Origin of the sequence: Blautia sp. AF17-9LB (genome assembly GCF_003479185.1) — a bacterium.
GTDB lineage: Bacteria > Bacillota > Clostridia > Lachnospirales > Lachnospiraceae > Fusicatenibacter > Fusicatenibacter saccharivorans.
Genome location: NZ_QUGU01000003.1, coordinates 1 through 115343, shown reverse-complemented (window position 1 = coordinate 115343; position 115343 = coordinate 1). Strand labels below are relative to the sequence as shown.

The window sequence follows — 115343 nt, the reverse complement described above, 5'->3', positions numbered from 1 at the left end:
CATGTTGTTTATTCTCCTTTATCTTATTCTTTATTTTGTCACATCATTCCGGTAACGGTAATTCTGTGTTACGTTTCTTCTCTTGCAGTATACCGTTGTGTGAATTATATGTCAACCGTTTACATACCATATTTTTCAACAAATTTCCGGCTTCTTCTTTGTCTTTTTTGCTATTTTTCTGTCTATCGTTTACCGCAGGGCAGAAAAAAACTCCGCGGTTTCTTTTTTCCGCAGAGTTTTCTTTTCGTTTTTGTTTCACGCCGAATCGCGCACCACAAGGCTCACCGGCATGGTCGTCACATTCGGCACCATCTCTCCCTTTCTTCTCCGGTCGATATACGCAATGGAAAGCTCCGACATTTCCTCAATCGGCTGATGGATCGTCGTGATGGAAGGCGTGGTAATCCCGGCGATCACAGTGTCATCAAACCCGACAACTTTAATATCCTCCGGCACCCGTTTTCCCATGGCGTAAAGGCGCTGGAGTACCTGTGCGGCAATCAGGTCACTGCTTGCAAAAATGCCGTCCGTCTCCGGGTGCTCCAGAAGGCCCTTTTCAATATAGGATTCATAGTGCATGGAGCCGTAGCTTAAGCGGTCACTCAAAAGAACTTCCCCTTCAATCCCCCGCTCCCGGCAGACACGCAGGAATCCATCCGCACGCCGGTCCGCCGGCATATCTCTTCCGACGATTCCGCCGAAATGAAGCAGATGGCAGCAGCCGCAGTCCGCAAGATGCGATGCTGCAAGCGCTCCTCCCTGCTCGTTGTCACACTGGATTGTAATGGCCTCCGTATTTTCCTCTCGCTCGAAATTGACGATCGGAATTTTCAGATCATGAAACTTTTCAATCTGCACATCGCGGCTTGCCATCACAACGCCGGTTACACGGTTGGAGATGAACATATCGAGATATTCGGTTTCTTTCTCCGGCTGATCTTTCGAGTTGCAGAGCAGAATCTTGTAGCCCCGCTTTGCCGCCGCGCTCTCGAGTGCACTGATCATTTTACTGAAAAACGGGTGCGAGATGTGCGGAACGATAACCCCGATCGTATTGGAATGCGCTTTTGCCAGGGAACGCGCCAGCTCATTCGGCTGGTAATTCATCTCCTGCATCGCCTGCGTTACTTTTTTTCTTGTCTCTTCACTGATGTATCCGCGGTTGTTGATCACGCGGGAAACCGTCGTCGCCGTAACGCCGGCGCGTGCCGCTATGTCCTTGATTGTCGCCATGTTTCTCTCCTCGTCATTTTCTAACTGTTTTTCACTTTCGCCCATTATAGCACAAAAAATCTGTTTTCGGTGATTTTTTTAAAAAAGGGAACGGCAGTCGCCGATTTCGATGTTCTGGTAAAAATAGCGGAGAATCTCCTCATACGATTTTCCCTGCTCTGCCAGATGTTTCGCACCGTTCTGTGACATGCCGACGCCGTGGCCGTAGCCGCCGCCGTAAAATGTAAAGGAGACAGCCGTTTCCCCTTCTTTTTCCGGAACCACGATAAAGCAGGCACTCGGAAGCAGCTCCATCTCACAGCTTACAGTTCCGTCATTTTTCTGAATCGGCCAGCCTTTCGCCGAGAGGAACTTTCGGATCTGATACTCTCCCTCGATTTCCATGGATCCTTTTTCTCCCTCGATACGGACGGTTTCTGCCGCACCTCCCTCTGACCGCCGCCGCACCTCAATCCCCGTGATCTCCCCGATTTTTTGATCCGCTGCCCGTTCTGACAGCACATCCGCCGGAATCGTCACCTGCCAGCGGTACCAGCCGTCCTCCACTTCCAGACTTGTGCTGTCCCTTTTGGTGATAAACGATGCAAACGCCTCCTCCGTCTCCGGTTCCTGCTTCTCCCCGCCTACCGTCACGCTCTTCAGATATTCTGCCGTCTCCGCCGTATTCCACACTTCATCCGTACTCGTCTTCCCGCAGGAGGTTGAGAAAAAATACGCCTGAATTGGTTCCCCGCCGCAGGTAATGATTTTTCCTTCTGTCTCCGCCACCGCAGCGTCTGTCTCCGGCTGCGCTTCCATATTGTGGTAGACCTGACTTTCCACGCTGTCGTCTACATCCGCGTGGTAGTTCTCCCACGTTTTTTCACGAATCCTGGCACACGCATACGTTCTCGCACAGACCGCCTGTGCTTTTAATGCCTCCTTTTCATAGGAGGACGGCATCTCACTCGGCACGACATACCGAAGATACATTTCCAGATCAAGTTCATTTACAACGAGAAGTCCCTCTTCGCTTTTATAGATGACAAAACTTCCCGGATAAACCGTCTCGTCCTCCGGCTTTCCCGTAAGGGAAACCGCCGTTCCCGCCGTCTCATCGGCCGGCACCACATGCACAACTTCCCCGCATTCCTGTTCCGTCACACAGATCGTCTCCTGCGGGGAAGCTATGTATGCGCCGTCGTTCATGGAAAGGCTTGCGTTTCCACGCAGGGACACCTGTTTCTGTGCGTATCCCAGCTTTCCGCAGTCTGTCAGAAGGACACGGATCTGCACCGGTCCGGCTGCCGTTGTTTCTTTTTGTTCTTCCTTTTTACTGTTCAGAAAAGCCGCGTTTTCCTGTTCCATATTCTGTATCGTCTCCTCCTGCTTTTTGCCTTCCATCGTCTCCGTCCTGCTTTCTGCTGTCGCTGTCTCTTCCGGCGCATCCAGACGGCGCTTCACAACAAACAATAACAGCAGCAGGAGAATCCCCACTCCTAACAGTATCAGTTCCAATTTATCATTTTTTCTCTTCATATCTCATTCTATGCACACGGCTTTTTGTCTGATTCCTTTTCTTTTTGCGATTTTTCCTTGACAAATACCGCCCTATGGTATATAGTACGGTTGTGTATAAATTTCATATCAACATCCAGAGTGCATCAAAAGAAGATCCGTCTTTTGGTGAGAGAGGGAATTCAGGTGAGATTCCTGGGCGATCCGGTCACTGTAATCAGGGAGTGAAGCATAACAAATCCATTGTATGTCCGCAACATATGAGAAGGAATGTGGAACGATGATCTGTAAGTCAGGAAACCTGCTCTGTATGCATAGGGTTGATGCTTCCGATGAAAGCTTCCATTCAAAGACTATTATGGGATATGGAATGTCTGAAAATTTTCGATTAGATTTTTAGAAACCTTCGAGCGAGATTTATGCATTGCATTAAACGGCCGGGTAAACCGTTTCAGATTCTGGTTTCGCCTGTTCTTAGTCAGGCGCCATCCTCCGCTTAAAGGTGTCTGCTATTCCGCTTGCAGGTTGATTCAGATGGCGAAGCGGTTACCCACCTCTGAAAAGAATATGACATAACTGGTAAGATTCTGTTGGATTCGAAAACAGGGTCTTTTCTTTTTCTGTTTTTTCAGAATTCGTTTTCTGCATATTTTCCCATAAAAAGGCTCCCCGCCTGCGCTCCTGTTTTCACAGGACGCTGCAGGAAGGGAGCTTTTTTATGCTGTTTCTATAGCAAGACCCGAAAATAATGCAAAAAAGGCAGTGCTGCAGAGCGCGAATTGCAAGGAACAGATTTGAAGGCGTACCGAGGTACGACGAAAATCTGTGACGCAGTAATTCACGCTCTGCGGTGCTGAATTTTTTGCATTATTTTCGAGGATTGCTATAAAATAGGATCTTAGAAAATGAATTTGTATACGGTTGTGGTGTCGTAAGTATCGCCTGCCTCGAGGATCGGTTTCTCCTCACCCTCCTGGTTGATGGCATTCGGCACATACTGAGATTCCAGGCAGAAGCCGTTGCGTTTGTCATAGAATACCCCATTCTTTCCGGTAACCGGAGCAATGAAATTTCCGGCGTAGAACTGAACGCATGGCAGATCCGTGAAGGCTTCCATGGTGATGCCGCTCTCTTTGCAGGATGCGACTGCCATCAGCTCAATGCTTCCCTCGACAGCCTTGTCCAGGATAAAGTTGTGGTCGTAGCCGCCGGTCAGTTTGAGCTGTTCGAAATCTGCTTCGATCTCTGCTCCGATTGCTTTCTCGCTGGTGAAATCCATCGGGGTTCCCTGTACCGGTGCATGCTCGCCGGTCGGGATAGATGCAGAATCGATCACCGGGCTGAACTGCTCCGCTTTTAAGACAAGTGTCTGGTTCTCAATAGATCCGGCATCGTGGCCTGCCAGGTTGAAGTAGCTGTGGTTTGTCATGTTGACAACGGTATCCTGATCGCAGCTTCCCTCATAGTGGATTTCTACGGCGTTCTCATCGGTCAGGGTATACGTAACGGACACTTCAAAGTTTCCCGGGAATCCCTGGTCTCCGTCCGGGCTCATCAGAACGAAGGTAACGGCGCTGTCATCCGCCTCTTCTACGTCCCAGAGGCGGTAATCGTATCCGTCCGGGCCGCTGTGCAGGTTGTTGTTGTTCTCATTTTTTGCCAGCTGGTATGTTTTTCCGTGCAGTTCAAATGCTGCTCCCGCGATACGGTTTCCGTTTCTTCCGATGGTGGCTCCAAAATGGCTTCCGTCGGTCTCATAGCCGGTTACGGAGTCAAATCCAAGGACAACGTCTCTCTTCTTTCCATCCTTATCCGGAACGAGAACCGATACCAGATGTGCGCCGTAATCGGTTACGCTGATTTCCATTCCGTTTTTATTGGAGAGCGTGTAGAGCAATGCTTCTTTTCCGTCTTTTGTTGTTCCAAAACCCTGTTTTTTCATGTTCCTTCTCCTTTTGGTTGTATGTAACGTATAAAAGAGAACCATTTTCATGATTCTCTTTTTTCTCTTTTGTAACCCCGGAATGCCGTTTCCCATACTTTGACTCCTAGCAACGCAAGCTAGGTGGGTAGCCGCAGTCATCATTTCTGCCTTCCACTGACGTCTGTTTCCAGGGTGGCCTGACATCCACATGACAATAATAAGCCTCCCGTTTAAAGTAAATGTAGGTTCAAAATAATGAGATCATCGAACATTCCAGGAAGTTACATTTTTCTTCTTTTCTTTTCACAATTCGGATTATACGCTATTTTGGTTCGCTTTTCAAGTATTATTGCACAATTACTCAAAAATATTCGAACAGCTTTTGTATTAAATGATAATACACACCATTCCGCCCCGGCTGTCGTTGACAATTTTCTGCATGGAATCCTGGAGCTTTGCCTGGCCGTCCTCGGTGATCTGGGCGATTTTGCTGCGGATGCCGTCGTCAACGAGCTGCTCGACGGATTTGCCGAAAATGTTGGTATTCCAGATTCCCTCCGGGCTCTTTGCGCTCTCTTTGATATAGGCGATCAGATCCTCCGCCTGCTGCTCACTTCCGACGATCGGCGCAATCTCCGTCTCGATGTTGGCCTTGATCATATGAATCGACGGGCTCACCGATTTAATTTTCACGCCGTATTTGTTTCCCTGATGGATCACGGCTGGCTCCTCCAGCTGAATCTCCTCCCTCCCCGGAATCACGACGCCGTAGCCGCATCCGCGCACCGCATGAATCGCGTCCTCTACCTTGCGGTACTCTTCCCGCTGTGCCGACAGCTCGCGGATCGTCTGCACCAGATCATACTCGCCTTTGATCTCCACGCCGGCAAGTACACTCAGCATTTCATAATAATACTGCTCTTTCACCTCAATCCGCACCTTCACCGTACCGCTCGCAAGATCCATCGACTGCAGCAGTGTCTGGCTGACATACTGACTGGCAATCGCTGTTTTTCCGCCCACTGCATCCTTCAGACGCGTCTTTTCCCTGCACATCTCACGGATCTTCTGCAGCAGCTCTGCCTTCAGCGGATGGTCATCGGCAAGAAGCTCCACCCATTTGGGAATATAAAATTCCATCTGCTGAAGCGGAAACTCATACAGCACCTTTTCGAGCATATGCAGAATATCTTCTTTGCGGAGCTGGTCGCAGTTCACCGCCATCGCTGCCACGCCGAATTTTGTTTCAAGCTCCTTTACCTGCCGCTGTGTCTCCTCCCGGTACGGTTTTTTCGCATTCACAAGAATCAGGAAGGGCTTTCCCTGCTTTTTGAGCTCCGCAACGGTCCGTTCCTCCGCCTGCAGAAAATTCTCCCGCGGCAGCTCGCCGAACGATCCGTCGCACGTCACCATAAGACCGATCGTGGAATGTTCTGCGATCACCTTCTTCGTACCGATCTCCGCCGCCTCCCGGAACGGAATCGCCTGCTCGGACCACGGTGTTTTCACCATCCGCTCCTTCTCATTTTCCAGATTTCCCGCCGCGTCCGGCACCAGAAAGCCGACGCAGTCGATCAGTCGCAGCCGGATCGGATCGCCCTCCCCAAGCTGCAGCTCCACGGCATCTTTCGGCACAAATTTCGGCTCCACCGTTGTGATCGTCTTTCCCTCCCCGCTTAAAGGCAGGGCATCCCGTACCTCCGCCTGTTCCTTTTCCGAAAGATACGGCAGTGCCAGCACCTCCAGGAAACGGCGGATCAGGGTGGACTTTCCCGTCCGTACAGGCCCCACCACTCCGATCAGGAACTGGCCCTTCGTTCGTTTCTGAATATCGCGGTATACTGAATATGCATCCATGCGCTGTTGTCCCCCTTTTGATCTTTGTTGCTATGTACTGTTATATTCTATGAGCCGGCCCCCTCTCCTATCACCAAAACTGCACTGCCGCGCATGCAAAAAAGGCACCGCCGCCCTTTTTTCGGACGCACAGTGCCTTTTTTCTGTCACATTCTTATCTTCAGCCTATGATCAGCTGTTTTTTCTCATGGCAGCCTCTACCACATGGCCGACCAAAACAGATGTGGTAACGGATCCTACACCGCCTGGAACCGGTGTGATTGCCTCAACGATCGGCTCAGCTTTTGCGTATGCAACGTCTCCGCAGAGTTTTCCTTCTTCGTTTACGTTGATTCCGACATCAATAACGGTCTGGCCTGCACGCAGGTAAGTATCATCTACAACACCTGCACGGCCTGCTGCTACGATCACGATATCTGCCTCTTTAACTACAGACGGCATGTCTTTCGTTCTGGTATGGCAGATGGTTACGGTTGCGTTTTTCTTTAACAGCATCATGGCTGCCGGTTTTCCTACAACGAGGCTGCGGCCTACGACAACGGCTTTTTTACCGGTGCAGTCGATGCCGTAGTGGTCGAGGATCTCCATGCAGGCCTGCGGAGTACATGGCGGGAAGCCCTGTTTTGTTCCGGCGAATACGCCTACCATGGAACCGTCTGTGATACCGTCTACGTCCTTCTCCGGGGAGAGTGCTTTGATGACTGCTGCCTCATCGAGATGTTTCGGAAGCGGACGGAAAATCAGAACGCCGTGGATGGAATCGTCTTTGTTTACTTTATCGATGGTAGCCATCAGCTCTTCCTGGGTAACGTCTGCCGGGAGAAGGAATTTCTCGTATGCAACGCCTAAGGTCTCACAGCGTTTGGTTGCTCCTCTTTCGTAGGAAAGGTCATCCTCTCTCTCTCCGACACGGATGATTCCGAGAGTCGGTTTTACTCCTTTTGCTTCCAGCTCTGCTACATTTGCTTTGATCTTCTCATTTAATGCTGCTGTTACTTCTTTTCCTAATAACTGTTTTGCCATTTTTTTATCCTCCGCTTTTCTTTTCGGTCAAAGAGAACTCCTTTTGCAACCCGCTTGCTGCCGGGAAGCTTCTCTGGCCGTTTGTTTTCAGGCTTTCAGTCTTCCCAGTACGTTCTGGAAAATTTCGTCTGCTTTTACGGTATAAACCGCAAGCATCTCATCGCATTTTTTGTTCAGCTCTTCTGCGTATTCCCGGTTTTTCATGGATTTGGTGTTGATGTATACGTTCAGGGAAGCGCCCTCTAAGGCAGCCTTGCAGAACGCTGCGCCAACGCCCGCATCGCTGATTGCGAGTGCGGAACCTTTTGCTGCAAATTCCACGATCAGATCGATCGCTTCACAGCATTTTTCCATGATTTCCATCGGCACGGAGCAGGCGTCCTTCAGCACGATTTCCATAACTCTTGCTTTTTCTGCCTTCTCCTCTTCTGTCTCACGCGGCATGCCGTATGCTTTGGAGAGCGGCTCAAATACTTCCGCATCGCGCTCGATCAGGTGAAGCAGTTCGTCCTGAAGCGTGGTTGCTTTCGCCATCAGCTCTTTCATTTCCTCTTCGACATCCGCGTATTTCTTTTTACCTACTGTCAGCGCACCAACCATGTTGCCAAGCGCTGTGCCGACAGCGCCAACCAGTGCAGAAGCTCCGCCACCGCCCGGAACCGGTGCTTTGGAACCGAGCACTTCTACAAACTCATTGCAAGGTACTGTTGAAAATCCCATGTTATTTTCCTCCGCTTATTTTTTTCGATCCAGAAGCCATCCTGATGGCCTCAAACCATAACTATTTTGCAGCCAGAGCCTTCAGCATATCAATTGTGACATCTCCCACAACCGCCATATCCTCTCCCTGCGTAAATGCAGCCGGGAAATTGTCCGAAAAGAGGATCTGCGCGGACGGCGGAAACTCATCATCTCCTGCCCATAAAATCAGTCGTACAAAAAGCCCTTTCATAAACTCCAGCTCATATCCGACATCACCGGATGAAATCGCCTGAGCGCCGACACGTTCCATGATCTCACGGAATGCATCCAGCTTTCCGCCAAAGCCAAAGGCCAGACGGAACAGGCATCTTCCCTGGAACTGCTTAAAATAAACCTCTCCCCACGGAATCTCCCGGTATGTCAGGAATTTTCCGGTGGATGGGGCAGCTCCGCCCTCGGTCAGATAGCGCAGCACCAGAATTTTTGCATTCGGCTTCTCCTCGAGCGGATACCAGCCGATCACCGGACCGTCTGTGCCGTCATCTCCAAGATGCTGCACGCGGTACTCCGGCCAGGAAATCCGGTAGGAAACACCCATCAGGGATACCGTAAACTCGTGTTTTTCGGCGTCATACGGTACATTACACCGGCTGGAAATCTCCGCCGGATCCGCGTTCTGGTATACTTCCAGGTAATGTTCATAGGGAATCCGTTCTTTGCTGTCTTTTTCGTAATTCAAGTCTACTGCCATGTGAATCCAATTCCTCTCAAAAAAAGGTTCTCACTTCCGTTTTTATACTTCTACAGACGGGAACATCGCTGTGTCCGTGTGCGGCAGGAAGCAGGCCGCTACAAATTCATCCATATACGTCGGTACGGTCGAGAGCTCCAGATACGTCATGTTCCGGGCAACCTCGTACGTCTTCTTCTCTGCCGCTGTCGATAAGAGCATCGAATACGCGCCGGTCAGGGAAGAGTTGCCGATGTAATGGAATTTTTCCAGCGGGATGTCCGGGAACATACCGATGGTAACGGCATTTTTCATGTTGATGCCGCTTCCGATACCGCCCGCTACGTAAACCTCCTCGATCATGGAAACATCCATATCCAGATAGTTCAGCATCGTACGGATCGCTGAGAAAATCGCGCCTTTGGCGCGGATAAAGTTGTCGATATCGACCTCGGTAATCTCAACATCGCGGACACTTCCAGCCTCCTCCTCAAACGCAATGACATAGCTTCCCATGCCATATTTGTCGTGGCGGATCCGTTTTCCCTCACGGATAAATTTACCCTTCGGATTGACCATCTTCGCGCGGAACAGCGCCGCAATCACATCAATGATACCGGAACCGCAAAGGCCGATCGGTTTCGTTCCCTCATCTCCGATAACATGGTACGAAGGTTCCATCGTCTCCGGATCGATCGTACATTTTTCAATCGCACCGTCGGTCGCACGCATGCCACAGCTGATATCGCCGCCCTCAAAGGCCGGTCCGGCCGAGCAGGCACAGCTTACCATAAAGTCAGAGTTTCCAAATGCAAGCTCGCCATTGGTACCAAGGTCAATAAAAAGACTCATCTCCGGCCGGTTCCAGATCATGCTGACCAACGCGCCGGCAGTAATATCTCCGCCCACATAGCTTCCGATATTCGGTGCCAGAATGATATGGGCGTCCGGATGAATTGCAAGATTGACGTCCGATGCAAACAGTGAGTTTGTCTTAAAGAAGGCCGGAATATACGGCTCCATCCGAAGCGGATCTGCATTGATGCCCATCATCAGATGCTCCATGGTAGTGTTTCCGGCAATCGCCGCACGGTAAATCTGCTGACTGCTGATTTTCGCTGCGCGGCACATGTTGGAAATCATCGGGTTTAAGGTTTCTTTGATGATTGCATTCTGCAGTCTTTCATGGCCTCCCGGTTTCTGGGATTCAATGATACGGTTGATAACATCCGCACCATACCGGATCTGTCCGTTTCCGGAAGAGGCTTTTGCCAGGATTTCTCCGCTCAGCATATCCACGATCAGTGCAGAAACTGTCGTTGTTCCAATGTCGACAACGAGACCGCCGACAACTGCTTTTGCTTCCATTGGAAGCATATCGTATAAAAAGACGTCATTTGGCGTAACCCGGACGACACACTGTGCCTGAAAATGGGATTCCCGAAGGACATCCGGCATTTTTTTCAGTACAGAGTACGGAATCCGTACCCGGTCAAGCCCCGTCGCTGCCTGTACAGCCCAGGTTACTCTCTCGTTATCCGGCATCGTATCATCCAGAGTAGGCTCTTCCATTGAGATTTTGATCACCTGCATGCTGTTTTTCAGCTCCAGGCCGGCGTCTGTAATTTTCTTTTTCGTATCTTCAAAAATTGCAATTTCACTCGGTGAACTAAGGTCTGCCACTTTCATGCGGCTCCGGTAAGCGGATGCAATGTCCGGCACTTCCACTTCAACATCGCCTTTGACGGTGCTGACGCACGCCAGTCTCCAGCCATTCTGATATTCTTCCTCAGAAATATGGCGGGTTATTTTGGAATCCAGCTCACCGCTCACAAGACGAACGCGGCATTTACCGCACGATGCGTTTCCGGAACACGGTGCATCGATCGGCACATTGCTCTTCTGCGCTACTTCAAGAAGGCGCTCACCCTCGGTTGCGTAGGTGACTACCGGTTCTCCTTCTTCAAATCGAAAGGTTACTTTTGCCATAATCTGTAAATCCCCCAGTCGTATATATTCTCCGCTGTTTTTTTCCGCTTTTAGATAGAAAAACCCCTGATGGTGCCTCAGGTTTTCGCAAACGCTGCGGCACCATCAGGGGAAAACCTGCGAGATTTAAAGATTAAAGCTCCAGATAAGAATCTGCATACAGAGTGTTGCCTTTGAATACGTCACAGGATTTAATGGTCTCCATCAGTCTCAGGTCATTCGGGTTAACGATGGCGCTGGTCAGACCCTGCATCATAGCCATAGCTACAAGTGCGGAATCCATGATCGGACGGATGTTTTTCGGCATACCGTTGGAGTTGTTGGAAAGTCCGCCGGTAGAATTCAGTCCCATATCACTGAACATCTTGATGCACTCAAGAACTTCCATCTGTTTGTCCTGCATTCCTTTTACAACCAGGAACAGCGGGTCAAACCACAGATCTGTCGGCTCCATGCCATGCTCCATACCTCTTTCCAGAAGGGTCTGGCAGTACATCATACGCTCGTCGTTATCTTTTGCAATTCCTTCACCGTTGCAAAGTGCAATAACGATTGCATCGTTTGCAGCTGCAAGGTCAACGTACTCGATTCTTCCTGCAGCATCTGCAGAGTTTACGATCGGTTTTCCTTTGGAACGGTTGTATACAGAGATACCAGCCTCAATTGCTTTTTTGTTGGATGTATCCAGAGCCAGCGGAACATTGTCAAAATTGCTCTGCAGCAGCTCAACAGCCCATTTCATGATGTCCTCTCCATCATTCTCAGCCGGTCCGATGTTTACATCAAGGTAAACGGCACCAGCATCCAGCTGCTGTTTTGCTCTCTTTAAAATTGGCTCTTCATCTCTTGCTGCGAATGCTTTGTTTACAGTAGGAGCTGTAACAGAAAGTCTTTCGCCGATGGTTACAAATTTTGCCATATCTCTTCTCCTTTTCTTTTTGGGAATCCCCCATAATTATTTTTTTCACGGAAGGAACTCCGCTTGTCTGGAGTTCCTCCCGGAATTTTTATGTATTACAGTTCTCCGTTTGCCTGCAGATCTTTCATGAATTTCACAAGCTGAACTGCCTCAAGCGGAGCAACGATTACTTCCCATCCAGGAAGTTTGGACTCAATGTCGCCCTTTAATACGGCTACTTTACCAGGAATGATAACTTTTCTGGATTTTACTTTATCTTCTACATTCTCTTTGAAGAATTTGGAGATAGAGTTACCGGAGAATTTACCTGCCGCCCAGGATGTCAGTACAGAAAGTCCGCCGGCGTCGTTGATTACAAGGTTTACCGGAACTCCGGATCTCTCGAGCTCTCCGGATACCAGGAAATAGGTCAGAGCAAAGTCTACTGTGGTCAGGCAGATCGAATTTTCATCTGCGCCGTTCAGCGGGTAGATGCCCGGCTCTACTTTCATCGGTTTCTGCGGATCGGTAAATACGTTCTGGCGAAGTCCGAATACCGGAAGTGCCTCTGCGTATCCCATTTCCTCAAGAACAATAATGGAACCGTATTTCATGGTGAACAGGGAAAGCAGTGCCTGCTGCATATATCTGTCGCCCTGTGCAATTTTTGCCAGATTTACAATAGACGGATAACCAAAGGTACGGTCTGTATCCTTTAAGGATGCACGTCTTACCTGTACGGTAGTAGCAAAGGTCTCTTTGATGGTCGCTTCTGTGGTATCAAGAACAAGGTTCTTGTTGCCGAGTTTCTCGATTGCTTCTACGGTGTCGTGAAGCTCATCAATGTTTGCGCCACTTACGCCGAGAACAACGCCTGCCTCTGTGGCAAGTTTGCTCATCTCTTCATAATTGGATGCATTTGCACCATTCAGGATCGGTTTGCCTGCTTTGCATACTTCCAGAGCAGCTTTTGCAGCTTCTGCGTCCTCACAGCCAAGTACCAGAACTTTTCCGGTTGCTGCTGCTTTCGTTACAAGAGATACGTATTTGTCTACGCCATTTCCGGCATAGTTTACATACAGCATCTCTGCGCACATACGCTCACCGATACGGTCGTAATCAACTTTTTTGTCTTCTTCCAGTTTTGCGTCGATCTCTTCGTCAGACATGCAGCTGCAGAGAGATACCGCATAACGGGTTTTGCTTACAAATGTTTTCTCATGACGATAGAGGACCGTCTCTCCGCCAAGAGTGTACTCACTGTCGCCGGTTCCGACTTTGATCGTCTTCATTGGCGGTGCGGTAGCTTCGGAAAGCTGTGCCATAGCGTCGTCAGACATATATGGGCACGCTGAAATATCCATAGCGCCCTGTGCAACCTTCATGGAGAATGCCATACAGGTCGGACATCCGCACTCTTTACAGTTTTTCTTTGGGGTCATTTTAAAAATCTGAATACCTGATAATGCCATAATTCTTTATCCTCCTAATCTCTTCCTTACGTACTGATTACATCAGTTCCTGAATCATTTTGGAAATGGTTGCAACAGACTGTGGATGTTTGAGGATAACTGCATCAGAACCAGAAGCCAGAGATGCGGCTGCTGTCTGAATCTCCATAGAGATTCCTCGTACTTCCTGATTTCCCCATTCCGGAGATTCCTCTTCTGTTGCCATTGCCTCTTTTACATTCCATGTCTCAGAAGCGATTGGAGTAATAATTGGCATCTGCAGCATTTTATCGTCCTGGGATAATGCTGCTGCTTTGATACGGTCCAGTGTAGATACTACGTACTCATATCCGTATCCGACTGCTGCAGAACCTACGTTCATAACAATGCTGTCCGCGCTGACACCAAGCTGGGTCATAACAACATTCAGCTGTTTTGCAAGGTTGATATCTACAGCGGACTCAGCGCCGACTTTCTGGCTGTATGCCAGACCTGCGGCTGCACCAACTGCCTTGTAATCTTCTTCTCTTGCGGACATAACAAGAACGTTTCTTCCCTGAAGGACCTCTGCTACTTTTGTGAGCAGTTCGGAATCCTTCTCAACGTTTTTACATCCTTCTACAACAAGCGGCACGTCAACGGCATCAGCAACCTCTTTGACTGTCTCAATGAGTTCTTCTACCGATTTGTTCAGACCGTTCGGGTCTCCGCCTGCCAGACGAAGGCAGAGGAAATCTGCACCTTCCATAGCTGCTGCTTTTTTTGCAATCTCGCCCATGGTAGCTGCACCTTCATAGTATGCTTTTACGCTTTCCGGTTCTCCTTCCATACCAAGGTCTGTGATTTCAACGCCAACCTTCGGTCCGTTTTTGATTTCACCGTCGAAAGCATAGAATGGTAATACGTTTTCTCCGCCAAGAGTTACGGTTTTGTCTCCGCTGCCGATTACAACGGATTTAATTGCTGCATTAAACTTTTGTGGTTTGCGATTAAACGGCATAAAAAAAGCCTCCTTAAAAATAAATTCCATACAGGCATATCTCCATGATTCCGCTTCATGGACACACCTGTTATTATTTTAACGTTTTTTCCCGGAGAATGCAAGATTTACCAGGATATTTTCCAAGATTTTCTGACAAAAAGTATCCGTTTTCTCTTCGTCAGCCGTTTTTTTTTCCAGAAAATCACTTTACAGCTGCCGGCATGTGCCGGAAAGGGCTTCCTCCTCCGCTTTGGAATCCCCTCCCAAGCCATGCCGGTCTGCTTATTCTTTCACAGGATAAGCCTGTAAAATACGAATTACATCATTGGATCCATGCCAAGTGCCGGATGACCTTTCTCGGTCAGGAATGCAACCAGTGTCTCCGGATCTTCTGCGATGGTCTCGTCACCGATCATATCGGTAAAGTTGTCGATACCGTACAGCTCTTTTGCTGTCTCATTCAGTTTCTCTGCAACCTGCTCTTTCAGCTCTTTCGGCATCCATACGATACGGGCAACACCGCCTTCTGCTTTCATAAACTTCTTGGAAGCGATAAAGTGTTTGCCGTGTCCCATGAATCCAGGAGTCTGAACACCGCCGCCTGTCATGGAAGCCAGCTCGGAGAAGGTCATTCCCAGAGGAGTCATGCCTGCGTACTCACGGTTTGCGATGCAGACACCGTTGGAGAATGGTTCGATACCACAGATACACTCGAAGCATCCGCAGGATGTCATTGGTTTTTCCATGATGGAGTACAGGGATACGTCATCAAGAGCACCCTGGGAAAGCTTACGAACAGCCTCGTTAACATCCTCATACTCACCGATTCTCTCATCGATTACTTTTTCTTTTGTGATAACCTGGCAAGGTCCGTTCGGATCCAGCTCGTTGGTAGCTTTTGCATCCAGCCATGAAACAGCACCGCAAAGTCCGAGACGCTCTGGTGTAACAACACATACATGGCTCGGGGAGAATGCCTGGCACATGATACAGCTGTAGTATACCGGTACGGATTCATCTGTCATGGTAGACAGACGCTCATCACGTTTGTCGAATACTGGAATTGCAATTTCGTGACGGATCTTGGTACAGTCTTCCGGATTGGTGTAGATCTTAACCTGGCATTTGTCAACAACAGCCTCGAACTCGTTCTTCACCTGTGCGTACAGAACTTCTCCGAAGTGTTTTGCACGGAAGCCTGCGTTGAAAGCTTCTTTGCTGACACGGATACGGATCATATCACGCTGTCCGGTATGCATCACACCTTCGATGCAGTTCAGGTAGCTGTGGAATTTACGCTCAAATACAGGCTCGAAATCCGGCTGCATGCTCTTTCCGGCAACCTCAACAACGTATGCAATGCTGTGCTTGGAACCTACTTCGAACTCGTCGATGTCCGGTCCGATCAGCTCGATCTTGTGATCTTCTACTTCGGAAGCATCTTTTGTCTGAACCAGCTCGCAGCAGTCTACGCGGGAACCGTCAAACTCAACCTGCATATCACCACGGCGGATGATTTCACCCTCGAATGCAGATGCGAATGCAACCGGGATATCAATGTTGGTGATTTTGATCTTGATGTCGCGTGCTTCCAGAGAAGTTGCATTGAATTTGGAAACGTCCTTCTGGATAATAAGGCTCTTCGGAATAGCCGGAACGTCTTTGTCATCGTTTGTGATAACCGGAAAGCCAAGTGCAATTGCACCAGCGCCGCATGCAACGATCACATCATCCAGAGGAGCAAAAGCATTTACGAATGCCGGTACACGGTCTTTGGTGTAGGTCATCAGTGCGCCTGCATCGCCTGCAGTTACGTTACCGAAGATCAGGGCTGCACGGATTGCTACGGATACAGCATGGATAACAGATGTTACGTCTTTTCCAAGCGGGATGACACGTACGTTTGCGCCGGTCTTGTATCCCAGTTCCTGACACTGATCAATGATTCCGCCAACCAGTGTTACAAGAATACCCTGTGCCTGATAGCTCTTAACCAGATCCACGCCTTCCTGTGCAGTCGGAGCGCTTCCAAGGATAACAGCTACGCCCGGGATATCGCCTGTTACAAGCGGCACACCAAGCTCACGGATGATGGCATCGCTTAAATGGCCGTAGCACGGCTCATCATATGGTTTTGCACCGTCGATGTATTTAATTGCCTCGATGAACTCTGCGCAGAGTGCAGTTGCAACACCGGACATAAATACATCATTCAGCTGATTTTCTCTTGTCATCAGAGATTTTACCACGCCAAGAGCCTCTTTCATCTCTTTTAAGTTGGTAACCTTTACTCCTGTTACAGCATAGTAACACGGAAGTGCGTAAGCAGTGTCCGGGAAGCTGACTGCTTTTTCCTCTCCGTTTGCTGCGATTGCGGCATCAACGGCAGCTTCGGTAAGACCGTATACTGCATCATTTCCGCCAAATACTCTCTCGAATAATGTCATGTGTTTTTCCTCCTATCACACTTTTTCCATGCCAGGCATGTTTGACTTATCGATTTTTGTTTTTATTTTCCGTATCTCTTCTACTGCAGCCGCGCTGTAATCATATGGAGACGAACCTTCCCTGTCCGCTTCCATAATTTCCGGGTTGTAGTGGACCATGCCCAGAAGATCCTCCGGGGGGATACGGTCCTGTATGAATGCCTCATCTTTTTCGTCGCGTACTTTGTTTGCCACGACATGAACCTGATGAACGCCAAGCTCTTCGGCCAGACGTTTGACATTCTTATAGGTCTGAATACTTCTTGCACCCGGCTCGATGACTACGATGAACATATCCATGCCCTCTGTGGTTCCTCTTCCCAGATGCTCAAGGCCTGCTTCCATGTCGAGGATGACAACATCCCCTCTGTGAAGGACCAGGCTGTTGATGATTCTCCGCAGCATCACATGCTCCGGGCAGACACAGCCGCTTCCGGCCGTCTCCACGGTGCCGAGTGTCAGGAGTTTGACTCCGTTGTACTCTTTGCTGTATTTATCGGGGATATCACTTACTCTCGGATTTATCTTGTAAAACCGGTTGTCTGCACTTGCCTCGGTGCGCTCTTCGATCAGTTTTCTCATTTTGGTAATCGGAACGATCGAATCGAGGATTTCTTCCGGAAATCCAAGCGCAAGGCCCAGATTGGCATCCGGATCGACATCTGCAGCCAGAACCGGATGGCCTTCTTCTGCATAAAGTCTTGCAAGGGTCGCTGCGATGGTTGTTTTTCCTACGCCACCCTTTCCAGTTACTGCTATTTTCATTTTACACCTTTTCACTTCAAAAAGGGCGGTCTCTTTTTACGTCAGGGACCGCCCTGTCCTTTTTATACGCCGAGTGCGGCACGTTTCTCTTCGATTCGTGCGAGCATTGCATCGCCCAGCTTGTCGATGTCTTTTTCTACTGTGTAAGCTGCCTCAACCCAGTCGCGGACACCGTTGGTCAGAAGTCCTGTTACCTCAGTGGATCCGGATACGTACGGCTCTACGCCAAGGTAAGTATCGATACCGGTTGCTACAACATAGTTTCCGATGGAAACTGCTTTCTCAGACATCCACTCCGGAGCACATCCGACAACCGGAAGCTGGGAAATATTGACATTACCGATTTTAGCAAGTTCTGCTACAAGAACCATCATACGGGAGATATCAACGCAGGATCCCATGTGGAGTACCGGCGGGATATCAGCCAGCTCGCAGACACGTTTCAGACCTGCACCGCAGAGATCTTTAGCACGTTTGTCCATCAGACCTGCTCTTGCTGCTGCCTGTGCAGAGCATCCGGAAGCAACGATGATAACGTCGTGCGCGATCAGCTTCTTCATCAGCTCGATGTGAGCGGTGTCCGGACGGACTTTCGGGTTGTTGCATCCTACCATGGCAACTGCACCGCGGATAACGCCGGATGCCACACACTGCCACAGCGGCATCAGAGTTCCGGTCTGGTCAACCTGGGAATTGGTTACTTTATCCAGAGTCTTGATGATGGACTCAAAAGAGTATCCAACGGTTGCTTTCTGCTTCATATGCGGGATATGTACCAGCTCCGGTTTCCGGTTTTTAAAGTTTTCAATTGCCATTTTTACGATGGCTTTTGCATTCTCACCTGCTGTTTTTGCGTTGAAACGAATGTATTCTGCATCCGGCATCTGCGCAATCGGGCTGGTGGTAACGAATTTAGTATGGAAACATTTGCTTAAAGGTCCAAGGGCCGGGAAAATACACTGTACGTCAACAACGATGGCCTCGCAGGCACCGGTCAGTACCACGTTTTCCTGCTGCAGGAAGTTACCTGCCATCGGCACGCCGCGGCGCATTGCTACTTCATTGGAAGTACAGCAGACACCTGCCACGTTGATTCCCTTTGCTCCCATTTCTTTTGCATATGCGATCATCTCCGGATCGTCTGCGTATTCGCAGATCATCTCGGAAAGTGACGGATCATGGCCATGAACGATGATATTTACTTCATCTTCTTTCATAACACCAAGGTTTGCCTCGGTTTCGATCGGCTTTGGAGTTCCGAACAGTACGTCAGAGAACTCGGTACCCATCATGGAGCCGCCCCATCCATCGGAAAGTCCGGAACGAAGGGACTGGCGAACGAGTGCTTCCGGAAGGGAAGAACATCCCATATGAGTCATATGAAGAGAACATGCAACCTCACGGTCAATCGCACGCGGTGCGATTTCTTCTCTCTCCCAGATATCCTGTGTATGCTGCGGAGCACGTTTCAGGAATCTCTGTGTTCCGAACGGTTTACCATACTCTAAAAGAGCCAGCTCGGACATCTCATGTGCCAGATCGTAAATATCTTTTCCTTCTGTCTCTACGCCCCACTCTTTTGCGATACGGATCAGTTTCTCCGGATCTTTTACTTTGTAGTTTCCGTTTGGATCAGCCTCATGCAGTGTGTGGCAGATCTCACGGCCATGATCGGAATGTGTTGCGGAACCGCCTGCTGTAAAGCGCAGGAAGTTACGTCCTACAATACCGTGTACATCGCATCCGCAGATTCCTCTCGGTGCCTTTGGTGTAATACGGCAAGGTCCCATCGTACAGATACGGCAGCAGGTTCCCTGCTCACCGAATTTACAGTGCGGGGTCTGGTTTTTTACACGAAACTGCCATGCGTCAGCGCCAACCTTTGCACCATTTTCCAGGAGCTCATTCGTGGCCTGTTCGAATTCTTCTACGCTTGTTAATTTGAATTCGCTCATCTTGTCCTCCTCAAGATTGTATTTTAATATTTTTATGGTAAAAACATCCTCCCATGGGGGATATTTTACTTTTGAAATATCCCTCCGTCTGCAGCGTGTACAAAGCGGAGGGCAGATTCTCTGTTTTTATAAATCAAGGTTTTCTACGATTTTCTTTAATGCCGCGCGTACCGGAGAGTCTTCCGGCAGACGTACGGTTGGTTTTCCGTCACAGTCATATTCATAAACCTGATCATCGTGCGGAACAACGCCAAGGAGAGTTAATCCCTGTTTTTCAATTTCCTCACGGGTTCCCTCATTTAACACGCCATTCGGCGCACGGTTTACGATCAGTCCTACCTGCTTCGGCTTCATATCGCATTCTTTGATCAGCTCCGCGATTCTCGCAGCGGCCTGTACTCCTCTTCTTGAGCAGTCACTGACCAAAATAGCTGTATCCATTCCCGGAAGTATACCACGGCTGATATGCTCCATGCCTGCCTCGTTATCCACAACCATGAAGGGGTAATTCGGATACAGCTTTGCAAGCTGATTCTGCAGAAGTCCATTGACGAAGCAGTAGCAGCCTTTTCCCTGTGTTCTTCCCATCACAAGCAGGTCAAAATCATCTTCCTCAGTCAGAGCGCCTGCAAATTTAAATTCCGCATAATCTGCCTTGCTCATACCTGCCGGAATCGGGTTTTTGGATGCCATCTCTGCACGGGCAATCTCCTCCCGGATATCTCCAAGGGTAGCTTCTACTTCTACACCGAGTACCTCATTCAGGTTTGAGTTTGCGTCCGCATCAACTGCAAGAACAGGACCTTTTCCTGACTCGCAGAGATACTGGATCAGCAAGCCGCATAATGTTGTTTTTCCAACGCCGCCTTTTCCGGCGACAGCTATTACGTGTGCCATAAAAATCGGATGCCTCCCAAATTCAAGTAATTAATTCATTAAACCAGTGTGCAAAGGCCGGATCTGTCGATGATTTCAGATACGTCTTTCCATTTATTCAGTGCATACAGATGAATTCCATTGACACCGAGTGCACGGTATGCATCAATCTGTTTTACGGTATATTCGATACCCTCTTCTTTGAACTCTGCAACTTTCTTGTCGTAGAATACGTCGAACGGTTTGCCCTCTGCATCTTTTGCTGCAAATGGGTTCGGGAACAGCCAGTGTCTGGAGATCATTCTGGAAAGCTCTCTGTCCATAACACAGCCGTTTCTGGAAAGTGCCATGTTGATGGTAGCTGCCTGATCCAGGATCGGCATAACTCCAACGTCTACCGGCATGGTGATTCCTGCTTTACGGATTGCATCGAGCCAGTATTTGAACTGCTCCATATCCCAGCAGAGCTGTGTCATGATGTAGTCAGCTCCGTTGTCCTGTTTCTGTTTCAGAACTGCGATATCAGACTCCAGACTTCTGCAGGAGATGTGGCCTTCCGGTGAACCTGCAACAGCGATTTCAAATTTGTCGCCGTAGGTATCACGTACGAATTTTACAAGATCCGTAGCGTAGTCAAAGTCACCGCAGGTTGTGGTCTCGCCAAGCGGAATATCACCGCGCAGTGCCAGCATGTGGTCTACGCCGTCAGCCAGATACTGATCCAGCTGTTCTTTAATTCCTTCTTTTGTGTTTTTGATAACGGTGAAATGAGTAACCGGTGTGGTTCCGGCATTTTTGATCATCTGACATACTTCACGGTTTGCTCCGACGTTTCCGCCGCCTGCTCCGTATGTACAGGAAATGTAAGACGGGTTGTACTTCATCAGGTGGTCGATGGTACCCGGCAGATTCTGCAGTCCCTTCTCTGTCTTTGGCGGGAACAGCTCAAAAGACAGAAGGGTCTTGTTTTTCATCTCTTCTGAAAGTTTCATAATTCAATTTACCTCCGCTTTAATATAATATATTCCTATTCTAAGTCCCGGTTCGCCTGTTCTGTTTGTTCCGATTCGCAGACCCCGGGGTCTTAAAACCGCTTTTATAGAATAACTGGTTCCGTCAACCAATTATCATTCACAGTCCAGCTCTACGATGCTGTTTGCAAGATCTACCATTTTGATCTTACCCTGCAGTCTGATCTCTTCGCCCAGGATGTCGCGGATGAGAACGTATTCTCCATCGACATCGATGCGGCTTACATTTTTACAGACAACTGTGTTCTCCGGATTTTTGTATACCGTTGCAAGGCACATAGCTTACGCCTCCTCTACTTAACTTCTTTCAAATGCTCTTTTACAAGCGTCAGTGCAAGGGACAGGCGCATATTGCCTTTCTGGAAATCGGATACTCCCTCCCTGATCTGTTTTGCGGCGTCCGCCATTCCGGCTTTTTCCAGTTTGTCGGCCATCTCGTCGAGTTCTGCTGCGTGATGTTCATTGTGCTGCAGCATATAGGTTAAAAGGGCAAGATTCTCGTCCTTGCATTTTTCTTCGGAACCGCATGCATTGCAGGCATGTCCGCAGTCTTCTCCCTCGTGATGATGGTCATGGTGATGATGGTGCTCGTCGTGAGCTCCGTGCGGAATGGGATTTCCATTCTCGTCATATAATAAATGCATAATATGGCCTCCTCTGTCCCCGTTTTTCTGCTCTGCCGTCCGTTTCGTCCGCTTTTGTTTTCCTGAAACGTCCTGCAGATTGTACAGGGAATGATAAATAAATATCAATTCAAACTTATTATACTCTATTTCATGCACAAAATCAATACGGCCTCCACAAAATTTCTGTACAATTCGCCGTACAGGCCGTCCTGGCATCCTTCTTTTTTCTTGCGTGGCTTGTTATTTTTTTCATTTCCCGATTGTGTTAAACTTTTTTAATATATTTGGTCTGATTTCTTTAAATTTTCATGTTATACTAAACATAATTATGAGAGAAATACGGCAGAATCTTTTTTTGATTCAAGATACGGAGGGTTTTTATGGCACTTTCTATTCCAACCATCACATTGAACGACGGCAGAGCGATGCCGCTTCTGGGGCTTGGCACTTACAAATCGACAGAAAAAGAGGCAGAAAAAGCAATTGTCACCGCGGCAAAATACGGCTACCGTCTGATCGATACCGCCTCCTCCTATAAAAATGAGGACAGCATCGGCCGCGGGATCCGCGCAAGCGGGATTCCGCGGGAAAACTTTTTTATTACCACAAAGGTATGGAATACCGCGCAGCGGGTCGGTGATATCGAAGGTGCCTTCAACCGCAGCCTCGACCGTCTCCGTCTCGACTACGTTGATCTTTACCTGATTCACTGGCCGGTGCCGGGCTGCTACCCGGAGACGTGGCGCGCACTCGAAAAAATCCGCGAATCCGGGCGTGCAAAATCGATCGGCGTCAGCAACTTCGAGGAGCCGCACCTTACCGCCCTCTTTGAATTTTCCGGCATCATCCCGGCCGTCAACCAGATCGAATGCCATCCGCTCTGGAACCGGAAACCGCTCATCGCTTTCTGCCGTTCACATGGAATCGCCGTTCAAGCGTATGCGCCGCTCGCAAGAGGTCTTTATCTGAACCGTGAGATTATGCAGCAGCTGGCAGAAAAGTATGTACGCACTGAAGCGCAGATCGGCCTCCGCTACCTCGTCCAGCAGGGCATCAGTGTCATCCCGAAATCGACACAGCCGGACCACATTTTTGCCAACGCGGATGTCTTCGACTTCGAACTTTCTGAAGCCGACATGGCGCTCATCGACACGATGGACGAACAGCTCCGCTCTGCTTCCATACCGGATGACCTGCTGTAACTGCGGATTCACAACAAAAGCAGCACAGAAAATCTGTTTCTTTCCGTTTCAGATTTCTGTGCTGCTTTTGCTGTTTCTCTTTATTTCGAGGATACCATCCAGTCTGCTGCAGGTGCAGATCCAGTCCCCCATTGCTTCGGCTTCTTCTAAATCATGCGTAACCAGAAGCATCGTTTTTTCTTTTCCTTTTCTGCGGATATAGTTCATCGTTTTCTTTTTCGTCCCCGCATCCAGTCCCCGGAACGGCTCATCCAAAAGGAGGAAATCTGCGTCCATGCGCATGGCCCGCAGAACCGCCACCCGCTGGCGCATGCCGCCCGACAGTTCCGATACAGCCTGGTTTTCACAGCCCGAAAGGCCGAGTTCCTCCATCTCCTCCACAAGATGACGGGAGCTTCTTTTTTCTTTTCCAAACATGCGGCGCCTTACCGCGAGCTGGATATTGGCTGCAGCTGTCAGTTCTTCTGCCAGCCGCGGTTCCTGAAAAACCATACTTTTTCTTAAGGCTTCCAGTCCCCCGATTTTTCCGCCGTCCGCCTGCTCCAGGCCTGCCAGAATCCGCAGCAGGGTTGTCTTTCCCACCCCGGAAGGAGCCATCAGACAGGTCACTGCTCCTTTTTTCAGTTCCATCGTAAGATTCGAAAAAATAACGTGTTCTCCATACGCTTTTTTCAGATGGCAGATTTCAATCGTATCTTCTCTCATTTCATCACCAGCATCCTTTTTTCTGCAAGATCCATTCCTTTTAAAACAGCTTTTTCGAGACAGAAGCTGACGTACACGATCGCTGCCGTCCAGGCAAAGAGTCCCGGTGTGTCGAGATATATTTTTGCCTGATACAGATGCTCTCCGATGGATCGGTTCGGAATGCCGATTACTTCTGCTGCCGTTCCGGCCTTCCAGCAAAGGCCGAGGGAAAGTGAACATCCCGTCCGGATATATGGGTACAGCTGCGGCAGGATCACCCAGCGCAGCCGCACCGGCCGCGGAACCTGAAAAACGTCTGTCATCTCCAAAAGCGCTGTGTCCAGTTCCCACAGGCCGTTCCGCGTGTTTGTATACAGGATCGGAAATACCATCAGAAACGAAATCACAACCGAAAGATTCTTCGACGAAACCCAGATCAGGATCAGAATCACAAAAGAAGCGACCGGTACTGCTTTCACTGCTGCAACCAGCGGCGTCAGGAGTTCTTCTGCAATGGAAAACCGACCGGCAAGTGCAGCTCCTGCAATTCCCGCCGCCGCACCAAGAAGGAATCCGGCTCCGATGCGTACTCCGGAAAACAGCAGGGACTGCCAGAAGACCGGTTCTGTTGCAAGCGTAAAAAGGCGTTTCAAAACAGCGGCAGGAGATGCCAGAAGGATCTCCTGCCCGACAAAAACGCTTGCCGCCTGCCAGATCATAAGCCAGAACACGATCGGCCAGAGCTTCGTTTTTCTCTGTTTCTCTTTTTTGTTTTTATTCGGAATAATAGAAGTCATCTCCTGGAAGTTCTCCTCCGACTGTCTCCGGGTTCTGGTCTTTGAGTACACCGAGATAACCGGAAAGCTTCTCTTTCATCTCATCACCGGTGATGCAGACAATGTTGCATGCCGGAAGCGCTTTCTTTGCGACTGCCTCCGGAACAATGTCATAATCCCCGATCAGTTTTGCCGCCTCATCAGTGTTTTCGGTTACGTAGGATACGGATGCCTGGTAAGCTTCCATGAAGTCTGCAACTGCTTCCGGATGCTCCTTGGCAAAGGCAGTGCGCACAACGGTAACACCTGTCACCAGTGTGCTCGCCGTTCCTTCGGACTTCTGGATTTTGTTCCATTCTTCGGTCAGGTCAAGTGCGATGCGCAGCGTTTCTTTTTTCGTCTGTGCCGTCGTTACAAACGGCTGCGGCAGCATGGCGATTCCATCGGCATCTTCTGCAAGTGCTGCCACGCACTCGGCGTGTTCGCTCTTCCACTCGATCGTTACGTCCTCACCCGGTACGAGGCCGTTCTTTTCGAGGATATAATTCAAAGTATACTCCGGAGTTGCACCTTTGCCGCCCGCATAAATGGTTCTGCCTTTCAGATCCGCAATGGAATGTACGGTATCGCCGTCCTCGACGATATAAAGGACACCGAGCGTATTGACTGCGAGCACCTGCACGCCGCCGTTTGTCTTGTTGTAGAGTACGCTTGCAAGGTTCGCCGGAACCGCGGCGATATCCACCTCTCCCTGTACCAGTTTTGCGCTGACCTCATCCGGGGCAGCGGCAAGTTCAAACGTGTCCGCAGGTGACTCTTTGCTGTCGTTATCGCTCATCATTTTTACCATTCCCATGCTGGTCGGTCCTTTTAATGCAAGCACATGGACCGGTGTCTCATCTTCTGTTTCCGATGCCGCTGTGCTGCTCTCTGTCTGCGTATTTTCTGATACTGTACTTTCTGATCCTGTGCTTTTTGTCCCGCTGCTCTCCGTCTTTGTCTCTGTCTGGCCGCATCCTGCAAACAGAAGTACCATTGCAAGAATCGCTGCCGCAAAGCCCATCTTTCTTTTCTTTTTCACTTTTGTCTCCACCTTGCTGTTCTTTTTAGTCTACCAGCTTGTCCAGTTCTTTCACATATTCTGTCTGGCTGGAAATCTTGTGTTTTGCCTGCGCCGCATATTTGTTGACTGCCGCCTGCGACTTTTTGATTGACTGCATCGTGCCGGCTCCTGCCACGCATCCGCCCGGACAGGCCATGCCTTCGAGAAGATAACCGTTGTACTTTCCGGCCTTTGCCATTGTCAGCAGTTTCCGGCATTCCTTCAGACCTTCTGCATTTGCCATCTTGATTTCGCGGTCCGGGTATTTTTCACGGATTACATTTTCCACAGATTTTGCAACGCCGCCGGAGACAGCAAAGTTTCTTCCGTCCACCGATGCATCGCTGACGCCGTCCGGATCTTCCTCAAGTGCACTCACATCTACCTGGCGCGCATCGAAAATGCCCGACATCTCTTCAAACGTCAGAACGAAGTCCACCTCACTGCGGACAGACCGGCGCATGGCCTCCAGTTTTTTCGCCGCACACGGTCCGACAAAGACAACCTTCGCATTCGGATTGTGTTTCTTGATCAGACGCGCCGTCAGCGTCATCGGGGTCAGTGCCATCGAGATACAGCTTGCGTAATCCGGGAACAGTTTCTTCGCCATTACAGACCAGGCCGGACAGCAGGATGTCGCCATAAACGGCAGTTTCTCCGGAACTTCGTTCACAAAATCCTCTGCCTCCTGTGCCGCACAGAGATCCGCTCCGATCGCAACTTCAAAGACATCCGCAAAACCGAGCTTTTTCATCGCCGCACGCAGTTTTCCAGGCGTTACTTTCGGTCCGAACTGGCCGACAAACGCCGGTGCCAGCGCTGCATAGACGCGCTCTCCCGACTGGATCGCACGGATTACCTGGAAGATCTGGGATTTGTCCGAAATAGCGCCGAACGGGCAGTTGACGAGACACTGGCCGCAGGATACACATTTCTCGTAATCGATATCCGCTTTTCCGTTCTCATCCGAACCGATGGCATCCATTCCGCAGGCTCTCGCACACGGACGCTCCTGAATGATAATAGCCTGGTATCCGCATACCTTGGCACACTGACCACATTTGACGCATTTATCCTGATCAATATAGGATCGTCCATTGGTGCGGTCCAGCGTAATGGCCTTTTTCGGACAGACTTCCACGCACGGATGTGCAAGACACCCCTGACATCCCTCCGTGATCAGAACCCGTTTTTCATGACAGGCGTTGCATGCAAATTTGATGACATTAATGAGCGGCGGTGTATAATACGTCTCCGCCTGGTCCGCCAGTTTGATATTGTCCGAGATCGGGGCGTGCTCTGCCGCGCTTCTGCACGGAAGTCCCATTGCAAGGCGAAGCCGCTCTCCTACAATCGCCCGCTCCAGAAACACATCATTTCTAAAATTTCCGACCTCGCCGGGAATTACACGGTAAGGAATTTCCTCGATCGTCTTTTCCACCGGGGAGTCCACGTCATACGCCATTTTTGCAACTTCCGTAAAAATGGCATGGCGGATTTCCTGAATTCTTGTTTCTACTCCTCTCATTCTTTCTTCCTCCTGCTGTATTTTCCTCCGCATCTTTTCAGTTAAAATTATTCCGCTTTCTATTACTATACTTGATTTCGAAAGTATTGTCATCTTTTTCCCGTATTTTTGCTGAAAAATTTCGGTCTGCACAAAAAAAGAACCTGCCGTCTCTGTATCATTTCACAGAAGTGACAGGTTTCTTATTTTTACCGCTCCCAGAGATCCGGGGCGAGTTCGTCTTTTTTCATACGCTGCATCAGTTCATCCACAGCCTGTTTCGGGTTTTTGTTTTCAAACAGAACCTGATTGACTGCCTGAATGATCGGCGTTTCGATTCCGAATTTTTTCGACAGGGTAAGACCCGCTTTTGCGGAATAGACGCCCTCGACGATCATCTGAACTTCATCCATCGCCTGCTGCATCGTTCTGCCCTGGCCGATCAGGTATCCGGCTTTCCGGTTCCGGCTGTGAACGGAAGCACACGTTACAATCAGGTCGCCGATACCGGAAAGACCGTAGAAGGTTTCCGCATGGGCACCCATCGCCGTGCCGAGCCGTGCAATTTCCGCGATCCCGCGGGTAATCAGAGCCGCTTTCGTATTGTCGCCGTAGCCAAGACCATCTGCCGTTCCGGCTGCCAGTGCGATGACATTTTTCAGAGCTCCGCCAAGTTCAATTCCCGTGATGTCCGGGCTTGTGTAAACGCGGAAGACCGGACTCATGAACACATTCTGCACATACAGTGCGCTCTCGCGGTCATGCGCGCCGACAACGATCGTGGTCGGCAGGCCGCGGCCGACTTCCTCTGCGTGGCTCGGTCCGGAGAGAACAACGACATTCGCTCCCGGCACTTCCTCCTCGATGATCTGAGACATCGTCATCAGGGTATCGGCTTCCACGCCTTTTGCCACATTGACGATGAGCTGGCCGTCCGGAATATCCGCCGCATACTTTTTACATGTGGTTCGCACGTACGGGGATGCTTTTGCCATCACAAGGATGTCCTTTCCGGAAAGGGAGCCGCGCACATCGCAGGTGAACTTCATTTCATCCGGCAGTTTTACGCCCGGAAGCTTCGTCAGATGCTCTCTGTGTTCCTTTAAGCTCTCAATTTCCTTTTCATTTTCCGAGCAGATCGTCACGTCATGCCCGTTGCTGCAGAGCAGGAGGCCGAGGGCGGTTCCCCAGCTTCCTGCTCCGATGATGCTAATCTTTGCCATATTTTATTTCTCCGACTTTTTGGATAAATACGTTTTCCGCTCTGTTCCCGCGATGAGACGCTTGATGTTTGCACGGTGCTCCCAGAAGGCAAGCACGGCAAGAAGTGCGATCACCACGTACATCTCATAGAGATACGGCGGTTCCAGCGCAAAGCAGCCCGCCTGTCCCATGATGACTGCCATTACAAAAAAGACAACATAAACCATCATGGAACCGAGGGAAACATAGTGTGTTACTGCAAGATTCAGGAAAAACAGCGCTGCACAGACCAGCGTGATTCTCCAGTCAAACGAGATAATCAGACCCGCGGTCGCAGCGATTCCTTTTCCGCCGCGGAAGCCTAAGTAAAACGGGAAGTTGTGGCCGAGAATCGTTCCGGCCGCAGCATACACCGTCAGCAGTTTCAGTATTTCCGGGTGCGATGCACCGAAGATCAGCCGTACCGTCAGGACCGCCAGAATGCATTTGATGCAGTCGCCGGCAAGCGTGATGGCGCCTGCTTTTTTCCCTAAAGTCCGGAGCGCGTTGGTCGTTCCTGCGTTTCCGCTGCCGTGTTCCCGGATATCAATTCCCTTCGTCCTTCCATAAATATATGAGGTCTGAAAAAGGCCAAATGCGTATCCGATCAAAAGGCATATGATCCGTACCATAACTCTTTACTGCTCCTTCTCTTTTCGTTCTCTGATGATGAATTTCAGCGGTGTGCCGCGGAAGCCGAACGACTCTCTGATTTTATTCTCCAGATATCGAACGTAGGAGAAATGCATCAGTTCTTTGTCGTTGACGAAAATAACAAATGTCGGCGGTTTGACCGAAACCTGTGTCATGTAGTAGATTTTCAGTCGTTTTCCACGGTCTGACGGCGGCTGCTGCATTGCCATTGCCTCGGTCAGAATCTCGTTTAGGACACCGGTCTGTACGCGCAGGTTCTGGTACTGCAGAACCATGTCGATCGTCTCGAACAGCTTCGGAAGACGCTGTCCTGTCTTCGCAGAGATGAAAAGAAGCTCTGCGTACGGCATGTAAGCCAGTGTATTTCTTACTTTTTCGGTAAAACGGTAGATCGTCTTGTCATCTTTTTCCAAGGCATCCCATTTATTTACCGCAATGATCATACCTTTTCCACGCTCATGGGCGATACCGGCAATTTTGGCATCCTGCTCGGTGACACCCTCGGTTGCATCGATCAGAAGAACGACGACATCTGCGCGCTCTACGGCAGATACTGTACGGATGATGCTGTACCGCTCCAGCTCCTCTTTGATCTTGTTTTTCTTTCGAAGACCTGCGGTATCGATGAAAATATATTCATTTCCATTGTGCATGATCGTGGTATCGATCGCATCGCGCGTCGTTCCGGCGATATCGGATACGATGACACGGTTCGATCCCAGCAGTTTGTTGACCAGGGAGGATTTTCCGACGTTCGGTTTTCCGACAATGGCGATGCGCGGAATCTCGCTCTCCTCCTTGTTTTCCATCTCCGGATCAAAGTATCCTGTCACCTCATCGAGCATATCGCCGATGCCGAGCTTTCCGGATGCGGAAATGGCGTGCGGCTCTCCGATGCCGAGGTTATAGAATTCATAAACATCCATCATCTGACGGTCGAAGTTGTCGACTTTGTTGACCACCAGCACAACCGGCTTGCGGCTTCTTCTGAGCATATCAGCTACTTTTGCATCGGCATCTACAAGGCCCTGACGGACGTCAGTGATGAAGATGATGACATTTGCGGTATCAATGGCGATCTGCGCCTGGTCTCTCATCTGGGAGAGAATGATATCTTTGGATTCCGGCTCAATACCGCCGGTATCTACCAGCGTAAATTTGTGGTTCAGCCACTCCACGTCGGCATAAATACGGTCACGGGTTACACCCGGTGTGTCTTTTACAATCGAAATATTGTCTCCGGCTAATACATTAAACAGGGTGGATTTACCCACGTTCGGCCGGCCCACAATTGCTACAATCGGCTTGCTCATACATTGTTCTCCTTCTGTGTATCGTCTCCTGGTTTTCCTCCACAACTGCTTTCACCAGGTCGCTGCCCGGCTCATCGATAATCTGTACCGGTGTTTTCAGGCGCTCTTCCACCTCTTCCACCGTCACATCGTCGAGAAAGACGTTTTTTCCCGAACGGAGCATGTTGCACGGAAGCAGCAGGCAGTCGCCAAGATCTCTTCCCTCTAACTGCTCCATCAGATCCTTTCCGGTAATCAGACCGGATACGGTAATGGATTCTCCAAAGAAATAGTTGATAATCGTGACAACCTCCGCCTGTACATTCGGATATTTTTCACGAATTTTCTGCATGTGTTTTTTCAACGACGGCGCCGCAGCTTTTCCGGTCGCAATCGTTACATGGCGGTGACGGTCGTCCCCTTCTCGTTTCGAAAGTTCTTCCGCAACCTCGTCCTCCAGAAGCCGGAGCATTCCCACTCCGTTTTCCAGCTGGATATAGCCATCGTAATTTTCCTCCTCCGGGATCGGCTCTCCCGCCAGCAGATACCATTCATCACCAGCATGGATAAAGTGAAGTCCCCACTGTTCATACAGCTTTTTCTGCCATTTGTGAATCGTGGCAAGAACTTCTTTTGCATCCTCCCTGGTAAACGGTTCCAGAGGCGCCAGTCCGTCGCGGTACTTCGAAAGTCCGACCGGGACAACCGAAACACTTTTCAGATGCGGCAGATATTTTGACAGATCCGAAATACTGCGCTCCAGCTCTGCGCCGTCGTTGTATCCCTTGCAGAGCACAATCTGTCCATTCATCTCGATTCCCGCCTCGTAAAGGCGCTGGACCTTCGGAAAGATATTGCCCGCAAAACGGTTGTGCAGCATTTTGCAGCGGAGCTCCGGGTTCGTTGTCTGGAACGAAATATTGATCGGTGCCAGATGGTAGCGGATAATCCGGTCGATATCGTGGTCGCTCATGTTGGTCAGTGTAATATAGTTTCCCTGCAGAAAGGACAGACGCGAATCGTCATCCTTAAAATACAAGGTGGGACGCATTCCCGGCGGCATCTGATCGATGAAGCAGAAAATGCAGTTGTTGCTGCAGGAACGGTACTGATCCATGAACTCGTTCTCGAATGTGATGCCGATTTCCTCGTCATACTCTTTTTCGATTTCCAGGTCCCATTCCTCGCCGTCCTTTTTCCGGATCGTGAGTTCCAGATACGTGTCGTTGGTCTGGAAGTGGTAATCGAAGACGTCCTCGATGATTTCCCCGTTCACGCGGAGCAGTTCATCTCCCGGTTCGAGTTCCAGTTCTTCGGCAATACTGCCCGGTTCTATTGTCTTGATAATATGTTTCGTCTTGTTTTTCACAGATCTTACGTTTTGGCCTTTCCATTTACTTCTTTATAACTTCTCTTTGCCCAGTAAAAAGCGTGCTTTTTTTGCATACCTTCCGGACATTCATCCATTATAATAACAACAACCTGCACAAAAAGCAAGGATTCTTTCGTTTTTTGCTTGACGCGCCCTTTCCCAAGATGATATAAATAGGAAGTAAATGGTTTGTAAAAAATGTCGATTACTGGAGGTTTGTATGGCTAATTTAGATTTACTTGAAAATTCCATTCCGGTTGCTCCGTTAAAGCTCGCAGCTCTGCCGGGCAGTATGGAAATGGCAAAAAAAGTTGATTCGTATCTGGTTCAGTTCCGTAAAGAGCTCGCCGAGCGCCGCAACGGGGTTTCCTTTTCCGGATATTCCGAGGATTCTTTTCTGATTGACTGCGAGTGCCCGCGTTTCGGTTCCGGCGAAGCAAAAGGAAAGATCAACGAATCCGTCCGCGGTGCCGATCTTTACATCCTGGTTGATGTCTGCAACTACAGCATCACTTACAAGGTCTGCGGCTACGAGAACCACATGTCACCGGATGACCATTATCAGGATCTGAAACGTATCATCGCTGCTGCAACGGGAAAAGCACACCGGATCAACGTAATCATGCCTTTCATTTATGAAGGAAGACAGCATAAGCGCACCAAACGTGAGTCTCTCGACTGCGCACTTGCTCTGCAGGAGCTGATGAACATGGGTGTTTCCAACTTCATCACCTTCGACGCACACGATCCTCGTGTCATGAACGCAATTCCGCTCGGCGGCTTTGACAACTTCATGCCAACCTACCAGTTTTTAAAAGCCCTTCTTCGTTCCGTTCCGGATCTGACGATCGACAACGATCATCTGATGATCATCAGCCCGGACGAGGGAGCGATGGCGCGTGCCGTATACTTCTCCAACGTGCTCGGCGTCGATATGGGTATGTTCTATAAGAGAAGAGATTACTCCACCATCGTAAACGGAAAGAACCCGATCGTGGCACATGAGTTCCTCGGCGATTCCGTAGCAGGAAAAGATGTTGTCATCATCGACGATATGATCTCCTCCGGTGAGAGTATGCTCGACGTTGCAAAACAGGTCAAAGAGCGCGGCGCTGACCACGTCTTTGTCTGCACCACCTTCGGCCTCTTCACAGATGGTCTGGAGAAATTCGATGCTTACTATGAGAAAGGCTATATCAGCAAAGTCATCACCACCGACCTGACCTACCGTACACCGGAACTCGTTTCCCGTCCTTGGTATGAGCCGGCTGAGATGAGCAAATATATGGCAAGCATCATCGATACGCTTAACCACGACGTATCCGTTGCAAAAGTACAGTCTACGACAGAGAAAATCAATAAGCTGCTGGCAAAACACAGATAGTCGATTTTGTGTCCGCCGGATGCATACAGCAAAAAACGGATCTGTTTTTTCCAGGTCCGTTTTTTGATGCTTTCTATTCTGTTTTCGATCCTGTTTTCAGACCAGGGAAAGGAATGCCGCGAGGTTTCCTCTTTTTCCCTTCGACGCACGGTGGGAATACAGGAAATCCGGGTTGCAGCAGGTGCAGAGGTTCGGCAGATGAATCTGCTTCTCCGGCACTCCTGCCGTAAGAAGGATCTGATGATTCGCCTCCCAGAGATTTAACTGGTATTTTCCATCTGGTTTTCCGTAGAACAGTTTCTCATGCAGTGTTTCCGGGAATGCTGCCCGGAACTCTTCGATCACGTCACCGCTCACCTCGTAGCAGTCCTGGCAGATCGACGGGCCGACGGCTGCGATCACATCTTTTGCTTCTGTTCCAAACCGTTCGTGCATCGCATCGAGCGTTGCCTGTCCCATCTTGTGGACCGTTCCACGCCAGCCGGAATGTGAAAGTCCAATTGCACGGTGCACCGGGTCGACAAAGTAGAGCGGCACGCAGTCCGCATAGAATGTCGCAAGTACGACGCCCGGCTCGTCAGTGATCATACCGTCAATATCATGAAAATCGCGGTCTCTTGTCACGCCGCTGCCGCAGTCTGCTTTCGTCACATAACGGACCTTCGTTGTGTGTGCCTGATCGGAGGTAACAATGTTTTCCACTTCAAACCCCGCCGCCTCACAGAATCTTCTGTAATTCTCCCGCACATTCGCCGGATCGTCGCCGCGCGAAAAGCTGAGATTCATGCTGGAAAGATGTTCCTTACTCACCCCGCCGATCCGTGTGGAAAATGCATGGCGGATGCCCTCAATTTTCTCAATCGCCGGCCAGGTCAGATAGACCACGCCGTTTTCCGCCTCGTTGACATGCATCGTTTTTTTATCGTTTTGTTTCCATTGAATTGGTATCATAAAAACTCCCTTCCTACCAGCCGCTCCCCTGATAATAAAACGCGTTCGCATAGACGCGGATCTCCTCCGGTGTCTCTGCCACGACATCGAAACGGCAGGGCACATCCATCGGGATCTGGTAGAGCATGCGGTAGTAATCTGCTGTTTTTGAAATTTTCTTCTGTTTCTTTCCATCCACGGCGCTTGTCGGGTCTCCGGCTGTCCGGCCGGTGCGGTATTTTACTTCGATAAAAATGTATGTGTCGTCCTGTTTTGCGATCAGGTCGATCTCACCGAAGCGGCACCGGAAATTCCGCACCAGGATGTGATATCCCAGGCTTTCCAGATATTCTGCCGCACGGCTCTCCTGCCTCGCTCCTACTTCCCGCTGGTTCAAATGCGATACCCTCTCCTTTTTTGATGCGGTGCTTTTACACGAAATGGCCGATAAACGACTGCCGGTGGATCGGTGACGAGCCGATTTCTTTTAAAGCAGCGATATGCTCTGCCGAACCATAGCCCTTGTTCGATGCAAAACCGTAGCCCGGAAGCACCTTGTCGTACTCTTCCATCAGGCGGTCCCTTGTCACCTTCGCAACAATACTTGCCGCCGCAATCGAAACACTCTTGGCATCTCCCTTGATGATCGGCACCTGGCGGATGTCCACCTGCGGGATTTTCACCGCATCGTTTAAGAGCACATCCGGCTTCACGGAAAGCTTGCTGATCGCCTCCCGCATCGCCTCGTACGTTGCCTGTAAAATATTGATCTCGTCGATCCGCGCCGGGGAGGCATAGCCGATGCCGACGGCCACTGCCTCGCGCATGATCACATCGTACAGCTCGTCGCGTTTTTTGGCCGTCAGCTGCTTGGAATCGTTCAGATACAGGATTTTACTGTCGCGCGGCAGAATGACCGCACCTGCGACCACAGGACCCGCCAGAGGGCCTCTTCCGACCTCGTCGATGCCGCAGATCCAGCCAAGATCCTCATATTTGTGCTCGTAGATCTTCATCTGTTCCGTGCGCTCACGCTCTTTTTTTAAGGCCTCTTCCTGTTTCTGGTATTTTTGAATCAGATTTTGTACGCCGGCACGGGAATCCTCTTCATATTCCAGATAAAGGGCGGGCAGCTCCGTCTCCGAAGCTGCCGCAAAAATTTCCCGTATGGCGGATATCGATTGTTTTTTCTCTGTCATCGTTGTTCTCCGCATTTTTTATTTTGATAAATCCATTTATTCCGGTTTTTCCAGCGTGATTCTGCCGAGCTTTCCGCTCCGGAAATCATCCATCAGAAGCCGTGCTGCTTTTTCGTAATCGAGCTCATTTCCTTTTTTCAGGCAGCCGCGCACACGCGCAATCTCACCCAGGATTTCCACACGATCCGTCATACCTTCAAAGCCAAAGCGTTTCTCCAGCGTTCCCGGATACTCTGCCGTCAGATAATCGATGACGGACAGCGCCAGCTCCTCCACGTTCAGGATCTCATCGTTGATGGAACCGATCATCGCAAGATGCAGTCCCACCTGCTGGTCCTCAAACTTCGGCCACAGGATACCAGGTGTGTCCAGAAGCTCCAGCTGTTTGCTCAGACGGATCCATTGTTTTCCCTTCGTGACGCCCGGTTTGTTTCCGGTTTTCGCACAGGCTCTGCCCGCATACGCATTGATAAATGTCGATTTTCCGACGTTCGGAATACCGACAACCATCGCGCGGACCGGACGGTTCAGGATGCCGCGTTTGCGGTCGCGCTCGATTTTCTCTTTGCAGGCCTCCTGTACGGCGCTGTTGATCGCTTTCATGCCGGCTCCGGAACGGGAATTGACCTTCACAACAGAATATCCCTTTCCCTTGAAATATTCCATCCAGGCATCGTTTCCGCGCTCATCGGCAAGGTCCGATTTGTTCAGCAGGATCAGCCGTGCTTTGTTCTTTCCAAGTTCATCTATATCCGGGTTGCGGCTCGCTGCAGGAACTCTCGCATCGACCAGCTCAATCATCAGGTCGATGAGCTTTAAGTCTTCCTGCATCTGTCTGCGGGCCTTCGTCATATGACCCGGGTACCACTGATAATTCATGTTTCTTCTCCTTCTATGCTGCGTTTACACGAAACCGATTTTCTTCCACGGCGAAATCGTAAACCAGAGCTTTCCGACAATGCGGTCCGAATCCACGAGTCCCATGCCGTTGTGGCGGCTGTCCTCGCTGTTGTTCCGGTTGTCGCCGAGCACAAAGTACTGTCCCTTCCCGACCGTGATCGGCTCGGAGGCAAGTCCCGCGTTTGTGATGGCCGGAAATTCATCTTTTTCATTATAGACTTCCCCGTTGATGAGGATCTGTCCGTCTTTGATCTGTACCGTCTCGCCCGGCAGCGCAATCACACGCTTGATGTGGATGCTCGCCTTCTTGTCCTCACTCGTCCGGAACGCGATGATATCCCCGCGTTTCGGAGAACTTAAGCGGTACCAGGCGGAGTCCATCAGCACACGCTCCCCCGGCACGAGAGTCGGCTCCATCGAGCCCTCCTGCACCACGACACTTCTGCAGAAAAACCAGGAAAATGCCGCCGCAAGAAGAATCGCTGCGATGATTTCCAGATTCCATACAAACATGGAACGGATCTTTTTCTTGTAGAAATATTCTTTTACATATCTGGTATTCATACCCATAGTGTAATTCTCCGTAAGACAAAACCGGAGAAACACAATTACTCATGTTCCTCCGGCCATCCTTTTAACGACTTATTATTTTACCAGCTCTTTCACTTTCGCTGCTTTACCAACACGGTCTCTTAAGTAGTTCAGTTTCGCACGTCTTACTTTACCACGTCTGATAACTTCTACTTTCTCAACGTTCGGAGAGTGTACCGGCCATGTTTTCTCAACGCCTACGCCGTTAGAGCTCTTACGAACAGTGAAGGTCTCTTTGCTTCCGCCGCCCTGTCTTTTCAGGACAACGCCTTCGAATACCTGGATACGCTCGCGGTTACCCTCTTTGATTTTACCGTAAACTTTAACGGTATCACCAACGCGGAACTCCGGTGCTTCTGCTTTTAACTGTGCATCTTCGATTTTCTTAATAATGTCGTTCATTTCTTTATCTCCTTTTTTTACCCTGGATGTTCTTAATGCCTTTTTGCAACAGCGGACCATCTCTTTACTCACAACAAGATATATTATACTATAATGCATCCGCAGATGCAAGTATTTTTTTCACTTTCCATTCGCCGCTGTACAGCAGACTGCGAAGCGCGAAGGAAAACCGCTGCAGGCCGTCCGCGGACGGTATGCCGGTAAGCCGTGCGACCAGACGGAAACCGTTTTTTTCAAGCTGCTCTTCGAGTTTTTCTTCCTCTTCCGAGAATCCGGCCGGGCACAAAAACACCAGCGGTGTTTCTTTTCCGGCAAAACTGCGGATATACTCGCTCTTTGCTTTCATACCCTCCTCAAGCGTTCCCGGAAGCTGCAGAATCAGCAGATCATGGTCATCAAACAGATTTTTCTGTTTCCGGATCTTCTTTCGTCCGAGATCAAGGCTGACACCATAGCGTGTCATGCCTGCCAAAAGATCGTGCGCCCAGGCAGACGATTCCTCTTTTTCATTGCATGCGCAGGAAATCTGGAATGCATTTTCCAGAAGGTCCGGCCGCCGCTCGGCTGTCCGCACCAGAGAGGCCTCATGGCGCCATGCTTCGATCTTTTTGTGGTCACCGGAAAGAAGCACCTCCGGAACTTTTTTCTCGTGCCATGTCTCCGGTCTTGTGTAATGCGGATACTCAAGCAGATTGTCCTGCAGTGACTCAAACTGCGAAGATTCCTCGTTGCTTAAGACACCCGGCACAAACCGCGATACCGCATCCACCAGCACCATTGCGCCGAGTTCTCCGCCTGTTAAAACATAATCCCCGATCGAGATATAGTCCGTTACCACTTCCTGCAGTACGCGGTCATCGATGCCCTCATAGTGGCCGCAGAGCAGCACAAGATCGTCCTCAAGCGCCAGCTCTTCCACCATCGTCTGGTTCAGTACTTTTCCCTGCGGTGTCAGATAGACCGTGCGCGGCTTTTTCCCGATCTTTTCGGCTACCGACTGGTAGGCGCGGAACACCGGCTCCGCCTCCATGACCATGCCCGCACCGCCGCCGTACGGGTAATCGTCCACGCGGTTGAATTTATTTGCTGAAAAATCCCGGATATTCGTCGTCTCGAGGGAAATATAGCCGTTGTTGATGGCTCTTCCGAGGATGCTGGTGTGCAGCCCCTGCTCGATCATCTCCGGAAACAGCGTCAGAATATGATATTTCATCGTTCTTTACTCTCTTTATCAGTCAATCAGGCCCGGAAGAAGGTGAATCGTCATCTTCTGCTCATCCAGGTCCACATCCAGAATGCAGTCATGGATCGCCGGAATCAGAACCTCTCCGTGCTCTTTCGAATCTACAATATAGACGTCGTTCGCACCAGTCTCCATCACATCGCGGAGCGTGCCGAACAGTTCGCCGTCCTCGGTGTACATCTGCATTCCCTGCAGGTCTGCGATATAGTATTCGTCCTCTTCCAGCGGAATGGCATCCTCTCTCGTCACATAGAGGCTGCAGCCTTTATACCGTTCGATATCGTTGATGTTGTCAATTCCTTTGAATTTTACAATGGCAAGCTGTTTGAAAAAACGCACGCCAGTTACATGGAGTTCTTTTTTTTCTTTTCCTGTATCGAGAAAAACGCGGTCCAGAGAAAGAAAACGCTCCGGATCTGTCGTCGGATATACCTTTACCTCACCGCGTACGCCGTGGGTTGTGGTAATTACGCCAATCTGCAAATATTCTTCCATTCAAAAACCCTTTCCAACCAGTTCTACTGTGTATTGCGACTTGAGAAACACGCTTTGCGAGTTTCTCAAGTTATCGCGGCAGTCGCCAAGGTCCCGTGCAAGCACGGACTTTGTCTCGTTGCCCGCGTAAAGAAAGGAACCGGCAACAACTGTCGGTTCCTTTTCCTATTTTTTACTTACTGTAAAATTTCTACGACAACTTTTCTGTCGCTCTTTGAGGAAGCTGCTTTTACAACCGTACGGATTGCTTTCGCAATGCGTCCCTGACGTCCGATGACTTTTCCCATATCTGACGGATCTACTTTGAGTTCCAGCAGAAGGTCATCACCGCTGACGGTTTCTGTCACAACTACCTCAGATGGATGATCAACCAGAGATTTTGCAATTACTTCGATAAGTTCTTTCATTACAAGATACCCCCGTATGAATTATTTCTCGATACCAGCCTGTTTTAAGAGTTTGGCAACGATTTCGGTCGGCTGTGCGCCGTTAGCCAGCCATTTTTTAGCAGCCTCCTCGTTGAAGCTGATTGCGCTCGGCTCGCGGTTCGGATCGTAAGTTCCGATCTCCTCGATGAAACGTCCGTCTCTTGGGGATCTGGAATCTGCTACAACGATTCTATAAAAAGGAGCTTTCTTCTGTCCCATTCTTCTTAATCTCATTTTTACTGCCATTTTTCTTTACCTCCATTGTAAATTCATGTATTTATTTATATTTTTTCTTTTATGCTAAAAGGGAAGTTTGAATCCTCCTCTTTTACCACCCTTACCGACCATTCCGGTCATCTGTTTCATCATTTTTCTTGACTGTTCAAACTGTTTGATGAAACGGTTTACCTCCGCGATGTCAACACCGGCGCCTTTTGCAATTCTCTGCTTTCTCGACGGATTGATGAGATCCGGGTTTTCTCTTTCCTTTGGCGTCATAGAAAGTACGATAGCTTCCTTTCTCGCCATATCTTTTTCATCCACCATGCTCTCAAGATCCTGGCCCTTCATTTTCGCGCCGACGCCCGGAAGCATATTCAGGATGCTGGAGATGCCGCCCATATTGCGCATCTGCTCCATGGAATCCAGATAATCGTTGAAGTCGAACTGCGCTTTCTTCATCTTCTGTTCCATGGCTTTTGCTTTCTCTTCGTCGATGTTTGCCTGTGCTTTTTCGATCAGGCTCATCACATCGCCCATGCCGAGAATACGGGATGCCATACGGTCCGGATAAAACTGTTCCAGATCCGAAAGCTTTTCGCCCATGCCGACATAGAGAATCGGTTTTCCGGAAACTGCGCGGATCGAAAGTGCCGCACCGCCTCTGGTGTCACCATCTAATTTTGTAAGTACTACGCCGTCGATGCCGACTTTATTGTTGAACATCTCGGACACATTGACTGCGTCCTGTCCGGTCATAGCATCTACTACCAAAAGGGTCTGATCCACAGGAACAGCCGCTTTGATATCCTGTAACTCCTGCATCATCTCTTCGTCGATGTGCAGACGGCCTGCCGTATCCAGAATCAATACATTGAAGCCGTTTGTCTTTGCATGCACCAGCGCTGCCTTTGCGATATCCACCGGACGGTTTTTATCTCCCATAGCGAACACTTCCACACCCTGCTTTTCTCCGTTGACCTGCAGCTGTTTGATCGCTGCCGGGCGATAGACGTCACAGGCGGCAAGGAGAGGTTTTCTTCCCTTGGCTTTTAACTTTCCTGCAATTTTTGCGGTTGTGGTTGTTTTACCGGCTCCCTGAAGACCTGCCATCATAATAATGGTAACTTCACTCGCCGGGCGCAGTGCGATTTCCGTTGTCTCGGAACCCATCAGCTTGACCAGCTCGTCATTTACGATTTTAATGACCATCTGACCCGGATTCAGTCCGTTCATGACGTCCTGTCCGACTGCCTGCTCCTGTACGGATTTGATAAACTGTTTTACTACTTTGAAGCTGACATCCGCCTCTAGAAGTGCCATTTTTACTTCCTTCAGCGCAGTCTTTACATCCGCCTCGGTCAGGCGGCCCTTGCTTCTGAGATTTTTGAAAACATTCTGGAGTTTCTCGGTTAAACTTTCAAATGCCATGCTCAAAGCTCCTCTAATATATCCGATGCAATTGCTGCAATCCGCTGCATCACATCTTCTTTCGGGGTATCACCGGATGGGTCTGTCAGCTTTCGGATCTCGTTTACATTCTCCCGGATCTGCACAAAGCGTTGTACCAGATGAAGCTTTTCTTCATACTCTTCCAGTGTCTTGTTGCAGCGTCTGACCAGATCGTGAACTCCCTGGCGGGAAATGCCCCGCGCTGCCGCAACCTCGCTCAGGGAAAAATCGTTGAGCACCACGTCCTCATATACCTGACGCTGATGTTCAGTCAGAAGTTCGCCGTAAAAATCATACAGTAATGTCTGTTCCAATATTTTTTCCATTGCGATCACCTTGGTTATCATACACGAAAAGGCGCAGGGTGTCAAGTATTTTTTCTTGACAGTTTTAAAATTTTTCTGATCCGTTTCAAAAGCCGCAGAAAGGGCGCATTTTCCGCGTTTTTTCGCAGAAAACACGCCCCTTATAAAGACTTTTGTATACCTACTGCAGCTCCGCAATCCTCGTCACAGCCACATAAATCGACTGAATTTTGTACCATGTCGGATAATCCACAATGCCGGAAACCGGCAGGCCGAACAGCCGCTGGAACGCTTCGACGGCGTCCTGCGTCTCTTCATCGAAATAGCCATTTTCATAGACCGTCGGAATCGATGAATACACCTCCGCAATCACGTTCAGCTGCTCCTGCATCTGCAGTACCTTGTTCCCGGACGAGCCGATGGTGAGGTCATACCCCGGCCAGGAGGACGGGATGCCGGAAATCTCCTCCGCCGTGTTGATATACATATTGTCTCCATAATAATTGCGGAGAATCTGAATCGTTGAATACCCTTGGTCCGCCAGGTTTTTGGACCCCCACTGGCTCATCCAGTTCGGGCAGCTCACACGGTTTCCGTCACAGTACTGCGTCAGAATCGGCTGTTTCACATTCGGGCGCGACAGGTAATCAGCAAAAATCTCATCGACCACAAGGGAAATGCTGTCGAAAATATTCCTGCCGTAAATCCATTTGTGATCGTAGGCCGTCGACGAAGTGATCGTAAAATCGTATCCCTTGTTGCGGTACCATTCTGTATAGACACGGTTCAGCGTAAATGACATGATTGCGAGGATATTCGCCCGGATCGCCGCATCCGGCCATGTTGCATAGATTTCCGAGCACGCCACGTTTTTGATGTAGTCGCGGTACCGCACATAATAGTCGCGTGCCGTGCTGTCGGTCGGCGCTCCGTCGTGGACGATGATATACTCCGGGATCACGACACGGGACAGCACAATCTCACCGCTCTCCCTCGTCGGCTTGATCTCACTTTCCGGAATTTTCGCCGGATATTCGCCGAACAACGTATGGTCCGGGATCGTCACATCCGCAAACGCTGCGCCCTCTGCCAGTTTGAGGTCCACCTGCTGGACGGACTGTTCTCCTGAAAGAAGCTCGGAGCCCGTCACTTCAACCAGTTCATACCCTTCCGCCTCCACTTTCACCGTATATTCGGAATACGGCTGATTCACATTCGGTTCCAGACTGTACTCGAGCGGCGGCGTCGCCAGATCCAGCGTCTCCGTTCTGCCGTCCCCGTCGGTAATCAGCTCCTCGATCACATTCTGCGGATCTCCCGTATACGAAACCGTCACCCGCGCCCCGGAAACAGGCCGCGCCTGGATTCTTGTATTTACCCGGATTTCCAGCCGCCCGCGGTCAGTCATTTCCTGCTGCATACGCAAATTTTTCATAAAAAAGCCCCATATCCTGCACTCCTTTTATGGTATGCAGAATATGAGGCTTTGTTGCTTTTCATTTTTCGATTTACAGGATCCGCTGGACGTCGTGGATCATGACGTAGACCATCAACGCCATCAGAAGCACCAGGCCCGCGAAGTGAACCATACCCTCCAGGTCTCGCCGGATTGGTTTTCTGCGGATGGCTTCTATGATCAGAAAGACAAGCCGTCCGCCGTCGAGTGCCGGGAGCGGCAGCAGGTTCATGACGCCAAGGTTTGATGACAGCAGAATCACCATGTTCAGCATCGTCATCACCGTAACCAGAACGCCCTGCGATTTTACATCATCATAGGCGGTTCCGATCGCATCCACCACGCCGACCGGGCCGGAAAGATCGTTCACAGAATACTGTCCGGTGATCAGCATACTGACGCTGTCAATGACGGTGCGCACCCAGTATTTGATCTCCAGCACGCTGTATTTCAGCACGCCGATCGGGGACTGTTTCTCCCGGAGCTGATACGAAAACTGTACATTCGCATACGTATTTTCAACCGGTGTCACCGTAATCTCTTTCGTCTTTCCGCTGTGCTCATACTCCAGCGTCACAGCGCTTCCATCGAAAGGATGCTCTGTCTGGTAAGCAGTAAAATCTGCCACACAGGTGATCGGCGCTCCGTTGATCGATACGAGCAGGTCGCCCGCGACAACACCCGCAGCGGCAAGCGGCATATTCTGCTGCACATACGTGAATTCCATGCCGCGGTCACAGTCATCGTAGTTAAAGCCCATCATATACCGCGTTGTCACCGTCGGTTCATATGTGATCGTTTTCTTTTCCCCGTCGGCCTTTTTAACCTCCAGCGTAATCTCATCCGTCGGCACACCCCGTACCGTCATCACAGAGTTCAGCTCTTTTCCGATGGAAATATGTCTTCCTTCATAGGAAGTGATGATATCTCCCGCTTCCAGGCCTGCCTCTGCCTCCGGCGAACCGTCTGCCACTTCTGTGACGCGCGCCGGGGAACTTCCCGCGTAACTGATCACAAAGATTGCGCAGAAAAATGCCAGAATCATGTTGAACACCGGTCCCGCCGCAACGACGGAAATTCTTGCCCACACGGATTTGCTGTTAAAGGTTCCTTCCCCCTCCTCTTCACCGTCCTCGCCGAGCATCTGGCACGCACCGCCGAAAGGCAGAAGTTTTAAGGAATAGACCGTTCCTCCTTTTTCTGTCTTTACCACCGTCGGGCCAAAGCCGATCGAAAATTCCGTCACGGTAATACCATTCGCTTTCGCCAAAAGAAAATGCCCCAGCTCATGGATAATGACGGTGATTCCGAAAATGAGTACGGCTATCAGGATTTTTACAATCATGCTGTCTTATTCTCCCATCTTATATCTGTTCGCAATCCATTCATACGTCTCCTGCTCCGCCGCGAGAATCTGCTCCAGCGTCGGATCGGCAATCGTTTTGTGTGCTTCCATTGCACCGGCGATCACGTCGTAAATCTCGAGGAAACGGATCTTCTTCGCGAGGAACAGTGCAACGGCGCGTTCATTTGCCGCATTGAAGACCGTCGGCATGGAGCCGCCCGTCCGGGACGCCTGCATTGCCATCGGAAGGCCGAGGAAGGTATCCATATCCGGTTTTTCAAACGTGATCTGTGTCAGCGCCGCAAAGTCGAGGCGGTCGCCTGCAAGGAAGCGGCGCTCCGGGTAATACAGTGCGTACTGGATCGGCAGTTTCATATCCGGTGTGCCAAGCTGTGCCATGACAGCGCCGTCTTTAAATTCTACCATGGAATGGATAATGCTCTTTGGCTGTACCACAACCTGGATGTGGTCGAGATCAACACCGAACAGCCATTTTGCTTCCATGACTTCCAGTCCTTTGTTAACGAGTGTCGCGGAATCAATCGTGATCTTGTGCCCCATCGACCAGTTCGGATGACGGAGCGCCTGCTCTACCGTTACGTTTTCGAGCTCCGCTCTTGTTTTTCCGCGGAACGGACCGCCGGATGCAGTAATCAGAAGTTTTTCAATTTCTTTTCTGTTTTCCCCGTGCAGACACTGAAAAATCGCCGAGTGCTCACTGTCCACCGGAAGGATCTGCACACCGCATTCCTCTGCCAGCGGCATAATAATGTGTCCCGCCGTTACCAGTGTCTCTTTGTTTGCCAGTGCAATGTCTTTTCCTGCCTTCATCGCCGCAACCGTCGGGCGGATGCCGATCATGCCGACGATCGCTGTCACAAGGATTTCGCTCTCCGGCATCGTGGCAAGCTCGATCATGCCGTCCATGCCGCTGCCGATTTTTACAGGAAGATCCTTCACTCTGTCACGGAGTTCTGCCGCTTTCGCCTCATCGCCGACTGCCGCAAACTTCGGATGAAATTCCCGGATCTGCTGCTCGAGCAGTGTAATATTACTTCCGGCGCTGATGCCGACCACCTCAAGATCGCCGTTGGCACGCACGACATCGAGGGTCTGGGTTCCGATCGAACCGGTTGAACCAAGAATTGCTATTTTCTTCATATTCCAGTTTCTCCCATCTGCTTCCCGTTTATGCTGTAGGGGAAGCTTTTTTAATGAATCAGAAGCACCGACAGGAAATAGATGATCGGTGCGGTAAAGATCACGCTGTCGAAGCGGTCAAGAATACCGCCGTGGCCCGGAATCAGCTTTCCGTAATCCTTGATGCCCTGATTTCGTTTGATTGCGGATGCCGCAAGGTCTCCGACCATGGAGATCAGCGCGCCGACACCGCAGATGATGGCGTATTCCACCATGCCGCCCTTTGTCGCAGCCGCATAGATGATGCCGAGCAGAATCGCTCCGACGACACCGCCGACAGCTCCTTCTACGGATTTTTTCGGGCTTAAAACCGGCGCCATTTTATGTTTTCCAAAGAGTACGCCGACACAGTATGCACACGTATCGCAGCCCCAGGAGCACAGGAAAATCAGCCATACATGGAATTTTCCGCCGTCCAGCATACGGGTCTGATATACATAGGAAAGCATTACGCCGACATAGACAATCGCAAAGAACGCCGGCATCACCTGATTGGCGTTGTATTTCGGATAAGTAAATACGTATACTGCCATCAGAAGCACGAGATCCAGGATCAGCGCGAGCATCTGGTACATCGGGTCATGAAGCAGCAGGGACAGATAGAAAATCACAACGCCCGCATAGCCCGTAATTTCCAACAGATTCCATTTATCTTCTCTTACCTTCATCACGCGGAACAGCTCTCCTGCGCCGATCAACGACAGGCACAGAACCGTCATATAGAGCACAGTTCCGCCGCTGCAGATCGTAAGCAGCGCCACAAGGACGAGCACGATGCCGCTTAACAGTCTTGTCTTAAACATCTTTTTTATTCCTCCTTCACGCCGCCGTAACGCCGGTCTCTGTTATTATATTGTTCGATGGCTTTTCTCAATTCCTCTTCGTGGAAATCCGGCCACGGAACCTCGGTAAAGTAAAATTCCGTGTAGGCCAGCTGCCACATCAGGTAGTTGGAAAGGCGCTGCTCGCCGCTTGTACGGATCAGAAGATCTGGATCCGGGATTCCGGCGGTGTCGAGGTAGCTCTCAAAACACTGCTCCGTCAGTTTTCCGTTCTCATCAAACGCATTCTCTGCGAGAGTTCCGTTTTTCACATCCTCGATCATGCGGGTCATGCCGCGCAGAATCTCATCGCGGGAACCGTAGTTCATTGCGATCTGGAAGTACATGTGATCGTAATCTTTGGAGCACTCCTCCAGTTCATGAATGCTGTCCTGAATATCCTGCGGGAATGCGCTCGGATCTCCGATGATTTTGACGCGCATCTGATTTTTATGTGCTTTTTTGATGCATCGTTTCAGATACTGGCGGAACAGCTTTAAGAGGCCCTCCACCTCGGCGCGGGAGCGTTTCCAGTTCTCGGTTGAGAACGCATAGACGGTCAGATATTTGACACCCATGTCTTTAATCACGTCACACATTTTTTCCAGATTGTCGCATCCGACGATATGGCCGTAGCCGCGCGGCATATTGCGTTTTTTCGCCCATCTGCCGTTTCCGTCCAGGATGATGGCGATGTGATTCGGCACTTTTAATTCATTATCCATACTTTTTTCCTCCGTAAACGATAACAGGCTGCCTGCAAATGACAGGCAGCCCCTCGTTTTCTTTGTATTACACGGTCATAATTTCTTTGGATTTTACGTCCACCATCTGATCTACTTCTTTGATATATTTGTCTGTTAATTTCTGGGTCTGCTCCTCGAGCTCTTTGATTTCGTCCTCGGAAACGTCCTCTTTGGCAAGTTTCTTGAACGCATCATTGGCATCGCGGCGGATGTTGCGGATGGCTACCTTTGCGCCCTCTGCTTTTTTCTTTACCTCTTTTACCAGCTCTTTACGACGGTCCTCGGTAAGCTCCGGGAATACCAGACGGATGACTCTTCCGTCATCGGACGGGTTGATGCCAAGGTCAGACATCATGATCGCTTTCTCGATCTCTTTTACCAGGGATGCTTCCCACGGCTGGATCTGGATCATACGTGCTTCCGGAACAGAGATGTTTGCCACCTGCTGCAGCGGAGTCGGTGTTCCATAGTAATCTACAGTAATGCGGTCCAGTACGTGCGGGTTTGCACGGCCTGCGCGGATGGTTCCGAATTCGGAATCGAGGCTTGCAATGGATTTGCCCATTTTTACCTCAAACGGTTTTACTCTCTCGTCGATCTGATTTGCCATATTAAATTTGTCCTCCTGCTATCTCTTATACGGTCACAGTTCTGCGAACTGTGACATTCGCAGCTCTCATTTAAAGTTTTGCTTCGCAAAAGGAGAGCTGCTCACACCTGAATCATTTTCTTACGCAGTAAAACAGCAAGTGTTTTACTGCTGAATTTTTATTAATTATACCGTTACTCTTGTGCCGTTAATTTTTCCGTTTGCAGCATTTACAATGCTGTTCTCTTCATTTAAACCAAATACCAGCATCGGCATTTTGTTTTCCTTGCAAAGGATGGATGCGGTCATATCTACCACTTTCAGATCCTTTTCAATGACTTCCTGAATGGAAATCTCGTCAAATTTCTTTGCATCCGGGTTTGTTTTCGGATCGCTGTCGTAGACACCGTCTACTGCTTTTGCAAGCAGAATCTCGTCTGCCTCGATCTCAATCGCGCGAAGTACGGTTGCCGTATCGGTTGAGAAATATGGATGGCCTGTACCGCCGGCAAAGAATACAACCATGTTGTGCTGGAAATATTTGTTTGCACGGTCTTTGGAAAATCCTTTTGTGAACTCTCCGCATGGAAATGGAGTCAGAACTGCGGTCATCATTCCCTGGGAACGGAAGATTTCTGATACATAGATACAGTTCATAACGGTTGCCAGCATACCGATCTGGTCTGCTTTGGTACGGTCGATATTTTCGGAACTGCGTCCTCTCCAGAAGTTTCCTCCTCCGATTACGATGCCGACTTCAATCCCCTGGTCTACCAGAGTTTTTACCTGTTTTGCCACTTTTGTGACGGTCGGCTCGTCAAAACCGGTGTGTTTCTCTCCTGCAAGAGCTTCTCCGCTCAATTTCAGTAATACTCGTCGTTTCATCTTGCATCCTCGTTCCTTTATGATATTTTTTCACAAATGTCTTGCATTTATGAAATGATTATACCATCTGTTCCCAAAAACGACAAGGGCAAAATTCGTTTGTGTTCCGCAGATTGTCTGCCGCTGCGAGAATCCGTCTCCACTGCAGATATTCCGTCGGCGTCCGGTGCAGATACGCTTTGAAAATCCGCTGACATTCCCGTGGAGAGAGGTGAACGCTTGCGGCGATTTCTTTTAAAGTGAGCGGCTCCGTCAGATGGTTTTCCACCCAGGACATCATCTCTTTGATGTGCATTTATACTCTTCGCCCTGTTTCTCGTCCCGTCGATCGGATACCGCGCCGGCTGCTTCTGCGAACCGACGACCTGGATCATCTGTTGTGTGGTAATCTGTATTTTTACATTCACCATTCGAAAAGAATTCCGCGATACGGCGGCATAAAAACCATAAAAAAATCTCTGTCGGAAGTTCAGACTCCTGACAGAGATTTTTTATAGATTCATTTTAGATCTGCGCTACGACAAAGATATCATAAATTGCTTTGATTGCTGTTTCAAAGTCGCGGTTTTCAACGCCAATGATGATGTTGAGCTCGCTGGAACCCTGATCGATCATCTTAACGTTGACGTGTGCATGCGCCAGTGCAGAGAAAATCCTTCCGGCTGTGCCTCTCGTTCTTCTCATGCCGCGGCCTACAACAGCGATCAGCGCCAGATCGGATTCAAGATCAATAGAATCCGGCTGTACGGCACGATGCAGTCCTGCGATAACCTGCTGTTCTTTTGCTGCAAACTCACTCTGATGAACAAATACCGTCATGGTATCGATGCCGGACGGCATATGCTCAAAGGAAAGATTGTTGTCCTCAAAAACACCGAGCACTTTTCTGCCAAAGCCGATCTCGGTATTCATCATGCTCTTCTCAACCGTGATGGATGCAAAGCCTTTCTTTCCGGCGATACCGGTGATGGTGAATTTCGGTTTGCTGCAGGTATTCTCCACGATCATGGTTCCCGGATCCTGCGGTGCGTTGGTGTTCAGCACGTGGATCGGGATTCCCTCCTGACGGAGTGGGAAGATGGAGTCCTCATGAAGGACGGTAGCTCCCATGTAGGAAAGCTCACGCAGCTCACGGTAGGTAATGGTGGAAATGACTTCCGGATCCTTGACGATACGCGGATCGGTTACCAGGAAACCGGAAACATCGGTCCAGTTCTCGTAGATGTCAGCGTGTACGGCCTTTGCCACGATGGAACCAGTGATATCGGATCCGCCGCGGGAGAAGGTTTTTACGCTTCCGTCCGGTTTTGCGCCGTAGAATCCAGGAACGACTGCGTTATCCAGATCTTTTAAACGCTCGGAGAGCACTTCGTCAGTCTTGTCTGCAAGGAAGTTTCCGTTCTCATCGAAGCAGATCACTTCTGCAGAATCAATATACGTATATCCCAGATAATTTGCCATCACGATACCGTTCAGGTACTCTCCGCGGGATGCGGCGTAGTCCTCTCCGGCTGCTGCGGCAAAGTTTTCTGCGATTTTTTCAAATTCCGGGGAAAGATCCAGGCTGAGGTTCAGACCGTCGATGATCTCCTGATATCTCGCTTTGATGTTCTGCAGTTTCTTCTTGAAATCTCTTCCAGCAACTGCAGTGCGATAGCAGTCATACAGCATATCGGTTACTTTCGTATCAGCAGAATTTCGTTTTCCAGGAGCGGAAGGTACCACGTATCTTCTTCCCTCATCTGCGCGGATGATGTCTCCGACCTTCTTAAACTGCTCTGCGCTCGCGAGGGAACTGCCGCCGAATTTTACTACTTTCTTCATAATAATCTCTCCTTGCGTTCTTTTCGGATATCTTTCGAAATCTCGTTTTTCAGCCCGTCACTTTAACGTTAGAAAGCTGTTACGTACTAGATTAGAACAAAATCCCGTATGCGTCAAGAACTTTTTGGGCTGATTTATTCATTCCACAGATAAATTTCCGGTTTTTTCTCCATTTCATAGGAGAATGTCTCTCCAAGCCCGTAAACTGCCTGGCTTAATACGTACTCGCCGTTGTTTGCATAGATTTCGATCATATTCGGATCCACGAAAATCTCAAGAAGATCGCCCTCTTTTAACTGCGGCGTCTCGGCATGAAGCCATCCTTTTGCACCGGATGGATAGACATCCGTGCGGTCTGCGCAGACTTTTCCGCTCTGCCGCCAGATCTTATAGCCGCCGATTTCCAGGCTCTCACCCTCTTTTAATTCGGCGCGGATCATGGCACACTCTCCGCATGCCGAAACGAGGGAATCCGTCTTTTTGCAGAATCCGTCGCGGATGGCAGGCAGAACACGGAAGTAAATATGATCGTTCTGTACATCCACCACACGCGGCAGGCAGAACATGCCTTGCCATATACCATCTACCGGTTCCGGCATCCGAAGCCATGCGATGGAAATCCGGTTTCCGTCCGCATCCGTCATGGTCTGCGGTGCATAGAGGTCACCGCCGCAGTCCAGAAGCTGCCAGTTCTCCGGAAATTTCATTGTGCAGGTTTTTTCATCAAACTCAGGCAGCATACAGATCGCCCGATCCGCATAGCCGTCGGGGTCCTCGATCAGTTCCATCGGGGAGAATACAAAGACGCTGCGTCCGTTTACGTTAAAGAGATCCGGGCACTCCCACATCCAGCCGAGCTTCTGTTTCGTCGTCGCCTGTCCGGCCAGATGCCAGTGGGAAAGATCCTCACTCTTATAGAATAATGCCTCGCCCTTGTGATCCTTCGTCGTGCTTCCAAGCACCATATACCATGCGTCGCTTCCCTTCCAGACTTTCGGGTCACGCGTGTGCGTATTGTCGCCGATTTCCGGATCGGTGAGTGCCGGGATAACAACCTCCTTATCCCCGAAGACATCAAAATGCATACCGTCCTTCGAAGTAAGGTGAAGCTGCGCCGAGGTAAAATCCTGATCAAGGCACTGATGAATATCCTTCGGATTTACCTGATTATAGTGAACACCCGTGTAAAAGAGATGCATCACGCCGTTCTCTTCTACTGCGCTTCCGGAAAAGCAGCCGTTCTGGTCCTCGGAAAGACTCGGGAACAGGGCAACGCCGACATGCTCCCAGTGAATCAGATCCGGACTCACCGCATGGCCCCAGTGCATGGTGCCCCAGCGCGGCGCGTACGGAAAATGCTGATAAAAAAGATGATACTGTCCCTTATAATAAATCATGCCGTTCGGGTCATTCACCCAGTTGCCCGGCGCTTTTACGTGTAATCTGTTTTTCATGTGTTTGATTTCCTTTCTGTCTCTTTCTTGTTGTCTCTGATAAGAAAAGCCGGAAAAAGAAAGCATTTTTAATTCCGCCCTCCTTTGCCCGGCTTGTTCTTGATTTCTATGATTTACTTATTTGACTGCTCCGGCTACGACACCGTTGATGATCTGTTTCTGCAGTGCCACGTACAGAATCAGGATCGGGATGACGCAGAGCAGAAGACCTGCCATGATGGTTCCGTAATCTGCGGAGTAAGTTCCGTAGAAGCTGTAGGTGGAAAGCGGCAGAGTCAGCAGCTTTTTGTCGGTCAGCACCAGGGACGGCAGCAGGAAGTCATTCCAGAATGCCATCGCATTCATGATTACCATGGTGGAAATGATCGGCTTTAACAGCGGGAACACGATGCGGAAGAAGGTCTGGGTGTGGGTACAGCCGTCGATGTAAGCGGCCTCCTCCAGCGCCAGCGGGATACTTCCGCGGATGAATCCGTGGAACATGAACACGGACATCGCCATGGAAAATCCGGTGTGCATGAAGATCAGGGTCAGTCTGTGGTTCAGAATGTTTAAGGTTCCGCCGTATACACTGACAAGCGGGATCATGATTGCCTGGAATGGAATGATCATGGATGCAACCATCAGTGCAAAGATGATATTGGAAAATACGTTGACATTACGCACGATGTAGTAAGCCAGCATAGCTGCGAGTACCGTAACCAGTACGGTTGCTGTTACGGTTACAACCAGAGAGTTCTTGAAGGCATTCAGGAAGTTCATCTGATTGAATGCTTTTACAAAGTTGTCAAACGAAAGACCTTTGATCGTAAACAGCCAGGAGAACGGGCTCTTGATGATATCACGTTTCTGTTTTAAGGAGTTGATGATAACCATGACAAACGGGAACATGAACGCACAGAAAACGATGATCATAAGGAGCATAGCCAGCGCGTCAGTTACTTTTTTCTTTGTTCCGCCAATTTTCTTCTGATTCATTATGCTTCAACCTCCCTCTTCTTGGTGGTGTATACCTGAATACCGCTGATGCAGGCTACAATGATAAACAGGATAAAGGCTTCTGCCTGGCCGACACCGAACTGTCTCGATGTGAATGCTTTCTCATATACGTGCATGGCTGCCATCTCGGTGGTTCCGTACGGAGCACCGCCGGTTAAGGACAGGTTGACATCGTATACCATGAACGCACGGGACAGGGTCAGGAAGAGGCAGATAGTAACGGAGGACATCATCAGCGGAAGGATAATGTTTTTCATTTTTACCCAGCCGGATGCACCGTCGATGCTTGCCGCCTCGAGCACGTCCTCGGAAAGTCCCATAAAGCCGGCGACGTAGATCAGGATCATATAGCCTGCCAGCTGCCATACTGAAACGAGCACCAGCGCTGCAAATGCTTTGTTCGGGGTAGAAAGCCAGGAAATTTCAAACAGGCTCCATCCTGTGGTCTCACCGATGCTGACGAAAACACGGGAGAATACGAACTGCCAGATGTATCCAAGTACGATACCGCCGATCAGGTTCGGGGTGAAAAATCCGGCGCGGAAGAAGTTCTGACCTTTGATGCCGCGGGTCAGAATATAAGCCAGTAAAAAGGCGATCACATTGACGAGAACAACAACCGCAATGACATATTTAAAGGTTAACAGCAGGGATTTCCAGAACTGCGCGTCGCGCATAACGGCTGCGAAGTTGGAAAGTCCTACAAAGTTTTTCACGCTGGAAACACCGTTCCAGTCGGTTAAGGTCAGGTAAATACCGTAGATAAACGGTACCATGACGACTGCCAGGAAGCAGAACAGGCCCGGCAGCGCAAATACACAGAAATCTTTTCCCTTGTTGCTTGATTTCATTTTCGTTCCTCCTTCATATCCTCCGGCTTACTGCTCATCCCAGTATGCCTGGATGGAATCTATCAGTTCCTCGCGGTCACTTCTTCCGGCCAGATATTTCTGCATTGCCGCACCAAGGACAGACCAGTGATCGTTCGGCACGATCGCAGATGCGTTGAATGCTCCGCCGTTCTGTACTTTTTCGTAAATGTCGCGGCTTAACGGATCGCTTGGCTCGTTCGGGTTGTTTTTAAACGGAGGGATCAGGCTGCAGGTCTTTACAACCATCTGCTGTCCGATCTCACTGTAAACCAGCCAGTTCAGGAACTCTTTTGCTGCTGCTTTCTGCTCGTCGGTAGCCACGATATCATCCAGCATGATCTGTTTGGACGGGGATGCCTGGATTTTGCTGTTGACGAAGTCGTCCGGATCATTGTTCAGGAAGTATGGAAGGAAACCGTACTCGTCGGTCGTCTCGGCTCCTGCCTCCTCAAGGTTCGGCCATGCCCAGTTTCCGTTGAACCAGAAAGCGGTTTTTCCGTCTGCCAGGTCAATTGCCATCTCATCGTAATCTGCGCCGAGTGGATCGCCCTTTGCTACGTTGTACTCTTTTAACAGGTCAAAGGTATTCAGGAACTCGTTCATGCGGGTGTAGTCCGGCAGATATAAGGTTCCGTCCTTCAGCTCGTTGATGACTTCTGCTGCACCGTCGGAGGTTCCGTTGTATGTCTCGTAGATGTACTGCAGCTGGTGTGCTCCAAGGGACCAGTCTTCTTTTGCCATGGAGATCGGATTCTTCATTCCGTTGTCCCGCAGGCTCTGGAGAAGTGCTGCGAAATCGTCCTGGGTTTTGATATCGGATGGATCGAACTCGGTACCTAAGGTATCTTCAATCACGCTCTTGTTGTAGATAATACCGCGGCCCTCGATACAAAGCGGGAAGCTGTAAACCTTTCCGTTGATTTTGGTCAGGTACTCTTCTGCCTCGCCGGTCCATGCTTCATTGCTTAAGTCGGCTGCTTTTTCTTCTGCCAGTGCAATGACATCGGTCGTATCCAGAATGGAAAGTGTCGGCGGGTTTCCGGAGTTGTAGAGGCTGACTACTTTGGTATAAGGAGAATCGCCGTCCGTTACCGGCATGATCTCAATATGTACGCCTGCTTTCTCCTCGAACACTTTTGCAATCTCTTCCAGTGCTGTCTGGATTTCTGCTTTTGTGTTCATGATGACGATACTCGTTCCGGAAAGCGACGTATCGTACTGGAAGGTATCGGTGGTCATGTCGATCGGCACTTCTTCTTTTACTGCGTTCGGGTCATCCGGATCGCTTGCGAAGCCGAAGGTGCATCCGGTCAGTGCAGAAGTAAGAAGCACGCCAGACATTCCAAGAGCTGCCGCCCTGGCACTAAATTTCTTTCTCATCACAATTCCTCCTGTTATCTCTGGACAGCTGGTCCTGTCCTTCGTTTTGTGTAACCGGTCAAGTAACCGGTTACTTTCATTGTCTTTATCATAGCATTGACAGTGGGTTTCGTCAATATTTTCTTTACTTTTCGTGATTTTCCATAATTTTGTTTTTGGCTTTTGTGGAACTTTTACAAAACCGGTTACTTAACCGATTCCCGCTTGTTCCGGCGGGCGAGAAATGTTATACTATCTTCATATATTATTTGTTTTTTTCTGAAAGCTTACATGATTCACGCAACACTTTTGAAGGGAAGGACACTTGAACTTATGGCACGAAAAAAAAATGTAACCTTTAATGATATTGCACAGTACACGCATTTTTCCAAAACAACCATTTCCCGGTATTTCAACAACCCGGATTCCCTGACACCGGAAAATCAGCAGATCATTTCCGATGCACTGGATAAACTGAACTATAAAGAAAACAAAGTGGCAAAAATTCTCGCGAACGGACAGACCGAATTTGTCGGCGTCCTGATCCCGAGTCTCTCCATGAACTACTATTCCGAGATGCTGAATCAGATTCTTGCTTCTTATGAGAAATATGGCTATAAATTCCTCGTCTTCGCCGGAAACGGCCACGACGAGACGGAGCACCGCTACATTCAGGAGCTGATGTCGTACAAAATCGAGGGCCTCATCGTCCTCTCCCATACACTCTCCTCCCGCGAACTCTCCGATCTGCAGATCCCGGTCGTTGCAATTGAGCGCGAAGACCAGTTCGTCAGCAGTGTCAATACAGACAACTACCTCGGCGCGTACGAAGCGACTTCGCTTCTGATTCATAACCACTGTGATGTCCTGATTCATCTGAACTCACCGACCAAAGAAAATGTTCCTGCCTACCGCCGTCTCGCCGGTTTCCAGGATGCCTGTATAAAGGCCGGTGTACCGCACAAGGTTATCATTCGGGATTTTGGACTCTCCTATCAGGAAGCCGCAGCACCGCTGCAGGAAATCTTTGACAACATCGAACAAAAATATGCCGGTCAGAAAAAGGGCATCTTCCTCTCCAACGATGATCATGCCAATATTCTTTTAAATCTTCTGATCCGCAAGTACCATACCCTGCCGAACGATTACGAACTCATCGGCTTCGACGGTGCGCCGATTTCCGAGCAGGCTATCTATCCGATCAGCACTGTCGGCCAGCAGATTGACCAGATTGCAGACGAGGCTGTTTCCCTTCTGGTCTCCCAGATGCAGGAACGGAAAAAACGCCACCCGGTGCCGCTTGCCGAGCCGGTTCACAAGACCGTTCCGCCGCTTCTGATCCGGCGTCAGACGACCACTTGATTTTAAAAGCAGATTTCTATCATAAAAATGTTTTTATCAAAAAAGTGTCATCCACCTGCGGGCTGTGTGCCCTGCAGCTTGTGGATGACACTTTTCTTATCTTCTTACTCTTTTTTAGTTCTGTCCGTAATAAGCATTTGCACCATGCTTACGGTAATAGTGTTTATCCTGCAGCTCCTGCGGTGCCGGCTGGATTCTCGGGTTGATGGTCTCGGCACGGTATGCCATTTTGGCAACCTCTTCGAGGACAACAGCATTGTGAACAGCCTCATGCGCATCTTTGCCCCAGGTGAACGGTCCGTGGTTCTTGCAAAGAACGGCCGGAACGGCTTTTACATCTTTTCCCATCCGTTTGAACTCATTGACGATCAGATGGCCGGTGTTTTCCTCGTATGCCTCGTCAATCTCTTCTTTTGTCAGGCAGCGCAGGCACGGTACTTCACCGTAGATGTAGTCTGCATGGGTTGTTCCGTAGCACGGAATGCTTCTTCCCGCCTGTGCCCAGCTTGTCGCATAGGAGGAATGGGTGTGAACAATGCCGCCGATCTCCGGAAATGCTTTGTACAGCTCCAGATGGGTCGGGGTGTCAGAAGACGGACGGTAGCGTCCTTCTACTTTGTTTCCGTTCAGATCCATGACAACCATATCGTCCGGTGTCAGCAGGTCGTAATCCACGCCGCTTGGTTTGATGACGAACAGACCGCTTTCCCGGTCAATCTCGCTGACATTTCCCCAGGTAAAGGTAACCAGTCCGTATTTTGGAAGAAGCATGTTGGCTTCGTATACTCTTTTTTTCAGTTCTTCTAACATTGTGTTGTCCTTTCTGTCTTTCCCAAACGATGGTTCATTTTAAGCTCTCTACTGCTGCACGCTCAATCGGCAGGCCTTTTTTGTAGCGCTCGGTGAATACTTCAAATCCAGCGACGTCTGCCGGGTCCGGATCCATCTTGGTTCCGGCATTTCCTGCGAAGACTTTTGCATCGAGGTAATCCTCGAGTGTTTCATTCTCTTCTTTGTTGATCATATAAGAAGCCAGCAGTGCGATGCCCCAGGCTCCGCCCTCTCCTGCTGTCTCCATGACGGAAACCGGTGCGTCGATGGCACCTGCGAGGATCTTCTGGCCGACACCTTTTGTCTTGAAGAGACCGCCGTGGCCGAGAATCTGGTCGACCTGCACATGCTCCTCTTTCATCAGGATATCAAGGCCGACTTTCAAGGCGCCAAGGGAAGTAAACAGGTTGACTCTCATAAAGTTTGCCAGATTGAATTTCGCATCCGGAGTACGTGCGAAGACAGGACGGCCCTCGTTGAAGCCGGTTACGTGCTCGCCGGAGAAGTAGTTGTAGGCAAGGAGTCCGCCGCAGTCTGCGTCGCCCTCCAGGGCTTTGTTGTACAGCTTGCCGAACAGATCATTCGTGCTGATTTCCATGCCGAAGGTCTGCGCAAATTCACGGAAGAGATTGACCCATGCATTCAGATCAGAAGTACAGTTCTGGCAGTGCACCATGGCAACCGGATGACCGGACGGGGTTGTTACCATATCGATCTCCGGGTATACTTTGGAGAGGTTCTTCTCCAGAACGATCATAGCAAAAACGGAAGTTCCGGCAGACACGTTTCCGGTTCTGACGCGGACGCTGTTTGTTGCTGCCATACCTGTTCCGGCATCTCCCTCCGGCGGGCAGAGCGGAATGCCTGCTTCCAGATTTCCGGACATGTCGAGAAGTGCGGCACCTTCTTTTGTCAGAACACCGGCATTGTCACCTGCGGTCAGAACGTGCGGCAGAACATCGAGTGCTTTCCATGAATATGCTTTGTCTGCGACTGCCTCGTCAAATTTGGCGATCATGTCGGCAAAGTAAGTGTTGGTTTCAGAATCGATTGGAAAGATTCCAGATGCCTCGCCGATACCAACGACACGCTCGCCGGTCATTTTCCACTGAATGTATCCGGCAAGGGTTGTCACATAGTCGATATCTGCCACATGCGGCTCACCGTTTAAGATTGCCTGATACAGATGGGCGATAGTCCATCTCTGCGGGATGTGGAATCCGAAAAGATCGGTCAGCTTCTCGCTTGCTTCTTCTGTGATATTGTTTCTCCAGGTGCGGAACGGCACGAGGAGGTTTCCTGCTTTGTCAAATGCCATATAGCCGTGCATCATGGCACTGAAGCCGATGGCTCCGACGCGGGTCAGGGTGATGTCGTATTTTTCTTTGACATCAGCTGCCATTTTGGTATAGGCATCCTGCAGGCCCGTCCAGATGTCCTCAAGGGTGTAGGTCCACACGCCGTTGTCGTAGCGGTTTTCCCACTCGTGATCTCCGGATGCGATCGGGGCGTTGTCTACGCCGATCAGGACGGCTTTGATTCTGGTTGAGCCGAACTCAATGCCAAGTGCTGTTTTCTGTTCGAGGATTGCTGTTTTTGCATCCATTCCCATTGTTTTTTCCTCCCTTGGGTTCTTTTCTATTTTTTCGTCTCTGTTGACAGATTTTTTCCTGCAGTGGATTCTCTTACGATGAGTTCCGGGGAAATCAGGCGTTTAACGCTGCTTTCTTCTTCCGGGACTTTTCTGATTTTTTCGAGAATGAGCTCTGCTGCCATCTCACCGAGTTTTTCCTGCGGATGGGCAATGGTCGTGATCCCGATCGGACTGCTCTGGCCGATCAGCGAGTTGTCGTATCCGGTGACGGCGATGTCTTCCGGCACGGAGATTCCCTTTTCTTCCAGCATGGAGATGACGGCGAGCGCGATCTGGTCGTTGTAGCAAACGGCGGCATCGACGGACTTTTTGCTGTCGAGCAGCATGGAAAGCATCAGGGACGGTTTGGTTTTCCGGTCTTCGGTGTGAAACCAGATGACGTTTTCGGGATCATACAGGATTCCGCTTTCCTGCAGCGCCTGCACGTAGCCTTTATGGCGCTGGGCGCCCTGGCTGTCGTCGGCCTTGAAGATGCCGATGATGTTTCGTCGGCCGGTCTCTAAAAGGTGCCGGGTCAGCAGATAGCCGCCTTTGCAGTCATCCATCAGAATGCAGGGCTTGTCTGCCATCTGGGGGTAGCAGCCCTGGATGAAGACATACGGGATCTGGTACTTGTCCAGCATTTCGTACAAGTTGATGTGGCGGCAGAGGATCTGGCTTTTGCTCGGCTCGATGATGAGGCCGTCGATGGGCTTGTCGAGGAGTTCTTTTAAGACTTTTTCTTCTTTGGAGCGGCTGTTACAGGTGTTCTTTAAGATAATGCTGTAGCCGTTTTCGCTCAGCACTCGATCCATTCCCTGGATGAGGCGGGGGAAGATGTAGTCGGACAGGTAGGTGGTGGTGACGGCGATGTTTTTTGAATTATGACGCTGGATTACGCGCTCGGAGCAGAAGGTTCCTTTGCCGTGCCGGGCGGTGATGTAGCCTTCATTTTCGAGAAGAGCGAGGGCCTTTCGGACAGTGTGGCGTGAGAGGGCGTATTCCCGGGTCAGTTCGTTTTCGGAGGGAAGCTTCTGGCCGGGTTTTATGGTTCCGGAGAGAATCTGCTCTTTTAGGGCTTCCATCAGGGTGTAGTATTTGGCTTTGCCGGTGGTTGGTTCCATGTGATTGGTGATTCCCCTTTCTGGAATTTATAATACAACTTGTACGGTTGTTGTGACAAGTTGTATTTTTGTTGTGGGGAAGGAACGCTCAGGAGTATCGGGTGTCCGGGGTGTGGCTGTTTCGGAGGCTAGGAACTCTAAGGGTGTGAAAATTTGCTAAAAACATTCCCCCAAATCAAAAACTCGCATACGCTCAGACAGTTTGATTTGGGGGAATAACGCAAATTTCCACGCCCTAAGGGTTCCTACGCCTCCTGCAAATGCCACGCCCCGGACACCCGATGCTCCTGAGCTGACTTTGACCCCGTAAATGGAGGGAAGCGGTCCTGCGGTGGCTTCCCTTGGTTCACCAATAGAGTAAATGGGCGGGCGGGTGGGTCCAATACCTTAATGAGTGGACGGGGACACTTTCTTGCGGATGGCCTCTTCGTAGACGGTGTATTCTTGAGGACAGTGCATTCGCGGGACGGGGTCACCTTTTAGAAAGTGGTAGCGGATGTAATAGAGGGTATCGTCTTCGCCGCGTTCCGAGAGCATGCGCAGCAGAAATTCGAGCTGCGAGAGTGTCTCGGGATGGACGAACCAGAGGTGGCCGATTCCTTTTTTGAGATACTGGTACGGCGCCTGATCGGTATAAGCGTCTCCGAGGTAGACGCGGGACGCGCTGATGCGGTCCATAATCATCTCGGCGACGTAGCGGCGCGGCATTGGGACGCCTTTGATGATGGTGTCACAATTGATACCGTAATCAATCCAGTATTCAAAATGATGTTTGTTGCGCCCTTTATGGTGCATCCAGGATTTTGACATGCCGGTGTCTTCGCGCTCGGCGTTATTGGGACTCCGGTCGCCCTGATAGTATTTCATGCCGACCAGAAATTCCGTCGGCGAATATTTCGAGAGGTCGTGGGTCAGTCCCTGCCAGTACAGTCCTATTTTGAAGCAGTACCGCATGACCCACATTTTGTGTGTGGTAATGGTTTTAAAGTGCTGCCATGCTTTCATCATTCTGTCTCTTCTCCTGCTTTCCTGTTAAAATTATGATACTGCGCGGCGGCACGATGACCGTTTTTGCGCTGACTTTTTTCTGATTTTCTTCTGTCAGGAATACTTCCGGTGTGTTGGTGTCGGCCGTCAGATACCAGACCTTCTGTTCCGGGAGGGACGGCAGTGCCAGCTCATGCGGATTCCAGTGCATGTTGTAGGCAATATAGAGGTCGTCGTCCTTGTTTCCGTCTTTATCCTGGAAATAGCTTCCGCAGTACATGACGCCGATAAAACGGCATGTGTTTTCCATCTGGGAGAACCAGGCTCTCTGGCTGTGGAAGGACATATCCGGGCAGCCGTAGGATTTGTAGTCGATGAGGCGCGGCTCGCGTTCGCCGTGCAGCGCCGGATGCGCTTTCCGGAAGGCGATTGCTGCTTTTACAAAGGCGGCAAACTCCGGATTCCGGGCGGCTGCTTTCCAGTCGATCCAGCCGGTTTTGTTGTCCTGGCACCAGGCGTTGTTGTTGCCCTTCTGGCTGTTGCCGAATTCATCGCCGCCGTAAATCAGCGGTGTTCCCTGGCTTGTCATCAGCATGAGAACGGCATTTTTCAGCTGGCGGAGACGCAGCGCGCGCACAGCCGGTTTCCGGGTCACGCCTTCTGCGCCGCAATTCCAGGTCAGGTTTTCGTTGGAACCATCCATATTGTCTTCGCCGTTGTCCAGATTGTGTTTCTGTTCGTAGGAAACGCTGTCATACAGGGTAAAACCGTCGTGATCCGCAAGATAATTGATCACACCGTGTGTCTCCGGGCTTCTTCTCAGATAATAGGTGAAGTCGGAAAGGCTGCCCTCATCGCCTTTTAAGAAGCGGCGGATATGGTACTGGTAGCCCTGATTGTGTTCCCCTAAATTCCGGAACCACGGGCGTTTTCCCTGATAGATCCGTGCGCCGTCAAAACCGAGGAAAATCAGTTTCGTCTTCCGAAGGAGTGCATCTTTGGACGCTTCTTCTGCCAGCGATGCATCGCCGACCAGATGGAAACCGTCGATCTGATAGCGGAGCTGCCAGTGGTGCAGAACCTGCAGGACAAAACCAGAAGGCGTTCCCGGGGCAAAACAGAATTCCATCAAGCATTCGATACCATTCTCATGCAGGGCATCGACCATCTCTGCGAACTCTGCGACGGCATCTGCGGATGCAGCATACGAAGCTTTCGGAGCAAAATACAGGGCCTTTGTGCCGTATCCCCAATAATTCACGCGCTTCTCTTCCGCCGGCGCCGGATATACATAGGCCGGCTCCGTAAGGGAGGTCCACTCAAAAAACTCGTAGGACGGCATCAGCTCTACTGCATTGATACCGAGTTCTTTTAAGTATGGAATTTTTTCGATCACGCCGCGGAACGTTCCCTTGTTCTTTACACGGGAGCTTCCGTCTTTGGTGAAGCCGCGCACATGGAGCTTATACAAAATCGTCTCCTCATACGGCCGGTGCAGTGAGGTGGTGCGCATTACCGGGTACTCCGGGAGAAGGCAGCAGCAGGCGCCCTCTTCTTTTTCCATCGGTGCACCGAAGGTTTCTCTTCCTTCTACTGCTCCCGCATACGGATCCAAGCAGAAAGCTTCGTCCATCCGGTAGGCATACGAAAACTTTCCTACCGTCAGGCCTGTGATTTCCACGGAACTGATCACGCCAGTGCGCTCCTCTTCCGGAAGCGGCACGGTAAGAAACGGTTTCTGGTGACCTTTCCGGTACAGCAGAAGCTCTGCTTTTTTTCCATCCGATACTTCTACGGCAAAATTGTATCCGTCTTTCGTCGCCGATGCGCCCATTTTCTCCGGATTTCCCGGTAAAATTCGATATTTTCCTCTGTTTTTTGTCTGTATCATAATTCCCGCCCTTATTTTTTATAATTTGTTGCAATTGTCATACTATTAATGTAAATCATTTGAATAAAATTGTCAATTGACCAATGTTACCAATTGTTATACCTCTAAATCCAGTTCCACCGGGCAATGGTCGGAACCGAGGATTTCGGTATGGATTTTGGCATCTGCAACTGCATCTTTTAAGGACTCTGATACCATAAAGTAATCAAGCCGCCATCCTGCATTCCGCTGGCGTGCCTGGAAGCGGTATGACCACCAGGAATACGTCACGGTGTCCGGATACAGCATACGGAAGGAATCAACAAAGCCTTTTTCTTTGATCACGGCAAATTTTTCGCGCTCCTCTTTCGTAAAGCCGGCGTTTTTCTCATTTGCCTTTGCATTTTTGATATCCATCTCGGTCGCTGCGACGTTCAGATCTCCGCAGAAAATCACCGGTTTTTCCTGCTCCAGTCCTTTTAAGTAAGAAAGAAACGCATCCTCCCACTCCATCCGGTAGGCAAGGCGTTTTAATTCATCCTGCGAATTCGGTGTGTAGACGGTTACAACAAAGTATTCCGGAAACTCTGCCGTAATCACACGGCCTTCCGTATCATGTTCTTCGATTCCGATACCATAGCGAACAGAAATCGGCTCCTCTTTGGTAAACAGGGCCGTACCGGAATATCCTTTCTTTTCCGCATAATTCCAATACTGATGATAGCCGGGCAGCTCGAGGTCGATCTGTCCTTCCTGCAGCTTTGTCTCCTGCAGGCAGAAAATATCGGCATCTGCCGCCTCAAAGTATTCCTGAAAGCCTTTCTTCATGCAGGCTCTCAGTCCATTTACGTTCCAGGATATCATTTTTTTCATACGCAATTCATCTCCTTTTCCTGACAGTCTGTTCTCTGCGGTTTCTGTTGCAAAACGCCGGGAACCGACTTCCGTTTTCTTTTATTCCTCTTTCAGAACATACAGCACTTCCAGCGACGCATCCGACGGTCCGTGAAATTCGCAGCCGTCTGCTTTATACTGGCGCATCAGTTCCAACATTTCTCTGCTGTACCGCTCGCCCGGGCAGATGAGCGGGATTCCCGGCGGATATGGGGCTGCCATCTCGGCTGCAATTCGTCCTTCCGCTTCTGCAAACGGAACGGCTTCCTTCTCCGCAAAATATGCCTCGCGCGGTGTCTTTACCATCTCCGGCAGGCTGCGGAACAGCCACTGCTTTTCTGTAAACTTCGTCCGCCCCGCCGTTTTCCCGCTCTCTGCTGCCGAAATTCCTGCCAGCGCATCGATCAGCCGTGTGATATCTTCCTCGCTGTTTGCCCAGGTAATAACGCAGACCACGTTCTCCTCGTCGGCAAGCTCTGTACTAACGCGGTATTCCTCGTACAGACGCACCTGCAGATCGTAACCGGAAATACCAAGTTCTCTTGCCGAGAATACAAGACGCGTCGGATCGATCTTCCATACGCCGCACGTTCCTTCCATCTCGGTCCCAAGAACTTCGATTCCTTTGATCTTTGTAAGCTCCTGCCGCGCCCTCTGGCCGAGTTCCAGCGCGCGTTCCATTCGCTCTTTTCCGTGCAGCGCCATCCCGCGCCGCGCCGCATCGAGGGATGCCATCAGAAGGTAGGACGGCGATGTACTCTGTACCATCTGCAGATTGGCGGCCACTCTTGCCTCATCGAGACGGCCAGAACCGAGTGATAAGAAGGAGCTCTGTGTAAAGGAACCCGCCGTTTTGTGGATACTCTGCGCGCAGGCATCCGCACCACTTTCCAGTGCGCCGAGAGGAAGCTGTTCGGAAAAATAGAGGTGCGATCCATGTGCTTCATCGACAAGAAGCGCTGCGTTGTGGCAGTGACAGATTTCTGCGATCGCCTGCAGATCACTGCAAAGACCGTAGTACGTCGGGCTGACCAGCAGTACGGCTTTCGCATCCGGCGTTTCGGCAAACGCTTTTTCGATGGTTTCCGGCGTCACGCCGCCCCACATCTGCCATTTTGTGCTGTACTCCGGCATCACATAAACCGGTGTGGCTCCGCATAAAATCAGTCCCATCAGCACCGATTTGTGCACGTTCCGCGGGACAATGATTTTTTCGCCCTCTTTCACAGAGGAAAGCACCATCGCCTCGTTGCCGCATGTCGTACCGTTGACGAGAAAGAACGTTTTTTTTGCCTTCCACGTTTCTGCCGCCAGACGCTGCGCCTCCGCGATCACGCCCTCCGCATGGTGAAGATCGTCGAGGCCTTCTGCCTCCGAGAGGTCATACGCTGCAAGCGATGCTCCGTTTAGCGCCTCATCCAGCCCCCGCTCAAACCGGTGTCCCGGGATGCGGAAATACGCCGGCGCTTCCTCCCTGAACTGTTGTAACGCCTCCACAAGAGGCATTCGATTCTGATCCATTCTGTTTTGTTTCCTTTCCAATGGTTTCTCCATCTTTTTCTGAAACGAAAGAATCCTCCCCGCACCGCCGTGCGGGAAGGACCCCTTATTCGCATTTTTCTGTTTATTATGGTTTATTCTACCGGAGTAGTCCAGCCATATTTGTCTTCCAGCTTGCCCCACTGGATACCGGTCAGGGTATCGTACAGTTTCTGGGTCAGCTCACCGATCTTGAAATCGTTGACGATAACGGAATCGTCTTTGTATACGAACTCGCCGACTGGAGATACAACAGCTGCTGTACCGGTACCGAATGCCTCTTCCAGTGTGCCGTCATGGCCTGCTTTCATCAGGTCGTCGATGGACAGATGGGTCTCGTTTACTTTGTAGCCCCAGTCACGCAGGATGTGGATCAGGGAATCACGGGTTACGCCCGGAAGTACGGTTCCTTCCAGTGGTGCGGTGTAGATTTCGCCGGCGATCTTGAACATGATGTTCATAGTTCCAACTTCCTCTACATATTTACGATGTACGCCGTCCAGCCACAGAACCTGGGTGCATCCCATCTTCTCTGCTTTTACCTGGCCTGCGATGGAGCTTGCATAGTTACCGCCGCATTTTGTGAAGCCTGTGCCGCCTTTGACTGCACGGACATATTCATCCTCAACCAGGATCTTAACCGGGTTGATGCCCTCTGCATAGTATGCTCCAACCGGAGTGGTGATGATAACGAATTTGTAGGATTTTGCCATATGTACGCCAAGGCTTGCCTCAGTAGCGAACATGAACGGACGGATGTAAAGAGATGTACCTGGCTCAGACGGTACCCAGTCTTCCTGTGCTTTAACCAGTGCTTTGACAGCTTCTACAAACATCTCCTCCGGTACACCCGGCATGCAGAGTCTTTCGTTGGATTTGATCATACGGCGTGCGTTCATTTCCGGACGGAACAGCTGGATTTTTCCTTCTGCTGTTCTGTATGCTTTCATACCCTCGAAAGTTTCCTGTGCATAGTGAAGTACCATGGTTGCCGGATCCATCGGGATTCCGCCGTACGGTACGATTGCTGCGTCATGCCATCCCTGCTCTTTATCCCAGTCCATGACAAACATATAGTCTGTAAAGTGTTTTCCGAATCCAAGGTTTTTCTGATCCGGTTTTTCCTGTAAATGCTCTCTTTTTTCAAATCTGATATCCATTTTTTGCCTCCCCGGCAGTTGAGGATAAGTTTGTTCAGCTGCCTGTATATTTAGATTCAATAGTGATAGTATAAGGCTGTACCTGAAAACAGTCAAGAGAAAATACGACTAAATTTTCATTTTTTCTTTCTTATTTATTGTATCTTTTCCGTATTTTCCTGTATCAGCCGCATTTTTTCTTCTTTCCCGGCACAGCCATTGTGTTTTTTTTTATTATCTGTTAGAATGGCAGACAAGAACCTGATAAGACTTGAACACGAAAAAGGAAGGTAATACAAATGAGTGAAGAATTATTCAACAGCGCATCCTGCAGCGGAGACTGCACAAGCTGCGGCAGCGACTGCCAGGATCTGGATCAGCCGACTGTTACCCTGACACTGGACGACGATACCGAAGTAAAATGTGCCGTACTGACCATTTTCCCGGCTCCGAACCAGAAAGAGTACATCGCCCTTCTGCCGCTCGATGAAAACGGCGAGAACGAAGACGGCGAAGTTTATCTGTATCGTTACTACGAAGAGAACGGCCAGCCGAACCTCGACAACATCGATTCCGATGAAGAGTACGAAATTGCAGCAGACGCATTCGACGAGATGATGGATACCGAGCAGTTCAACGAGATGGAAGAAAATTCCACCGAAGAGTAAGAAGCACAGACTTTGAAACGGTTGCAGAACCCGGCGGGAGACCCTATTTTCCTGCCGGGTTTTTCTCTCTTTTTCTCTCAAATTCCCATTATTTCTTATTTGTAAAGCTTTTCTGCATCTCTCTTTAAGATCTGTTTCTATTCTTTTACAGACGTATAATATATGTGAGTAGCAATTTTCATGCCGCTACATTACATAGGAATACGAGGTATCTTTTTATGAGAGATAAAGATGTGATACAGCACATTCAGGATTTATGCAAAGAGCGTTCCTGGACTTATTACCGTCTTGCAAAAGAGGCGGACATTCCCTATTCTACCTTAAATAATATGGTAAACCGCACCAATATTCCAACCATCCCTACCCTGCAGAAGCTCTGCGACGCTTTCGGCATCACACTTGCCGATTTCTTTCTCGACGAGCCGGATGCTCTGCAGCTTACCGAAGGACAGCAGGAAATCATTACGCTTTACAATAATCTTTCGCTGGAGAAAAAGAAAATCTTAAAGGCTTATATGAAAGGTCTTCTGATGGAAGTCTGACTTTTCCGGCATCATAAGTATCACAGATAAAGAAAGTTCCGTTTTTTGTTTTTCTGAAACAGAGGCGGAACTTTTTTTCTGTCGATAAACTTTTCTTAAATTTTTCTAAAGCCCGGGACTTTTCCCGTATTTCGTTGTAGAATAAAGGACAACTGTTCACATATTAATCACAGAAGGAGTTACCCTTTCATGCTACAGATTCAGCATATCAAAAAAGAATACCGGACCGGGACGCTGGTACAGAAAGCGCTCGACGATGTGTCCTTAAATTTGCGCGACAACGAGTTTGTCGCTATTTTAGGGCCGAGCGGTTCTGGAAAGACGACGCTTCTGAATATCATCGGCGGCCTCGACCGCTACGACAGCGGCGATCTGATCATCAACGGCATTTCCACGAAAAAGTATAAGGACCGCGACTGGGATTCCTACCGGAACCACACGATCGGCTTTGTCTTCCAGAGCTACAACCTGATCCCGCACCAGACCGTCCTTGCAAACGTAGAGCTGGCGCTTACCATTTCCGGTGTTTCCAAAGAGGTGCGGCGCAAAAAAGCAATCGCGGCACTTGATAAGGTCGGTCTTGGAAAACAGCTCCACAAGCGGCCGAGCCAGATGTCCGGCGGTCAGATGCAGCGTGTCGCCATCGCCCGCGCTCTTGTCAATGACCCGGAAATTCTGCTTGCCGATGAGCCGACCGGCGCGCTCGATTCCGACACCAGTATTCAGGTCATGGACCTGCTGCAGGAAGTTGCCAAAGAACGCCTTGTCGTCATGGTCACACACAATCCGGAGCTCGCCGAGCTTTACGCCAACCGGATCGTCACCCTGCGCGACGGTGTGATCTGCTCCGACACGAACCCGTTTGAGCCGGATTCCGAAACCCTGCTTCCTCCCAAACACAAAAACATGGGCAAATCGTCGATGTCCTTTCTGACGGCGCTCTCCTTAAGTTTTAATAACCTGCGCACCAAGAAAGCGCGGACCTTACTCACCTCGTTTGCCGGCTCGATCGGCATCATCGGCATTGCACTGATTCTGGCACTCTCCTCTGGTGTCAACGAGTATATTCAGAATATGGAAGAGGAAACTCTCTCCGAATATCCGCTTCAGATCCAGAGCACCGGCTTTGACCTCACTTCGATGATGGTCGGCTCACAGAATGCCGGCAAAGACTCAAAAGATTCCGGCAAAAAGAATGAAATCAAAGTCCAGGAAGTCGTGACCAACATGTTCTCCACCATGAACTCCAACGATCTCGCTTCCCTGAAAAAGTACCTTGACGGCGGTGCGGACGGCATTTCCGACTACACAAATGCCATCGAATATTCCTACTCCGTCACGCCGCAGATCTACCGCGAAGACGGCGATTCCATCCGCCAGGTGCACCCGGACCATTCGTTCCGCTCGCTCGGCCTTGGCGCAAGCTCCAACAGCATCATGTCATCCATGATGAGCACCAACGTCTTTTACGAGATGCCGGACACCGCTTCCCTGTACGAGAACCAGTACGACTTAAAAGCCGGACACTGGCCGGAAAACTATAACGAATGTGTGCTTGTCCTCACTTCCGACGGCGGAATGAGTGATTTTCTGCTCTACACCCTGGGGCTCCGCGATGCACTCGAGCTGGATGAGATGGTCCGCCAGTTTTTAAATGAAGAAACCGTCGAGACCCCTTCCTCCATCGGCACGTATTCCTACGATGATATCCTCGGCACCACGTTCCGTCTTGTGAACAGCGCCGACTGCTACGAATACGACAGTCAGTATCAGGTCTGGAAAGATAAAAGCGACAACGAAGACTATATGAAAAAGCTCGTTGCCAACGGCGAAAAGCTCACAATCACCGGTATTGTCCAGCCGTCCCCTGACTCTGCAGCCTCTGCCCTGACCGCCGGCATCAATTACCCGGCATCGCTGACCCGCCACGTTGTGGAGGAATCAAAGAAATCCGAGATTGTGAAACAGCAGATGGCGGACTCCTCCATCGATGTCTTTACGAATCAGGAATTCGGCACCGTGGATCAGAACAGCGGTCTTGATATGGATTCCTTTATCACTGTCGATGAGGACAAGCTGCAGAACGCTTTCCAGTTCGACGATTCCGCACTCTCCGGTGCTTTTTCCGGTGATTCCATGAACCTTGATTTTTCCAGTGCCTTTGCGGACGCCGGAAGCAGCATGGATCTCGCGGGTGCGATTGACCTCAGTCAGATCTCTCTTAATTTCGACGGACTGCCGCAGCTTGATCTTGGCCAGATTTTATCCGGACTTACTCTCAATGTCAGTGAAGACGGCATGCAGGAACTGGCTTCCAGCCTCATGGAGGGCTATCAGGGCTACGCCTCGGAGCACCCGGAGGCGGATTATTCCCATTTACAGGAGGATTTCGTCTCCTACATCAATTCCACGGAAGCACAGGAAATCCTGCGGCGCCACATCCAGACCATCATTGCAGGCGGCGGTGTTTCCATTACACAGGAACAGATCCAGGAACTCATTCAGCGGATCTTCAAAGGGTATCAGGCATACCTGATCAAGATGGGCTACACCGATCCGGAACAGTTTGATGCTTATCTTGCGGAGTATCTGCAGACCGAAGAAGCTGTTCAGATCATCAACGACTGGATTTCCGAGGTGATGCAGAACAACGGCAATATCGAAATTACATCCGACCAGCTCACTGCGCTTGCGACGGAGCTTTCCAACGGTTATCTCGCTTATGTGAAGGAGAACGGCCTGCCGGATCCGACGGAGATGGGCCAGCACTTTATCGCCTATCTGAACACGGCGGACGGCCAGCAGCGGCTGAACAGCGGTATCACAAAAATCGTCGATCTCGACGGACTGCAGTCCCAGGTTTCTTCTGCGCTCACAAACTACATGGCAGGCGTTATGGGAAGCTACTCCGCTTCTGTCGCCTCGGTTCTGCAGACACAGATCACTTCCGCGATGGAACAGATAATGACGCAGATGGCCTCTGCAATTCAGTCCGAGATGGAGCGCGCCATGACGCAGGTCGGTAATTCTCTGCAGGATTCGATGGGCGATGCCATGAAGATTGACACCGATGCCTTTGCAAGTGCCTTCCAGATGAATATGACTGAGGATGATATGAAGGAGCTCTTCGCTTCTCTTAGTTCTTCCGGCTCTTCCACCTATGAGGGCAATCTGCAGAAACTGGGCTACGCTGATTTTGACGAACCTTCTTCGATCAGCATTTACCCGAAAAACTTTGAGAGTAAGGAACACGTTGTCTCCATCCTCGACGGTTACAATGACACGATGGAAAAAGAAGGCAAAAACGAGCAGGTAATCTCGTACACCGATATGGTCGGCACTCTGATGTCCTCCGTCACGGATATCGTCAACATCATCAGCTACGTGCTGATCGCTTTTGTCGGCATTTCCCTTGTGGTTTCCTCGATTATGATCGGCGTCATCACCTATATCAGTGTTCTGGAACGTAAGAAAGAGATCGGTATCCTGCGCGCGATCGGTGCTTCGAAACGCAATATTTCGCAGGTCTTCAATGCCGAAACCTTCATCATCGGACTCTGTGCAGGACTGATCGGCATCGGGCTCTCGCTGCTTCTGATGATTCCGGGCAACCTTCTGATCCACCATCTGGCGGATACGACGAAGGTCAGTGCTTCTCTTCCGCTCGTCCCGGCGCTTGTTCTGATTGCACTCAGCGTCGTTCTGACCCTGATCGGCGGTCTGATTCCGTCGAAGAAAGCGGCAAAAAGCGATCCGGTTACGGCACTCCGGACAGAATAATCTGATCCTTAAAACACACTTTGCAAGTACGCAAAAAGCGGCCGGCAGAGGCTTTTCAAAAGTCCCGCCGGCCGCTTTTTTCTATCTTAAACTTTTATTTTTCTTCCAGAGAAAATCCATGCTCTGTCCGCACCAGTGTCGTCTCATAGAAGGTCTTTGCGAACTGCACCAGATAAGCAGTATCTTTGGCGCCTGCCGTCTCATACGGGGAATGCATCGCAAGCTGAGCCATTCCGATATCCACGCTTGTCACCGAGACAAGAGAGTTCAGAATTGCGCCGAGCGTGCTTCCGCCCGGAATGTCGGCGTGGTTTGCGAATACCTGGCACGGTACGCCGGCCTTCTCGCAAATCATCTTTGTTACGGCTTCCGAAACAGCATCGGTCGTGTATTTCTGGTTTGCACTCTGTTTGATGACAACGCCGCCGTTCATGTAGACGCGGCTCTTCGGATCGTATTTCTCCGCATGCGCCGGATGGAACGCATGTGCATTATCGGCAGAAACCATAAAGCTTCCCGCAAGATCTCTGTGGTAAGCGATCGTGTCTTTTCCGCACGCTGCGTTGATGTGCTGCAGGGTCTCAGTCAGGAACGACGAATCTGCGCCCTGTTTGGTAAGGCTTCCGACTTCCTCGTTGTCAAAGATTGCGCAGACATTAACCTGACCTGTCGCTTTTGCGGCAAGGAATCCTTTTAAGGAACCGAATGCGCTCTGCAGATCGTCGAGGCGGCCGCTGGACAGAAATTCTTTGCTGGCGCCCCAGATAGAGCCCTCCACGCGGTTGTACAGATAAAGTTCCATCGAGAGGATGTCCTCTTTTGCCGTATCCGGCAGAAACAGCTCATAGAAATGGTCTTTTGCGGTCTCATCGCCGAGGATCGGAAGCATGTCAGTCTGTACGCTGTATTTGATTCCGTTGTTGATGTCGCGGTTCAGATGGATCGGCAGGTTCGGGATCGTCACCAGATCGCGTCCTGCATCGACCAGAACGGATTTTACGCCGTTTCCATCGCGGACCACCATACGGCCTGCTAGGGAAAGCGGACGGTCAAACCACGGAGCGCGGATCATGCCGCCGTAGCCCTCCACGTTCAGGCGGGTATAATGGCCGTCCTTCACAAACGGATCCTCTCCCTTTACTTTAAAGGTCGGGCAGTCGCTGTGGCTGGCGATGATCTGATAGCTGGAAAATACGCCCTCCGGGATCTGGAATGCAATCACCGAGGATTCATTTCTCGTCACATAATATTTTCCGCCCGGAACGAGACTCCACTCTTTCGTCTCCTCCAGTTTTGTATATCCATTTTCGTTCAGCAGATCGCCGGCTTCTTTTACCACATGAAACGGGCTTTTGCACCGCATGATAAAATCGAGCAGCTCCTGCGCTGTATTCAGGTATTCCATAGTTTTTCTCCTTTGCATATATTCAAACGCTTCTTCTATTTTATAAAATCCCGCTGTCTTTTTCAAGACCCAAAAACCTGTGGGAACTTACTGTATCACTCGCAATCATCGTTTCGAATCGGATATTCGCAATCCGCTTCGCTACTCGCACATAAAACCAGCCGCTGCTTCACAAAAAAATCCCGCACAGACAGATTTTTATTTTCTGTCGTGCGGGACTTACTTTTTCCGTTTTTTCTGCTATGCAGAAACCTGATTTCCGGTATACAACTGATAATATTTTCCTTTCTGTTCCATCAGCTGATCATGGGTACCGCGCTCAATAATTTGTCCCTGCTCAAGAACCATGATACAATCGGCGTTTCGTACGGTAGACAGACGATGTGCGATAACAAAGGTTGTTCTTCCGCTCATCAGCTTATCCATACCATCCTGAACAATGCGCTCGGTACGGGTATCAATGGAGCTTGTCGCCTCATCGAGAATCAGTACCGGCGGATCCGCAATGGCTGCACGCGCGATCGCAAGAAGCTGCCGCTGACCCTGGGACAGATTCGCACCGTCTCCGGTCAGCATTGTGTCATAGCCCTGCGGCAGACGCATAATGAATCCGTGCGCATTCGCCAGTTTTGCTGCTGCTACAACCTCATCCTCCGTCGCATCGAGCTTTCCGAAGGCAATATTTTCTCTTACCGTTCCCGTAAACAGATGTGTATCCTGCAAAACAATGCCAAGCGATCTTCTCAGATCGTCTTTTTTGATCTTTCCAATATTGATCTCATCGTAACGGATCTTACCTTTCTGAATATCATAAAAACGGTTGATCAGATTGGTAATGGTTGTTTTTCCGGCTCCGGTGGAACCGACAAACGCGATCTTCTGACCCGGCTCCGCAAACAGTGATACATCGTGCAGAACGATTTTATCCGGGTTATAGCCGAAATCAACATGTTCGAATACCACACGGCCCTGCAGCTCGCGGTAATCCACAGATCCATCTGCCTGGTGCGTATGCTTCCATGCCCATTTTCCGGTACGCTCTTTCGTCTCGGTGAGTTTTCCGTTTTCTTCCTTCGCATTGACAAGCGTTACATACCCCTCGTCCAGCTCCGGCTCTTCATCCATCAGGCGGAAAATACGTTCGGCTCCTGCAAGTGCCATAACGATTGCGTTCAACTGCTGGCTGACCTGGTTGATCGGCATGTTAAAACTCTTGTTGAAGGTCAGAAAGCTTGCCAGACCACCGAGCGTAAAGCCACCGACATTGCCAAGGGCAAGTGCACCGCCGACAATCGCACAGACAACATAGCTCATATTTCCAAGCTGTGCATTGATCGGTCCGATGACATTCGCAAACGCATTGGCATTGTAAGCACTCTCATACAGATTGTTATTAATTTCTTTGAATTTTTCGATATTCTCCTCTTCATGACAGAATACCTTGACAACCTTCTGGCCATCCATCATCTCTTCGATAAAGCCGTTGACTTTACCAAGATCCCTCTGCTGTTTTACAAAGAAATTTCCGGAAAATCCGGCCACCTTTTTTGTCACTCCCAGCATGATAGATACCATAACCAGCGTTGTAATCGTCAGCGGGATGTTCAGAATCAGCATACTGACAAAGACACTGACAATCGTGATTGCACTGTTGATGATCTGCGGGATACTCTGACTGATCATCTGGCGCAGAGTATCAATATCATTTGTATAAATCGACATAATATCGCCGTGCGCATGCGTATCAAAATATTTGATTGGCAGCTTTTCCATATTGCCGAACAGATCATTTCTCAGATTCCGCAGGGTTCCCTGGGACACATAAATCATGGTACGGTTCTGAATGAACGCAGCCACAATACCGATCCCGTAAAATCCGGCCACCCGCAAAATTGCGTGGAGCAGCGGGCCAAAATCCGGATCCGGCTGGGTCAGCATCGGCGTGATATAGCCGTCAATCAGCGTTTTCATAAACATCGTTCCCTGTACGTTTGCCAGGACGTTGACAAAAATCGCAATGACAACAGCGATGCAATGTACGGTATAATCCTTTAATGCATATTTCATAATTCTGGTAAAGATCTTCATCGGATTCTTGACCTGCGGTTTCACCCCTCTTGGAGGTCTTGCGCCCGGCCCCTTTACCTGCTGTACTCTCTCTGCCATTCCTTACTCACCTCTCTTTTCGTCAAAGTCTCCGCCGCCACCGGTCTGAGACTCATATACTTCCCGGTAAATTTCATTGGTTTTCAGTAATTCCTCATGGCTTCCAAAACCATTTACTTTTCCGTTCTCCATGACAATGATACGGTCTGCGTCCTGCACACTGGAAATACGCTGTGCAATGATCAGCTTTGTCGTTTCAGGAATCTCGGTCAGGAATGCCTTCCGGATTTTTGCATCGGTTGCGGTATCGACAGCACTTGTACTGTCATCCAGAATCAGCACCTTTGGTTTTTTCAGCAGCGCTCGTGCGATACAGAGGCGCTGTTTCTGGCCGCCGGATACGTTGGATCCGCCCTGCTCGATGTAGGTGTTGTAGCCCTCCGGCATCCGATCGATAAATTCATCAGCGCAGGCAAGACGGCAGACACGCTTGCACTCTTCTTCCGAAGCATTTTTATCACCCCAGCGAAGATTGTCGAGAATGGTACCGGAAAACAGCACATTTTTCTGTAAAACAACGGCTACTTCATTTCGCAGAGTTTCCATATCGTAGGAACGGACATCCTTTCCGCCGACTTTGATGGAGCCTTCCGTGACATCGTACAGACGGCTGATCAGGTTGACAAGACTCGTCTTCGCACTTCCGGTTCCGCCGATGATACCGATGGTCTCACCGGATTTGATCGAAAGGTTGATATCCGAAAGAACCGGCTCGCCTGCTCCCTTTTTGTAGTTGAAGTAGACGTGATCGAAGGTAATGCTTCCGTCCGGAATATCAAAGTCTGGATTCTCCGGATTGTCGAGATCGCTCTTCTCATTCAGAACCTCGGTAATACGGCGCGCACTCGCAAGGCTCATCGTGATCATAACGAATACCATCGAAAGCATCATGAGGCTCATCAAAATGTTCATGCAGTAGGTCAGAAGGCTCATCAGCTCTCCTGTTGTCAGGCTGCTTCCGACGATCATCTTCGCACCGAGCCAGCTGATCAGAAGAATACAGCTGTAAACGGTAAGCTGCATCAGCGGCGCGTTGAAGGAAAGGTTTTCCTCTGCTTTACAGAAAATTTTGTAGATGTTCTCTGCTGCTTTGTGGAACTTACTTGTTTCATGATCCTCACGCACATACGCTTTTACTACGCGGATGGCGGATACGTTTTCCTGTACGCTCGCATTCAGCTCATCGTACTTCGGAAATGCCTGATCGAAATATTTCATCGCGGAACGCATGATCAAAAACAGACACGTTCCGAGGATAAGAATGGCTACCAGATAAACGCTTGCAAGACGTGCATTGATATAAAACGACATAATCATCGCGATAATCATGCTCGACGGTGCACGCATGCACATACGAAGAATCATCTGATAGGCATTCTGCAGGTTGGTGACGTCTGTCGTCAGGCGGGTGACAAGACCTGCGGTGCTGAATTTGTCGATATTCGAAAATGAATATTCCTGAATGTTTTCAAACATGGCCTGACGCAGATTTCTTGCAAATCCGGCAGACGCTTTTGCTCCATATTTTCCGCCCATGATACCGGCAAACAGACCGATGGCTGCTGCTGCCACCATGAACGCTCCCACCACGTAGATGTGATGGAGATCGCCTTTTTCTACACCATCATCGATAATGGATGCCATCATAAGAGGAATGATCATCTCCATGATAACTTCCAGAATCATGAAAAGCGGAGTGGCAATGGAGGCTTTTTTAAACTCTTTTACCTGTGCTCCAAGTGTTTTTAACATGATGTCTCTCCTAACATATTTTTTACATTGCTTTTGAGCTGGTCGATGACACGGTAGAAGGTATCGAGATCTTCTTTTGCAATTCCTTCAATTGTCTGTTCTTCCAGAATATCGATCATATCTTTCGTCTTCTCGTGAAGCTCTCTTCCGGTATCGGTCAGCACCAGTTTCTTCAGACGTGCATCATAGGGAACGGACTCCCGTCGGATGTAGCCCTTTTTCTCCATGAGCTTTAAAATATTCGTCACGGTGGACCGACAGATCTTAAACTCCGCCTCGATATCCTTCTGGAAAATATCTTTGTCTTCGTTCCGGCACAGATACCCTAAAATCCATCCGTGCATGGCGGTCAGTTCATCGACCCCCCGCTCTCTGGCGGCTGCCATCAGGTTCCGTGACATCATATTGTCCAGCGTCCGCAGTTCGTGGCCGATTTTTCTTTTTTTACAACACACGCTGCTTTTTTCCTCCTTTCCCCTTTGCTGCCGTCCCCATCTGTTCTTTATAAAACTGTTTGAACAAGGACTGTTCTATAAGCAACTGTTCTATAGATAACTGTTTCATATTAAACAGTTCGCTATAGAACATTCTAGGAGGTTTTGTGGGAAATGTCAACCTGTTTGCGTAAAAAAATTTGAAAAAAATGCTCCGGATAAAAGTTTTCCACTTTCCGCCCGGAGCATTCCGCTCGTTTATTCTTCGATTTTTCTTCTTAAATAGCTTCCCACCATATGGGAAAAATTGCGGATGTCGCGCGCATATGCGAAATCCTTGCCGAAAATCTTCTGCTCCGCCATAAGCTCCGTCTCCTCGCCTACAAAGACCCCAAGCACCGAGACACCCTGCTGCCTGAGGCGCCGCACCTCGGTTGCCGTGTCATGCAGCGCATAGTCATCCCGGTACGGCTTTGGATTTCTCGCATTCGGCCGGTTCACCAGCACATCGTACGGCTTTCCGTCGCTTAAGAGGATCAGCAGCTTCCGGTCCTCCTGGCGTTTTAAAAGATCTATCCCCGCAGCCTTGACAGCAAGCCCGTCGCGGTTGTTTGATGATGTAATATACTCAAAAATATTGCTGTTCTTCTCCCGCGGATCGTCGTAATCGCGCATCCGGTGCAGGATCGTGTAATCCCAGAACGTACAGAAGCTCATCACGCGGAACGGGATGTGCAGGCGGCTTAAGGTCTCCGCCAGAATGTACGTCTGCAGTGTCACATTCTCCTGGCGCGGCCGCTGGGAACCGCTCGCATCCACGAGAATATCCACAACAAAATCAAGGGAATTCCGCCGCTGCTCCAGCCGGAACAGATCCGCATTCTGACTCCGTCCCACCTTCCACATCCGCGCGGGCTGTAAAATTCCGTGGTCTGCATCTGCAAACGACTGGTCCTCCTGCAGCAGCATCGCTTTTTTCAGTTCCTGGTACAGCAGCGAAATGTTCTGCCGCACCGCGCGGTGCTGGTCGTAATAGGCATGAAGATTTTTATCCTTCTGTTTCTGCGCATAGGAGAGCTGATAATACTTTCCGACCGGATTTTTCAGCACACCCTCCGTGTAATAGAGGCTGCAGTCGCTGTGGATGCCGCGGCAGAGCTGGTAATTCCGGCTTTTCTCCTCACTTTCCGAGAGCCACGTTTTTCCGTAATTGCGCTGAATGTACTGATACATCCGTGCCAGCGCTTTCTCATCGACGACAACGACCTTTTTGGTATCGCTTCCCGCTGTTTTTTCTTTCTTCTCTTCCGCCTCTTTTGATGTGAAATTTGTCATATCAAGCGAAACTCGCTCCAGATATGTCTCGAGCCCGTCCTCATACAGCTCTTCCGAAAGGAAATCCTTCCAGGAATACTCGGTGAGCTCCTCGATCGTTACCGCAAGAACCGAGGCAAGATCACCGTGCTTTTTCACAAATGCGGGATCGACGACCTTATTGTACAGCTCGTCCGTCACCCGGATCAGTTCCATTGTATCCGCTGTTTCGGATGCGTGCTTCAGCAGTTTCATCCACTCCCGCGTTTTTCCCGAGTATGAAGGGCTTTTCCCCTCGTCCTCCTCTCTTCTTCCGCGCAGATACTCCAGTTTCAGGCGGCCTGTCTCATTTTGGGATAAAGATTCAAACGAGTGGTCCAGTATTTCCTCCGCTGCTCTCCTTCGAAAGCCCTTGACACCGGGGCGCTCGCTTTCGAGCCGCTTCGATACGGCCTCCTCCGTCACCAGCTGGGCGAGCATCATCAGTTCTCCCTCCGCTGCGCCGCTGTAAACCTTCTTCACCAGATACAGGCTGTAGGCTTCCCGATCAAAGTAACACGAAAAGGCACCCTGGCGGATCGTATCGTACAGCACCGTATCCGGCTCTTTCGCATACCGCTCCACGTCCGGGTTCAGCTTCAGCGTGTAGTCGCCGCTGACAGTCCAGACGAGATTGCGGATCCGGCTTTCCAGCTCCATCTCATGCGTTTTTAATGTTTCCTCTGTCACCATACGTATTTCCTCTAAAAAACATCCTGCGGCGTCCACTCTTCCGGAATCCGCGTGCGCACGACATCCCGCACGATCTCTTTTTCAAACAGGTCAAAGCATTTATTGACAATGCCGATCTGCACCGCAAGATACGGGGACAGCCCCTGGCGCATCGTGCCGATCGCTCCGAACAGACCGCGGAGGTCGAGCGCGCGCGTGGTGATTTCCGCCTGTTTTGCCTTTTTCTGCAGATCGAGGTAAAGGCCGGCCAGCGCTTCGCGTGCCGCCGGTTTCAGATCCGGGAATTTTGACTGCATCAAATAAAACAGTGTCTCTTCTGTAAGCGGCGGCATGTCAATCACCAGAAAGCGGGACACCAGCGCTTCATTCAGCTCCCTCGTTCCCGCATAGCCGTAATTCATCGTTCCGATCATCCGCGCCGCCGGGTGAAGCGGAATTTTATCGTAGCCCGGCACATCGATGATGCGGCGGTAGTCGAGCGCGGCGTGAAGAACACTGACCGCATCGTTTTTCGCCATGTTGATCTCATCGAGAATACCAAAACCGCCTTCCTCTGCACAGCGGTAAATGCTGCCTTTCCGGAGTGTGACCTCCTGGTTCTGGAACGTATCTGTTCCGATCAGCTCGGCGCTTCCTGTGTTTACATGGAAGGAAACGTTGTACGTCGGTCTTCCGAAAACATACGCCAGTGTCTCTGCCAGCACGTTTTTTCCCGTTGCCTTCTCGCCGGTCAGCAGCAGATTTTCGCCCTGCAGCAGCGCGGCAATTGCCATCTCCAGAATCTCTTTTCCGAAAAACGGGATTTCCGGCGTGCTCATGCGGTTCTCTAAGCCCTCCGCCACCGGATAGCTCTCGCGGAATTTCCGCACACTCTCAATTAACGCCCCGCTTACGCCCTGTTCCTGTAAAAATGAATCGTTCATCTTCTATTTTTTAATCCTCTCTGTCGTTAAAATATCGCTTTGCTTCTCTATAGTATACGGGATCCGGCCGCTTTCTGCAAGGTCGGACTTTGGCTCACTGCCCGCACAAAAAGACACCGGAAAACAGGTTTTCGTCCCATTTTCCGGTGTCTTGCTTCTATTTTATCTTCGATTCATCGATCGCATTATCCGCGGATTCCGAAAAGAATCTCCTCTGTGGAAGCTTTTGCCTCCTCGTCCAGGTTCTCTTTCTTATAGTTCTCATATCTCTGTTTGTGATGCGGATTCTCTGCCCACAGCTCGTCTGCGGCTTTTTTCCACTCAGCAGCATACAGATCACATTTTCCGCACAGATGCTCTGCGCTCTCCGGAGACTGCAGGTCGGTTGACTTCGCGCCGGTCTTCTCTACCATCTCACGCAGCAGTTCCGGATTTTCGAGCATCGGACATGGACGCAGGTGGTTGCGGTTGAACGGCTGTCCATCGCGGTATGCCTGGAACAGCGGCTGCTGCAGTGCTTCGATCAGGGAAACTTCGTTGATGTTGGCGCCGGAGTAATGGATGAAAACACACGGCTCCACATCGCCGTTTGCATTGATATGGCAGTAGTTTCTTCCTCCTGCGATACAGCCTCCGACAAACTCACCGTCGTTCTGGAAGTCCATAACAAAGATCTGTTTGTCACTCTTATCGGAACGGATCTCACGCAGTCTGTGATAGATATATTTTCTCTGCTCAACCGTCGGCATCAGCTCCGGTGCAGCGTCCATGCCGACCGGCATGAAGTGGAAATACCAGCTGTAACGGCATCCGTGCTCGATCAAAAGATCCAGGAACTCGTCACTTGTAACGGTCTCGAGGTTTGCTCTTGTGTAGCAGATGGAAGTACCAAAAAGCAGACCGTGTTTTTTCATCAGATCCATGGCTGCCAGAACTTTATCGAAAATACCCTCGCCGCGGCGTCCGTCGTTGACCTCCTCGAAGCCTTCCAGAGACAGGGAGAAGGAGATATTGCCGAGCTTCTGAACCGCCTCACAGAACTCCTCGTCGATCAGGGTTCCATTGGTGAAGCAGTGGAATTCACAGTCATGATGCTCTTCTGCCAGACGCAGGATGTCTTTTTTGCGCACAAGCGGTTCACCGCCGGTGAACATGTAGAAGTAGGTTCCCAGCTCTTTTCCCTGGCTTATGATATCAGAAAGTTTCTCATAGGAAAGATTCAGCTTGTGGCCGTATTCTGCTGCCCAGCATCCGGTGCAGTGCAGGTTACAGGCACTTGTCGGGTCCATCAGCATCGTCCATGGGATGTTGCAGTTGTATTTTTCACGGTTCATACGGATCTGTTTCGTTCCGACGAAAGCTGCCTGGAATCCCAGGTTCAAAGCAGTCATTTTGATCACCTGCGGATCCAGCTCGTCCAGTCCGCGGTTGACATACTGTACCCATTTGTTGTCCGGATTCTGCAGCATGGTGCGGATATTGTCGAACGTTTTCTCCGCAAACATATTTCCGGTAAATTTCTGTACAAAATCCGTCAGATTCAGCAGTGCTTTTGTTCTGTCATCTCCGTGGTTCACATATTTTAAAACACCATCGATCGCAGCGCCTGCAGCGGCTCTTTCTACTTTCATTTTTGCATCCATTGTTCACGATCTCCTTTGTAATAGTTTAATATTTTCGCCCGGAATTGATCTGGTTTTGAATACCACATCCTGGCTTTTTCTCATTATATTCTCCATATTTGGAAAATACAACCCAAAATTCCCTCGTTTTGGACATATCAAAAAAAGTGTCCCACGCGGGAACACTTTTTCCTGTTTTTCTCTTTCTGTTATGTTTCACATTGCATTTTCGGATTCACACAGGGCATTTCCTAATTTTCGATCAGAACCGCACGGATCGGGCCGCCGTATTGGTGTTTCTTTTGGATCGGCGCAGCCACGAGAAAATAATGACCAGAGGTCACTTTCTCCAGATTCAGATTTTCAACAATCACCGTGCCTTTTTTCAGTAACTGCTGATGAACATCATTCCCTGATGTCTCATTTCCGACGGTTTCCTGCTCCACACCGAGCAGCACCAGTTTTTTCTCTGCCAGGTAATCTGCCCCATCGCGTGTAATCTGCGCATCGCCGCGGATCAGGAGACGTTCACAGTCTTCTTCCATGACCTCCTCGAGCACTTCTCTTGTCACTTTTCCCTCAAGCTCCGCCACCTGACAGATGCCAAGTGACCGGTCGAGCGTCGTCTGCGCCGTTCCTTCCTCCGTCATCAGATGACGCGGCGCGTCCATTGCGGAAAACTGCTCTCCGGAAATGTCATATAATTTCATATTTTCCTATCCTCAAACCGGGAAACTCCCGTCTTTCTTTTTTCCAATATTTGCCGATACTGCCAGATTCTGCCGGCAGCCAAACCTTGTTTAGTATAGCCTATTTTCGGACGCTTTACAAGGCTCATTTCTGCAAAAATTCTGACTTTTATACAGCAATCCTGTCTGCAATAAACAATTTGTCATTTTCACTCCCCTGATGTATAACAGAAATATCCAAACGGTTACGCTATCTTTCAAAAGGGAGGGAAATCTTATGAAACTCCGGCTAAGCCCGTGGATCTGCGCCACGGCTTCGCCGGAGTTTTTTACACTCTTCTGGTTTACGGAATCAGACGGTGAATGTCTCTTGGAAACAGGGATGCGTTCCGCACATTTTCAAATCCGAGAAGCCGTGCCGTAAACCGCTCCAGCCCAAGACCGAGGCCGCCGTGCGGGGGCATGCCACAGCGGTGCATCATTAGATAGCTCTCAAACGCTTCAACATGCATGCCGCGGCTTTCGAGCTTTTCCACCTGCTCCCGGTAATTGTGGATGCGCTGGCCGCCGGTCGTCACCTCAAGGCCGCGGAACAGAAGGTCAAAGCTTTCCGTCTCTGCCGGATTTTCTCTGCTGTCCATCGCGTAGAACGGGCGCTTGGCGCTTGGATAATGTGTCACAAATACGAAGTCACTGCCTGTCGTTTTCTTCACGTATTCGCACAGCAGTTTTTCCTCCTCCGGTTCAAAGTCCAGTTTCTCCGAAAAGGCTCTTTTGTATACGCGGCTCACCAGCTCTTTCGCCTCGGAAAAACGGATTCTCGGAATCTCCGTGATCACCGGCACCTCTGCTTTTAAAAGCGAAAGCTCCGCTCCGCATGTCTCCTGCAGCCGTCCAAATGTGTACCGCAGCATTTCCTGCTCCATCGCCATGATGTCCTCAAAATTCTCGATATAGCCCATCTCAAAGTCCACGCTTGTATATTCGTTCAGATGACGCGCCGTGTCGTGCTTCTCCGCCCGGAAGACCGGTGCGATCTCATAGACACGCTCGAAGACGCCGACCATCATCTGCTTGTAAAACTGCGGGCTCTGCGCCAGATATGCCCGTTCGCCGAAATACGACAGGGAGAAGATATTAGCTCCGCCCTCGGCTCCCGCTGCTACGAGCTTCGGTGTGTGGATTTCGGTGAAGTGCTGTCCATCCAGAAATTCGCGGAACGCCTGACAGATCCTGGCCTGAATCTGGAAAACCGCGCGCTCTTTTTCATTTCGCAGCGTGATAGGCCGGTAGTCCAGCAGGTTCTCGATGGAAGTGTTGACCCGCTTCTGGTTGATGACAACCGGCGGTACTTCTTCCGGCTCGGAGAGGATTTCCACGTCTAACAGATGCAGGTCATACCCGCTTCTGGAACGCTCTTCACGGATCACCTCCGCGGTAAACCGGACACACGCCTCTTCTTTTAATTCCTCCAATGCAAACCGTGCATACGCCGGCTCGTACACGCACTGTACCATCTGCCGTTTCGTCCGAAGCAGCACAAATGCAAATGAGCTCATTTTTCGGATTTTGTAAATGCTTCCATGTAGCCGCACGATTTCGCCGATGTGTGCTCCTAACTGCTCTGCTTCGAGTTCCTCTGTTTTTCTTACTTTTACGGTATTCATTTCTGTCTTCATAGTCTTTTCTGCCTTTCTGTTCTGATTTTTCTTTATCGCCGCAAAATCAGCAGAAAATCCATATGGACATAATCTGTATGTCCCATACGATCACAACCCTTCTCTGATGTAAATTTCAAGTCATTCCCGCATGGATAAAAAATGGCAAAGAAAAACCACACGGGGTATTTCTTTTTCTCCCGGTGTGGTTTCCCTTTGCCTTATCTTCCACACAGGTACAACACAATCAGCGCCTGTACCTGTGAAGTATAGTAGTCTTCACTCTGATACAAGCGCTATCAATCGTCGTCCCTGTGCATCTGTACGCTGTGCATCTCGTTCATCGTTGATAACCTCTGTTTCGTAGTTTTGTTGTATTATAATTCTGCGTTCCGGTTTTGTCAACCCTTATTTTCCGTAATCGATGATCACCACTTCCGCTTTCGTCCCGATCCGCATCGGCGGTCCCCAGAGACCCACGCCGGATGTGACGATGCTGTACATGTCTCCGACTTTCTTCATCCCGCAGGCATTCTCCCACATCAGGCCGGTAAGGATATTGCCTGGGAAGAGCTGTCCGTCGTGCGTATGGCCGCCAAGATCAAGGTCTGCGCCTGCCTCTGCCAGCTCGGTCAGCTCCGACGGCTGGTGGTCAATCACAAAAACTGGAAGCGACTGGTCCAGTCCGGTAAGCAGTTCGGACGGCGTGTCGCGTGTCTCCTGCGTTTTGCGGATCCGGTCGGGATCTTTTCGGCCCGCCAGATAAAAGGCATCATCGATACAGACCACATCATCCTCCAGCAGATGAATCTTCGCGCGGTCCAGAAACTCACCGAACCGGCGGTCGGCGATGCGCTCCTCCTTCGTCTCAAACGTAAAGCCCGCGAGAATCTTCTCATCGAGATCGTGGTTGCCGTAGCAGGCGTACGTGCCGTACCGGCTCTTTAAGCCCGCCAGAAGATCCGCCACGCGGTCCGGCTCATAGATGGCATCGTACTCATTATCAAAAATATCCCCGGCAATCACAACGACATCCGGCTCCTCAGCATTAATTTTTTCCACCATCTCTTCCATCTGATGACTGCCGATGCTGTACCCCAGATGAAGATCTGCGACGAGAGCAATTTTCAGATGTGCATCCTTTTTCGATGGAACCTCATATCGTGTCGTGTAAATATGGACTGCATGCACCATTCCGTAGATGCACATTCCCGTCACAAAAAGGATCGCGCCAAGGCCGACCGCTTTCAATCCCATCGGAGAATACAGCCAAGTTTTCGTCAGTGCCGTATGCGCAAAAATGAAGCGCAGCAGCACCAGAATCGCGGTGAAGCCAAGAAAATACAGATACATGCCAAGCCAGCAGTTGCTGATGACCTTTAAAATCCGGTGAACGGGATCTCTTTTGATCAGAAAGCTCGTCAGCAGGGAAAGTGCAAAAAATGCATACAGCACCAAAATGACACCCAGCACGGCCGGATGGCGGAACAAAGGATGCACCTCCTTCATCCACCGCAGCAGCCAGTAGGCGGTAAATACATTTGCCAGTATGTAGACCGGCGCAAGAAATATTGCAAGCATACGTATGTTTCCTCTCTTTTTCGATTCAAATACAGGGCAGGAAAAAGCGTGCCGAACGAAACGTTTCCGGCACGCTTTTTTGCCAGGCATTCATCAGAGTTTTTTCTCTATGATATCAAACAGCTCACGTCTCCGCTTCCGCCAGCGCCAGCCATTTGCAAGTTTGTTGTAGAAATAGAACGAATCCACAAGCACCATGTTCAGGCGGCCGATCCGGTCTTTCGTCGTTCCGTTATAATGTTCTCCGCCGCATTCGATCTGCGGGCACGTTTTTACGTAGGCGATCAGATCATCCTCACTTCTGATGGTATCCGGCAGCTCGGTGTACGCTTTTCCGATGCAGTTCAGCCGGTGCGCATCGCTTCCGCCAAAGCCGGGCTTATTGAATTTCTCCGCCAGCCGTTTCGCTTTTGCGTTCGTCTCCGCGCTCTCACACGCATTGAAAATTTCAACAAAATCGAACTGCGGGAGAAGCTGGGCAATCCGCTGCTGATACTTTTTCTTCCGTTCATTCGTGCTGATCATGCTCATAAATTTTTCGCCGTACGGATGCGCCGGTCCTAAAATTCCGCCGTACGCATGGACGATCTTGACAAGGATCGATCCCGGCAGGCCGCGCAGCTCCAGAATTTTTAATTTTACGCCGAACGGCATAATCACAAGAATGTGGCCGCAGTCGCACGTATCGTACTCAACACCTTTTAATACCACAAAATCCTGGTGTGCTCTTCCCTTGATGGCATTCTTCCACTCGCGGTATCCGTCATAGGAATCGTGGTCGGATACCAACATTCCTCCAAATCCTTTTCGTTTCAGTGTTCGGATGTACTCCTCAATCATGACTTTTCCATCCATCGAACCCTCTTTTGTGTGGCAGTGCATATCAAATTTCATGCAAAACGCCTCCTTTTATCTTCCATGTTCGAAAACCATTTCGTTTTTCCTATTTTTCTGGAATCGTTTCGGATGGTTCCGCCGCGTTTTTGGCGCGGCAGAATCGATAGTTTGTACCATCTAACTTTATTTTACCACTTTTTCCACAAAAGAAAAAGAAATTTCTTCTGAAGATCTGGTAAATTTTCCTTAAGGAATGGAGTTTTTAGACAATTCCTGTTCTTTGTCCCTGTTTTTACCGTGTTCTTTTTGCTATGATAAAAACAGCTTATTTTACTTGATCGGAGGAACACATTATGAATTCACAGGACATTACCCGCGCACTGATCGACACAACAGTTGCACGCGCGATGGTGGAGATGGACGCAGATCCGAAACGCAGCGTCCGCAAGCTCTGCGATCTTGGCCGCCAGTTTTCCCGCGGCCGCTTTCAGAATCAGATTTTTGCCATTTTTCAGGATCTTCTGCGCAACGATGAAAGCCCGTATTATCAGGCGATCGACTTTCTGCTGCGCAGCAACGATCCGGAAGCGCTTCGTCAGTTCGGCATCAACATCGGCTACAACAGTTTTACCTACGGTGCGCAGATTCTGCGCCAGAAGCAGAAAGAACTTTCCTTTGCTGTTCCCTGGGTTGTCAAGCTCCGTCTCGACAGCCGCATCCCGGACACTTACGATTCCTCGTTTTTTGCATCCGTGGTCAGAACCGGTCTGACATACGGCATCTACTCTTATCAGCTCCGCTCCATGGATCATCATGAGGATATGGAATCCTACCTTGCCGTCATCCAGTCGCATCCGGAATGCGCGTTTCTTTGGTTTCTTTCCGATACGCCGCTTACCGAAAAACAGCAGAAACTGCTTTTATCCTGCCCGAACCTGATGGTTTCTCTTCCAATTGATGCCCCCTCAACGGCTTCCATGGCAAAAGCCCTGCGCCGTCAGAAAACGCTGTTCGGTATGCACAAAGTCTATCAGGATGCAGATGCTGCCGCTTATCTGCTCTCTTTTGACCACCTGTATTCCCAGATGGAACAGAGTGTCTTTTTCTTTCTGGTCGCAGATGATTCGTGCTCAAAAGAAAGTATCCGGGCTGTTTCCGATGTTGTTCAACAGTACCGCTTCACCCCCATACAGCCATTCTTCCCGATCGAAGTGCAGGAAGACTCCCGCAAAATTGAGCAGATTATCACCGCCCATCCGGCGTATCTGCTGCTTCTGCCGGATCACATGGCCCGCACACTCGATACGCCCACCGTTTCCTTTGAAGAGTTGTCTCTTCGGAATATATTTTACCGTGAACTGCTCGCAGATGCATAAAAGTACAGCCAAAGCGGAATTTTATTTCTTTGGTTCCGCTTTGGCTGCTATTTTTTCTGATGATCTGCATATCACTTCTTTCAGTTCTTCGACAAACGTTTCCGGTTCCAGCTCGCTTTCCATGGAAAACCAGCGCAGAACCGCGGTCAGGAAGGCATCACAGAAGAACGTTACAAACAGTTTCTGATTCTGTACCTGAAAGAGATCCTGTACAAAAAACGCCATGACCGGCTCGAGCATCTCGTAAAAGTAATCCTTAAAACTGTTCTGCCCTTCGATCCTCAGGGCACTCTGGTAAAATGCTTTATTCTGATAGAAAATATTGCAGACCGCCACCAGCACATCCCATTCATTCTCAAAGTTCTTTCCGCCCATGTTTGTCAGAAAGTCCACATAAAAGATCCAGTTTACCAGATCGTATTTATCTTTAAAATGATAATAAAAGCTTTTCCGGTTCAGACCGCATTCCTCGCAGAGATCTGAAATACTGATTTTCGCAAAAGACTTGCATACCATCAATTTTTTCATTGCATCTGCAAGCGCACTCTTTGTACTGTTGGAATCCGCCATCTCTTTTCTCCCTCTCTTTTCGACCGTTTGTGCTATTATTCTACACCATCTTTTTCCTTTATGCAAGAAAAGCGCACCAGGAAAAGGCTGTATTTCCTTTTTCTGGCACGCTTTTTGCAATCATGCTTCTTCCGTTTTTCCATCTGCCTCCAGTGTGAACCAGAATGCCACACCGTTGTCGTAATTCTGGCAGCCGCACTGCTGCTGGAAGGAATCCATAATGGCTTTTACGATGGAAAGGCCGATGCCGCTTCCGCCGTATTCCCTTGTTCTCGCTTTGTCCACCTTGAAGAATTTCACCCATACCTTGTCGAGATCCTCCTCCGGGATCGGGTCCCCGGTATTGAAAACGGTTGTCTTTACGACATTCCCTTCTTTTTTGCAGGTGATCTCAATCGTGTGGTCGTAGTCCAGATGGTTTAGGGCATTCGTCAGATAGTTGGTGATAACCTCCTCGACTTTGAATTCATCGCCCCAGACATAGAGCGGGTCGCCGCCGGTAAAGAGCACTTTTGCCTCTTTCTGGCGGATCAGGATGTCGGAGGACTGCAGCACGCCTTTGATCACGGCGTTCAGATCGAACCGTTCCATATTGACCTGATCCTCACCGAACTCGAGTTGGTTCAGGTTCAGGAGTTTTTTGACCATCTCGTTCATCTTTGCCGCCTCGTCGATGATGACATCACAGTAGAACTCGCGGCTTTCCTCATCGTCGTTGATGTTGTCTTTCAGGCCTTCCGCATAACCCTGAATCAGAGCGATCGGGGTTTTCAGCTCATGTGTGACATTTGAGAGGAACTCGCGGCGCATTTCATCAATCTGCGTTTTTTTGTCAATATCTTTCTGCAGCTCAACGTTCGCACTTTTCAGCTCGGAAATCGCCTGCTCAAGCTGTTCGGACATGACATTGAAGTTGTTTCCAAGCTCGCCGATCTCGTCTTTTCCGCCGCTCACGTAGCGGGCATCGAAGTCAAGGGCTGCCATTTTTTTCGAAATTTCAGTCAGCTCCTGCACCGGACGGACGATCTGGCGGGTGATGATCCAGATCACAATGGCACCGATGATGATGATCGGAATGCCGATAAAGAGGTAAAACTGGTTGGAAAGGCCGACCGCATCCGTGATGCTCTCCAGCGGGCATCTTGCAAAGTAGCAATTTCCATTGTCAAACCAGCCGATGATCTGCAGATACTCGGCATCGGCGTGGCTGTCGTAGAATTTCTGGATCTGATAGTTGTCTTTGCTGTCAACGACTTTGGTATTTGCCTGCTCGTTTCCGCTGATCAGGCCGAAGATCAGGGTCTGGAGGCTCTGGCGGTCGGTTGCGTTGGAATAGACGAAGCTGCTGAGCTCCGGTCCGGTAATAATGACTTTCAGGTTGTTGGTAGCGCAGAACTGCTCGAAGGTATCAGGGATATTGTCGCTGTCTCCGCCTGTCGCATTCAGTTTCTGAAAGCTCTCTGCCAGAATGTGTTCTTTATCCCGGATATAAAAGGACCCGAGAAAGAAGTAATTGATCAGGCCGATGATAAGCAGGGTAGCTGCCATGGTCGCAATAAAAGTGTAGGCAATTCGTTTTTTGACGGAGTGTTTTCTTCCCTTTTGTGGCATTTTCAAGTGAAACCGGTGCTTTTTCTCCGTCTGGTTTCCCATTGTCACACGGGAATCTTCTGCAGGCATCTCCATGGAAGTCTCATTTTGTTTTTCTGTTCCGTTCATGATTCGTCCGCCTCGAATTTATAGCCCATGCCCCAGATGGTCTTGATTAAATCGCCTTTGTCGCCCATTTTGCTGCGAAGTTTTTTGACATGGGTGTCGATGGTGCGGGCATCGCCGTAGTAGTCGTAGTTCCAGACGTTGTTCAGGATTTTTTCTCTGGAGAGGGCGATTCCCTGGTTTTCGAGGAAGTAGGTGAGGAGTTCGAATTCTTTATAGCTTAACTCCATTGGTTTTCCGTCGATGGATGCCATGTGGGCGGCTTTGTCGATGCGGATGCCGCCGGCTTCTAATACGTCGTCTTCGCCGGTTTTGCCGCTGCGGCGCAGGATGGCTTCGACGCGGGCGACGAGGATTTTCGGGGAGAATGGTTTTGAGATGTATTCGTCTACGCCGAGGTCAAAGCCGAGGAGTTCATCGCGTTCTTCGCTTTTGGCGGTGAGCATGATGATCGGGACTTTGGAGTTCTGGCGGATTTCGCGGCAGACCTGCCAGCCGTCCATTTTGGGCATCATGACGTCGAGGATGATGAGGGCGATGTCTTTCTGGGCGTAGAAGGTGTCTACGGCCTGTTCGCCGTCACCGGCTTCGATGACGTCGTATCCGGCTTTTACTAAGAAATCTTTGACGAGTTTGCGCATGCGGCTTTCGTCGTCTACTACTAGGATTTTTAATTTTTCCATGAGTTTTGTCTCCTTTATATGACGGACGGAAAACGCCCGGCTGCCCACCCGCTCGTGCTTTTTCCTGATCTCGTTGTGTTTTTATGTTTGATATTTTTACCATTTTACTTTAACATGGGTTTATGTTTTTTCTGTGAAATGGGTGAGTTTATTTTAACATATAGGAAGGGAGTTGGAAACTTCTATTTTTTGTATTGATTAAATTTGGGTATGAAAAAAGATCTCCTGGGGTTGGCAGAAGATCTTTTTTCATACGGGTTATTCTTCTTCGTCGAGATAGTATCTGCCGTAGGCGTCGGCTGCTTTAATGGCGGCGAAGACGGTCTCCGGGGTTACTTCGAATGGCATGTTGTGGAGGGTGTCGTTCTCTGCGCATGCGGTTTTGGCTACTTCCATGAGCTGGTCGTCGGTTACGTTTCCGGCACCGAGTTCAGCCAAGGTGACTGGGAGACCGACTTCGATGCACCATAAGATGATGTCTTCGAGTTCATCAAGCGGTACGTTTTCCAGGACGAGCTGAGTCAGGGTTCCGAAGGCTACTTTTTCACCGTGGTACATGTGATGGCATTCCTCGAGTACGGTAAAGCCGTTGTGGATGGCGTGGGCTCCTGCGAGGCCTGCGCTTTCAAAACCGATTCCGGAAAGGAGGGTGTTGGCCTCGATGACTTTCTCGACTGCCGGGGTGCATACGCCGGCTTCAAGAGCGATTTTGGCTTTTACGCCTTCTTCCATCAGAGTGTCAAAGCAGAGTTTCGCGAGTGCCATCGCTGCCTCGGTTGTTTTTCCACCGGCGCAGGAAGTAGCTCCGCTTCTCTGGCAGGCTCTTGCTTCAAAATAGGTGGCAAGTGCATCACCCATTCCGGCTACGGTCAGGCGGACTGGAGATTTTACGATGATGTCGGTATCCATCAGAACCAGGTTCGGGTTTGCCGGAAGGAAGAGGTATTTCTCGAATACACCCTCTTCTGTGTATACAACAGACAGTGCGCTGCACGGTGCATCGGTCGATGCAATGGTCGGGCAGATGAATACTGGTGTTTCTGCGTAGTAGGCAACTGCTTTTGCGGTATCAAAAATTTTGCCTCCGCCGACACCGATAACCAGATCACAGCCTTTTTCTTTCACGATAGCAACCAGACGGTTGATCTCACTCTCACAGCACTCGCCGTTGAAATAATCAAAAACAACGTCGCAGTCGCTTCCCGCAAAGCTTTCTTCGATCATTGCTCCGATCCGTCTGTAGCCTCCCTGGCTGATCAGAACCAGTGCTTTCTTTCCGCATTTTGCCGCATATGTTCCGATGTTTTTCATTTCCCCTGCGCCCTGTAAATATTTAGAAGGGCTAATTAAAATTTTTGCCATTTCTCTTACGCTCCTTTTTTGTTTTTTGAACGTCAGCCTCCGCTTCTGGCGTTTTCTGCGAAAAATGAGTTTACCGCAGAACTTGTCTTTATTATAATAACTGCGCTGTAAAATTGCAAGAATATTTCCATCCAAAATGAACCCCGGAAGTTCACATATTTCCCCGGGATTTTTCGGTTTATTCTGCCTGATCGTAAATGATTTTGCAACGCAGCAGTCCTGTGCGTCGTTTGGGTAGGTATACGGTGCAAACAGATAGACAACTGTCGGGGCATCGTAAAAAGCATTCTGGATTGTGCTGTCATCAGCGATGCTGTCGGCTTCGAGAATTTTGTCCATTTCTTCCTTTTTGATCTTCTCCGGCTGGTAAAACGGGTGGAACGTCTGGCTTTGATTAAAGTAACCGCCCCTCTGATACGTTTTCACGTAAATTGGCTAAGGGTTGGCTGTGTTGACGATCGCATCGGCATGAACTTTTGTGATGTCGTTTCGGATGATTTTAAATGGCATGGGGATCACCTTCTTTCGTGGGATTTATAGCTGTTTTAATTTATAAGTTGCAAACAGCGTATAATGGTATATTTACCATCCGCTCCTGCTCTTTATACTTCAATGTTGAAAATCGAACTGCTTCTTCCGGCTGGAATTTTTCGCAATATGTTTTAAGACTATGGGATCGAATGTTCTGTTCCGCCTTTACTTCAATCGGCACAATACTCTTTGCCTTCTGAATCAGAAAATCCTGCTCGAAAGTTGCTTTTTCATTTCCATAATAATATGGCGTATAAGGGGTATCTGAAATCAACTGCTGCAGAACGTACTGTTCTGTAAGCGCGCCTTTAAATTCAACAAAAATATCGTTCCCCTCCAATATGGATTCTGCTGGCAGTTCACTCATTGCTCCGAGCAGTCCTACATCCAGTACGAATAATTTATATGCATTCATATTTTTATACGCCTTCAGCGGCATATGAGGCTCATTTACCCGGTTGACTTTATATACTAATCCACAATCCAGAAGCCACTGAATTGCTATTTCGAATTCGCTGCTTCTGGCTCCTTTCTTTATCTGTCCAAAGAAAAATTTTTTATTCTCCTTCGCCAGCTGCATCGGAATAGAATCCCATACCATTCGTATTCTTGGGAGAACTTTTGCTTCAATGTGCTTTCCAAAATCACCCTCATACTGCCGTACAATATCACTCTGTATCTGTCGTACCTCTGCATAATCTTTGTTCAGCCGAAATGCATCCACAACTGCTGGCATGCCGCCTGTATAATAATAATTTTTCAGCCAGAACAAATATTTATCCGCAAAATTGTCAATTAAATTGTAATCCTTTGTTTCCAATGCACTTTCCAGCCCTTCTTCGTCCATAGCGCACAGGAATTCTCTAAAATTGAATGGATATAAATCCAGTAAATCTACTTTTCCCACCGGATAGGATATTCCCTCATGAAGCGCCACGCCAAGAAGTGAACCTGCTGCTATTACATGATATTCCGGTGCTTCTTCGCAAAAATATTTCAAAGATTCCAACGCTTTCGGTGCATTTTGAATTTCATCCAGAACAATCAATGTATTCTCTGGGGTGATCGTTACGCCTGATTCAATATTGAGGTTCATAATAATACGTTTTATATCGAAATCCGTATCGAAAACCGCCTGCATTCTCTGATTATTGTAAAAAGAAATGTAGGCGGTTTTTTCATAATATGTCTTACCAAATTCTTTCATTAACCACGTTTTACCAACCTGCCGGGCTCCCATTAAAATCAGTGGTTTTCTGTTACTTTTTTTCTTCCAGTCTAATAGTTTATCCATTGCAAATCGACGCATGTTGACCTTCCTCCATTTCTCTTTTTTATTATTTCACATTTTTCCCTGGTTATTCTTACTCTAATTTAACATTTTTCCCGACCTAATTCAATATAAAATTAACATTTTTCCCGACTTCACCGGAACAGAATCTGCTGCGAAACCTTCTCTTAAGACAAACATAATCTCTCTACGGAAAAATACGACGGCCAGCCACCGTCGTATTTTTCGTTATCGAATATTTTTATTTTTCTTCTCTGATCAGTCTGAGTCCGTCTTTTTCCAGCAGATACTCCTTCCCGCACACCTCTCCGATATACTTCCTGTCATGCGAAATGCTGATGATGGCGCCTGGAAATTCGCGGAGCATTTTTCTTATGACCGGTCCCGATAAGGGTGAAAAGTTTCGGGTTGGTTCATCCAGAATCAGCACATTGGCATTGCCAAGGCTCATTTTCAGAAGCAATACTTTTGCCTTCTGGCCGCCGGACAGTTCGCGGATGGGGTGATCCATCTCGTCTGCCGTGTACTTCAGCGATCCGAGATACGTCCGAATCTTCGTCCTCTCACTCTTCTCCCCGGTGGAATCCAGAAAATCGACCGGCGTCATGGAAAGATCCAGCTGATCCTCATAATTCTGCGGCATATAATCTACGCGGAGATCCTCCCGTTCTTTCAGCTCTGCCGCAATCTTTTTCAGCAGTGTTGTCTTGCCTGCCCCGTTCGGGCCGACAATGCATATTTTTTCCGGTCCTCTTATCTTTAAGGTGATATTTTCCGCCAGAACCCGCTCCCCATCCGGCGTTTCCAGTTTCGGAAGCTGATATTCGATGACCGTTTTCCCGGCGGGCATGGCTGCCTCTGCTCCTCCAAGCTGGAAGTAAATCGCTTCCTCCTGCTCCGGCATTTCTGTCATGCGGGCATCTTCTTTTTCAAATCTGCGGTTCATCGCCTTTACGGTATGCATTTTGTCCTTCAGATTTTTCGCCACGGACGGTGCCTGACGGGAACAGTTGTTCAAGGCGTTCTGCACGCTCTGGTATACCTTTCGGTATTTCTCATCGCGCAGCGCTTTCTCTCTCCTGTCACTCTGCGCCTTCTGTTCCTGGCGCTCGAAATTCTGCAGGCGCTCCTCTACATACGTCCGATAGGGAAGTTTCGCAACCGTGTATCTCGATTTTGTCTTCCGCACAATCTGTTCAATATGAATGACCATATTTGCCGTGTTTTCAATCAGCGTTTCATCGTGCGAAATAAAAACAACAATATGCTCCCATTCGCGGATCAGTTTCTCCAGAAGTTCCAGTGTCGCAAGATCAATATCATTTGACGGCTCATCCAGCAGAAGGACCGTGACATCCTCCATGAGAAGACGCATCATCTGCGCTTTCACCTTCTCGCCGCCGGAAAGCTCACTCATCTGCTGATCCCGATAGAAAAACTCTTCCGTCAGACCAAATTTTCTTGCCAGCACCGCCAGATCCTTCGGTGTCTGATCCCAGAACTTTTCTTTTTCATAGAAATACTCATACACCGTCTTCGTTTTCTCCGCCTCCGGAAGTTCCTGCGGCAGATATCCAAGCCGCTCCTTTCCGATGATGCGCTCGCCTGTGGATTCGATGTAATCTTCCGTCAGTGCGGGATCGTACATCCACTTCAGCAGCGTCGATTTTCCGTTTCCCTCCTCTCCAATGATAACGGCCTTATCACCGTCATTCAGTACAAGCTGAAAATCTTCGAGAATCACTCGCAGATCTTTTTTATGTGTCAGTGTTAATTTTTTTATCTGCATCATACAGAAGCCCCCTTTGCTCCGGCAGCCTCTTTTCTGCTTTTTTACGCAAAACGAGCCTGTCCTGCGTACGCAAAACAGACCCGCAAAAAAATATCCCTGTTCTATTCTCATAAAAAAGGGAAATGATTCAGCGATTCTCGTCTTTAAGCGTACACGAAAAACAGGCCTGTTTTCCAGGCTGTCCGTTCTTTGTGTTTTTCTTAAAGTCGATTATCGCAGAAACATTCCCTCACCTTTACACCAATGGTGCTCTTTCTTTTTATTTTCTGTTCCCTATTATAGGACAACTTACAGATAAATGCAATCCGTTTTTTTACAAATTGAGAAGTTCCTCTGCCAGCGCCTGTGCATGCTCCAGATACCAGCCGTCTTCGTCCTCTTCTGCTTCCACAAACTCGATATACTCATTCAGCGTGGCCAGCTTCACATCCAGATTGAACTGTTCGCGTGAAATCTTTGTCTTTAACGCTTCATACATCCGATCCAGAAACAGCTCTTTCTGTGCATTGTTCATGTAGAACGGGAAAGCACTCCGTGTCTCGGTCGCATGTGCCAGGAATCTTGCAATGTCCAGAGAATACGGCATCATTCCACCAAATCCCCAGTCAATCATGACAACATTTTCGCCGTCATAGATCACATTCCACTGCAGGAAATCACCGTTTGACATCGTACATGGACAAGTCAGCTGGCGGTCCAGGAACATCTGATACGCTTTCCGCAGAATTGGATCATCCGCTACGGACGATGCTCGGCGCAGAACGCGTTTCCAGTATTCGACAAATCTCTGCTCCACTTCATTTTCCGGCGCTTTGTCCATCGATGGTGTCCAGAAATACGACTGAATTTTACTTAAGGTTTCTGCCGCTTTTTCTGTTGTCTCGTCCGTCATATCCCGCATGTCGTTTCCTTCTACATACTTCATGCAGATCCAGTCCGCATCCTCTGCCTGCCGCATGCCGACATACTGCGGTACGTGAAACTCTCCTTTTGACAGATACTGCGCATAAATCTGCGCTTCTTTGCTGCCGGTTTTCTTCAGTGTATATTTTCCTGCATCTGTCTCGATCACATACACATCGTACTCCCGCACTTCATCTTCCGCCTCGCCCCACTGCTCGCAGATGCGGGAAACTGCTTTTACCGGTTCTCCGATGATTTCAAATGCCATTGTTTTGATTTCATCTGAATCTACTGATTTCTGAAAATTTCCTAACTCCATCTCTTTTGTCAACTCCTTCTCTTTTTCACATTATTCTACTACTATATCACATCTGTGACACTTTTGTCATTCTATCTTTCTGGCTTTTAAAAGCTTTGGAAAGTTTTTTCACAAAAAAGCAGGCGCACCAGACATTGCCGTCTGATGCGCCCGTATCTGTCAATTTTATGATCCAATCGAGTATTCCATCGATGCCACGCTTAAGATAACGGTTGCGCTTTCATCCCCTTCCGTAAAAGCCGTCAGCTGCAGAACCGTATCCTGCTCCCCCTGCCACTGATAAATCTGATTTCCGAGTCCAGTTGCAATTCCTCCGCCGTATAAAGAATTCAGTTCGTCTACTTCTTTCTGAATCCATGTATTGGCATCCTGTTCGATGTCAAAAGTAAAGGAAACCTGACTCAGCTGACCGTCCGAAAATTCCAGATCCATGTTAGATTCTGCATTTTCCAGGGAAAATTTTTCTTTGCTCTCGTATGTCTTTGTGCTGCTCTCATCACCCTGTCCCAGATCTTTTTCATCAAACTTCAGGAAGCTCTGTTTGAAAAGCTGTTCCGAATCCGTTCCCCATTCAAAATCCGCATACTGGAAAACCTGCTCCTCTGTACAGAGTTCCTTTAAATCCAGATCTCTGCTCTGTGATCCTCCTGCAGATGCGCAGCCCGCCAGCAAAAACAAAGGTAATAAAAAGATTGTCTGTCTTATCTTCATAAACTTCCCCCCTTCTGTTTCCTGATTTTTTAATTAATACTGAATATTCTATCGTTTCTTTATTTTTTCTGTAAATTTATGGTATCATACTTTATTCTGCTGCGCAATACTTTTATCATGTTTCTATTTGCATCAAAGGAATGGCCGCCTCATGATATGCATAGAAAAAGACCGGTAACCCGATCTTTTTCCATACACCTTTTATCCAATTACACTCGTGCCAAATGGCATAAACGAAAGCCTTGCCATCTTGAAAAACTGCCGTCCAAACGGAATTCCAACAATCGTAATACACCAGATGCATCCTGCAAAAATCCATGCAAGTCCGCCGAACATGCCTCCAAATATAAACCACAGAATATTTCCCAAAGTTCTCATATCCGCATCTCCCCTGACGCCATTCCAGACACCACCAGCTATCCATTATTTTGTGAACAGTTTGCCGCATCGATCGCCAGCACCAGTAATAATGCCGGAATTTCATTGCTCGGATTATCATATTCGATGACATACGTGTCACCCCAGCTCAGAAGTTTTTTATGTACGTGGACGACTGCACTGCAGGCTTCATATACATCGTAATCCCATCCCATGAAGTCACCTTCTGCACGCCATCCCATGAAATCTACATCGTATTTGGGGCGGAACAGTGCAAAACGTTTTTCGATATGTCCCATTAACTGCCCGTTCCATTCAATTTCAAAAGTCGGAAGAAAGCAAAATAATTTCTGTTTGATAAACCCAATTTCATTATGCGCCGCATCGTACACATGCAGACGGTGTCCCAGCGAGATAAATTCATTTTTCACAAAATACTTTTGGTTCCCCTGCTCGTCATAGATATCATACGTGTCTGACCAGGAAAATACACGTTGTTTGATTAGTAACTGCATATCTGCTCCCCTTTTCATTTTTCTATCAGACAATCGACTTTTTTATGGAAAATTTTTCCTTTTCCCCTTAATTTTCGATCACGATTTTGACGCCATTTTTTTCGGTCTGAAACGGTCTAAAGCAAAACCTCCATATATCGCAGCACCTTGGGCTTCACACGAAGCTGATCTGCGTACTGCATCAGTCTGTGAATGTTCTTATCCTTGGATGCTGCATAGCGTTTCATAGCTTCTCCGACAATCTGTATATCACTGCCGCTGCCGCGCAGGATGTCACACAGCGTCCGTTCCAAATTGTAAACACGAATTGGATTGCCGGATGGGGATTTCATTTCAATTCTGCCAAGTTCATAGTTCTCCGGCACAACGCGCTTGACAATTAGATTTTCCCGTTTCAAGGATGAAGCATTGTAGCCTTTGGGAAAGGTCATCGTATATTTTGCCGGGGTACGATCCGAATAGCCCCGCAGATACAAAGCAGTATCGTGCGAATAAATTCCGCGCCCATACTTTCGCTGTAAAAGGTAGAAATCATCCTCCCATACGTCGCTCCACACATACAGGCCACGCCCGAAGCGGTATATCTCGCCGCTCTTGACAAACTTCTGTAAAACGCTGCGGTGCAGTCCGGCTTCTGTTACTTGCGCTGCGGTAATCGTACCGTCCTCTGACGCTTCTCGCAGTTCTTCGATTTTCTCCTTAACATTCATGTTTCTCACCCCTCTTTGACAATCACACATTATATTATATTGAAATAATGTGTGATTGTCAACTGTAAAGCGACGAACACACATTAAATTACGTAAAAATAATGTGTGATTGTCAGATACCAGGGAATTTCTAACATGTACTTAAGTAAAAAACAAAGAACGGCATAGCCGTTAAGCTATATCGTTCCTTGTTTCCATATTTTTTAAATTACCACCGCATTACTGGCGTTTTTTCTGCGGACGGTTTCTTCCAGCACACCGAAAAATCCTGCCACCAGCGCCATTAAAATGCCGGTCAAGGTCGCATCTCCTGTTTCTAGGCTTCCGGCTTTGGTGATAGTCGTACATTTTTCATTGTCATTCACAATGTTTCCAGTTCTTACGATTAGGACCGTAGTTCTTATGAAGCGGTTATGGCATAATCAATATATAGAAGCAAATGCAATTGATAAGTTACGGAATATATTGGGCTACAATGCGAAAGGTATCATGACGCATTATTCGGATGATAATGTGTTTTAAAGCCTGTATAAATCGGCACATGCATAGAACATAATGAAACAGCCTCACCCCTGAAAGTCCCGGTAGTGAGGCTGTATTCTTTTCCTTAATCTTTTTCTGTTAATTTCACCCGTTCTCCATTTGTCAGTTCTGATGTGCTTACGACCATCGGTTCGTCTACTTCTGATAAAAGTACCACGAAATCTGAATTTCTATTTGGAAAACATGTCACAGCTTTTTCTTCCAGAATATTTTCATACCCCCAGGCTCCCTTCTGACGCTTAATATAATAGACACACGTTTTTCCAAAGTCTCCTTCATGAATCGCCTGCCGTGTGATCACTTTTGGAAAAACATCTTCAGAAGTGATTTCGATTTTTCCCTCAACGTTTTCACCAATCGAATGTTTTTCATACAGATCTACCGTAAGCTCATACAAATCATCCTTTCGAATGACAGAACACACTTTTCCAACCAGAAGATCTCTGCCCTCCTGCAGCAAAGATTCCGGAACGTTATCATACACGCTGATATAGCCAATTGCCTGATCAGCTGCGCTTACTTCCAAATCAACTGGAAATTCATACTCAATGCTGCCTTCCTGTGCCTCCTCTGTCCAGACGGAAGGAAGCGTTTTGTTCTCTTCTTTGACCGACCAAAACGTTGCGGCAGTTAAAAACAGAAACCACAGAGCGATTAACCCTATACTTATTTTTTTGAACTTCATCGTACTTTCTTCCCCTCTACGCTTTCACACCGGACATACTGATTCCCTGTATCAAATAGTCCTGTCCCATTAAGAATATCAATAAAACTGGTACTGCGTAAAAAACGGACGCTGCATAAAAGATATCCGGCTGTTCCTCTAAAATCTGGCAAAGATACACGGATAACGGCTGCTGATATGGCTCTCTCAAAAAAATGACCGCCTGGTCTACAATATTCCAATTGTCAATAAAAATCAGGATTAATGCAGCAGCAATGGCTGAACTCAAATTAGGCTTTACAATGGAACGATAAATTCTGTATTCGCTGGCTCCGTCCAGTCTGGCTGCTTCTAACGTTTCCTGCGGAAAATCCTGTATCTGCTGACGAATCAGAAATACCCCCAATGGCTGAAACATTGCCGGAAGAATAATTGCCAAGGACGAATTTTGAATGCCCAGCCAATTCGCCACTAAATAATTTGGCACTAAAGTCAGCTGCAGCGGCATAAGCATGACAATCATGTAAAGATAGAACAAAATCTCCTTGTATTTCCACCTGCATTGCCAAAAGCCGTATGCGGCAAGCGGTGCAAGCAAAAGCTGTCCAATCAAAACCGGAATAGTAATAATCAGGGAATTCCACATCATCCGCAAATACAAAGGTCTCTTAAAGAGCAATATAAGATACTCTTCTGGAACTTGTACCGACTTTCCAGCCACAAACAACAACGGAATGACTGCCAAAATGACAGCTCCCATGCAGATCAGCTTTTCGAAAAAATTCGAATATCTCTTTTTCATAAAATCACCCACAAAAGATCTTTACAAATAATCCAGATTCTTCCTCTGGACCCGATAAATGATGCCCAGAAAGATTCCCAGTATGAGAAACATACACCATGCTGCAGCAGACAGTTTCTGCATATTAAGTGACAAAAACTGGTTATTCATATAGTGCTGCAGCATATAAACATACGGTGATGGATAGGCCCCATACAGCATATAGATCTCTTTAAAAACCTTAAAAGAATTCACGATCGACATCAACAGCACAACTAACGTCGTTGGTTTTAATAAGATCCATGTAATATATTGGAATTCCTGCCGCCCTGTAGCTCCATCCAGCTGGCACTGCTCATGATAGATCTGCGGAATCCAGTTTATCCCGGACCAGAAAAGGACAATCGAAAAACTGATATTTTTCCACAGATACATCAGGATAATAATCAAAATGGCCCATCTGGAATTCTCAATATCGAACATGTTTTTTCCAAAAAGCTGTAAAAACCCATCCAGAAAACCATTTCTCTCAAACAAATATTTCCAGAAAGCAATCACCGTTCCAGATGGAACGATTAATGGGATCAGGAGCAGGATAAGAAGAATTCGACCTCTCCTCTGCTTTTTCAAAACCAGTACCAGAAGCAAAGCAATCGCCATTCCCAGCGGTATTGCAATCCCGCAAAAAATTCCGGTATTACGGAGTGCTGAAAGGAATAACTCATTTTCGAATAACAGTTTAAAGTTTTTAAGACCCACCCATTCCTTGTTCATCATGTTGTCAATCACTGCAAAATACAAGGACAGAAGAAACGGCACGATATAAAAAGCCATGATCCCGATAAAACTTGGAAGGATAAAACACATATAAATAAAATTTCGTTTTTTCATTTCATATACCTGATTCCATGGATTAAGGACAGCTTCTACTCATTAACATAAAGCTCTGCTCTTTGCTGAAAAAGCTTCGCACATTCCTCTGGGGTGATTTTCTGCTCCATACATTCGTTTCGAATTTCAGTCAAAATACTGTCTAACTGTAAATCCCGAAAAGCTTTTGCAGAAACTTTTTCATTGTATGCTTCCCATTTTTCTGCTGTGTCGTCATCATTTTCCAATTGATACGCAACAAGCTGCCGTGTGTTTTCTTTGTTCAGCATACTGCCATAGGTAAAGAAATTTCTGTAGTAAGAATCACTGTTTGCATCTTCGAACTCAAATTGTTTCTGACCAATGCAGAATTTGATAAATTCCCATGCAAGCGCTTTATCTTTGCAGCCTGAACTCATGGAAAAGTCCTCACCAATTCTCCAGAAAGGAATTTTTCCATCCGTTGATTTCAACAGGATCGGTTTTGTTGCCGTATCGGTTTCTTCAAACATTCCGCTCGTAGAACCTTCGAGTAAATTTGTAAATGTATTCAGCAGGACACTCTTTCCGGAAAAGCTTTTAATATCCGTAAATGCATGGGTCGCATAGGATGGTTGATATTGATACAGTTCCTGCATTTTTCTCAGAAAATCCACATAATTTTCTGAATCAAAATTTACTTCTTCCTTCTTCAAATAAGCTCTGTCCTCTGTCATCGGCAGAAACACGTAAATATTGTTTTGTACATCAATCGTAAAATCATCATCTGCAATTGGCTTGGCCTGCTGATATAACTCATATAAATCATTGATATCCATTTCGTCCGGGACTTCATAATTCAGTTCATCCGTTATGTTTCTATTCAACCGAAGCATAACATAATAAAAACCTTCCGGAATTTGATACAGTTTTCCATCGACTTCTGCTGCTCGCAGGATATTATCGTAATAATCATCTCTGTTAAAATTAGGATCTGCATCAATATACTGATTTAAGTCCTCGAAATAGCCGCTGCCTTTCGTCTTAATTTCCGATGGTAAATACGTTGCATCATAAATATCCGCCCGTTGATCCGATGCAAGTTCTGTAAGCAAGGTATTTAAGCCTTCATTATACTGTTCATCCGTAACATCATTGTCAAAAACAACCTTTGTTTCAATTTTTACGCCTGGATGCTCCTTCATAAATAAATCAATCATATGCTGGGTCTGCGGCTCAATAAATAAGGTTCCATATGTAAGCGTTCCTTCCAAATCAGCTCCCTCTTCATAGACAGAAATATCATTTCTCACATCTTTTTCATCTTGGGACCCACTTTGTGTGCTTCCACAGGCGCCAATCGCTGCTGCACATAGCATTCCAATTACCACGCAGGATACCTTTTTACCATATTTTCCGAGTTTTTTCATAGGCACTTTTCCTTTCAATTTTTCTCACCGCTTATATTTCTATATTTTATTATATACCCTCCGTTTCATTTGACAATATGCTTATTTTTACTATATTTTCAGAATTATTTTTATTAGTTTTGCACATAAAAATGCCCTGACACTTTTTCCTTTTTGAAAAATAGCATCCGGGCATATCTCCTAATATTATCAAATCACTTTATTTCACTCTCTGATAATTTTATCTTCTAAACTCTTTTCCTTCTTTCTCCTGTATCATCCCTAACATTTTTTCAAAAGACTGTTCAAATCCCTCAGTATCCGCCTTTTTTTCGCTTCTTTGTCCTTCTGACACGATGATGCGGGTATTTTTTCACTTCGTTGTTTAAATAACGCTCCATGAGAATGATGAATCGCATAAGAACCTCTTCCCAACGCTATCGCCGTCACACCATAATCCTGCGATACGACAATATCGCCTTTATGACAGACACGGATCAGTTCATAATCCACAGCATCTGCTCCATCACCAACCACGACTATTTCGCTATAATCCGATATCAAATATCAAATCATGATTGGTATCGCACAACAGTGTTACCGGAACACAATGCTCTTTTGCAATTTTCTCAACCGTCTCAATTACCGGACAGGCATCTGCATCGACCAATATTTGCATTCTTCTGTTTCTCCTACTTTATGATTACCCAATTCGATTTTCTGTTTGTTCCATTTTGTACCAACACACCATTTTGCTGTAAAGAAACAAATATTCGTGAAACAGTTCTTTTGGACACACCGATCTGTTCCGCATAATACGCCTGGGTTGCAAATGGGTTCTTTTCTATAGCCTGTAACAGTTTTTCTATCTGAACCTGTTCCTTCGTTCGTGATATTTTAACGCCATCAATGCCATTTTTTATATCATTAACGCCATTTTTTGTTTTCTTGGCGTTGATTCTGGCGTTATTTGTATCGTTTTGTCCTCGATAGATATTGATACGCAAGTCAACTTCTCCACCGATAAACTCCGGTTCCTGTAGTCCAGCAGATTTTACCTTGTCTATAATTCTCGGAATCCCGCTTCCCCAATGTTCAATCAGATTCATATACGAAAAGGCATGTGCAAGGGCTTCATTCCTGATTTTGGAATAGCCTTCTTTCATACGCTCCAACGTTTGTCCCATCGGCAATTTCCCCGGCGATGTGATTTCCAGTCGGTTGTCATACACCGCAACCTGTATTGTACCATGATCCAGATAGCTGCGATGCACCACCGCGTTGATAATCAACTCACGAATTGCATCCGGCGGGATTTCATAAATATCCTGACGGTAAATGCCGACAAGCGTAGCTCCCAGATGAATATTTCGCAGAACAAACTGAAATGCTTCCTCTATTTGTTCCCACAAAGGACCCGTATATTCCCTTCGATCAACAAAAACCGCTTTCGTTGTTCCCTTAAACACACCGCACTGAATGGCAACATGAAGCCCTCCACAGCCCGTTAAGATAGCATAAGCGTTAGAAGGGTAGTCTTTTCCATCACGTTCAATCAAAATACCCCATGATCGAAGCTGCTGCTTTCCAACGTCTTTTACCGATGCTTTCTGCTCCTCATTATGGGCATTTTTGACTGCCTGCTCCTTCATCGCTTTACAAAGCGTATCAATTTCTTCTTCTGTAACACTCAGTCCAGTACATAACGCCTGATCAAAATAACGATTGCTTCCCTCAAGCATCAGCTCTTTGATCATATACTCGTCAGCAAGCCGGGTTGTTCCAGCAACACGGACATATACGCCTCTCTCTCGTCCAAGCGCTTTAATGTAATATGGCCGCTGTCTGCCTTCAGAAATTTCTGCCACAATAACCGTCTTGCCATCAACTGTCTGCAGCGTAATATCTGGAATAATTGCCGGTTCACAGCTATCCGAGACGACATTGGCAATCGCATCCATCTTTTTGAATACATCTTCCTTGTCAAAGCCAACCACTTCTCGGGTTTTATCCGCAATTCCAAAAATAATTTTTCCTCCGGTTCCATTTGCAAAGGCAACCACAGACTTCATATATTTGATGCTCTTTTCCGGCAGGTTCTCTTTGAATTCTACGTTTTTGGATTCTCCTGCAAGAATTTCTTCTATGGTCATAAATACACCTCGCTATCCGTGTTTATTTTAATAAATCAATGCTTAAAGTTCTCTTTATATCTGTTACCTTAACATATAATTCTCATTCAAGCAATGCAGTACTTTTAAAAATCGTAATTCATTTTTTCAAGTCTGTCAATTCTATTATTTTCCTTTTCTCGCGCATGATCAGATTCAATCATAGGGCGAAAAGTACAGAATCTATTAGTCCCTTACCAACTCAAAACATCCTTAAGCATTTGTTTTACCGCTTCAAAAGTTAACCTGCTGGATATTTTTTTATATTGTGAACAGAAATCTTTGTTATAAGGAGCCACCGTTTTTAAATAGTGCATATGCACTATTTTCTTACCGAAGATGACGATCTTGATGAGGATGAATTTGAAGAAGGCTTTTACATTGACTTCTTTTAATCTATCGTCTGTTTGCCATGCCCGCCTTTGTGCGGGCTCTTTTTATCAAGAGTTCGATGGAAGTCGAACTTTCCTATTGTACAAAAAAGCAGACACATCAAGTATCTCTACTTCATGTGCCTGCAGCACTTTGAAACGGTCTCTTTTACGTTCTTAACAGTGCGAATAAAGATAAAGTTTGACAAAATTTCGAATTTTTCCTTTCTTTTTTGACCAAAATTCATGCGGTTTTAAACGGTCTGAAACGGTCTAAAGCGGCATTTTTGCCCTGTTTTTTCCATCAAAAATGTACAAAAAAACCGCTAAAACACTGGATTTTAGCGGTTTTTCAGGTATGGACCTGAGGGGAATCGAACCCCTGTCCGAAAGCCTATTCATTCAGGCATCTCCCATTACAGTCATTCTATTAAAGGTTCCCCCATCGGCACGCCGGATGACAGGCTTGCCGCTTCGGTAGCTTCATAAAATCTTCCATCTCCGCAAAGCTTTGGAAACGAAGTGCTCCGCATCTGTTTGATGCCAGGAGAATAGCCGCGGAAAACTATTCAGCTGACAACGCCGCACTTAGGCAGCGTACGCTACGTAATTATCGTCTGCGTTTAAATTTAGGTTCCAGGTTGATGACGCGGCCCCGGAGTCCACGAATGGCTTCCCAAACTTCAAAACCCCCGTCGAAACCAGTACAAGCCCGTGCTGGTTCTACAGACGCTTTTCTTTGATACGGGGACGCAAACAGATCGTCCCGGTGCAGTGAAAGCTCTCTTTCAACTGCCGTATATTGTATTATAGTCTTTCCCCATACTTTTTGTCAAGGATTTTTAATACAGATTTTTAACTTTGAAATCTCTCTCCGCCTCACGTCTCTGATCCTTCTTTGCGATATCCTGCCGTTTATCATACAGTTTTTTACCGCGTGCCAGACCGATCTCGACTTTTACGAGGCTGCCTTTAAAATACACCTGCAGCGGAACGAGCGTGTAGCCTTTTTCCTTGATCTGCGCCTCAAGTTTGCGGATCTCATAGTCGTGCAGCAGCAGTTTCCGGATGCGCAGCGGGTCTTTATTGAATATGTTGCCCTTCTCGTACGGACTGATGTGCATGCCGTAGATGAATACCTCATCACGCTCAATGCGGATGAAGGACTCCTTGATGCTGCATTTTCCCATGCGGAGGGATTTTACCTCGGTACCGGCAAGGGAGATGCCGGCCTCGTATTTATCCTCGATAAAATAGTCATGATATGCCTTTTTATTGTTGGCAATCATTCGATTTCCTTTTTGTTTTGCCATAGCTTTTTCCTCCAGGGATTTATTCTGTCTCGGTTTCTTTTTCTACATACGTAAAATCGATTGTCCGGTTGGCAGGCTCGGCGTTTCGTACACGGACACGCACCGGCTCACCAAGGCGGAATACTTTTCCGTGCTGCTCTCCGACCAGACGGTAATTTTCTTCATCAAAATTATAATAATCGTCTTTCAGTGTCATGATGTGAACGAGTCCCTCAACGGTATTTGGCAGCTCCACATAGAAGCCCCATCCGGTCACGCCGGAAATGACGCCGTCGTACTCTTCGCCGACATGCTCCAGCATATATTCGGCTTTCTTCAGTTTCACAGCCTCTCTTTCTGCCTCTGCAGCACGCTGCTCCATCGCACTCGACTGCTCCGCCACATGCTGCAAAATGGACGAATATTTGCCGATTCTGCCGCCCTTGTCGAGACGTCCCCGCAGATCATCCTTGATAATGCGGTGGATCTGCAGATCCGGGTAACGGCGGATTGGTGAGGTAAAATGGCAGTAATATGACGCTGCCAGTCCGAAGTGGCCGCTGCATTCCGGGGTATAAATGGCTCTTGCCATCGACCGGAGCAGCAGGCGGCTGATCAGCGGCTCTTCCGGGGTTCCCTCGATGCTGGTGAGAATCTTCTGCACCTCACCCGGCGTAATCTCATGGGAACGCTTTTCGACTTTGATGCCCTGTTCACGGATCAGCGTCAGCGTTGCCTCCATGCGGTCTCCGTCTGGCTTGTCATGCGTCCGGTATAAGAACGGGATTTCGCGTGTGCAGTATTCCTCTGCCACGGTCTCGTTCGCCATCAGCATGAAGTCCTCGATCATCCGTGTTGCCACGTTCGACGGATACGGGCGGATCTCCACCGGCGTCCCTTCTGCATCAAGAATTACTTTGCTCTCCGGGAATTCAAAATCAATTGCTCCGCGTTCTTTCCGACAGCTCCGGATCAGTGCAGACAGTTCCTGCATCTGGCGGAACATCGGAACCAGCTCATGATATTCCTCCAGCAGCTCCGGATGTGCTTCCGGCTCGGTCAGGATTGCATTGACGGCGGTGTAGGTCATGCGGCGGTCCACGCGGATCACCGTCTCAGCGATCTGATGGCCGATCATGCGGCCTTTCTCGTTGATCGTCATAATACAGGAGAGTGCCAGGCGCTCCTGTCCTTCATTCAGGGAACAGATGCCGTTTGACAGACGCTTCGGCAGCATCGGAATGACGCGGTCCGGCAGATAGACACTGGTGCCGCGCTTTAACGCCTCACGGTCGAGGGCGGAATTTTCCTGCACATAGTTGCTGACATCAGCGATATGAACGCCAAGCGTCCACGTATCGCCCGCTTTTGTGACGGATACGGCGTCATCGAGGTCTTTGGCATCCTCGCCGTCGATTGTCACCATCTGCCAGCTTTTCAGATCGAGGCGGCCGTTGTAATCGTTTGGAATTACTTCCTCCGGGCATTTTTCTGCCTGTGTGATCACGCGTGCCGGGAACTCCTCCGGGATCTGGTAAGCGTCCACGACTGCCTGGATATCGACAGTCTGGATACGCGGCTTCTTCTCTGTGTCGCCGTCCTTTCCATTCTTTCTGCGGAATCGGTCATCGCGTCCTCTTCTGCCCTGCTCTCCGGCGCGGCGGTCTCTTTTTTCCCGTTTTTCCGTCGTTGTGGATGCACCGCGGCTCTTCTGGTAACGGCCGTCGGAGATCACATCGATTTTTCCTTCTTTTACCAGGATTTCCATAACCTCCGCAAGCTCCGACCGTTTTGCTTTCGGCACCTGCAGCAGCATGGCAATGTCTTTCAGACGCATCGGCTCATAGTTTTTCGAGCTTACGAGATCAATGAGCAGCGTCTTGCGGTTTTTCAGCAGTTTCGAACTTCTGGAACGCGGATGGCCCGCATGACCGCCATGGTTCCCGCTGTTCTGTCCTGCATGGGACGCCGCGCTGCCCTGCGGATATTTCCTCCGATCTTTTTTCTTCTTATTATCTTTCATCTATTATCTCCTCTTTGTAGAAAAAGACACCCTTACGCCTTCTCGTGGGAATAAGGATGTCTTTACTTTGCTAAAAATTCATGTTTAATACAACCGACAGTACAATAAACAGAACTGCCATGATTTTTGTTGCACGGATCAGAGTTCCTTCTGCAGAACGGCTTTTGTTTCTTCCCCAGTAAGTGTCTGAGATACCTGCGATAGCACCGAGACCCTGCTGTTTTCCTTCCTGCATCAATACAACAACGGTTAAAGCAATACAATCAATGACATAAATGACTGTCAAAATCGTTCTTAAAATTTCCACAATTACACCTCCTACGGCCAACTTATATTATTTTACCATAGCAGGAGTTCGATTTCAACTGTTATTTGCCTGTTTTACGCCATTTTTCACCATTCTCTTACGCCGGTTCCCTTTTGCGGGAACGGATTCCGGTATTTCGCTTCCTCACCGAGGCGTTCCTCGATGCGGAGAAGCTCATTGTATTTCGCATTCCGCTCCGACCGGCACGGTGCTCCGGTTTTGATCTGGCCGGCGCCTGTCGCGACGGCAAGGTCTGCCAGAAAATCATCCTCTGTCTCTCCGGACCGGTGGGAAATGACGGCGCGGTACCCTGCTCTCTGCGCCATCTCCACCGCATCCAGCGCCTCAGAGAGCGTTCCGATCTGGTTTACCTTGATCAGAACCGCATTTGCCGTGCCAAGTGCAATGCCGCAGGAAAGCCTTCTTACATTCGTCACAAACAGATCATCCCCGACCAGCTGTACTCTGTTCCCGAGCGCTTCCGTCATCTGTTTCCAGCCTTCGAAATCGTCCTCGCACAGCCCGTCTTCGATGGATACGATCGGGTATTTTTCGATCAGTTCCTCATAGTAGGCAACCATTTCTGCGGTATCCCGAAATACTGTCTTTCCGCACTGACGGGATTCCCCGGGAAAGTAGTAGACGTTCCTGCTCTCCTCGTAGAGCTCGCTTGCCGCCGCATCGATCGCGATCATCACGTCGTTTCCGGGCGCATAGCCGGCTTTCTGGACCGCATTGACAATGAGCTGCAGTGCTTCATCGGAATCCTTTAAATCCGGCGCAAAGCCGCCCTCATCGCCGACAGAAGTCGAGTATCCCTTCTCCTTCAGGAGCTGCTTCAGCGTATGGTAAATCTCCGCGCACATGGAAAGACCCTCCCGGAATGAGGGAGCGCCGCACGGCATAATCATAAATTCCTGCAGATCGACGGTGTTGTCGGCATGACGGCCGCCGTTTAAAATATTCATCATCGGCACGGGCATACGGCTTGTGTGGCAGCCGCCCAGGTACTGGTACAGCGGTAGATGAAGCGCATTTGCCGCCGCGCGCGCCACAGCAAGTGAGACACCGAGAATGGCGTTTGCCCCGAGGTTTTCTTTCGTTTCGGTTCCGTCTGCCTGGCACAGGATATGGTCAATCCGCTCCTGCTCGAGCGCATTCTCGCCGACAACGGCATCGGCCAGCACGGTATTAACCGCTTCTACAGCCTTTCTCACGCCCTGCCCCAGATAGCGCACTTCCTGATCTCTTTTTTCCAGTGCCTCAAATTTTCCTGTCGATGCCCCGGACGGCACCTGGGCACGCCCCATATGGCCTTCCAGCCCGAGAATCCCCTCCCCGACGGCCACTTCCACCTCTACGGTCGGATTTCCGCGCGAATCCAGAATTTCTCTTCCTGTCACGCTTCGAATTGGTAAATATCGAAACATAGTTTTCCCTCCTGTTTTGCTGCAAAGTGAACAGTAACCAAGTTTCTTCTCTGCGTTCACAGTATGACCGTGCTATGGGAAAAATATGTTACTCTCTCTGTCGAAACCTCTTTTTTCCAGTCCTTATTCTTTTCAAACATAAAAAAACGCAATATGAAAGCCATCCGATTTTTCCATTTTCGGATGGCTTTCATAAGTTAGAACTGTGCATTGGACTGAATCCTTTCTTTTTTTGTTCTTTTGTTTCGCTTTGGGGTACTTCGTTACGTTTTCTTGGGTCCATACCTTCGCTTTCTTAGTTTATGGGGTAATTCGTTATGTTCTCGGTGGTCCGTCCTCTCTTTCTGTTTTTTTCTTCCGTTTTCTTTTGTTGACTTTACTATATCAGTTTTTTCACCGTTTGTCAACACCTTATTTTGATTTTTTATCCGTCTTCCATTTTTATTCTGTCTCTTATTGCGTAATTATTTTTATTTTCAGATTATTATAATAAAATATCCCTGCCGAACCCGTTTCAAAACGAATCCGGCAGGGACATTTTCACGATTTCTCTTTATTTCTTAATCAGCAGGGATTTTCCTGTCATTTCTTTTGGCTGCTCCATTCCCATCAGCTCGATCAGGGTCGGTGCGATGTCTGCCAGGCATCCGCCCTCTCTTAACGTGTAGGATGGGTCTGCATTAACCAGAATGAACGGAACCGGATTGGTGGTATGAGCGGTGTATGGCTCGCCGGTCTCGTAATCTACAAGCTGCTCTGCATTTCCGTGGTCCGCACAGATGAACATCTGGCCGTCAACCTCTTTTAATGCCTCCACTGCCTTGCCTACGCACTCATCAACAGCCTCAACTGCCTGGATTGCTGCGCTCTCAACACCGGTATGGCCAACCATATCCGGATTTGCAAAGTTGATGATGATGACATCATATTTCTGGGAACGAATAGCATCCGTCAGCTTGTCGCATACTTCGTAAGCACTCATCTCCGGCTTCAGGTCATAAGTAGCAACCTTCGGGGATTTTACAAGGATTCTATCCTCACCTTTATTTGGCTCCTCAACGCCGCCATTGAAGAAGAAGGTTACATGTGCATATTTCTCGGTCTCGGCGATACGAGCCTGCGTCATGTTATGTGCTGCCAGATACTCACCGAAGGTATTGGTGATCTCTTCTTTTTTGAATGCAACGGATTTGTTCGGGATGGTCTCATCGTATTCCGTGAAGCATACGTAGGTCAGATCCAGACGTTTTTCTCTCTCGAATCCGGTGAACTCATCTGCGCAGAATGCTCTTGTCAGCTCTCTTGCACGGTCCGGGCGGAAGTTGAAGAAAATCACAGAATCTTTATCCTGAATCGTTGCAACCGGTTTTCCGTCTTTTTTCAGAACGGTCGGCAGAACGAACTCATCGGTTTTTTCAGCATCATAAGAAGCCTGAACAGCCTCTGCTGCATCGGTTCCTTCTACGCCTTCCCCTTTTGTCAGAGCTTTGTAAGCCAGCTCGACACGATCCCAGCGGTTATCACGGTCCATTGCATAGTAACGGCCGGAGATTACGCCGATTTCGCCGACACCGATCTCATCCATTTTTGCCTGCAGCTGCTCTACATAAGATTTTCCGGATGCCGGAGGAGTGTCACGGCCATCCAGGAAGCAGTGTACATAAACTTTCTCGAGACCTTTGCGTTTTGCCAGCTCCAGAAGTCCGAATACGTGGGTGATGTGGCTGTGAACACCGCCGTCAGAGAGAAGTCCGAACAGGTGCAGTGCGGAATTGTTTGCTTTTGCATTTTCAACAGCCTTTACCAGCTCTTCATTCTCGAAGAAATCACCGTCCTGGATTGCTTTTGTGATTCTGGTCAGCTCCTGGTATACAACACGGCCTGCACCCATGTTCAGATGGCCTACCTCAGAGTTACCCATCTGTCCGTCCGGAAGACCTACAGCAAGTCCGCTGGCCTGTCCTTTTACGTACGGGCACTGGCTCATCAGCTGGTCCATAATCGGAGTTTTCGCTTCGCAGACAGCGTTATGCTCGCATTTGTCATTCAGTCCATATCCGTCAAGAATCATTAATACGGTTGGTTTTTTACTCATTGTGAATTCCCTTCTTTACTTAAATTTTGGGTAACAATCCAGAGCCCCGTCTCGATTCCGCTTACGCTGCATCTCGATGTTGCTTTTCGCCATATGAAACTCCAGAAAAAGCGCTCCTTCATGCAAGCAGGATTCGCGATTTTTCTTCCATTTCGCATGGCTCGGAATTGTTACATTTTGTTAGTATACCCGGATTGTCGAAGAAATCTCCTGGATCATCGACATTCCGCCTAAAATCTGCATGGCATCCTCAAAATGGCGCTCTTTGACCTCGTCCGTAATGACGACGATCTCGGCGTATTTTCCATTGACACGTTTCTGAAGCATCTGTGCAATCGAAACCTTGTTGTTTCCAAAGACAGAAGCTACCGATGCCAGCGTTCCATACCGATTTTCAATCTGCATGCGTACAAAATATTTCGACTTAATTTCGCCGACACGCTTGATCGGGCATTCCCGGTAGCATGTGCAGCCGATTCTGCCGCAGCAGTTCCATAAAATATTGCGCACAACATCGAAAATATCGCCCACAACGGCACTCGCAGTCGGAAGCTCTCCGGCACCTCGTCCGTAAAACATCGTATCCTGTACGGCATCGCCTGTCAGGAATACGGCATTGTAGGAATCATTGACAGTCGCAAGCGGATGATTGCTGTCGATCAGCATCGGATGAACGCGGGCTTCGATTCCTTCCGGGGTATCTTTTGCCACGCCGAGCAGCTTGATCGTGCATCCCATCTCTTTTGCGTACTCGATATCGGTCGCCGTGATTTTGGTAATGCCTTCGGTGTAAACATCTTCAAATGTCACTCTGGAATTGAACGCTGCCGAAGCAAGGATTGCCACTTTCCGGCCGGCATCAAGACCTTCCACATCTGCGGTCGGGTCTGCTTCTGCATAGCCCATGTCCTGCGCCAGACGGAGCGCATCACCAAACTCCATGCCTTCCTGCGACATTTTTGTGAGAATGAAATTTGTGGTACCGTTGAAAATACCCATCAGCTCTGTGATATGATTGGCGGCAAGGCACTGTTTCACCGGACGGATGATCGGAATTCCTCCCGCCACGGATGCCTCGTAGAGAAAATCTTTTCCGTTTCTCTTTGCTGTCGCAAGGATTTTTTTGCCCTCGGATGCCACCAGATCTTTATTTGCCGTTACAACATTCTTTCCAGCATCCAGGCAGGCAAGAATGTAATTCATGGCCGGCTGTTTTCCACCCATAACCTCAACAACAATCTCGATTTCCGGGTCATTGGCAATCTCCTCGAAGCTGGTGGTAATGATGGAGGGATCGTCAACCTTTGCAGCTGCTTTTTCCACATTGCGCACAAGAATTTTTTTCAGCTCTACACGTGCGCCCAGCTTCGGAAGCATTTCCTCCTGCTGGCTTTTCAGCACTTTATACACACCGGTACCGACAGTACCAAGACCCAGCATTCCGATTTTAATTACTCTTTCCTCTGCCATACTCATCTCTCTCTCTTATTTCAGGGATACGATGCATTCAATTTCCACTTTTGCTGCTTTCGGAAGAGCAGCAACTGCTACACAGGAACGAGCCGGTTTGGACTCGCCAAAGAAAGCACCGTATACTTCATTTACCTTGGCAAAATCGTTCATATCGGTCAGGAAAATGGTTGTTTTCATCACTTTCGTGCGGTCAGTTCCTGCTGCTGTCATGATTGCGTCCAGATTCTTTAAAGAGAGGGTTGCCTGCTCTTCTACAGTCTCCGGGATCACGCTGCCATGCTCTACATCAAAGCCAAGCTGTCCGGAAATAAATAAAAGGCCGTTGTCTGCGACTGCCTGTACATAAGGTCCGATTGCTGCCGGTGCTTTTTCTGTATTAATGATTTCTCTTGCCATAATCATATTCTCCTTTATGCTTTCTTTCGCGTCGTCTGATTTGCCGCGTTTTTTCCCTCTATCATGCGGTTTTTCCGACACTTTTGTCGTTCCCATCATATCACATGTGGGAGATGTCCGCAAGTGCGAAAAAGCCGCTCCCGGACACAAGAAAAGTTCAGAATCGTTCATTTCACATATCCAAATTCTAAGTTAGCAACCACCAGTTCAACTGGTGGTTTATTATTAGCCCTCCAAAGGGCT

The 115343-nt window shown here is 48.9% G+C and carries 102 protein-coding genes, 2 other RNA genes, 1 pseudogene and 1 riboswitch (1 of these 106 running past the window's edge); of the genes and pseudogenes, 7 read left to right on the top strand and 98 right to left on the bottom strand.

The genetic code is table 11. The annotated features are described in order from the left end of the window. The 20 genes from DWX00_RS04750 to DWX00_RS04645 form a co-directional block, all read right to left on the bottom strand. Nucleotides 1–3, bottom strand: the 5' end (the start) of a protein-coding gene (locus DWX00_RS04750) for an alpha-amylase family protein (RefSeq protein WP_022461830.1). Its footprint begins 1842 nt before the window's first position; the window shows 3 of its 1845 coding nt (coding positions 1–3); its start codon is at nt 1–3; its stop codon lies beyond the left edge, outside the window. A gap of 252 nt (nt 4–255) precedes the next feature. Continuing rightward, on the bottom strand, nt 256–1233 hold the full coding sequence (locus DWX00_RS04740; RefSeq protein WP_022461831.1) for a LacI family DNA-binding transcriptional regulator: 978 nt from the start codon (nt 1231–1233) through the stop codon (nt 256–258). 78 nt (nt 1234–1311) lie between these two features. Further along, the gene (locus tag DWX00_RS04735; protein ID WP_117800944.1) at nt 1312–2751 is read right to left on the bottom strand and encodes a SpoIID/LytB domain-containing protein; all 1440 of its coding nucleotides are present in this window, start codon (nt 2749–2751) and stop codon (nt 1312–1314) included. A 101-nt stretch (nt 2752–2852) separates the two neighbouring features. Further along, a riboswitch (cobalamin riboswitch) is annotated at nt 2853–3053 on the top strand. 575 nt (nt 3054–3628) lie between these two features. Further along, on the bottom strand, nt 3629–4672 hold the full coding sequence (locus DWX00_RS04730) for an aldose epimerase family protein (RefSeq protein WP_118594728.1): 1044 nt from the start codon (nt 4670–4672) through the stop codon (nt 3629–3631). Nucleotides 4673–4742: 70 nt separating this feature from the next. Next, nucleotides 4743–4937: non-coding RNA, 6S RNA (gene ssrS, locus DWX00_RS04725), on the bottom strand. Nucleotides 4938–5041: 104 nt separating this feature from the next. Next, on the bottom strand, nt 5042–6511 hold the full coding sequence (gene spoIVA / locus DWX00_RS04720; RefSeq protein WP_022461834.1) for a stage IV sporulation protein A: 1470 nt from the start codon (nt 6509–6511) through the stop codon (nt 5042–5044). Nucleotides 6512–6682: 171 nt separating this feature from the next. After that, nucleotides 6683–7534: a bifunctional 5,10-methylenetetrahydrofolate dehydrogenase/5,10-methenyltetrahydrofolate cyclohydrolase gene (locus DWX00_RS04715; RefSeq protein ID WP_022461835.1), complete on the bottom strand. Its 852-nt coding sequence runs from the start codon at nt 7532–7534 to the stop codon at nt 6683–6685. An 87-nt stretch (nt 7535–7621) separates the two neighbouring features. Then, nucleotides 7622–8254 (bottom strand): cyclodeaminase/cyclohydrolase family protein, encoded by a 633-nt coding sequence (locus DWX00_RS04710; RefSeq protein ID WP_055226446.1) that lies wholly within the window; start codon nt 8252–8254, stop codon nt 7622–7624. A 61-nt stretch (nt 8255–8315) separates the two neighbouring features. After that, on the bottom strand, nt 8316–8987 hold the full coding sequence (locus DWX00_RS04705) for a DUF3786 domain-containing protein (protein ID WP_117760358.1): 672 nt from the start codon (nt 8985–8987) through the stop codon (nt 8316–8318). 42 nt (nt 8988–9029) lie between these two features. After that, nucleotides 9030–10955: a corrinoid activation/regeneration protein AcsV gene (gene acsV, locus DWX00_RS04700; RefSeq protein WP_118594727.1), complete on the bottom strand. Its 1926-nt coding sequence runs from the start codon at nt 10953–10955 to the stop codon at nt 9030–9032. A 133-nt stretch (nt 10956–11088) separates the two neighbouring features. Continuing rightward, nucleotides 11089–11874 carry a carbon monoxide dehydrogenase/acetyl-CoA synthase methytransferase subunit gene (gene acsE, locus DWX00_RS04695; protein ID WP_022462424.1) on the bottom strand — a complete coding sequence of 262 codons (786 nt, stop codon included), beginning with the start codon at nt 11872–11874 and terminating at the stop codon, nt 11089–11091. A 95-nt stretch (nt 11875–11969) separates the two neighbouring features. Beyond that, the gene (acsC, locus tag DWX00_RS04690) at nt 11970–13325 is read right to left on the bottom strand and encodes an acetyl-CoA decarbonylase/synthase complex subunit gamma (protein ID WP_117509045.1); all 1356 of its coding nucleotides are present in this window, start codon (nt 13323–13325) and stop codon (nt 11970–11972) included. A 37-nt stretch (nt 13326–13362) separates the two neighbouring features. Beyond that, a complete protein-coding gene (acsD, locus tag DWX00_RS04685; RefSeq protein ID WP_117509163.1) occupies nt 13363–14304 on the bottom strand; it encodes an acetyl-CoA decarbonylase/synthase complex subunit delta in 942 nt (313 codons plus the stop codon). Between the two features lie 299 nt (nt 14305–14603). After that, nucleotides 14604–16733 carry an acetyl-CoA decarbonylase/synthase complex subunit alpha/beta gene (acsB, locus tag DWX00_RS04675; protein WP_022462427.1) on the bottom strand — a complete coding sequence of 710 codons (2130 nt, stop codon included), beginning with the start codon at nt 16731–16733 and terminating at the stop codon, nt 14604–14606. Between the two features lie 15 nt (nt 16734–16748). Further along, nucleotides 16749–17537, bottom strand: a complete 789-nt coding sequence (locus tag DWX00_RS04670) for an ATP-binding protein (RefSeq protein WP_022462428.1) — start codon at nt 17535–17537, stop codon at nt 16749–16751. Nucleotides 17538–17599: 62 nt separating this feature from the next. Next, nucleotides 17600–19492, bottom strand: a complete 1893-nt coding sequence (gene cooS / locus DWX00_RS04665; protein ID WP_055226451.1) for an anaerobic carbon-monoxide dehydrogenase catalytic subunit — start codon at nt 19490–19492, stop codon at nt 17600–17602. A 126-nt stretch (nt 19493–19618) separates the two neighbouring features. Next, the gene (locus DWX00_RS04660; protein ID WP_022462430.1) at nt 19619–20389 is read right to left on the bottom strand and encodes an ATP-binding protein; all 771 of its coding nucleotides are present in this window, start codon (nt 20387–20389) and stop codon (nt 19619–19621) included. Between the two features lie 38 nt (nt 20390–20427). Continuing rightward, the gene (locus tag DWX00_RS04655) at nt 20428–21360 is read right to left on the bottom strand and encodes a methylenetetrahydrofolate reductase (RefSeq protein ID WP_022462431.1); all 933 of its coding nucleotides are present in this window, start codon (nt 21358–21360) and stop codon (nt 20428–20430) included. Nucleotides 21361–21495: 135 nt separating this feature from the next. Continuing rightward, a complete protein-coding gene (locus tag DWX00_RS04650; RefSeq protein WP_117509049.1) occupies nt 21496–21678 on the bottom strand; it encodes a CooT family nickel-binding protein in 183 nt (60 codons plus the stop codon). 14 nt (nt 21679–21692) lie between these two features. After that, nucleotides 21693–22043 (bottom strand): hypothetical protein, encoded by a 351-nt coding sequence (locus tag DWX00_RS04645; protein WP_055218122.1) that lies wholly within the window; start codon nt 22041–22043, stop codon nt 21693–21695. 362 nt (nt 22044–22405) lie between these two features. On the opposite strand from DWX00_RS04645, the gene DWX00_RS04640 reads away from it, so the two are divergent. Continuing rightward, nucleotides 22406–23227 (top strand): aldo/keto reductase, encoded by an 822-nt coding sequence (locus DWX00_RS04640; RefSeq protein WP_022461525.1) that lies wholly within the window; start codon nt 22406–22408, stop codon nt 23225–23227. 48 nt (nt 23228–23275) lie between these two features. On the opposite strand, the gene DWX00_RS04635 is transcribed toward DWX00_RS04640, so the two are convergent. From DWX00_RS04635 to DWX00_RS04600, 8 genes are all read right to left on the bottom strand, one after another. Further along, nucleotides 23276–23932 (bottom strand): ATP-binding cassette domain-containing protein, encoded by a 657-nt coding sequence (locus DWX00_RS04635; protein WP_118594725.1) that lies wholly within the window; start codon nt 23930–23932, stop codon nt 23276–23278. Further along, entirely contained in the window at nt 23929–24711 is a 783-nt protein-coding gene (locus DWX00_RS04630; protein WP_118594724.1) for an ABC transporter permease, read from the bottom strand. The genes DWX00_RS04635 and DWX00_RS04630 overlap by 4 nt, the downstream gene beginning before the upstream one ends. Beyond that, nucleotides 24689–25771 (bottom strand): MqnA/MqnD/SBP family protein, encoded by a 1083-nt coding sequence (locus DWX00_RS04625; protein ID WP_243037959.1) that lies wholly within the window; start codon nt 25769–25771, stop codon nt 24689–24691. The genes DWX00_RS04630 and DWX00_RS04625 overlap by 23 nt, the downstream gene beginning before the upstream one ends. Before the next feature lie 25 nt (nt 25772–25796). After that, complete coding sequence (locus DWX00_RS04620; RefSeq protein WP_055266593.1) at nt 25797–27320, bottom strand: 4Fe-4S dicluster domain-containing protein; 1524 nt, start codon at nt 27318–27320, stop codon at nt 25797–25799. Between the two features lie 188 nt (nt 27321–27508). Continuing rightward, on the bottom strand, nt 27509–28522 hold the full coding sequence (locus DWX00_RS04615; RefSeq protein ID WP_118594723.1) for an NAD(P)H-dependent glycerol-3-phosphate dehydrogenase: 1014 nt from the start codon (nt 28520–28522) through the stop codon (nt 27509–27511). A 3-nt stretch (nt 28523–28525) separates the two neighbouring features. Beyond that, the gene (gene plsY, locus DWX00_RS04610) at nt 28526–29173 is read right to left on the bottom strand and encodes a glycerol-3-phosphate 1-O-acyltransferase PlsY (protein WP_055218132.1); all 648 of its coding nucleotides are present in this window, start codon (nt 29171–29173) and stop codon (nt 28526–28528) included. 6 nt (nt 29174–29179) lie between these two features. Further along, entirely contained in the window at nt 29180–30508 is a 1329-nt protein-coding gene (gene der, locus DWX00_RS04605; RefSeq protein WP_118594722.1) for a ribosome biogenesis GTPase Der, read from the bottom strand. Further along, complete coding sequence (locus tag DWX00_RS04600; protein WP_022461517.1) at nt 30462–31856, bottom strand: DUF512 domain-containing protein; 1395 nt, start codon at nt 31854–31856, stop codon at nt 30462–30464. Before DWX00_RS04600 ends, der begins: the two co-directional genes overlap by 47 nt. A gap of 223 nt (nt 31857–32079) precedes the next feature. Here DWX00_RS04600 and DWX00_RS04595 point away from each other — a divergent pair, with 223 nt between their 5' ends. Further along, nucleotides 32080–33243, top strand: a complete 1164-nt coding sequence (locus DWX00_RS04595; RefSeq protein WP_022461516.1) for a ribose-phosphate pyrophosphokinase — start codon at nt 32080–32082, stop codon at nt 33241–33243. 96 nt (nt 33244–33339) lie between these two features. On the opposite strand, the gene pgeF is transcribed toward DWX00_RS04595, so the two are convergent. The 25 genes from pgeF to DWX00_RS04470 all read right to left on the bottom strand — a co-directional run bounded on the left by pgeF (nt 33340) and on the right by DWX00_RS04470 (nt 54978). Beyond that, nucleotides 33340–34194, bottom strand: a complete 855-nt coding sequence (gene pgeF / locus DWX00_RS04590) for a peptidoglycan editing factor PgeF (protein ID WP_243037957.1) — start codon at nt 34192–34194, stop codon at nt 33340–33342. A gap of 13 nt (nt 34195–34207) precedes the next feature. After that, nucleotides 34208–34570 (bottom strand): YraN family protein, encoded by a 363-nt coding sequence (locus DWX00_RS04585; RefSeq protein ID WP_118594721.1) that lies wholly within the window; start codon nt 34568–34570, stop codon nt 34208–34210. 34 nt (nt 34571–34604) lie between these two features. Beyond that, nucleotides 34605–35372: a ribonuclease HII gene (locus tag DWX00_RS04580; RefSeq protein ID WP_118594720.1), complete on the bottom strand. Its 768-nt coding sequence runs from the start codon at nt 35370–35372 to the stop codon at nt 34605–34607. A gap of 36 nt (nt 35373–35408) precedes the next feature. Continuing rightward, nucleotides 35409–36251 (bottom strand): ribosome biogenesis GTPase YlqF, encoded by an 843-nt coding sequence (ylqF, locus tag DWX00_RS04575; RefSeq protein ID WP_055226467.1) that lies wholly within the window; start codon nt 36249–36251, stop codon nt 35409–35411. Between the two features lie 24 nt (nt 36252–36275). Next, nucleotides 36276–36836 (bottom strand): signal peptidase I, encoded by a 561-nt coding sequence (gene lepB, locus DWX00_RS04570; protein ID WP_055218369.1) that lies wholly within the window; start codon nt 36834–36836, stop codon nt 36276–36278. A gap of 81 nt (nt 36837–36917) precedes the next feature. Further along, complete coding sequence (gene rplS / locus DWX00_RS04565) at nt 36918–37265, bottom strand: 50S ribosomal protein L19 (protein ID WP_022461510.1); 348 nt, start codon at nt 37263–37265, stop codon at nt 36918–36920. 88 nt (nt 37266–37353) lie between these two features. Then, nucleotides 37354–38478 (bottom strand): tRNA (guanosine(37)-N1)-methyltransferase TrmD, encoded by a 1125-nt coding sequence (trmD, locus tag DWX00_RS04560; RefSeq protein WP_022461509.1) that lies wholly within the window; start codon nt 38476–38478, stop codon nt 37354–37356. An 18-nt stretch (nt 38479–38496) separates the two neighbouring features. Next, the gene (gene rimM / locus DWX00_RS04555; protein ID WP_022461508.1) at nt 38497–39003 is read right to left on the bottom strand and encodes a ribosome maturation factor RimM; all 507 of its coding nucleotides are present in this window, start codon (nt 39001–39003) and stop codon (nt 38497–38499) included. A gap of 176 nt (nt 39004–39179) precedes the next feature. After that, nucleotides 39180–39410, bottom strand: coding sequence for a KH domain-containing protein (locus DWX00_RS04550; protein WP_022461507.1), 231 nt, complete (start codon nt 39408–39410; stop codon nt 39180–39182). Nucleotides 39411–39431: 21 nt separating this feature from the next. Further along, on the bottom strand, nt 39432–39677 hold the full coding sequence (rpsP, locus tag DWX00_RS04545) for a 30S ribosomal protein S16 (RefSeq protein ID WP_022461506.1): 246 nt from the start codon (nt 39675–39677) through the stop codon (nt 39432–39434). 54 nt (nt 39678–39731) lie between these two features. Next, on the bottom strand, nt 39732–41081 hold the full coding sequence (gene ffh / locus DWX00_RS04540) for a signal recognition particle protein (RefSeq protein ID WP_022461505.1): 1350 nt from the start codon (nt 41079–41081) through the stop codon (nt 39732–39734). A gap of 2 nt (nt 41082–41083) precedes the next feature. Continuing rightward, nucleotides 41084–41428, bottom strand: a complete 345-nt coding sequence (gene ylxM, locus DWX00_RS04535; protein WP_330377042.1) for a YlxM family DNA-binding protein — start codon at nt 41426–41428, stop codon at nt 41084–41086. A 160-nt stretch (nt 41429–41588) separates the two neighbouring features. Continuing rightward, the gene (locus DWX00_RS04530) at nt 41589–42842 is read right to left on the bottom strand and encodes a peptidoglycan-binding protein (protein ID WP_117509058.1); all 1254 of its coding nucleotides are present in this window, start codon (nt 42840–42842) and stop codon (nt 41589–41591) included. A 73-nt stretch (nt 42843–42915) separates the two neighbouring features. Then, the gene (gene rseP / locus DWX00_RS04525; protein ID WP_022461502.1) at nt 42916–44208 is read right to left on the bottom strand and encodes an RIP metalloprotease RseP; all 1293 of its coding nucleotides are present in this window, start codon (nt 44206–44208) and stop codon (nt 42916–42918) included. Between the two features lie 6 nt (nt 44209–44214). Further along, on the bottom strand, nt 44215–45369 hold the full coding sequence (locus tag DWX00_RS04520) for a 1-deoxy-D-xylulose-5-phosphate reductoisomerase (RefSeq protein ID WP_055266585.1): 1155 nt from the start codon (nt 45367–45369) through the stop codon (nt 44215–44217). 50 nt (nt 45370–45419) lie between these two features. Then, nucleotides 45420–46211, bottom strand: a complete 792-nt coding sequence (locus DWX00_RS04515; protein WP_022461500.1) for a phosphatidate cytidylyltransferase — start codon at nt 46209–46211, stop codon at nt 45420–45422. 5 nt (nt 46212–46216) lie between these two features. After that, nucleotides 46217–46954: a polyprenyl diphosphate synthase gene (gene uppS, locus DWX00_RS04510; RefSeq protein WP_022461499.1), complete on the bottom strand. Its 738-nt coding sequence runs from the start codon at nt 46952–46954 to the stop codon at nt 46217–46219. A 67-nt stretch (nt 46955–47021) separates the two neighbouring features. Beyond that, nucleotides 47022–47540: a ribosome recycling factor gene (gene frr, locus DWX00_RS04505; protein ID WP_373141022.1), complete on the bottom strand. Its 519-nt coding sequence runs from the start codon at nt 47538–47540 to the stop codon at nt 47022–47024. Between the two features lie 210 nt (nt 47541–47750). Then, nucleotides 47751–48449 carry a UMP kinase gene (pyrH, locus tag DWX00_RS04500; protein ID WP_022461497.1) on the bottom strand — a complete coding sequence of 233 codons (699 nt, stop codon included), beginning with the start codon at nt 48447–48449 and terminating at the stop codon, nt 47751–47753. Between the two features lie 58 nt (nt 48450–48507). Then, entirely contained in the window at nt 48508–48744 is a 237-nt protein-coding gene (locus tag DWX00_RS04495) for a helix-turn-helix domain-containing protein (RefSeq protein ID WP_118594719.1), read from the bottom strand. Between the two features lie 209 nt (nt 48745–48953). Continuing rightward, the gene (locus DWX00_RS04490; RefSeq protein WP_117800910.1) at nt 48954–50273 is read right to left on the bottom strand and encodes an aspartate kinase; all 1320 of its coding nucleotides are present in this window, start codon (nt 50271–50273) and stop codon (nt 48954–48956) included. Nucleotides 50274–50407: 134 nt separating this feature from the next. Then, nucleotides 50408–51727 (bottom strand): glycoside hydrolase family 32 protein, encoded by a 1320-nt coding sequence (locus DWX00_RS04485; protein WP_118594786.1) that lies wholly within the window; start codon nt 51725–51727, stop codon nt 50408–50410. A gap of 117 nt (nt 51728–51844) precedes the next feature. Beyond that, a complete protein-coding gene (locus DWX00_RS04480; protein ID WP_022461494.1) occupies nt 51845–52705 on the bottom strand; it encodes a carbohydrate ABC transporter permease in 861 nt (286 codons plus the stop codon). After that, on the bottom strand, nt 52705–53577 hold the full coding sequence (locus DWX00_RS04475; protein ID WP_022461493.1) for a carbohydrate ABC transporter permease: 873 nt from the start codon (nt 53575–53577) through the stop codon (nt 52705–52707). The genes DWX00_RS04480 and DWX00_RS04475 overlap by 1 nt, the downstream gene beginning before the upstream one ends. Before the next feature lie 27 nt (nt 53578–53604). Continuing rightward, on the bottom strand, nt 53605–54978 hold the full coding sequence (locus DWX00_RS04470) for an ABC transporter substrate-binding protein (RefSeq protein WP_117760371.1): 1374 nt from the start codon (nt 54976–54978) through the stop codon (nt 53605–53607). Between the two features lie 312 nt (nt 54979–55290). On the opposite strand from DWX00_RS04470, the gene DWX00_RS04465 reads away from it, so the two are divergent. Next, nucleotides 55291–56319, top strand: coding sequence for a LacI family DNA-binding transcriptional regulator (locus DWX00_RS04465; protein ID WP_117812866.1), 1029 nt, complete (start codon nt 55291–55293; stop codon nt 56317–56319). Nucleotides 56320–56433: 114 nt separating this feature from the next. Here DWX00_RS04465 and DWX00_RS04460 read toward each other — a convergent pair whose 3' ends face one another. The 8 genes from DWX00_RS04460 to DWX00_RS04425 form a co-directional block, all read right to left on the bottom strand. Continuing rightward, nucleotides 56434–57129, bottom strand: coding sequence for an L-ribulose-5-phosphate 4-epimerase (locus DWX00_RS04460; protein ID WP_022461490.1), 696 nt, complete (start codon nt 57127–57129; stop codon nt 56434–56436). Nucleotides 57130–57163: 34 nt separating this feature from the next. Further along, entirely contained in the window at nt 57164–58756 is a 1593-nt protein-coding gene (locus tag DWX00_RS04455; RefSeq protein WP_334294923.1) for a xylulokinase, read from the bottom strand. 32 nt (nt 58757–58788) lie between these two features. Next, on the bottom strand, nt 58789–59907 hold the full coding sequence (locus DWX00_RS04450; protein ID WP_022461488.1) for a GntR family transcriptional regulator: 1119 nt from the start codon (nt 59905–59907) through the stop codon (nt 58789–58791). Nucleotides 59908–60294: 387 nt separating this feature from the next. Beyond that, nucleotides 60295–60912 carry a DUF5662 family protein gene (locus DWX00_RS04445; protein WP_227093554.1) on the bottom strand — a complete coding sequence of 206 codons (618 nt, stop codon included), beginning with the start codon at nt 60910–60912 and terminating at the stop codon, nt 60295–60297. Next, nucleotides 60890–62785: an alpha-amylase family glycosyl hydrolase gene (locus tag DWX00_RS04440; protein ID WP_118594717.1), complete on the bottom strand. Its 1896-nt coding sequence runs from the start codon at nt 62783–62785 to the stop codon at nt 60890–60892. Before DWX00_RS04440 ends, DWX00_RS04445 begins: the two co-directional genes overlap by 23 nt. A gap of 96 nt (nt 62786–62881) precedes the next feature. Then, nucleotides 62882–63637 carry an exodeoxyribonuclease III gene (locus tag DWX00_RS04435; protein WP_055226476.1) on the bottom strand — a complete coding sequence of 252 codons (756 nt, stop codon included), beginning with the start codon at nt 63635–63637 and terminating at the stop codon, nt 62882–62884. Between the two features lie 81 nt (nt 63638–63718). After that, on the bottom strand, nt 63719–65179 hold the full coding sequence (locus tag DWX00_RS04430; protein WP_158578751.1) for an aminotransferase class I/II-fold pyridoxal phosphate-dependent enzyme: 1461 nt from the start codon (nt 65177–65179) through the stop codon (nt 63719–63721). Nucleotides 65180–65292: 113 nt separating this feature from the next. Next, nucleotides 65293–66357, bottom strand: coding sequence for a branched-chain amino acid aminotransferase (locus DWX00_RS04425; protein WP_022461483.1), 1065 nt, complete (start codon nt 66355–66357; stop codon nt 65293–65295). Between the two features lie 278 nt (nt 66358–66635). Between DWX00_RS04425 and DWX00_RS04420 the strand changes: the two genes are divergently transcribed. The 3 genes from DWX00_RS04420 (at nt 66636) to DWX00_RS04410 (ending at nt 71326) form a co-directional block, all read left to right on the top strand. Further along, nucleotides 66636–67004 carry a DUF1292 domain-containing protein gene (locus DWX00_RS04420; protein WP_118594715.1) on the top strand — a complete coding sequence of 123 codons (369 nt, stop codon included), beginning with the start codon at nt 66636–66638 and terminating at the stop codon, nt 67002–67004. Between the two features lie 218 nt (nt 67005–67222). Next, the gene (locus tag DWX00_RS04415) at nt 67223–67546 is read left to right on the top strand and encodes a helix-turn-helix domain-containing protein (RefSeq protein WP_055218165.1); all 324 of its coding nucleotides are present in this window, start codon (nt 67223–67225) and stop codon (nt 67544–67546) included. A gap of 189 nt (nt 67547–67735) precedes the next feature. Then, complete coding sequence (locus tag DWX00_RS04410) at nt 67736–71326, top strand: ABC transporter ATP-binding protein/permease (protein WP_118594714.1); 3591 nt, start codon at nt 67736–67738, stop codon at nt 71324–71326. 94 nt (nt 71327–71420) lie between these two features. On the opposite strand, the gene DWX00_RS04405 is transcribed toward DWX00_RS04410, so the two are convergent. The 11 genes from DWX00_RS04405 to DWX00_RS04355 all read right to left on the bottom strand — a co-directional run bounded on the left by DWX00_RS04405 (nt 71421) and on the right by DWX00_RS04355 (nt 86496). Next, a complete protein-coding gene (locus tag DWX00_RS04405; protein ID WP_118594713.1) occupies nt 71421–72731 on the bottom strand; it encodes a M18 family aminopeptidase in 1311 nt (436 codons plus the stop codon). Nucleotides 72732–72971: 240 nt separating this feature from the next. Next, nucleotides 72972–74897 carry an ABC transporter ATP-binding protein gene (locus DWX00_RS04400; protein ID WP_022463286.1) on the bottom strand — a complete coding sequence of 642 codons (1926 nt, stop codon included), beginning with the start codon at nt 74895–74897 and terminating at the stop codon, nt 72972–72974. 3 nt (nt 74898–74900) lie between these two features. Continuing rightward, nucleotides 74901–76649: an ABC transporter ATP-binding protein gene (locus DWX00_RS04395; protein ID WP_022463287.1), complete on the bottom strand. Its 1749-nt coding sequence runs from the start codon at nt 76647–76649 to the stop codon at nt 74901–74903. After that, nucleotides 76643–77104 (bottom strand): MarR family winged helix-turn-helix transcriptional regulator, encoded by a 462-nt coding sequence (locus DWX00_RS04390; RefSeq protein WP_022463288.1) that lies wholly within the window; start codon nt 77102–77104, stop codon nt 76643–76645. Before DWX00_RS04390 ends, DWX00_RS04395 begins: the two co-directional genes overlap by 7 nt. 237 nt (nt 77105–77341) lie before the next feature. Next, complete coding sequence (locus DWX00_RS04385) at nt 77342–79129, bottom strand: cobaltochelatase CobT-related protein (protein ID WP_118594712.1); 1788 nt, start codon at nt 79127–79129, stop codon at nt 77342–77344. A gap of 11 nt (nt 79130–79140) precedes the next feature. Beyond that, nucleotides 79141–80052 (bottom strand): AAA family ATPase, encoded by a 912-nt coding sequence (locus DWX00_RS04380; protein WP_117812862.1) that lies wholly within the window; start codon nt 80050–80052, stop codon nt 79141–79143. Nucleotides 80053–80237: 185 nt separating this feature from the next. Further along, nucleotides 80238–81695, bottom strand: coding sequence for a radical SAM protein (locus DWX00_RS04375; protein ID WP_118594711.1), 1458 nt, complete (start codon nt 81693–81695; stop codon nt 80238–80240). Nucleotides 81696–81925: 230 nt separating this feature from the next. Next, nucleotides 81926–82384, bottom strand: coding sequence for a hypothetical protein (locus DWX00_RS04370; RefSeq protein ID WP_117800885.1), 459 nt, complete (start codon nt 82382–82384; stop codon nt 81926–81928). Between the two features lie 323 nt (nt 82385–82707). Beyond that, nucleotides 82708–84042: an aspartate--tRNA(Asn) ligase gene (gene aspS, locus DWX00_RS04365; protein WP_330416916.1), complete on the bottom strand. Its 1335-nt coding sequence runs from the start codon at nt 84040–84042 to the stop codon at nt 82708–82710. A gap of 387 nt (nt 84043–84429) precedes the next feature. Beyond that, nucleotides 84430–85602: a metallophosphoesterase gene (locus DWX00_RS04360; protein WP_022463295.1), complete on the bottom strand. Its 1173-nt coding sequence runs from the start codon at nt 85600–85602 to the stop codon at nt 84430–84432. A 93-nt stretch (nt 85603–85695) separates the two neighbouring features. Next, complete coding sequence (locus tag DWX00_RS04355) at nt 85696–86496, bottom strand: PHP domain-containing protein (protein WP_117812860.1); 801 nt, start codon at nt 86494–86496, stop codon at nt 85696–85698. Between the two features lie 296 nt (nt 86497–86792). Between DWX00_RS04355 and DWX00_RS04350 the strand changes: the two genes are divergently transcribed. Next, nucleotides 86793–87815 carry a hypothetical protein gene (locus DWX00_RS04350; RefSeq protein ID WP_118594710.1) on the top strand — a complete coding sequence of 341 codons (1023 nt, stop codon included), beginning with the start codon at nt 86793–86795 and terminating at the stop codon, nt 87813–87815. Nucleotides 87816–87836: 21 nt separating this feature from the next. On the opposite strand, the gene DWX00_RS04345 is transcribed toward DWX00_RS04350, so the two are convergent. The 26 genes and pseudogenes from DWX00_RS04345 to DWX00_RS04220 all read right to left on the bottom strand — a co-directional run bounded on the left by DWX00_RS04345 (nt 87837) and on the right by DWX00_RS04220 (nt 115100). Then, nucleotides 87837–88385 carry a TetR/AcrR family transcriptional regulator C-terminal domain-containing protein gene (locus tag DWX00_RS04345; RefSeq protein ID WP_055218182.1) on the bottom strand — a complete coding sequence of 183 codons (549 nt, stop codon included), beginning with the start codon at nt 88383–88385 and terminating at the stop codon, nt 87837–87839. Between the two features lie 120 nt (nt 88386–88505). Continuing rightward, entirely contained in the window at nt 88506–90104 is a 1599-nt protein-coding gene (locus DWX00_RS04340; protein ID WP_226906309.1) for a sensor histidine kinase, read from the bottom strand. Then, on the bottom strand, nt 90101–90784 hold the full coding sequence (locus tag DWX00_RS04335; protein WP_055218183.1) for a response regulator transcription factor: 684 nt from the start codon (nt 90782–90784) through the stop codon (nt 90101–90103). Before DWX00_RS04335 ends, DWX00_RS04340 begins: the two co-directional genes overlap by 4 nt. 258 nt (nt 90785–91042) lie before the next feature. After that, on the bottom strand, nt 91043–92146 hold the full coding sequence (locus DWX00_RS04330) for a glycerol dehydrogenase (protein WP_117801211.1): 1104 nt from the start codon (nt 92144–92146) through the stop codon (nt 91043–91045). A 550-nt stretch (nt 92147–92696) separates the two neighbouring features. Then, complete coding sequence (locus tag DWX00_RS04320; RefSeq protein ID WP_118594709.1) at nt 92697–93986, bottom strand: ATP-binding protein; 1290 nt, start codon at nt 93984–93986, stop codon at nt 92697–92699. Between the two features lie 223 nt (nt 93987–94209). Beyond that, on the bottom strand, nt 94210–95760 hold the full coding sequence (locus tag DWX00_RS04315) for an ATP-binding cassette domain-containing protein (RefSeq protein WP_117509081.1): 1551 nt from the start codon (nt 95758–95760) through the stop codon (nt 94210–94212). 313 nt (nt 95761–96073) lie between these two features. Continuing rightward, complete coding sequence (locus DWX00_RS04310; RefSeq protein ID WP_147398232.1) at nt 96074–96982, bottom strand: aminoglycoside phosphotransferase family protein; 909 nt, start codon at nt 96980–96982, stop codon at nt 96074–96076. Nucleotides 96983–97147: 165 nt separating this feature from the next. Then, nucleotides 97148–97693, bottom strand: a complete 546-nt coding sequence (locus DWX00_RS04305; protein ID WP_117509083.1) for a hypothetical protein — start codon at nt 97691–97693, stop codon at nt 97148–97150. A 201-nt stretch (nt 97694–97894) separates the two neighbouring features. After that, nucleotides 97895–98071, bottom strand: coding sequence for a YccF domain-containing protein (locus DWX00_RS04300; protein WP_082424435.1), 177 nt, complete (start codon nt 98069–98071; stop codon nt 97895–97897). Between the two features lie 38 nt (nt 98072–98109). Then, nucleotides 98110–98586 carry an LURP-one-related/scramblase family protein gene (locus DWX00_RS04295; protein ID WP_022463307.1) on the bottom strand — a complete coding sequence of 159 codons (477 nt, stop codon included), beginning with the start codon at nt 98584–98586 and terminating at the stop codon, nt 98110–98112. A gap of 116 nt (nt 98587–98702) precedes the next feature. Then, nucleotides 98703–99296: a type IV toxin-antitoxin system AbiEi family antitoxin domain-containing protein gene (locus DWX00_RS04290; protein ID WP_022463308.1), complete on the bottom strand. Its 594-nt coding sequence runs from the start codon at nt 99294–99296 to the stop codon at nt 98703–98705. Nucleotides 99297–99499: 203 nt separating this feature from the next. After that, nucleotides 99500–99661: a hypothetical protein gene (locus tag DWX00_RS19565; RefSeq protein WP_156338048.1), complete on the bottom strand. Its 162-nt coding sequence runs from the start codon at nt 99659–99661 to the stop codon at nt 99500–99502. 242 nt (nt 99662–99903) lie between these two features. Continuing rightward, on the bottom strand, nt 99904–100524 hold the full coding sequence (locus tag DWX00_RS04285; RefSeq protein WP_022463309.1) for a hypothetical protein: 621 nt from the start codon (nt 100522–100524) through the stop codon (nt 99904–99906). A gap of 16 nt (nt 100525–100540) precedes the next feature. Beyond that, on the bottom strand, nt 100541–101305 hold the full coding sequence (locus tag DWX00_RS04280) for a carbohydrate ABC transporter permease (protein ID WP_147326093.1): 765 nt from the start codon (nt 101303–101305) through the stop codon (nt 100541–100543). A gap of 21 nt (nt 101306–101326) precedes the next feature. Further along, nucleotides 101327–102175: a carbohydrate ABC transporter permease gene (locus DWX00_RS04275; protein ID WP_055266562.1), complete on the bottom strand. Its 849-nt coding sequence runs from the start codon at nt 102173–102175 to the stop codon at nt 101327–101329. A gap of 35 nt (nt 102176–102210) precedes the next feature. Then, complete coding sequence (locus DWX00_RS04270) at nt 102211–103563, bottom strand: ABC transporter substrate-binding protein (RefSeq protein ID WP_118594707.1); 1353 nt, start codon at nt 103561–103563, stop codon at nt 102211–102213. 220 nt (nt 103564–103783) lie between these two features. Continuing rightward, a pseudogene (locus DWX00_RS20520) lies at nt 103784–104221 on the bottom strand (DUF188 domain-containing protein). A 13-nt stretch (nt 104222–104234) separates the two neighbouring features. Next, nucleotides 104235–105695, bottom strand: a complete 1461-nt coding sequence (locus DWX00_RS04260) for an RNA-binding domain-containing protein (protein ID WP_118594706.1) — start codon at nt 105693–105695, stop codon at nt 104235–104237. 745 nt (nt 105696–106440) lie between these two features. Beyond that, nucleotides 106441–106798, bottom strand: a transfer-messenger RNA (tmRNA) gene (gene ssrA / locus DWX00_RS04255). A 128-nt stretch (nt 106799–106926) separates the two neighbouring features. Further along, nucleotides 106927–107397: an SsrA-binding protein SmpB gene (gene smpB / locus DWX00_RS04250; RefSeq protein ID WP_022463315.1), complete on the bottom strand. Its 471-nt coding sequence runs from the start codon at nt 107395–107397 to the stop codon at nt 106927–106929. Between the two features lie 19 nt (nt 107398–107416). Beyond that, a complete protein-coding gene (rnr, locus tag DWX00_RS04245; RefSeq protein WP_243037956.1) occupies nt 107417–109399 on the bottom strand; it encodes a ribonuclease R in 1983 nt (660 codons plus the stop codon). Between the two features lie 70 nt (nt 109400–109469). Continuing rightward, entirely contained in the window at nt 109470–109706 is a 237-nt protein-coding gene (secG, locus tag DWX00_RS04240; RefSeq protein WP_055226503.1) for a preprotein translocase subunit SecG, read from the bottom strand. 86 nt (nt 109707–109792) lie between these two features. Beyond that, complete coding sequence (gene eno, locus DWX00_RS04235; RefSeq protein WP_022463318.1) at nt 109793–111136, bottom strand: phosphopyruvate hydratase; 1344 nt, start codon at nt 111134–111136, stop codon at nt 109793–109795. A 553-nt stretch (nt 111137–111689) separates the two neighbouring features. After that, on the bottom strand, nt 111690–113231 hold the full coding sequence (gene gpmI, locus DWX00_RS04230; protein ID WP_117760394.1) for a 2,3-bisphosphoglycerate-independent phosphoglycerate mutase: 1542 nt from the start codon (nt 113229–113231) through the stop codon (nt 111690–111692). Between the two features lie 180 nt (nt 113232–113411). Next, nucleotides 113412–114701 carry a homoserine dehydrogenase gene (locus DWX00_RS04225; RefSeq protein WP_055267016.1) on the bottom strand — a complete coding sequence of 430 codons (1290 nt, stop codon included), beginning with the start codon at nt 114699–114701 and terminating at the stop codon, nt 113412–113414. Nucleotides 114702–114716: 15 nt separating this feature from the next. Continuing rightward, a complete protein-coding gene (locus DWX00_RS04220) occupies nt 114717–115100 on the bottom strand; it encodes a RidA family protein (RefSeq protein WP_055218381.1) in 384 nt (127 codons plus the stop codon). Between the last annotated feature and the right edge of the window lie 243 nt (nt 115101–115343).

What these genes read in the sequence shown, in the direction of transcription:
- DWX00_RS04740 (WP_022461831.1), bottom strand. Translation starts at nt 1,233, where the DNA reads ATGGCGACAATCAAGGACATAGCGGCACGCGCCGGCGTTACGGCGACG.
- DWX00_RS04735 (WP_117800944.1), bottom strand. Translation starts at nt 2,751, where the DNA reads ATGAAGAGAAAAAATGATAAATTGGAACTGATACTGTTAGGAGTGGGG.
- DWX00_RS04730 (WP_118594728.1), bottom strand. Translation starts at nt 4,672, where the DNA reads ATGAAAAAACAGGGTTTTGGAACAACAAAAGACGGAAAAGAAGCATTG.
- spoIVA (WP_022461834.1), bottom strand. Translation starts at nt 6,511, where the DNA reads ATGGATGCATATTCAGTATACCGCGATATTCAGAAACGAACGAAGGGC.
- DWX00_RS04715 (WP_022461835.1), bottom strand. Translation starts at nt 7,534, where the DNA reads ATGGCAAAACAGTTATTAGGAAAAGAAGTAACAGCAGCATTAAATGAG.
- DWX00_RS04710 (WP_055226446.1), bottom strand. Translation starts at nt 8,254, where the DNA reads ATGGGATTTTCAACAGTACCTTGCAATGAGTTTGTAGAAGTGCTCGGT.
- DWX00_RS04705 (WP_117760358.1), bottom strand. Translation starts at nt 8,987, where the DNA reads ATGGCAGTAGACTTGAATTACGAAAAAGACAGCAAAGAACGGATTCCC.
- acsV (WP_118594727.1), bottom strand. Translation starts at nt 10,955, where the DNA reads ATGGCAAAAGTAACCTTTCGATTTGAAGAAGGAGAACCGGTAGTCACC.
- acsE (WP_022462424.1), bottom strand. Translation starts at nt 11,874, where the DNA reads ATGGCAAAATTTGTAACCATCGGCGAAAGACTTTCTGTTACAGCTCCT.
- acsC (WP_117509045.1), bottom strand. Translation starts at nt 13,325, where the DNA reads ATGGCATTATCAGGTATTCAGATTTTTAAAATGACCCCAAAGAAAAAC.
- acsD (WP_117509163.1), bottom strand. Translation starts at nt 14,304, where the DNA reads ATGCCGTTTAATCGCAAACCACAAAAGTTTAATGCAGCAATTAAATCC.
- acsB (WP_022462427.1), bottom strand. Translation starts at nt 16,733, where the DNA reads ATGACATTATTCGAGAGAGTATTTGGCGGAAATGATGCAGTATACGGT.
- DWX00_RS04670 (WP_022462428.1), bottom strand. Translation starts at nt 17,537, where the DNA reads ATGAAAATAGCAGTAACTGGAAAGGGTGGCGTAGGAAAAACAACCATC.
- cooS (WP_055226451.1), bottom strand. Translation starts at nt 19,492, where the DNA reads ATGAGCGAATTCAAATTAACAAGCGTAGAAGAATTCGAACAGGCCACG.
- DWX00_RS04660 (WP_022462430.1), bottom strand. Translation starts at nt 20,389, where the DNA reads ATGGCACACGTAATAGCTGTCGCCGGAAAAGGCGGCGTTGGAAAAACA.
- DWX00_RS04655 (WP_022462431.1), bottom strand. Translation starts at nt 21,360, where the DNA reads ATGAAACTTTCAGAAGAGATGAAAAACAAGACCCTTCTGTCTTTTGAG.
- DWX00_RS04650 (WP_117509049.1), bottom strand. Translation starts at nt 21,678, where the DNA reads ATGTGCCTTGCAACGGTATACAAAAATCCGGAGAACACAGTTGTCTGT.
- DWX00_RS04645 (WP_055218122.1), bottom strand. Translation starts at nt 22,043, where the DNA reads ATGCATTTATTATATGACGAGAATGGAAATCCCATTCCGCACGGAGCT.
- DWX00_RS04640 (WP_022461525.1), top strand. Translation starts at nt 22,406, where the DNA reads ATGGCACTTTCTATTCCAACCATCACATTGAACGACGGCAGAGCGATG.
- DWX00_RS04635 (WP_118594725.1), bottom strand. Translation starts at nt 23,932, where the DNA reads ATGAGAGAAGATACGATTGAAATCTGCCATCTGAAAAAAGCGTATGGA.
- DWX00_RS04630 (WP_118594724.1), bottom strand. Translation starts at nt 24,711, where the DNA reads ATGACTTCTATTATTCCGAATAAAAACAAAAAAGAGAAACAGAGAAAA.
- DWX00_RS04620 (WP_055266593.1), bottom strand. Translation starts at nt 27,320, where the DNA reads ATGAGAGGAGTAGAAACAAGAATTCAGGAAATCCGCCATGCCATTTTT.
- DWX00_RS04615 (WP_118594723.1), bottom strand. Translation starts at nt 28,522, where the DNA reads ATGGCAAAGATTAGCATCATCGGAGCAGGAAGCTGGGGAACCGCCCTC.
- plsY (WP_055218132.1), bottom strand. Translation starts at nt 29,173, where the DNA reads ATGGTACGGATCATATGCCTTTTGATCGGATACGCATTTGGCCTTTTT.
- der (WP_118594722.1), bottom strand. Translation starts at nt 30,508, where the DNA reads ATGAGCAAGCCGATTGTAGCAATTGTGGGCCGGCCGAACGTGGGTAAA.
- DWX00_RS04595 (WP_022461516.1), top strand. Translation starts at nt 32,080, where the DNA reads ATGGCTAATTTAGATTTACTTGAAAATTCCATTCCGGTTGCTCCGTTA.
- pgeF (WP_243037957.1), bottom strand. Translation starts at nt 34,194, where the DNA reads ATGATACCAATTCAATGGAAACAAAACGATAAAAAAACGATGCATGTC.
- DWX00_RS04580 (WP_118594720.1), bottom strand. Translation starts at nt 35,372, where the DNA reads ATGACAGAGAAAAAACAATCGATATCCGCCATACGGGAAATTTTTGCG.
- ylqF (WP_055226467.1), bottom strand. Translation starts at nt 36,251, where the DNA reads ATGAATTATCAGTGGTACCCGGGTCATATGACGAAGGCCCGCAGACAG.
- lepB (WP_055218369.1), bottom strand. Translation starts at nt 36,836, where the DNA reads ATGAATACCAGATATGTAAAAGAATATTTCTACAAGAAAAAGATCCGT.
- rplS (WP_022461510.1), bottom strand. Translation starts at nt 37,265, where the DNA reads ATGAACGACATTATTAAGAAAATCGAAGATGCACAGTTAAAAGCAGAA.
- trmD (WP_022461509.1), bottom strand. Translation starts at nt 38,478, where the DNA reads ATGAAATATCATATTCTGACGCTGTTTCCGGAGATGATCGAGCAGGGG.
- rimM (WP_022461508.1), bottom strand. Translation starts at nt 39,003, where the DNA reads ATGGAAGAATATTTGCAGATTGGCGTAATTACCACAACCCACGGCGTA.
- DWX00_RS04550 (WP_022461507.1), bottom strand. Translation starts at nt 39,410, where the DNA reads ATGAAAGAACTTATCGAAGTAATTGCAAAATCTCTGGTTGATCATCCA.
- rpsP (WP_022461506.1), bottom strand. Translation starts at nt 39,677, where the DNA reads ATGGCAGTAAAAATGAGATTAAGAAGAATGGGACAGAAGAAAGCTCCT.
- ffh (WP_022461505.1), bottom strand. Translation starts at nt 41,081, where the DNA reads ATGGCATTTGAAAGTTTAACCGAGAAACTCCAGAATGTTTTCAAAAAT.
- ylxM (WP_330377042.1), bottom strand. Translation starts at nt 41,428, where the DNA reads ATGGAAAAAATATTGGAACAGACATTACTGTATGATTTTTACGGCGAA.
- DWX00_RS04530 (WP_117509058.1), bottom strand. Translation starts at nt 42,842, where the DNA reads ATGAAAAATTTGCGTATGCAGCAGGAAATGACTGACCGCGGGCGGCTG.
- rseP (WP_022461502.1), bottom strand. Translation starts at nt 44,208, where the DNA reads ATGATTGTAAAAATCCTGATAGCCGTACTCATTTTCGGAATCACCGTC.
- DWX00_RS04520 (WP_055266585.1), bottom strand. Translation starts at nt 45,369, where the DNA reads ATGAAGAAAATAGCAATTCTTGGTTCAACCGGTTCGATCGGAACCCAG.
- DWX00_RS04515 (WP_022461500.1), bottom strand. Translation starts at nt 46,211, where the DNA reads ATGTTTAAGACAAGACTGTTAAGCGGCATCGTGCTCGTCCTTGTGGCG.
- uppS (WP_022461499.1), bottom strand. Translation starts at nt 46,954, where the DNA reads ATGGATAATGAATTAAAAGTGCCGAATCACATCGCCATCATCCTGGAC.
- frr (WP_373141022.1), bottom strand. Translation starts at nt 47,540, where the DNA reads ATGGGCAAATCCATTGCAAGCCTCGATTCCGAATTCGGAACCATCCGC.
- pyrH (WP_022461497.1), bottom strand. Translation starts at nt 48,449, where the DNA reads ATGAAACGACGAGTATTACTGAAATTGAGCGGAGAAGCTCTTGCAGGA.
- DWX00_RS04495 (WP_118594719.1), bottom strand. Translation starts at nt 48,744, where the DNA reads ATGCACATCAAAGAGATGATGTCCTGGGTGGAAAACCATCTGACGGAG.
- DWX00_RS04490 (WP_117800910.1), bottom strand. Translation starts at nt 50,273, where the DNA reads ATGAAGAAAGTAGTAAAATTCGGCGGCAGTTCCCTCGCGAGCGCAGAG.
- DWX00_RS04485 (WP_118594786.1), bottom strand. Translation starts at nt 51,727, where the DNA reads ATGAAAAACAGATTACACGTAAAAGCGCCGGGCAACTGGGTGAATGAC.
- DWX00_RS04480 (WP_022461494.1), bottom strand. Translation starts at nt 52,705, where the DNA reads ATGAATCAGAAGAAAATTGGCGGAACAAAGAAAAAAGTAACTGACGCG.
- DWX00_RS04475 (WP_022461493.1), bottom strand. Translation starts at nt 53,577, where the DNA reads ATGAAATCAAGCAACAAGGGAAAAGATTTCTGTGTATTTGCGCTGCCG.
- DWX00_RS04470 (WP_117760371.1), bottom strand. Translation starts at nt 54,978, where the DNA reads ATGAGAAAGAAATTTAGTGCCAGGGCGGCAGCTCTTGGAATGTCTGGC.
- DWX00_RS04465 (WP_117812866.1), top strand. Translation starts at nt 55,291, where the DNA reads ATGGCACGAAAAAAAAATGTAACCTTTAATGATATTGCACAGTACACG.
- DWX00_RS04460 (WP_022461490.1), bottom strand. Translation starts at nt 57,129, where the DNA reads ATGTTAGAAGAACTGAAAAAAAGAGTATACGAAGCCAACATGCTTCTT.
- DWX00_RS04455 (WP_334294923.1), bottom strand. Translation starts at nt 58,756, where the DNA reads ATGGATGCAAAAACAGCAATCCTCGAACAGAAAACAGCACTTGGCATT.
- DWX00_RS04450 (WP_022461488.1), bottom strand. Translation starts at nt 59,907, where the DNA reads ATGGAACCAACCACCGGCAAAGCCAAATACTACACCCTGATGGAAGCC.
- DWX00_RS04445 (WP_227093554.1), bottom strand. Translation starts at nt 60,912, where the DNA reads ATGAAAGCATGGCAGCACTTTAAAACCATTACCACACACAAAATGTGG.
- DWX00_RS04440 (WP_118594717.1), bottom strand. Translation starts at nt 62,785, where the DNA reads ATGATACAGACAAAAAACAGAGGAAAATATCGAATTTTACCGGGAAAT.
- DWX00_RS04435 (WP_055226476.1), bottom strand. Translation starts at nt 63,637, where the DNA reads ATGAAAAAAATGATATCCTGGAACGTAAATGGACTGAGAGCCTGCATG.
- DWX00_RS04430 (WP_158578751.1), bottom strand. Translation starts at nt 65,179, where the DNA reads ATGGATCAGAATCGAATGCCTCTTGTGGAGGCGTTACAACAGTTCAGG.
- DWX00_RS04425 (WP_022461483.1), bottom strand. Translation starts at nt 66,357, where the DNA reads ATGGATATCAGATTTGAAAAAAGAGAGCATTTACAGGAAAAACCGGAT.
- DWX00_RS04420 (WP_118594715.1), top strand. Translation starts at nt 66,636, where the DNA reads ATGAGTGAAGAATTATTCAACAGCGCATCCTGCAGCGGAGACTGCACA.
- DWX00_RS04415 (WP_055218165.1), top strand. Translation starts at nt 67,223, where the DNA reads ATGAGAGATAAAGATGTGATACAGCACATTCAGGATTTATGCAAAGAG.
- DWX00_RS04410 (WP_118594714.1), top strand. Translation starts at nt 67,736, where the DNA reads ATGCTACAGATTCAGCATATCAAAAAAGAATACCGGACCGGGACGCTG.
- DWX00_RS04405 (WP_118594713.1), bottom strand. Translation starts at nt 72,731, where the DNA reads ATGGAATACCTGAATACAGCGCAGGAGCTGCTCGATTTTATCATGCGG.
- DWX00_RS04400 (WP_022463286.1), bottom strand. Translation starts at nt 74,897, where the DNA reads ATGGCAGAGAGAGTACAGCAGGTAAAGGGGCCGGGCGCAAGACCTCCA.
- DWX00_RS04395 (WP_022463287.1), bottom strand. Translation starts at nt 76,649, where the DNA reads ATGTTAAAAACACTTGGAGCACAGGTAAAAGAGTTTAAAAAAGCCTCC.
- DWX00_RS04385 (WP_118594712.1), bottom strand. Translation starts at nt 79,129, where the DNA reads ATGGTGACAGAGGAAACATTAAAAACGCATGAGATGGAGCTGGAAAGC.
- DWX00_RS04380 (WP_117812862.1), bottom strand. Translation starts at nt 80,052, where the DNA reads ATGAACGATTCATTTTTACAGGAACAGGGCGTAAGCGGGGCGTTAATT.
- DWX00_RS04375 (WP_118594711.1), bottom strand. Translation starts at nt 81,695, where the DNA reads ATGGATGCAAAAATGAAAGTAGAAAGAGCCGCTGCAGGCGCTGCGATC.
- DWX00_RS04370 (WP_117800885.1), bottom strand. Translation starts at nt 82,384, where the DNA reads ATGAAATTATATGACATTTCCGGAGAGCAGTTTTCCGCAATGGACGCG.
- aspS (WP_330416916.1), bottom strand. Translation starts at nt 84,042, where the DNA reads ATGAAGACAGAAATGAATACCGTAAAAGTAAGAAAAACAGAGGAACTC.
- DWX00_RS04360 (WP_022463295.1), bottom strand. Translation starts at nt 85,602, where the DNA reads ATGCTTGCAATATTTCTTGCGCCGGTCTACATACTGGCAAATGTATTT.
- DWX00_RS04355 (WP_117812860.1), bottom strand. Translation starts at nt 86,496, where the DNA reads ATGAAATTTGATATGCACTGCCACACAAAAGAGGGTTCGATGGATGGA.
- DWX00_RS04350 (WP_118594710.1), top strand. Translation starts at nt 86,793, where the DNA reads ATGAATTCACAGGACATTACCCGCGCACTGATCGACACAACAGTTGCA.
- DWX00_RS04345 (WP_055218182.1), bottom strand. Translation starts at nt 88,385, where the DNA reads ATGGCGGATTCCAACAGTACAAAGAGTGCGCTTGCAGATGCAATGAAA.
- DWX00_RS04340 (WP_226906309.1), bottom strand. Translation starts at nt 90,104, where the DNA reads ATGAACGGAACAGAAAAACAAAATGAGACTTCCATGGAGATGCCTGCA.
- DWX00_RS04335 (WP_055218183.1), bottom strand. Translation starts at nt 90,784, where the DNA reads ATGGAAAAATTAAAAATCCTAGTAGTAGACGACGAAAGCCGCATGCGC.
- DWX00_RS04330 (WP_117801211.1), bottom strand. Translation starts at nt 92,146, where the DNA reads ATGGCAAAAATTTTAATTAGCCCTTCTAAATATTTACAGGGCGCAGGG.
- DWX00_RS04320 (WP_118594709.1), bottom strand. Translation starts at nt 93,986, where the DNA reads ATGCGTCGATTTGCAATGGATAAACTATTAGACTGGAAGAAAAAAAGT.
- DWX00_RS04315 (WP_117509081.1), bottom strand. Translation starts at nt 95,760, where the DNA reads ATGATGCAGATAAAAAAATTAACACTGACACATAAAAAAGATCTGCGA.
- DWX00_RS04310 (WP_147398232.1), bottom strand. Translation starts at nt 96,982, where the DNA reads ATGGAGTTAGGAAATTTTCAGAAATCAGTAGATTCAGATGAAATCAAA.
- DWX00_RS04305 (WP_117509083.1), bottom strand. Translation starts at nt 97,693, where the DNA reads ATGAAGATAAGACAGACAATCTTTTTATTACCTTTGTTTTTGCTGGCG.
- DWX00_RS04300 (WP_082424435.1), bottom strand. Translation starts at nt 98,071, where the DNA reads ATGAGAACTTTGGGAAATATTCTGTGGTTTATATTTGGAGGCATGTTC.
- DWX00_RS04295 (WP_022463307.1), bottom strand. Translation starts at nt 98,586, where the DNA reads ATGCAGTTACTAATCAAACAACGTGTATTTTCCTGGTCAGACACGTAT.
- DWX00_RS04290 (WP_022463308.1), bottom strand. Translation starts at nt 99,296, where the DNA reads ATGAATGTTAAGGAGAAAATCGAAGAACTGCGAGAAGCGTCAGAGGAC.
- DWX00_RS04285 (WP_022463309.1), bottom strand. Translation starts at nt 100,524, where the DNA reads ATGAAGTTCAAAAAAATAAGTATAGGGTTAATCGCTCTGTGGTTTCTG.
- DWX00_RS04280 (WP_147326093.1), bottom strand. Translation starts at nt 101,305, where the DNA reads ATGAAAAAGAGATATTCGAATTTTTTCGAAAAGCTGATCTGCATGGGA.
- DWX00_RS04275 (WP_055266562.1), bottom strand. Translation starts at nt 102,175, where the DNA reads ATGAAAAAACGAAATTTTATTTATATGTGTTTTATCCTTCCAAGTTTT.
- DWX00_RS04270 (WP_118594707.1), bottom strand. Translation starts at nt 103,563, where the DNA reads ATGAAAAAACTCGGAAAATATGGTAAAAAGGTATCCTGCGTGGTAATT.
- DWX00_RS04260 (WP_118594706.1), bottom strand. Translation starts at nt 105,695, where the DNA reads ATGACCATAGAAGAAATTCTTGCAGGAGAATCCAAAAACGTAGAATTC.
- smpB (WP_022463315.1), bottom strand. Translation starts at nt 107,397, where the DNA reads ATGGCAAAACAAAAAGGAAATCGAATGATTGCCAACAATAAAAAGGCA.
- rnr (WP_243037956.1), bottom strand. Translation starts at nt 109,399, where the DNA reads ATGAAAGATAATAAGAAGAAAAAAGATCGGAGGAAATATCCGCAGGGC.
- eno (WP_022463318.1), bottom strand. Translation starts at nt 111,136, where the DNA reads ATGTTTCGATATTTACCAATTCGAAGCGTGACAGGAAGAGAAATTCTG.
- gpmI (WP_117760394.1), bottom strand. Translation starts at nt 113,231, where the DNA reads ATGAGTAAAAAACCAACCGTATTAATGATTCTTGACGGATATGGACTG.
- DWX00_RS04225 (WP_055267016.1), bottom strand. Translation starts at nt 114,701, where the DNA reads ATGGCAGAGGAAAGAGTAATTAAAATCGGAATGCTGGGTCTTGGTACT.
- DWX00_RS04220 (WP_055218381.1), bottom strand. Translation starts at nt 115,100, where the DNA reads ATGGCAAGAGAAATCATTAATACAGAAAAAGCACCGGCAGCAATCGGA.